Raw genomic sequence first — 102,500 nt, 5'->3', positions numbered from 1 at the left:
GTCATAAGGGGCATGATGATTTGACGTCATCCCCACCTTCCTCCGGTTTGTCACCGGCAGTCTCCTTAGAGTGCCCAACTAAATGATGGCAACTAAGAATAAGGGTTGCGCTCGTTGCGGGACTTAACCCAACATCTCACGACACGAGCTGACGACAACCATGCACCACCTGTCACCAATGTCCCCGAAGGGAAAATCCTATCTCTAGGACGGTCATTGGGATGTCAAGACCTGGTAAGGTTCTTCGCGTTGCTTCGAATTAAACCACATGCTCCACCGCTTGTGCGGGCCCCCGTCAATTCCTTTGAGTTTCAACCTTGCGGTCGTACTCCCCAGGCGGAGTGCTTAATGCGTTAGCTGCAGCACTAAGGGGCGGAAACCCCCTAACACTTAGCACTCATCGTTTACGGCGTGGACTACCAGGGTATCTAATCCTGTTTGCTCCCCACGCTTTCGCGCCTCAGTGTCAGTTACAGACCAGACAGTCGCCTTCGCCACTGGTGTTCCTCCAAATCTCTACGCATTTCACCGCTACACTTGGAATTCCACTATCCTCTTCTGCACTCAAGTTCCCCAGTTTCCAATGACCCTCCACGGTTGAGCCGTGGGCTTTCACATCAGACTTAAGAAACCACCTGCGCGCGCTTTACGCCCAATAAATCCGGACAACGCTTGCCACCTACGTATTACCGCGGCTGCTGGCACGTAGTTAGCCGTGGCTTTCTAATAAGGTACCGTCAAGGTACGTTCATTTCCTAACGTACTTGTTCTTCCCTTACAACAGAGTTTTACGATCCGAAAACCTTCATCACTCACGCGGCGTTGCTCCATCAGACTTTCGTCCATTGTGGAAGATTCCCTACTGCTGCCTCCCGTAGGAGTTTGGGCCGTGTCTCAGTCCCAATGTGGCCGATCACCCTCTCAGGTCGGCTATGCATCGTTGCCTTGGTAGGCCGTTACCCCACCAACTAGCTAATGCACCGCGGGCCCATCCTACAGTGACGCCGAAGCGCCTTTCAACTTCAAAACATGTGATTCGAAGGATTATCCGGTATTAGCCCAGGTTTCCCTGAGTTATCCCGATCTGTAGGGCAGGTTGCCCACGTGTTACTCACCCGTCCGCCGCTAAATCAGAGAAGCAAGCTTCTCGTCATTCGCTCGACTTGCATGTATTAGGCACGCCGCCAGCGTTCGTCCTGAGCCAGGATCAAACTCTCCATAAAAGTAGTTTGAAAGCTCATTTGCTTTGCTAGCGTTATCTTTTGATAACAATTGCTTATTCACTTAACGTGATAAGACTTGTTTGTGATTATCTTCTTGCTTGTTTAGTTTTCAAGGTTCATGTTATTGTGTCGTTTCTTAGCGACTTCAATATCTTATCATCTTATCGATTTGTTTGTCAACAACTTTTTTAAAAAAGTTTTTTCGACTTATCAAACAATGTTGATGTGTTGTTTTGTTGTCATGTCTTACTGACATTTAATATAATACAATAACTTATTGTTCGAAGTCAACACTTTTTATAAACTTTTTTAAAAACTTTATTCAACCTTATATAAACGATGTTTTACATCATTCGACTTCGTCGGTAAAAGTTCTATCTTAATATAACCTTTATCAATTAAGTATTCAACAAATACCTCTAAGTTAATCGAGTAATTTTTCAATTCTTCATGCTCATGTAATTCTTGAATCGTCCATACATCTTTTTGTTTCATTACTTCAACAATATGACGACCGCTCTCAACAACCTTCTGATCTATAAAACTTTCTATATAAACGATTACTTCTAAAATCTTTTGTTCAATAGGTCGTGGTTTTTCAATAAAACCTTCATATAAATCATAAATTTCATTATTATATGTTTTTACTTGTTCCCACACTTTTAACTCTGGGTAAACACCTACTTCAATAATAGAAAGTCTTGCTACATGATGTAGACATTCCATCATTTGAAAGAAAGCATCTACATAATCACGTTGTTCAAAACTCACACGACCTTCTTGAAACCTTCTAAGTAGCTTTGAAAATTCAATACCAAGTTTTACATGTCGACCGTATCGTGGATTATTTCGCATCTCTTGTCGCAGTGAATAAATTGTTTCATTACGATCAAACACAACACGACCGTCCATAATCCAATTGATGATTTTTTTATTCGTACCTAACAGTAACCATTTACGCAATTGTTTATTTGTCACGATATGCATAGCTGCATGATGTTCTTCATATGTATAGTGTTTTGTAAAAACAGATAGCTCTGCTTCTGCTACTAATATAAGAAGAATAGCATCTATATTATCTGTTTCAGGACTTAGATCATCAATCTTTTCGACTAAGATAGCACCTAATGTATTTGGATCACTTGCTCGCTCTTGATAAATTGGACGTAAAATATGTTCCATTTGAATTCCCCCTGCTTCTACTCATTAGAAAGTCATGTTCGAAAACGCACAAAATGAAATCCAGACACATGCATAGATTCATCTCTATCTTTAATCATATTAAAACGAACGTCACTCGGCAAGAGTTAACAATAAAAAAAGGAATTGCGTTATGCAACTCCCTCTTACTATTATTGCGACTGCTCTTCTTGACATTCAGGACATACACCATAAATCTCTAAACGGTGTGAATTAATTTTAAAACCTGTTACGTGTGAAGCGAAATGTTCAATTTCGTCAAGCCCAGGGTAATGGAAGTCTACAATCTTACCACATGACTGACAAATCGTATGATAGTGTTTACTTGTAACAAAATCAAAACGGCTTGCATTATCGCCATATGTTAATTCTTGTACTAATCCGGATTCTTTAAATACACGTAAATTATTATAAACAGTGGCTACACTCATATTCGGAAATTTTGACTCTAATGATTTATAAATCTCATCAGCTGTTGGATGTGACATCGCTTCAATCAAATATTCTAAAATCGCATGACGCTGCGGTGTTATCCTAACGCCTGTTTTCTTGAGCGTGTCTAGCGCAGTTTCTAATTGCATTTCAGACATCGCCATGCACCCTCTTTCATAAGTATTCTTTAATTATAATCGTTATAATTAGTTTATCTAATATTAGTGGTTACTGTCAACTTCTTATACTCAAAATTAAAATACCACGCAGCTATTCTCAAATAGAAGCGTGGTATTGAAAATTAATAACCATTTTTTAAATTTACTTGGTTTGTGATTTGATCATAATCACCCTTACGATAGTGACGATAGTTTTCTTTAAAAATATCGAAACTTCTTTCAAGATAACGAGAAGACTGACTTGAGACATGTGGCGACACAGTTAGATTCTCTAAGTCGTATAGTGGTGAGTCTGATGGTAAAGGTTCTTGTTCAAATACATCACACACTGCATAGGCAATCTCTTTTTGTTGTAACGCTTCTATTAACACATTCGTCGCAACTAAATCGCCTCGTCCAAAATTCAAAAATAATGTGTCGGGGTTCATCGCTTTAAAATGATCTGCTGTTAATAAATATTTTGTTTCTTTTGTACTTGGCAAAACAGACAAAACAATCTCAGCTCGAGGTAATGTGTCTAATAATTGATTGAAAGCAATCATTTCATCCATATAATCTGCCTGTTTACCTGAACGATTACAACCAATTGTGTTTACACCGAAAGCTTGAAGTAAACGCCCCATCTCACTGCCAATTGCACCTGGTCCTAAAATAAGAGCTGTTGCACCATTTAACTCTTTTGAAGGCATTTTTCTTTTCCAATTATGTGCGCGTTGTTCTGCATAGATTGCCGGTAACGAACGATAATATGAAAGAATGTGTGCTAAAACGGATTCTGCCATCGGCTTTTTATGAATGCCTCTTACATTTGATACAATAATTTCGGTTTCGTCTAACTCTGCAAGCGGCATTTTCTCAATTCCAGCAGAAGCAACAAAAATCCATTTTAGATTTTTCATGGACTTCATATGCTCAGGCGTTAAGTCTTCTCCATATGTTACAAGAATCTCTGCTTCATTCAAATGATTGTTATCTACTTTTGTCTCATAGATGATTTGTTCTTCTGGCATGAACTGTTCTAAATCCTTTTTTAAATCTGGTCGTGGATCAAATGTGAAATAAATCATTCATTCTCACCTCTTAAAACTGCTGCTACTTTCGCAACATGATCTTTGACACGAACATTACGCCATTCTTCTTGAACAATACCTTCTTTATTAATTAAAAACGTCGAGCGTACAATTCCCATGTATTCTTTACCAAAATTCTTTTTCAGTTGCCATACACCATAGGCTTCTGCTACTTTGACATCTGTATCAACTAATAAAGAGAATGGTAAGTTATGTTTTGCGATGAATTTTTCATGTCGTTCAGCTGGATCTGGACTTACACCAAGAATGACAGCATCTAAATCTGAAAAATCTTCGTAAGCTGCAGCAAAATCACAAGCTTCTGTTGTACAACCAGGTGTCATGTCTTTTGGATAGAAGTATAAAATTACATTCTTTTTACCTAAGAAATTTTCTAACGCTACTTGTTCCCCTTTTTCATTTGGTAATGTAAATAAAGGTGCTTTTTTATTTTTCAATGATTCCATCTAAATCCCTCCATGAATTGAATTATTTCTATTGTAACAATATATTTGGTAAATATCGTGAATTTTATATACAATGAAAAAATAGTTGACCGTTTCTACAATATGATATAAAGTTACGACGATAAATAATGAAAGAGAGGTTACCCACTTTCACATGAAATTAGGTGCCCGGATATTAAAAACAGGTGTAGCAATTGTTTTCGCACTTTACCTAGCGAACTGGTTTGAACTACCTGCTCCTATCTTCGCAGGAGTCGCGGCAATCTTTGCTTTACAACCTTCCATCTATCGGTCTTACAAAACCATTATTGAACAAGTTCAAGGGAATCTAATCGGCGCTGTTATCGCCGTTATTTTCGGTCTTACATTTGGTCATTCCTATGTAGTCGTTGGATTTGCTGTTGTGGTGACACTCATCATTATGATGAAGTTCAAATTAGAAGGGAGCATCTCACTTGCTCTCGTAACGATTATTGTGATTATGGAATTTCAAGAAGGCTCTTTCATCGAGTTCGCGATGTGGCGATTTGTCACAGTCATGACCGGTGTACTTGCAGCATTCATCATCAACTTAATTTTCTTACCGCCTAAATACGAAGAAAGATTATTCACATCGATTAAGTATTTACAAACAGATATTATTAAGTGGATTCGTCTCGCTGTTCGTCAAGCATCTGAACATACATCAACAAAACAATCTTTACGTCGACTTCGCAAACAGTTCGAACGTGTAAATAATTTGTACAAATTATTTAAAGAAGAACGTGGTTATACAAAAAAAGCACGAAATATGAAACACCGTAAACTTGTCGTCTATCGTCAAATGTTAATTACGATGACGAAAAGTATCGAGGTATTAAATCGTCTTCACCTTCATGAAAATGAATTATCGCATCTTCCTGAAAAGTTCCATATTATGATTCAAGAACGTCTTGATTTCTTACTAACATATCACGAGCAACTATTGCTAAAATATACGGGTAAGTTAAAAGCTGAACATACGACTTGGATTGGCGAAGAAGAATTCTTACAACGTAATGAAGTCATGGATATTTTCGCGCAACATATCGTACATGAACATGCGAGTGAAAGTGAAGAAGAATTCTCAAGTTACCACTTGTTACACATTCTTTCACGCATTTTAGATTATGAAGAGAACTTAGAACATCTAAATACACTGATTACATCGTTCATTCAACACCATGCATCTGAATCGTTCAAAGAAGAAAATGAAGAAGTTATTTAAAAAAACCGAAATCGCGCCTTATGATGCGATTTCGGTTTTTCTGTTTTAATCTAATACTTGTACTTGGAATAAATCGTGATATGCTCCGCCTGCTTGCATAAGCTGTTGGTGCGTTCCATGTTCTTTTACTTCACCATGATCGATGAGCATAATTTGATTGGCATGCGTAATTGTCGATAAACGATGCGCAACAATTAATGTTGTACGATTATGCGCTAAGCGATCTAATGATTCTTGAATAAGTGCTTCGCTCTCCAAATCAAGCGCTGAAGTCGCTTCATCTAAAATTAAAATCGGTGGATTTTTTAAAAATACACGTGCAATAGCAACACGCTGTTTTTGACCGCCAGATAATTTCACGCCACGTTCCCCAACTAATGTGTCATAACCATCTGGGAATGACATAATAAAATCATGTGCGTTCGCTGCTTTCGCTGCTGCATAGACTTCTTCATCTGTCGCCTGTGGATTCCCCATCAAAATATTTTCTTTAATTGAGTCACTAAATAATACATTATCTTGTTGAACAATCCCGATATTTCGGCGTAAAGATTCAATCGTTAAATCACGTATATCTTGACCATCTATTTTAATCGACCCGCCTGTCACATCATAAAAACGTGGAATCAAACTAATGATTGTTGATTTCCCACCACCACTCATACCAACAAATGCAGCTGTTTGTCCTGGTTCAATCGTAAAGTTCAATTGATTTAAGACATTTCGACCGTCATCATTATACCGGAATGCGACATCATCAAACGTTACTTTACCTGCTACTTGTTGTAATTCTTTCGCATTTTCACGATCTGTAATGTCATACTTTTCATCCATTAATTCAAACATACGGTCCATTGAAGCAACAGATTGCGTTAAAGTAGTTGAAGAATTAACAAGGCGTCGAAGTGGATTATATAAACTATCAATATAGCCGATGAATGCTGCTAGTACACCAAGTGTTAAACTACCATGAATCACTTGATAACCTGCATAACCAATTACGGCTACTGGCGCCATACCTGTAACTGTATTAACAACCATGAATGTTTTCGCATTCCAACGTGTTTGGTCTAAAGCTTTTTCTAAAAAATTGCCATTTGCTTTTTTAAAAACACCTTGTTCATGTTGTTCCAGTGTAAAACTCGTAATGACACTCATTCCTTGAACACGTTCATGTAGATAACTCTGAACACCTGCTAAAGCTTTTGAACGTTCACGCGTTAACGTACGCAATTTTGTAAAGAAGAACTTTACGCTAATAACATAGAATGGCAACGCGATTAACGTTACAAGTGTTAATTTGAAATCCATGTATAACATGATACCAATCGCAATAACAACTGTCACAAGGTCAATCCAGACATTCATTAACCCCGTCACAATAAATTCCTTTGTCTGTTCTACATCATTAATGGTACGAGAGATAACATCTCCTACACGATTATTCGCATAGAATTTCTGACCTAATTTCTGCAAATGTCCATACATATTGGTTCGAATATCATAAAGCACACGGTTACTAATACGCTGTGCAAAATATTGACGGTAATATTCGATTGGTGGACGAACAATAAAGAATAAAAATGCCATGAAAATTATCCACATGAATAATTTTTTTGTCTTTTCATCCGGTGGTAAACCATCATTACTAATAACATCATCAATGATGACTTTAATTAATAACGGTATCGCTAAGGGAATCATGAATTTGATTACACCGAGGATAAAAGCAAATACGATATCCCATTTATACGGTTTTACAAATTTCATGTACCGTTTCATACTATCCATTTGGATCACTTCCTTTAAATTTCACACGACCTATTTTGTCGCAAAATTCATTATAAGTTTTATTTCGTAAATAGAAAAGGTTTAAAATTTTCCAGTCGAAATAAAAAAACGTTCTCAGAAACCGAATGGATTTCTAAGACCGTTCTCTCTTCTACGAGACTATGCGTTTTGTTCTTGTCCTTACTACTCTTCTTGCTGTTTAATCTGCTTATAAAATTCATAGCGATTCGTCCAAGCTTCAATAAAGTCCGGTGCAAAAGGTCCCCTTCTTTGTTGAATCCAGTTAATTAATTTGTTCACATTTGCTTTTAAAATACTATCGATAACTGGTGGATAATTCATCTCTTGTTTATGCTGTTCATACTCATCTTCATCTAATAATGTGTATGACATATCGGGAAAAATTTTCACATCCAAATCATAATCAATGTATTTAATCGCATTATGATCAAATACGAATGGCGAACTCATATTGCAGTAATAATAGACACCATCTTCACGCAACATACAAATAATATTAAACCACAGCTCTGTATGGAAATAAGTGATGGAAGGTTCACGCGTCAACCATGTTCTTCCATCTGACTCTGTCACCAATGTGCGCTCGTTTGCACCGATTAAAATCTTCGGTGTACTTTTGAGGACCATTGTTTCCTGCCATACACGATGAATTTGACCGTTATGCTTGTAGCTATGAATTTGTACAATGTCCCCTTCTGCTGGAATTGTCATTTTTAGCCCACCTTTGTGAAACGTAGTCATTTAAAGAACTTCTTTGTAACATTATATCAATGTAGACATTAAACGTGTAGCAAAAAAGTCATGTTCCACTAAAAACTTCAAATTCCTTCTTTTTCTAACATTTTAATTAAAGCTTTTTGGTATGCACGCGATACGATTGTAAAATCTTTTGCATCGGTACAGGTAATGGTAGATGTTCGATTTCATCTAATGTGAACCACTTACCCGACTTCGATTCGCCCTTAACATAGAAAGCTTTTAGATGCCAAACGATGTGTGAGAAGATATGTTTTAGTTCAACTAATTCTTCCTGACCATGTAATTCAATTTCATGTTCTTTTGTATACTGTGCAATGCCTGAATAATCTGCCGTTTGTTCGACCATTGGGAATTGCCACATATTCGCAAGAAGTCCTGTAGCAGGTCTTTGTTCCATACAAATCTGTCCTGCTTCATTTTCAATGACATACACATCATAATGCAATTTTTTCACTTTTGTTTTTTTCACTTTTACAGGTAACTCTGCTGTTCTTCCTTCTGCAAATGCGCCACAATAATCACGCACAGGGCAAAGTAGACATTTCGGAGAAGTAGGCGTACAAACTAATGCTCCTAATTCCATTAATCCCTGATTAAAATCAGATGGATGATCTGGATCAATTAAATCCATTACAGCTTTTTCAAATACTTTTCTTGTTTTCGGTAACGCAATATCATCTTCAATTAATAGCACACGACTTAATACACGCATCACATTCCCATCAACAGCATGTTCAGGAACACCGTACGCGATACTTAAAACAGCACCTGCCGTATAAGGCCCGACACCTTTTAATTTCGAAATTTCATCACGTGTATTTGGTACAATTGATCCGTAAGATTCAACGACTTCACGTACACCTGCTTGTAAATTACGCGCACGTGAATAATATCCTAATCCTTCCCACTGCTTTAATAAGAAGGATTCTTCCGCTTCAGCTAGTACTTCTGGAGTTGGGAACTTTTCTAAAAAATTTTCGTAATAAGGAATGACGGTGTCTACACGCGTTTGTTGTAACATCACCTCTGAAACCCAGATTTTATAAGGGTCCTTCGTTTTTCGCCAAGGTAAATCTCGCTTTTCACGTTGGAACCATTCGACTAAAAATTGTTGAAACTCTTTTTTGTATTGATATGACACTGGGGGCCTCCTTGAATTAAAATAAAGATAAATCGGGTATAGCAACTTTAAAAGGCGATTCGTATTGTAAGGAGTTGAAAAAATGGATACTGGGACTCACTTAGTTATGGGCATTACGATTAGTGGCCTGACATTTGCAGATCCAACCGTTGCAGCAAGTACTGCAACAGCGACAGCGGTTATCGCTGGCGTCATGTTAGGATCACAAGCGCCTGATATTGATACGGTATTAAAGCTTCGCAATAATGCCGTCTACATTCGTCATCATCGAGGGATTACACACTCGATTCCGGCAGTCTTTATTTGGCCTACATTAATCACACTTGTCCTATTACTGTTACTACCAGATGCCAATGTACTTCATCTCTGGTTATGGACTTTTTTTGCAGTCGCCTTACACGTATTTGTAGATATTTTCAATGCTTATGGTACTCAAGCTTTGCGGCCATTTACAAAAAAATGGATTGCGCTTGGGATTATTAATACGTTTGATCCGATTATTTTTGGATTGAATGTAATTGCCATTATGATTTGGGCATTCGGTGCTGATCCTGTCATCACGATGTCGATTTTATATGGCACACTCGTCATTTACTATATCATAAGAACTTGGCTACATCATGCTGTAAAGCAAGCTGTTCAAAATACCATTCCAGATGTAAAAGACATCTATTTATCGCCTACACGTTACTTCTTCCAATATCGTGTAGCAGCGAATTCCGATACACATCATTATGTTGCAAGAGCTTATGGACGTTCAATTACTTTGCTCGACAAATTTAAGATCGAGCCACTACCCGAAGAAGAACTTTTCGAAGTTGCTATTCAAGATGAAAATTTAAGAAGTTTTCTATCCTTTTCACCCATCTATCGTTTTGAAATTCGTAAAATCAAAAATAATTTAACCGAAGTGCGGCTAATCGATTTACGCTACCGTAGTAATAATCGCTATCCATTCGTTGCGGTAGCGCAAGTAGATGAACATTTAAAAGTCGTTAATTCTTATACGGGCTGGATTTTCTCAGAAGAAAAATTACGTTCGAAATTAGGTTAAAACTAAAAAAGCACAATGTGGATTAAATCTCATTGTGCTTTTTAACTATATAGAAAGAGGTGTTTTCAATCGACTTACTTCTTTTAGCAAAAGAACGTTTCCCTTTATTTGCTTTATTCCTTTTTTTATTTTTATTATTGTTAATTACACTCATTATTATTTTAAAAAATCAAAAGAAACTGTCCAAAGTGTTTGTCATTTGGACGGTCATCGTACTTAGCCTCTGTATCATTTTACTTTCCGTTCTTACACTTCTACTACTTTCTTTCGGTTATAACATGTAAAAAGTGAGATAGCGTATTCGACACGCTACCTCACTTTTTTAATTTAATAAATCTTTGTATTTTGGATTACGCGCTACAAATTCATGTAGTGTCGAACCATAACTTTCAATCCACTGACGTACCATTTTCTCTGTCATTTCTTCGCCCTTATATGAATAACCTGCTCGCGCATAAGTTGATTCAAAATCAGACCATAATAACTCAATCCATGTACGTGCCTTTTCTTCACTTAAATTCTCATTCGATTGTTGCAGTAACTCTGCCAACTCTTGAATTTTTGTTTTCAAGTTAAAAAGCCTCCTTCACATCTACTAACATCGAAATAGGAATCGCTTCGATTTGCTGTTCTCCGCCTAAACGATATCCCCATGCATATACTCCTTTTAAATAATCAATTTTAAAGAATACACCTGGGTCTCCTTGAATACGGTAGATTTCTCCGACTTTAAAATCTTCAGGGTTTAATAAAAAAGCTTGTGCTAAAATCGCTTTACGCTCGTATACTGCAAACTCATTTAGAATACCTAATTGTTCTGCACGACGCGCTTTTTCACGTAATGTCGCAATCAACTCGCGTAATTCAGTTGGTGTCATCTCACTATACTTTTTTTCCATTATTCCTGTTCCCTCTTCTCTATATACTGTTCAATCACTTCAGATGGAAAACCTTTTTGATACAAAGCTTGCTTAACACGCATACGAAGTTCATAGCCTTCATACTTCTGACTATATTTTCTCCAAACTTTCTCTCCTTGTAAATCAATCAGGCTGGTCCATTCATCTTCTTCTGGTTGAATGACAATCGTTTCAAGTACTTGTTGTACGATTGAAAAACTATATCCTTTTCGCACTAAAAATTCTTGCACTTTTTGTTTAATTTGACTTGGTGTTTTGCGTTGCTCTTGTCGTACTTTTTTCTCCGCAAGCTCCATCGCCATACTCAATTGCTCTTCTTCAGAAAAAGCTTCCACAACTTCTTGTTGTAACTTCGGATCGATTCCTTTTTGTTTTAAATCTTGTAAAATCGCTTTTGGTCCTTTTTTAGACGTGCGTTTTTTCGTTTCTGCGAGGGCTGTCGCATACGTTTCATCATTTAAAAAACCAAGTCGTGTTAATTTTTGAATGGCTTCTTGAATAACTGCCTCACCAAACTCTGCTTTCAGCAACTTCTGATGTACTTCATGCTCACTACGCATTTGATACGCTAAAAAAGATAAGGCCCGATTATAGGCTCGTGATACTTCATCATCAAAGGCAATCTCTCCAACCGCCATCTCATCAAGAGACTTCCCCTTCGTTAGACCGTACTGAATGATAATGGCTTCATCCACACTGAACGCATATTTCTCATCTAAATAAATATTATAGCGTTCTTCATTTCTTTTTTGTCGTGTAATTTTCGTAATCACGCGTGCCACATCATCACCTCCACCTTGCCTCTCATTATACATCTTTTCAACGTGACAACCCAGACCTTTTGATTGCATGTCTAAGTCAAATAAAGGGTACAATAAGGGAAACTAGAAAAAGGAATGATGTATTTTATGAAAATCGTTATTGCAGGTGGTAGTGGATTCGTAGGACAAGGGTTAACTGACTTTTACACGCAACAAGGACATGAGGTCATTATTCTAACTCGTAAACAAAGTCATCGTGTTGGGAATGTACAATACTGTCAGTGGTTACAACCAGATGCAAAACCAAATGAATTACTTGAAAATGCAGATGCCTTTATAAATTTAGCAGGTGTTTCATTAAATGAAGGCCGCTGGACAGATGAACGCAAAGAAGCCATCTTTAAAAGTCGTATGCAAGCGACTACTGAAATCATCCGAATCATTGAAGACCTTGAAAATAAACCAAAAGTATTAGTCAACGCAAGTGCAGTCGGTATTTATCCAACATCAAAAGCGGCTGTTTATACCGAGTCTTCTACACAAAAATCAACCGACTTTTTAGGACGTACGGTAAAGAAATGGGAAGAAATCGCAAAATGTGCGGAAGCCTATGGTGTACGAACTGTTTTCACACGTTTCGGTGTCATTCTAGGTTCAGGTGGTGGCGCATTAAAATTAATGGCCATGCCATATGATTTCTATATTGGCGGAAAACTCGGCTCAGGTATGCAGTGGGTATCATGGGTACACATTGATGATGTTGTCGGTGCAATTGATTTCGTTATTTCAGACGATACAATTTCAGGCCCAGTTAATGTAACCGCACCATATCCTGTTCGCATGGAACAATTCGGCAAAACAATCGCTGAAATTAAGCGTAAACCGCATTGGTTCCCGACACCAGCCCCTTTACTAAAAGCAGCGCTCGGTGAAAAAAGTAAGATGGTATTGGAAGGTCAAAATGTAAAACCAACTGTTTTATTAGAACATGGTTATACATTCCATTATCCAAAACTGTATGACGCCCTTTCAAATCTGCTATAATGGAGAAATGATTTTTGATTATGGCAAAAGGACGTGGCACGTATGGCACAAGAAACAATAATGGAAGTCGGCAAACGCATTCCATTGAATATAAAAAAATTAGGGATTAATGGCGAAGGAATTGGTTACTATAAGCGAAATATCGTCTTCATCCCTGGCGCGCTTGTTGGCGAAGAAGTTTACGCTGAAATTACGAAAGTGAGCCGAAACTTCTCAGAAGCAAAAGTATTAAAAGTACAAAAAAAATCCAAGCATCGTGTGACACCACCCTGCCCTGTTTATGAAGCATGTGGTGGTTGTCAGTTGCAACACATGACGTACGACAGTCAACTTGTCGCAAAACGTCATGTAGTATTACAAGCACTTCAAAAATATGTACCGAATCAAGCGAAGAAAATTAACGTGAAGTCAACAATTGGCATGGATGATCCATGGCACTACCGTAATAAAAGTCAATTCCAAGTGAGAAAACCAGGGAAACATGTAATGGCTGGACTATTTGCTGAAAATAGCCATAAATTACTCGACTTAAATGATTGCCCTGTTCAACATGAAATGACGACATTTGTAACGAATAAAACGAAAAAAATCATCGAGGCATTAAATATTCCTGTGTACGATGGTCTCTCAACAAAAGGTATTATTCGTACAATTGTGGTACGTGTCGGCGTTCGCACAGGTGAAGTTCAACTTGTCATTGTTACAACACGTAAAAACTTCCCGCAAAAAGAAGAACTGATTGAAAAGTTACAACACATTGATGAGCGTGTTGTATCCATTGTTCAAAATATTAATTCTGAAGATACATCGCTTATTTTCGGTGACGTTACACGTGTATTAGCAGGAAAAGAAACGATTCATGAGGAACTAGGTGAATTTGCATTTGATCTATCTGCACGTGCTTTCTTCCAATTGAACCCAACGCAGACGGTTCATCTATACAATCAAATTAAAAAAGCAGCGGCACTCACTGGTTCAGAAAAAGTTGTCGATGCTTACTGTGGTGTTGGAACAATTGGACTTTGGTTAGCGAAAGATGCGAGCGAAATTCGTGGAATGGATGTTATTCCTGAAAGTATCGATAACGCAAAACAAAATGCTGAAAATCATGGCATTCAACACGCCATCTATAAAACAGGCACTGCTGAAGATTGGTTAGCTCGTTGGCAAAAAGAAGGTTTTGTACCAGATGTCTTAACAGTAGACCCACCACGTACAGGACTTGCACCAAGCTTCATTGATGCCGTTCTAAAAATTAAACCAAAACGCTTTGTCTATACATCATGCAACCCATCAACACTCGCAAAAGACTTAGCACAATTAACGAAAATCTATCACATTGAATACATTCAACCTGTAGATATGTTCCCGCAAACAGCTCACGTTGAAAGCGTGACATTATTGACATTGAGAAAATAAAACTAAAAAGAAGATGGGACATACGTATAAAACACCATCTAATATGTGCATAAGAAAAAACGGAATCACGCTGCCATGTGGTTCCGTTTTTTCGTTGCGAACTCTAAATAAGGAAAATGAAATGTTCATCTTCTTTTTATTTATACATATGAAAATGAGATATTATATTGATGACCTATATCCTTTTTGATTTCTTCTGTTAATTCTAATCCAACTTGATTATAGTCTCGCTTGTTAAGTTCATATTCAAATGACGATTGATGGAAATTCCTTCCTAATACGTCTTCATATTTTTCTACCCATAACATTAACTTCTCTTTTATTAGTTCTGTTAGTGGAAACTCATCAATATCTAAATTATAACCACAAATACTGCACCATAGTGGATCTGTATAAAAATCTGCTTCTACTTTTATATGTGTTAATCTTTCGCAACTACAAAATTCATTCATATAATCTGCCTTCTTCCTCTATTATATTAAAATGATATTGTCGGTGTTCCTTGATGAAAATATAAGCGCCATTTTTCATGTTCATACTTCCAGATTGAACTGCGATTAGATCGACTTCCATTGTCAATCACCTCGGTTTGATATGTAATGTGAACAATCGTCGGTGCGAGTTGCTGAACAGAAAAATTTTTAATAATAAATGGACATGCCGCCGATCCTTTTGTATCTACGGAATCTAATTGCATCTCTTTATTATAAATACGTCCAGATGTTCCAAATTCAACAAAGTCATTTGATAATAACTCTTTAAAATCATCTGATCGCCCATACATTAATGTTTTTTCAAGGTGTAAAAAATAAGCTACTCTATCTCCCATCACTTTCATCTCCCTGCCTATACTTTCATCTTATTTTATATTAAAAACGTCAATTTTTTTACAAAAAAAGTCTAATAAATCATCACTTTCTCTCTTTCTAAAAGAAAATGCTATTTAAAAACAAAATTTCTTATACCTTCTTTTTCCAAATATGTTGATTTATTTTTTAAGTGAATACATAATAGATATATTGACACATCTTATTAGGAGGTAACTGTGAAGAAAATACTAAATTCAATTTATTGGAAAATTATGCTGAATTCTTTACTCCTTATGCTGATTCCTTGTTTAATCATCGGAATCGTAAGTTTCATCAACGCAAAAAATAGTATGAATGAATTAGGCGAAACGATTGTAAAAAACAGTGTGACCTCGACATTGCAATTGATCGATGGATACAACCAAAAAGTCGAATCAGGTGAGTTATCACTTGAAGAAGCACAGGAAAAAGTGAAAGAAGTAACGATTGGACAAAAGAATGATAAAGGCCTTCGTCCGATTACGAATAAAACAGATTTAGGTGAGAGTGGTTACATCTTCTTCTTAGAAAAAGACGGTATAATGATTGGTCACCCTAATATTGAAGATAAACAGTCATGGGATTTACAAGATAGTAGCGGACAATATTTCATTCGTAATATTATTAAAACGGCTGAAAAAGGTGGCGGTTTTACATCGTATCCATTCCACCTGCCAGATAATATGGATAAAACGGCTGATAAAATTACATACTCAAAAGTCGATCCGAATTGGGGATGGATTGTTGCAGCCAGTTCATACAAAAAAGACTTTAATGCACCTGCGAATCAGTTATTATTAATGATGTCTATTGCTCTTGTCATTTCATTAATTATTGGTTTCTTCTTAACATTACGTTTAGCTCGTACATTCGCTCGTCCTATTCAGAAACTAACAGCTAAATTAAAAGAAATCGCGAGTGGCAATTTATCAATTCCTTTAGATGAAGTAAAACGTGAAGATGAAATCGGTCAATTGAATAATCACTTTAATAGTATGGTAGTTAGTTTAAAACAGCTGATCCAAGATGTTGATACATCCATCGTAGAAATTCGTGATACATCAACGAGTTTAACAGCTATTTCTGAAGAAGCAGCTGCTTCAACAGATGAAATCTCAAATAGTGTTCAAACAATGTCTGAAGGTTCGCATAAACAATTAGCTGACAGCCAATCAACAAAACAAGCGACAGATCATTTAACAGAAGAGATTACAGAACTTCATGAAAAGAACCAACATATGTTACAAACATCAAATACGATGGAAAAAGCAAATGCGAATGGTTTAACACAACTTTCAATTCTTCAAGAGAAGTCGAATGAATCAGCAAAACTAGTACAACATGTGCAAGACGTATTCCACAATCTATCGTCTAAAATGAAAGAAATCGAAAATATTATCACATCGATTAATATGATTTCTGAACAGACGAATTTATTAGCGCTGAATGCTTCAATCGAAGCAGCACGTGCTGGTGAACATGGTAAGGGATTTGCAGTTGTAGCAGAAGAAGTGCGTAAACTAGCTGAGCAAACTGCTTCTTCGACAAAGAGTGTACAAAATACGTTAAAAGGCATTGAAACAGAAACGATGAATGCAAATACTGAAATTAATCGCACAGCTGCAATTGTTCAACAACAAAACGATGCGGTAACACATACAGGTACATCTTTCGAAGAAATTCAAAAAACAGTCGCTTCAATTCAAACAGCCATTACAGAAGTGAACCAAAGTGTGCAACAACTCATGACACAAAAAGACGTCATTGTAACTTCTGTTGACCATAGCGCGCAAATTAGCCAGCATAATGCTGCTGCTACTTCAGAAGTATTTGAGTCGATTGAAGAACAACAAAAAGTTGTTCAAATTGTGGCTGAGTCTGCAACTGATTTATCGGATCAGATTGGCTTATTAAAACAAGCGATTAATCAATTTAAAATTGATTAGCATACAAAAAAGAGGTGGGGAATTTTCCCTACCTCTTTCTTTATACTGCCTTTTTATTTTCCTTACCGAAAATTAATGCGATGAAGAATACGGATAATACAAGTCCTGCAATTAATAAGAGGAAGCTTGCATTCACATATTGTACATACGCACCACCTAAGAATGGTCCTGCTAAACTACCAACACTGAAGAAAATACTACATAGTAAGTTCCCTGTTGGTAATAGCTCTTTCGGTGTTAAATCAGTCATATACGAGATACCGAGAGAGAATACAGAACCACAGAACATACCAGCTAATAAGAAACTAATTAAAATAATCCACTCAGATGATTCGAAAAAGCTACCAAATAAAAACATTAAACCGCCACCACCGAGTGCAATGAGCGATACTTTTCGTCTACCAATGCGATCACCAAGTGTTCCAAGTGGTACTTGTGTTAGAATACCCCCTACTGAAAAAGCAGATAGTGTAAAGGCAAGCATCGATAAATCAAAGTGATTTCTTACTGCATAGACTGGGAAGATGGCATTTAATGAAGATTCTAAAAAGCCATATACAAGCGGTGGTAAAAATGCGACCCACGCGTATTTCATCGCACGTTTATAGCGCACGAATGTGTTTCCATGTTGATTCACTTGAATCGGTTCTGGTTTTTCATTTTTCAAGAAGAAAATTAGTGACCAAGCTGCTAAACATAGTAATGAAGAAACAATGAATGGCAATGCTTCATTAATTTCGACTAATGGAACGAATTGAGGACCAACAGCGAAACCAAGACCGAATGATAAACCGTAAATTGCGACATTCTTCCCTAACTTTTCAACTGGTGCTGTCGTTGTAATCCATGTTTGCGTTGCATAATGAAGTGCATGATCTCCAATCCCGATAACTAATCGTAGAATGAACCAAAATAATACACTCTTCCATAATGGAAATAAAAATAATGAAGCAAATACGAGTGCCCCACCTGTAACGATGACAGGCTTGTAGCCAAAACGACGTAAAGGTTGTTCAACGAATGGTGCAATGAGCAATGTTCCTATATATAAACCTGTGGCATTTAAACCATTGAGTGAGGAAGCAACACCATCTTTTTCAAAAATGATTGAAATAAGCGGCAATAACATTCCTTGAGAAAAACCCGAAATCGACACGATGATGACTAATATCCAAAAACGTTTTTTTGCAATATCGTTATTTTTCACCAAGTTTCTTCCTTTCTACAGATAAATTTGCTTATAAATTGAAAGCCGAAACATATCGTATCATATTTTAGTCCTAGTAAATATACATTCATGTATAAACGGAAAATTCGGATAATAATGAGCTCTGTTTGGATTTGCTAAAATGTTATAAATCCGTTATTCTAGCAATGAAACGAGGTGTACTGATGGGTAAATCAATTACAAATAAAGATCAGCAAGTAAGCTATTTAAAAGAACGTCTGCAAATTTTCATGGAAGTACTAGACGCAATCGACCCTGAAACGACTGAGTTAGAAGATATCGATCGTTTAATTGCCATGGTAGATGATATCGAAGTAAAAATGGATACATTTAAAAACCGCACGGATTCAGAAGAAAAAGAATAGATAAACGAAACGAGGACAATCGATTACAGTCGAATTGTTCTTTTTTTGTTCACACTTTTCCTGTCTATGTTGCATACAATTTTCTGAAAAAATCACTGCATTTCTATATATTCTCTTTTTCTCCCATCTCAGACACGTTATAATATAAAATGATTCACATAAAACCTTTTGAGGGGGACTTTTTATTATGAATTTACAAAACCTTGAGAATAGCATTTATAAGTTAGTAACAGAAACATCTACTAACTTACCAAAAGACGTTCGTCGTGCTATTAAAAAAGCGAAAGAAGCTGAAAATGCTGGAACTCGTGCTGCAATGAGTTTAGACACAATCGCAAATAATATTTTCATGGCAGATGATAATGTATCACCAATTTGCCAAGATACAGGTCTACCAACATTTAAAATTAAAACACCTGTTGGCGTAAACCAAATCGAAATTAAAGAAATGATTAAAAAAGCAATTGCACAAACAACTGCTGACGCAAAACTACGTCCAAACGCTGTTGATTCATTAACAGGCGCAAATAGCGGTGACAACCTTGGCGAAGGTGTTCCAGTTATCAAGTTTGAACAGTGGGAAAAAGATTACATCGAAATGAAGTTAATCTTAAAAGGCGGCGGCTGTGAGAATAAAAATATTCAATATAGCTTACCAACTGAATTAGAAGGTTTAGGTCGTGCTGGTCGTGACTTAGACGGTATCCGTAAATGTATCTTACACTCAGTTTACCAAGCACAAGGTCAAGGCTGTTCAGCAGGCTTCATCGGTGTTGGAATCGGTGGCGATCGTTCATCTGGATACGATTTAGCAAAAGAACAATTATTCCGTCACGTAGATGATGTGAATCCAAATGAAGACCTTGCGAAATTAGAAGAATATGTTGTTAAAACAGCGAACACATTCGGTATCGGTACAATGGGCTTCGGCGGTGAAGCAACATTACTTGGTTGTAAAATCGGCGTTATGCACCGTATCCCTGCTTCATTCTTCGTATCAGTAGCGTACAACTGTTGGGCATACCGTCGTATGGCTGTTAACATCAACGCTGAAACTGGCGAAATTATGGAATGGCACTACCAAGACGGCGAAAAAATCAGCTTTGAAGAAGAAGCAAAAGCTGAAACAAAACAACAAGGTGAAGTTGTAAAATTAACTGCACCAATTACAGAAGAAAAAATCCGTTCATTAAAAGTTGGAGATGTTGTTCAAATTTCTGGTCGTATGTACACAGGACGCGACGCAATCCACCATCACTTAATGAGCCACGATGCACCAGTTGATTTAGATGGTCAAATCATCTATCACTGTGGTCCTGTAATGGCTAAAGATGAAGATGGTAACTGGACTGTAAAAGCAGCTGGACCAACAACTTCTATTCGTGAAGAACCATACCAAGGCGACATCATGAAAAAATTCGGTATTCGCGCAGTAATGGGTAAAGGCGGCATGGGTCCAAAAACACTTGCAGCATTAAAAGAACATGGCGGCGTATACTTAAATGCAATCGGCGGTGCTGCTCAGTACTATGCTGACTGTATTAAATCAGTAGATGGTGTTGATTTACTTGAATTCGGTATTCCTGAAGCAATGTGGCACTTAGGTGTTGAAGACTTCACAGCGGTAGTTACAATGGATTCTCACGGTAACTCATTACATGCAGATGTTCAAAAATCATCACTTGAAAAATTAGCAGATCACGCTGAACGCGTATTCTAATAAACAAATCGAAGTCGTAACGATTCATTTCGTTACGGCTTTTTTTATATTATTACCTAATCATTAATGATAATCATTCTAATTTAAACCCTCTATCTAATTGATAATCAATGTCATTTTCTCATTTAGTTGACTTTTAACCTCTCTTTTTTTATAATAATTATAAATTAATAAAAAGAAATAAGTCGAACTAAAATCATTGATATTTAAGCTTTTAAGTGATTTTATATCCATTTCGATAATGATATCCATTCTCAAGGAGGTAAGAAGAATGACAAAAACAAATGAATCGTTAATTGAGAAAATGAAAATACACCATGAAATGATTGCAGCCCTATTATCAGGTGTACTTATTTTAGTGGCATGGATTCTAAGCAAAAATATTGGCGAGACTACATTAGTAGTTGTTTTATACTTAGCTGCATTCATTATTGGTGGCTTTGCAAAAGCAAAAGAAGGTATTGAGGAGACAATTAAAGAAAAAACCTTAAACGTCGAATTATTGATGATTTTAGCTGCAATTGGCTCAGCAATTATCGGTTATTGGACAGAGGGTGCCATCTTAATCTTCATCTTCGCAGTAAGTGGTGCAATGGAAACTTATGCGATGAACAAAAGCCATAAAGAGATTTCAGCACTAATGGACTTACAACCTGAAGTCGCAAACTTACTATTAGAAGATGGTACAACAAAGCGTGTACAAGTTTCTGAATTACAAGTTGGGGATCGTCTATTCATTAAACCAGGCGAACGTGTGCCAACAGATGGTGTAGTCGTTGAAGGGATTTCAACAATTGATGAATCAGCGATTACAGGTGAATCAATTCCTGTAACAAAACAAATTCAAAACGAAGTATTCTCTGGTACAGTCAACTTAACAAGTACATTAATTGTCGAAATGACAAAACCAAATACAGATTCACTTTTCTCAAAGATTATTGAATTAGTACAATCAGCTCAAAGTGAAAAATCACCTTCTGAACAATTCATCGAACGTTTTGAAGGAACGTATGTCAAAATTGTTTTAGCCGTTGTAGGTCTTATGCTCTTCCTTCCCCACTATTTATTAGATTGGGACTGGAACACAACATTTTATCGCGCGATGGTATTACTAGTTGTTGCTTCTCCATGTGCGCTTGTTGCAGCGATTACACCTGCAACACTATCAGCAATTTCAAGTGGCGCTCGTAGTGGTGTTTTATTCAAAGGTGGTCTACACATCGAACATTTAAGTGCATTGCGTGCTATTGCTTTTGATAAAACAGGAACATTAACACAAGGTAAACCAGTAGTAACAGATTTCGTCACTGCAGATGGATTAGATGAAAAAGAATTGCTTGCGATGTTAGCAGGGATTGAATCACAATCTAATCACCCACTTGCAATCGCAATTACAACGTATGCAGAAGAACAAAATGTATCTACTTTCCGCAAAGCGCAAATTGAAGACATGCCTGGTTGGGGATTAAAAGGAACAATTGATGGCACAGTGTATCAAGTTGGTAAACCTGAATTCGTCGGTTTTGAACGTGTTCATGCATTTAAAAACAATCTAGCAGATCAATTAACAAACGAAGGTAAAACAGTCATCTTCATGGCAAATGATGAAGGGATTGTAGCATTAGTTGCCCTAAAAGATACTGTACGTGAACAGTCAAAACTTGCGATTCAACAGTTGAATGAAATGGGTATTCACACAGTTATGCTAACAGGTGATAACCATAATACAGCTAACGTCATTGCAAAAGAAGCTGGCGTTGAACAAGCGATTGCGGAATGTCTACCGGATACAAAAGTAAAACATGTAAAAGAATTAATGGAAGAATATAAATTCGTTGGTATGGTTGGTGATGGCATTAACGATGCGCCTGCTCTTGCAACAGCAACAACAGGAATTGCGATGGGTGAAGGAACAGATGTAGCACTTGAAACAGCAGATGTCGTACTGATGAAAAATGATTTATCAAAAATTCCTCATGCCATTAAACTAGCACGTAAAATGCAACGAATCGTGAAACAAAATATTATCTTTTCTATTTCTATTATTATGTTATTAGTTATCTCTAACTTCTTGCAAATTGTTAACTTACCACTCGGTGTTATCGGACATGAAGGTAGTACGATTCTAGTTATTCTAAATGGTTTGCGTATGTTACGCACAAAAATTTAATAAAAAAAAAGAGCAACCTCTTTATTTTAGAGGTTGCTCTTTTTCCGTTAAATTGAAGATACTTTTGTTGAAATTTTACCTTTTTCTTCTTGCTTAGATACTTGATCCATTCTTCGCATCTTCTGTTCAGTTCTTCTTTGTGTCGCTACATTTAACTGTCCACCAATCACTAATACAATACCAATAATATAAAGCCATAACATTAAAATAATAATTCCTCCAATACTGCCGTATGTTTTGGAATAATTGGCAAAATTACTGATATAGAATGAAAAACCATATGACACAGCAATCCAAGCAGCAGTGGCAAAAATAGCTCCTGGAATGACACTTTTTAAATATAACGGCATATTCGGTGCCACCCAATAAACAATTATTAATACACTTGCTATTAAAATAGGTGGTAAAATAATTCGGACGTATTGCCAAATTATTAAAAAGTTATCTCCTAATCCAATTTCATTAAACAAAGTTTTTCCAATAGTTTGCCCAAATACAGGTAAGACTAAAGCTACAATAATTAACACAATAAACATCAAGGTTAAAATAAGTGACATTCCTCTAGCAATTAAAAAAGGTCTTGTTTCTTCAATTCCATAAGAGCGATTTAAACTCTTGATAAGTGCATTTACTCCATTGGATGCAGACCATAAAGTCGCAATAATACCAATGGATAATAAACTTCCACTACGCGTATCCAAAACTTCTCTCAATGTGGAACTAATCAGATTATAGGTTTCAGACGGTAACGCTGTTTCTAAAAATACAAAAACTTGTTCTGGACGCAAATTTAAAAATGGAACAAGCGTTAAAATAAAAATAAGTAATGGAAATAATGATAGAAGGAAGAAATAGGCCAGTTGTGCTCCTGAACTTGATACATCTGCTTTTTTTATACCTTCTATTACGCCTTTTATATATCCTTTACGCGTTGTGTAATCGAGTTCATCTACTTCTGTGTCACGTTGTCTCTTTTTCACTTGCATCATTTTTAAACGCTCGAACATTTCAGATGAATGTTTAACTTTTGCCTTCCTCGCCATATAAACCTCCCCCTTCTTAAAGTTTATAGGTGAATGACATCTTCAGCTTTTTTCACATCGTCCACACCTTGATTCGTTACCTCTTTCGCAATTTTTACTTCTTCCGTCAATTTAGGTGTTTCTCTAAATTCAGCAATTTTTTCCAAATAGTAATCTTTATTCTCCATTACCATTTCTACAATGCCCTGCACTTTGCTAAATTTCTCTGTTGCTTTTTGTTTTAGCTCATCACGATTGTAATAGTAATATTGTGCATCTGTTTTTAAGTTCGTTACTTTTTGTACTGCTTTTTCTCGTGTTTCGCGATTCATTAAGCTTACTGCTGCTCCAATTGCTGCTCCCGCTAAAATACCATACACTAATTTTTTTCCCATATTTATCTCCTCCGGTTTTTTATGTATTTCCTAATCCCAATTATAGTACCCTTCTCCTTTGTGAGTAAACCGTTATGCTAGCATACATTCTATTATAACAAATAGTTATAATGTAAATTCATTTTAGGTATTGACAATTTAACAGAATTTTATGAAAATAGTTATATGCTTTAATTTTTCCATTTTAAAGAAAAATTACATTTTTAGGGGGTAATTCAATGGGGGCTTTGGGAGATAAGTTAAATGCATTTTTAGGCGAGGTTTCAGGCGTGTTATGGGGGATACCGCTAATCGTCTTAATTTTAGGGACAGGGATCTACTTAACAATTCGTATTGGTTTTTTACAAATTCGTTTGTTACCAACTGCTTTAAAATTAGTATTTTCAAAAAACCATGACAAATCGGCTGAAGGGGATATTTCACAATTCCAAGCACTGACGACAGCTTTAGCTGCGACAGTTGGAACAGGTAATATTGTCGGGGTAGCCACTGCTGTTATTCTAGGGGGACCAGGAGCAATTTTCTGGATGTGGGTAGCTGCAATATTAGGTATGGCAACAAAATACGGTGAGGCACTATTAGCCGTAAAATATCGTGTGAAAGATGAAAAAGGACAAATGGCTGGCGGACCGATGTACTATTTAGAGCGTGGTCTAAAGCAAAAATGGCTAGCTGTTCTATTCGCTTTCTTCGGTGTTATCGCATCATTTGGTATCGGTAATGGTACACAATCGAACTCAGTTGCTGGTGTTGTAAGTAACACGTTCAACGTTGCGCCTTGGATTACAGGTATTGTATTAACCATTGTTGTAGGGTTAGTTATTTTAGGTGGTATTTCATCAATCGGTAGCGTAACAGCTGTATTTGTACCGGTTATGGCAATTTTCTATTTACTTGCTGGTTTAATTGTAATCTTTACGAACATTACAGATGTACCCGCTGCTTTTGGTATTATTTTTAAAGATGCATTTTCATTCTCTGCTGCTGGTGGTGGTGCTGTCGGTGCTGCGATTCGTTACGGGGTTGCACGTGGGATTTTCTCAAACGAAGCTGGTCTTGGTTCTGCACCAATCGCTGCTGCTGCTGCAAAAACAGACTTACCAGGTCGTCAAGCTTTAATCTCGATGACACAAGTATTCTTAGATACCATCTTAATCTGTTCAATTACAGGTTTAACAATCGTTATGTCAGGTGTTTATACAAATAAAGATATGGCAGCGAACGAATTAACAACTGCTGCATTTGATACATTCCTAGGCGCATGGGGTCCATATGTTGTAGCAATCGGTCTTGTATTCTTTGCTTCTTCAACAATTATGGGTTGGGCTTACTATGGTGAGAAGTGTCTACAATATCTTGTAAAGACACCAATCGCTGGGACAATATATCGTATCATCTTCGTATTATTTGTTTATGTAGGTGCAACATCATCTCTTGATCTTGTATGGACATTCTCGGATGTAGCGAACGGCTTAATGGCAATTCCTAACTTAATCGGTCTTGTCGGTTTATCAGGTGTTATTGTAGCTGAAACACGTATTATTCAAAAAACATTAAAAGAAGAAAAATTAGCATTACGTGCTAGTAAATCTTAAATCAAATTGTCATTGACAATTGTCTGTATGAATGGAATTATAAAAGGTAACCAACTTTGAAAGGTAGGGGTTCCTTTTGGATTTAACAACACCATCTACAGAAAATATTCACTTCATGATTGAAGCGATTAAAGAAAAATTACGCATGGTCAATGCAGATGCCATGAAGCCTGAAAACTTCGACACAGAGAGTTACGAAGATCTTGTGTACTTATATGAATTAGTACATAAACGTGATGCTTTTAGTCCAAGTGAAATGCAAGCAATCGTAGCAGAACTTGGTTCACTGCGTAAATAAGCAAAAGAAGTGCTTTGGGATTTTCCCATTGTACTTCTTTTTTTATGTACTATATCTAACCAATAAAAAGAGGCTGGATTTTACTCCACCCTCTTTTTCTATTTACTATTTGTTTGTTCATATGATGAACCATCTTCTTTTACTAAAGGCTGCACAAGAACCTCTACACGACGGTTTTTAGCTTTTCCCTCTGCTGTATCATTCGATGCAACAGGATTGTTCTCACCATATCCTTTGGCGCTGAAATAAGCAGGATCTAGTTCTTTATTCGAATTTACAAGTAAGGTTAAAAAGTTTACTGCACGAATTGCACTCAACTCCCAGTTTGAAGAAAACTGACTACCCGTAGTTGGTACTGTATCTGTATAACCTGACACGACAACCGAACGTTTTGGTTTTAAATTAAGTACTTTCGCCAAATCTTTTGCAATATATTCATACTTAGATGAGATGACGGCCTGACCTGGATCAAATAGAACACTTGCTTTAATCGTAATGAGTAGACCATCTTCTGTCATCTTTGTATCGAATTTTCCTTCTAATTCTTTACTTGCGATATATTGTTCCACATCTGTTTCAATTTCTTTTAACTGACGTTGGTCTTCTTGATACGCACTTAATGTTTCACTATTTGGCGTATCTGTTTCGACAGGTGATGGATTATCCATAACGCCTGAACCACCATCAAATACTGTACTAAATACAGCGGATAATTGTGATAACTTCTTCACATCAACCGATGAAGATGCAAACAATACAATAAAGAGTGCTAGTAATAGCGTTAAAATATCTGCATATGGAATTAGCCAAGACTCTGGAATATGTTCCTCATGTTTTTTATGTTTTTTAGCTTTCTTTGCCAAGGCCATCCGCCCCGCTTTCGCCAATTATTTTAGCACGTTCACTTTTCGGTAAGTATGATGCCAATTTTTGTTCGATTACGCGAGGAGCCTCCCCTTCTAATACTGAAAGGATACCTTCTATAATCATCATCTTCTGTTTTACTTCAACAGCTGACTTTCGCTTTAGTTTATTTGCGAATGGATGCCATAATACATAACCTGTAAAAATACCGAGTAATGTTGCAACGAAGGCAGCTGAAATCGCTAAACCTAACTTTTCAACATCATCTAATTCTTTTAACGCTGCAATCAGACCAATTACAGCCCCTAATACACCTAGTGTCGGCGCGTAAGTACCCGCCTGTGTAAAAATTTGCGCTCCCGCACTATGACGTTCTTCCATTGATTCTACTTCTTCTGTTAACACATCGCGTATGTAATCTGCATTTTGACCATCAATTGCTAATGTTAAACCATTTTTAAGGAATGAATCGTCTACTTCATCCACTTTACTCTCTAAGGCAAGCAAACCTTCTCGACGAGCTAAATCTGCCCAACTTGAGAATAATTGAATAATTTCTAAATCACTTACTAATTTTTTATCCTTAAATAAAACACCAAATAATTTTGGTATGCGCTTTAGCTCACTCATTGGGAAGGCAATTACAACAGTAGCAATCGTTCCTAAAATGATAATAAAGAGCGCCGCTGGATTAAGTAAGGCATCCGGTGTTACACCCTTAAAGAACATCCCTACAATAAGAGAGACAAGTCCAAGTATAATCCCTATAACTGATGATATATCCATTTCAGAACCTCCAAAGTCGTCATTCTTCTTTATATTTCGGTGTAAATTCTTAAATCTTAATAAACATCTACTACATTCATTGGATATTTCATGAAAATTTCTATGTACAAACGTTCACTGCCAAATTACATATAATAGAGTGTTTAGTACCAGTTGTTATTATTCTTTTGATTTTATATGTTTAACTTGATTCGTTACCCGAAATAGTTGAAAATAGAATAGAAGTTTCTATTAATTCTATATTAACAAAGGATGGGTTTAAATGTTACGTTTTCAAGAAAAATTAGAAAATTATGCAGAACTTTTAATTCGTGTTGGATCAAATCTTCAACCAGATCAATATCTATTTATTGATGTGACAGTTGAGAATACAGAGCTTGCTCAAGCATTAGCTAAAAAAGCATATGAAGCAGGCGCAAAACAAGTATTTGTACATTATGATGATGATGTTATTAGTCGTTTACATTTTGAACATGCACCACTTGAAGAATTCAATCACTTCCCTATTTGGCAAACAGTTGAAAAAGAATGGCTAGCTGAACATGGGGCTGCTTTTATTAAAGTAAAATCATCTAGTCCTGACTTATTAAAAGGTATTATGCCAGAAAAAATTGCGGCATTCCAAAAAGCTGCAGGTCAAGGATTAGAAAAATATCGTCAAGCTTCACAAGCAAACAAAATTAGTTGGACTGTCGCTGCAGCACCTTCGAAAGACTGGGCTGCTATGATGTTTGCCGACTTACCAACTGAAGAACAAGTTCCTGCTCTATGGGAAGCTATTTTTAAAGCGACACGCGCTGACTTAGAACAACCTGTTGAAGCTTGGCAAGCACATGATGAACAGCTTAGTACGAAGGTAGATGAATTGAATCGTTATCACTTCCACAAGCTTCACTACACAGCACCTGGTACTGATTTAACAATCGAATTACCTGAACACCATATTTGGAGCGGTGGCGGTAGTAAGAATGAAGCTGGTTTTGATTTTATGGCGAATATCCCAACTGAAGAAGTTTTCACAGCGCCTTTTAAAGACGGTGTAGATGGCTATGTAAGCAGTACGAAACCATTAAGCTACGGTGGAACAATTATTGACAACTTTAAAATTACTTTTGAAAATGGTCGTATTGTAGATATATCAGCTGAACAAGGTGAGCAAGTATTAGAGGATTTAGTTGCAACAGATGAAGGATCTCACTTCTTAGGTGAAGTAGCACTTGTACCACATGATTCACCTATTTCAAACTCTGGTCTCCTTTACTACAACACACTATTCGATGAGAATGCTTCAAACCATTTAGCGATTGGTAGTGCCTATGCTTTTTGTGTAGAAAACGGAACAGAAATGTCACAAGAAGAACTCGCAAAAGCAGGATTAAATCGCAGTATGACACATGTCGACTTTATGATTGGTTCTGGTGATATGCAGATTGATGGTATTACAAAAGAGGGTGAACGTATTCCTGTATTCCGTAAAGGAAATTGGGCATTTTAATCTCTAGTGGAAACATTTAAAAGAACGTTTCGTCTTTAAGACGAGGCGTTTTTTTATATGACATCATAAAAAAGCAATTTTTTATTAAAATGTAGGATAAATATTTTTTCTTCTTCTAACACATTTAGCGCATTTTAAAAAATTAAATAGTAGACTTTTATCCTAATAAAAGCCTTTACATATTGATATATCAACAACTCTATTTTTATTTCCTTTTTTATCCTTCATATTTAAACTATCATTCCCTTTTTTCTTCATTTATACTATTAAAACGACTGATTTGTTATTTTTTTATCATATTAGATATTTATATAAAGCTAGAGGAGGCGTTGTTTGATGTTTACATCTTCAGCTCTTGGAATTGATTTAGGTACAGCGAACACATTAGTGTACGTAAAAAATAAAGGTATTATTTTGAATGAGCCATCTGTCGTGGCTGTCAATACAACGACAAAACAAGTAATTGCGATTGGTCATGAAGCCAAAGCAATGATTGGAAAAACACCACCGAATATTACAGTATGTCATCCACTTAAAGATGGTGTCATTGCAGATTTTGATATGGCAACTGCTCTTTTAAAAACGATTTTAGATCGCGTCTTTAAAGACAAAGGACGATTTAAAAAACCGAACATCGTTATTTGTGCACCTTCTGGGGCAACATCGATTGAGCGTTTAGCTATTCAGGATGCTGCACGCCAATGTGGAGCTAAAGAGGCATTTTTAATTGATGAACCTGTTGCTGCAGCTATTGGGGCAGAGTTACCTGTAAACGAGCCTACAGCGAGCGCAATTGTTGATTTAGGCGGTGGTACAACTGAAGTTGGAATCATCTCATTAGGTGGTATTGTAACAACGGCAACTGCCAAAATTGGTGGCGACTCAATTAACGATGATATCATTCACTATCTACGCAAAGAATTCAATTTATTAATTGGTGCTAAAACTGCTGAAGAAATCAAAATTGAGATTGGGCATGCACCAATTGAACATGCAGTAGCACAAATGACCGTAACAGGACGTGACTTAGTCACAGGATTACCACGTAGTATTACAATTGATTCGATGCAGCTACAAGATTGCTTATCTGAAACATTCCAAGCGATTTTAGAACTGATTCGTCGTACTCTAGAATCTTGTCCACCAGAACTTGCTGGTGATATTGTAGAACGTGGTATCGTTCTTGCTGGCGGGACATCTTTACTACAAGGATTAGATGAATGGTTAGCAAATGAACTATTTATTCCAGTTTACAGAGCACAATCTCCTCTTGAAGCGGTTGCGATTGGTACAGGTCTCTCAACAGAAACACTACATTACCTTAAATAATCGTTCTTTTTATGCATTTTTACCATAAACGTTTAATTTTTTACTTTTTTTAGATAAAATTAAATGTGGGAGGGGAGTTTGTAATGAGAAAATTAGATGAGATTTTAGAGTTTAACAAAAAGTTTGTAGAAAACCAAGATTATGTATCATATGTATCGGATGTAGTACCGAATAAAAAGTTAGCAATTGTAACTTGTATGGATGCACGCTTAATTGAATTATTACAAAAAGCAATCAACATTAAAAATGGTGATGCGAAAATGATCAAAACAGCGGGGGCACAAATTAATAATCCATTCGGCAGTATCATGCGAAGTGTACTAGTTGCAGTCTATGCTTTAAAAGCAGAGGAAGTACTTGTAGTTGGACACAAAAACTGTGGTATGAATTCAATGGATCCATCAAAAGTTATCAACGAAATTAAATCACGTGGGGTAGATGACAAAACGTTTGAAATCATCTCACATACAGGAATTGATGTTGAGGATTGGTTAAAAGGCTTCACTGATTTAGAAGAAGAAGTGAAACGCAGCGTAAATGTTGTACGTAATCATCCTTTAGTCACAAAAGATGTACCTGTACATGGTTTAATCATTGATCCAAAAACAGGCGAACTTGAACTTGTAACAAACGGTTACGACCTATAATAATAAAAAGAACCGCTGCCTTGATAAGACAGCGGTTCTTTTTTAAAATTTCTTTTTAAATTGTCTTTTCCACTTATACCAAAGTGTCTTACCTTTTCAATGTTCCTCTGCGAGCTTCGCATATAGATAATGATCTACCCATACACCATTAATATAAAGTAATTGTTTTAACAATCCTTCACGTTGATAACCGACTTTTTCTAGCACACGATAAGACCCTTCATTTGCTGGCGATACATAGGCTTCAATTCTATGTAAATCCAAATTTTCAAAGCCGAATTTTGTAATACATTCCACCGCTTCTGTTGTAATTCCTTTACGAGTAAAGCGCTCATCTAAGGAATAACCGATGAACGCACTCGAAAAAGGCAAGCGCTTAATGGAATAAATCGATATATGACCGATTAACTCTTTCGTATTTTTAAGGAAGATTCCAAAACTATACTCTCGACGCATATTCATTTGATGCATCGAATCGTTAATTCGCTTCAATTGAAAATTCTTCGTGTAATATTCAGGACTATGAAGTGGCTCATGGATGGACCAAAATCGCTTATTTTGTACAACTAGGTTTGTTAATGCTTCCGCATCTTCTTCAATTAATACGCGATATATACAGCGTTCGCTCTCTAAGTAAAGCATGCCACATCATCTCTCTCTACACAATTTCATCAGCTTTTAACTAAAAAACTATTTCTCATCTGGGTAATCAATCTCAATTCCCATACTTTTAATTTTCGATTCACAATGCTTAATTGTTTCTTTTAATACTTTGATTCTTGCATATTCTTTATCATTACCTGCAACTAAAATCCATGGTGCATTCGGATGATCTGTTTTAGCAAACATATCATTTGCTGCTTGAACATACTGAGGCCATTTTTTACGATTGCGCCAATCCTCATCTGTTAGCTTCCAAGATTTATATGGATCATTCTCACGTGCATTAAAACGATTCAATTGTTCTTCATCTGTGATTTGTAGCCAGAACTTCAAAATAATATAGTGGTCATCTGTCAGTACACGCTCAAACTCATTAATCTCATGGTAAGCACGCGTCCATTCAGCATCCGTTGCAAAACCTTCAATTCGCTCTACTAATACACGACCATACCAACTACGGTCAAAAATACCGATACTTCCTCTAAACGGTAGCTTACGCCAGAAACGTTGTAAGTAGTTGTGACGTAATTCGTGTGGCTTTGGAGCAGAAATTGGATGTACAACATAACCACGCGGATCTAATCGTTCAATCAAGCGCTTAATCGCGCCACCCTTTCCAGCTGCGTCCATTCCTTCAAAGGCAATAATTAAACCGATATTATTACGATGCAACGTCTGTTGTAACGTTAACATTTTTAGCTGTAATTTTTTTAATTCTTTTTTATACGACTTCTTACTATTAAACTTCTTATCCATATTTAATTCTTCTAAAGATTGAGTCATGTAAACACTCCTTTTCCTGAATCTGATTATATATACCCTTTTTTTATGAAACGTTCACCAAATTGAAAATGATTGCACTATGAAAGACGTGTATAATGATAGTTAGTATTTTTAAATACGAAAAATCTTGATGAGGAGGAGATCTTTTGGGCAGACTATTGTTAATGACAATCAGTTTTTTAGCAATGATGATTGTCAGCGTATCTGCTGCCATTCTTCCATTCAATGGTCAAACGACAGTGGATGTTGCAAATAGCTATACCATTCTAGCTTATCCATCCGACTATGTCTTTTATGTAGTGGCACTCATCTATCTCTCTATATTATATTGGATTTACAAACAATGGCAAATGTTTGCAAAGAAACAATTTGCGATTACACATGTACAAAGTTTTTTATTTACAATTAGTATGGTCCTTTCAATCGTTTGGATTTATTACTGGCAAAATAGTCAGTTCATCATCGCATGTATGATACTCGTATTCAGTACACTTGCACTTGCAGGTATGTATTTATTACTACCTGAAAAGAATACGATGACCACACGCCTACCTATATCACTTTATTTAGCATGGCTCGTATTACTTATTATGTTCAATTTAGCAATCTTACTTGTTGCAGCACGTTGGGATGGTTTTGGATTAAGTCAACCGCTATGGGCCGTCATCTTATTGACTGTCTTTGTAGCCATTGCACTTCACATCCGCTTTCATCATTACGATCCTTACTTCCCGATTCTATTCATCTGGTTCTATTTAGGAATTGCTGTACAAAATAACTTTGAGGAATTATTAGTAACAACAGCTGCATTATTTTTAAGTGGTGTATTACTTGCTGGTATTCTATTTATGCGTAAAAAGCCAAGAACAATCTATTAACATGTTTTACACTATAGAAAAGAGGAGAACGAAAAAATCGTTCTCCTCTTTTTATTAATCAATTTTTGTTGTTAAAATCGGGCCATTTTTTGTCACGATTACTGTATGTTCTAGTTGTGCTACAAATGATTTATCTGGTGTTAAAAACGCCCAACCATCTGTACCTTCAATAATATTTTCAGCTGCTTGTGAGATGAATGGTTCTACTGCGAAAACCATACCTTCTTTCATTAAAGTAGCGTCCCATGCATCATAATAGTTCAATACATATTGTGGTTCTTCATGTAATGAGTGTCCTACACCATGACCTGTTAGGTTCATAATTACTTTTAAACCATTATCATGCGCTTCACGTTCTACAGCTTTACCAATTTGATTCAATTTAGAACCTGGTTTAACCTTTGTCATAGCACGATCAAAAGCTGACTGTGCTACATCACATAATTTTTGTAATTCTGGCTTTTCAGCATCACCTACGATAAATGAAATACCTGTATCTGCATAAAAACCATCCACATGACCCGATACATCAATATTAATCATATCGCCTTCTTTTAGAGGTGTATCGTTTGGAATACCATGTGCTACGACCTCGTTTACACTAATACATGTGAAACCTGGGAAGTCATATTCTGCTTTTGGTCCAGATACTGCACCTTTTTCTTCAAATAGTTTACCAGCTAATTCATCTAGCTCTTTTGTTGTAACGCCTGGTTTTGTCGCAGCTTTCATTGCCTCGCGAATTTCTGCCATGGCACGACCCGCTTTTAATAACGCATCGATTTCTTGTTGAGTTGTTGCAATCATGTATAACGGTCCCTTCTATATAAAATTCTACTCTTAACTATATCATAATTTTTGTAGATACATATAAAAAGTCTATGCATTCTTTCATACATTCAGTAAAAGTTTTTATTTAGGTGGATATATATATAATAAAAAACGTAACGATTTCTTAGTCGCTACGTTTTTATTCTTAATACGTCTTTTGAACGAATAACTTAGGTGCTGCTCTAAACAATAGATAAATCACGACAGCTGTTAAAATAATAGCTGGAATCATATACGAGCTATTATAAACAACAGAATAAATCCATGGGTTTTGGTCGCCCGCATAACTTGCGAAGAATACTGCGCCTGCTACTGTATGTGAAATCAGTCGTAGGATTCCACCAATTGCTGTACCCACTAAAATCCAGCCAAGCATTGCGCCATCTTTTTTCTGTTTTGAAGCACGAATAACCATCGGACGGAAAACTCCAGCAATCCCGACAATTGTGAACGCAAAGAAGTAATCTAAAAATCCTTGTAATGGGGTTAAAATACTTGCACCTGTTAAAACTTGTAGTACCCCTACAATAAGACCTGTCGCAAGCCCTGGTAATGTTCCCCAACGCATCGCCATCAATACGATTGGTACCATAACTAAACTAATGGAACCACCCTGTGCCCAAATCGAAAACGATAGTTTGTCTAAAATAAAACCAATCGCCGCAAAAATGGCCACCTCAATCATCATTAATAATCTTTGTTTGTTCATCTTTATGAACCTCCATTGATTTGATGTCTTACACAATTCCTGTGGTAATCTAGATAAAAAAAACGACATCAGGACAGAGCCTGACATCGTTATATGTCGGTTTCTATCCACATTCCTACGCAAGTGTTAACTTACAGGTTCGAAGGGTTGGAGTCGAAACTCTCTCTCAGCACGTATGCACCCCTTGTGGTTTACATCATTATTTTTGAACACTCTCATTCTACTGAATTTAACGAAATATAGCAATAGCATGAAACGATTTCCATTTTTATACGTATATAAGTTATTATGAACAAAAGGGAGGGTTATCATGGAACAGAATAATCGTATTTTATCATCACTTTGTTACTTCAGTATTTTCTTTGCAGGCTTTATTTTACCGCTGATTGTTATGCTCGTTGTAAAAGATCGTGATGTAAAAAAACACGCAACACATGCACTTATTTCTCACTTGTTACTTTATGTTCCTGCAGTTATTTTCTTTATTATTTTAGCAACAATGGGTATCTTTGCATCAGCTGAAATGAGTGATTCAACAGGTGCTGCACTTGGTATAGGTGTCATTATTTTCATCATTTTCATGGCTTTATTCTCATTGGCGATTGTCATTTGGAATATCGTTCGCGGCATTCAAGTATTAAACCAAAAAAGTACAACTATGTAAGAAAAAGAAGCAGCTGAGATAATTCTCATACTGCTTCTTTTGTTATTTACTGAGTGTATTTGTAATGTCGTAGTCTGCCATTTTCTCTGTTAACCAACTTGAATATTGTGCGCTAATTTGCGCTTCAATATACGCTTCTTTTACTTTGTCTTTGACCTCTTCATACTTCGCTGTTTTTGCATCGACTGTACCTGTTACTTTGATAATATGGTAACCATAATCTGTTTTGATTGGGTCACTAATATCACCTTTTTTCATGCTGAAAGCTTGTGTCGCAAATTCTTCCACCATTTCTGATTTCGTAAAGTAGCCTAAGTCGCCACCTTTACTTTTCGTGGCAGTATCAGTTGAATATTTCTTCGCCAATTTTGCAAAGTCACCACCTGCATCTAACTCTTTTTTGATTTTTGTCGCAGTTGCTTTTTTCTCTACAAGAATGTGACTTGCCTTCACTTGCGCTGCTGTATCGAATGTAGATTGATTTTCTTTTAGATAAGCTTTTAATGTTTCGTCAGATGTATCTAAATCCTTCTCAATCATTTTAGATGCGAGTACATACGTTTTTAAATTCGCTTTAAAATCAGATTTAGACATGTTATTTGATTCAAGTGCTGATTCAAGTGCATCTGCTCCGCCATATTGTGTTTCGACTTTTTTATATTGTGCATCTACTTCTGCATCACTTGCTGTTACTTTTTGTTTTTCTGCTTCAAGTGTAATTACTTGATCTTGAATTAATGTTTCAAGCGCTGCACTACCATATTGTTTATTTAAAACATTATTCAGTTGCTGTTGTGTAATTTTCGTATCGCCTACTTTTGCGACATATCCTGTTTTGGCTGTTGCATAATATACACCACTTCCAACAACTAAAACAAAGATGATAGCGATTGCCCAGATCATTCTCTTTTTCATCTATTTGACACTCCTTATTTTTGAACTATCTTCACTATAAAGAAGGAATGTGTCAACGAGACGTCATGCTTCATTTCTTTTCAGTTCAATCACAAAACACGTACCTTGTTCATCGCTATGCACTAAACGTAAGTCACCTTGCATCGACTGAGCCATCATTTTACTAAGTGGTAATCCCAACCCTAATCCACGAATTGCATATTTTTTATTTTCCCCTCGATAAAAGCGGTCAAAAATAAATGGTTGTTCTTCTTTTGGAATACCACTTCCCTCGTCTTGAACAAAAATACGCACTTTTTCTTTATCTGCTTGTAGACGAATATGAATCTGACCTTGTTCATGCATTGCTTGTGCTGCATTCGTCCATAAATTCGTACAAATCTGTTGGAAACGTATAGGATCAATTGAGAGGTGAATTGGTTCTACATGTTCATCTAATGTAATCTGAACTTCTTCAAACTCTTGTGTAGTTTGCCATTGTTTCATTGTATTTTCTACATACGAATTGATTTCTTTTGTTTCAAATTTAAGTGGGATGGCATTGACTGCAAACGAGTTAAAAGCAAGTAAGTCACCTACCATCGTTTTCATTTTCTTCGTTTCGACCATTGCCATCTGTACAAATTCACGTGCTTCCTCTCCAGTCACAACACCGTCTTTTAATGCTTGAAGTAAGCCGTCAATTGCTGTTACAGGCGTTTTTAATTCATGCGTTACACCTGCTAAAAGCTCTGTACGCATCGCTTCAAGTTGTTCAAGACGATTCGCCATCTCAGTAAATGATGTGACAAGTTCATATACTTCTCGTTCCTTTGGATGATCTGGCAGAGAGATAGCATAATTCCCTTCTTGAATTTGCTTGGCTGCTACAGCTACCTCCCGAATTGGACGAACTAATCGAGAAGTTAAATAATAGATAGCTCCAAGTCCAATGAGTGCAAGTGCTCCAATCATTAGTGCTAGTTGTCCATATGCTTGATTCGAGCGCGTCATCATTTTTTCATCTTCCATAACAACAACCCAGCCTACATGCTTCTCATCTATTTCTACTTTTTTCTTCACCATATAGTAGGTTTGCGATATACCATCTAAGTCTTTTAGTGTCTGTTTTTCATCTGAAGAAGTTAGTACCTCTTTTGGAATTTTGGTAATTTTTGGTCCCATAGCACGTTCATTTAGTACATCCCCGTCTGTATTTGTTATATAGACTTTTGGTTTTATATCTTGTCTTGGGAACTTCTCAGGATCGCCAATAAAACGATTCGGCACATCATTTGTTGGATTCTCTACATCTGTTAATTGGTTTGTTATTTGTTCTGCTAGTACTTCCATTGTATCCATGCGATACGATACGTTTGTATGACGAATCCATATGGCTGAAATAAGTGCCACAATTGCTAAACCAATGAGTAATACGAGTAAATAGCGCGTCATCCAATACGTTTGTAGTGAGATGCGTTTACGATTTTTGAACACGTAGTTGATACCCCAATCCTCGCAGTGTACGGATTTCACCCTCATCAGCTGCCCACGCTTGTAACGCTTTACGCAGTCTTTTAATAGATAAGTCAACTGCTCTGTCACTTCCATCGTAGTTCCAGCCCCACACATGCTCTAATAATTGATCACGTGTGAATGTTTGATTTGGATGTTCTGCTAAAAATAATAGTACGGATAAGTCACGTGGCGTGAGTGTCACTTCTTCTCCGTGCAGGTGAACTTGATGCGCTGTTGAATCAATTTGTAAAGCTCCAAACTGCTTCACTGCATGTTGTGGTTGATTCACGCGTCTTAACACGGCTTTAATCCGCGCTACCACTTCCTCTGCTTCAAAAGGCTTGGCAATGTAGTCATCTGCGCCACCATTTAAACCATCTAATTTAAAATGTGTGTCACCAAGTGCAGTCAACATAATCACAGGTGTTTGTGACTGCTCACGAATTTCTTTTAAAATTGTCCAACCATCTTTACCTGGTAACATCACATCAAGTAATACAAGGTCTGGTTGAAAACGTTCAAATATAAAAAAAGCTTCACTACCTGTAAAGACTTGTTCTGTTTCAAAACCTGCTTTACGTAAATAAACCTTTAACACTTGGCTAATGGCTTGTTCATCTTCAACAATTAATACTTTCATGTTCATTCGCTCCTCATTTATTCACGTATACTTATTTTACCCTTTTTATACGTCAACTAGATGTCTACGAAATAGATAAAACATTTCACTTTTCTTTTTAGAGTGCGCAACGAAAAACTGGAACCGCGCCACAACACGATTCCAGTTTTTCTTATACTCATATCAAATGGTGTTTTTACACCTATAACCTAAGCTATTGTTTCTATTTATTTAAAATGCCCAATTTCCTTTACGGAAGATTGGTTCAACTGTACCATCTGCCAAAATACCATCAATATCCATCTCGCCGCTACCAATCATGAAATCTTCGTGTGTAATCGATGAGTTAATACCATGTGCGTCTAGTTCAGCCTCAGATAATTCGCTTCCACCTTCATAGCATGTTGGATATGCTGCACCGACAGCTAAATGATTTGAAGCATTCTCATCGAATAATGTATTGTAATATAAAATATTCGATGCAGAAATAGGTGATTCATGCGGTACAAGTGCTACTTCACCAAGATATTTTGAACCTTCATCTGAAGAAATCATCTCTTGTAATAAGTCTTGTCCAATCTCTGCTTCTGCTTTGACAATGACACCATCTTCAAATGCTAGTGTAAATTTATCAATAATATTTCCTTGATATACAAGTGGTTTTGTATTCGATACATAGCCATTCACACCATACTTAGAAGGTAATGTATAGACTTCTTCTGTTGGCATATTCGCTACAAATTCTGTTTTTTCTGGTGTACGACTTGAACCAGTTTGCCAAATATGTTTTTCAGGTAATTCAATCCATAAATCTGTTCCTGGTGCTGTATAGTGTAATTTTGTATAGCGTTTGGCATTTAATAAATCTGCACGTGCATGTAATTTAATCAGATGTTCTTCCCAATTTAGTACTGCATCACCTTCACCAATTCGAACTGTTTTGAAGATGGCCTCCCAAAGTGCTGGGACTTGCTCTTCTTCTGGTAAGTGAGGGAATACTTTTTTCGCCCAAGCTTTTGAAGGAATGGCGATAATTGACCATGCAATTTTGTCGTTCATTACAGCATCACGATAGTTTTCAAGTGCCTTACCTGCTGCTTTTTGATGTGTTGATAATTTATTCACAGGAACACCTGTTAATAAGTCTGGATCAGCTGCATCAATCCACAGTAATGCACCTTTACGCTCGATTAATTCATCGCGTTGTTCTGCAATCCAGCGTGGATATTTTTCAAATTCTTCTTCAGGCGCATAATCAAATAATGCGCGATCAATTGCTTCATCTGAAAAATTAACAGTTACACGTGCTGCCCCTGCTTCATACGCTTTTTTCACAACCATACGTGTAAACTCAACTGTATCTGTTGAAGTATTAATTAAAAGTGTTTGCCCCTTTTGAACGTTTGCGCCTACTTTTACAGCTAATTCTGCAAATTGCGCTAATTTTTCTTCAAAACTCATCTCATCATACCCCTTTATTTACTTATTTTTTCTTGCTTGAAAATTTTCTTCCACCTTGATTATACGGTTTTTTTGAACCATTTGCTTGTTTGGAATCACGATTGCCACCATTACCACCACGACGGTTCTGTTGTTTACGACGTAATTCTTCTGGTTTACGTGAAGCATGTGGATATTCACCCTTACCATCCATCAGCTGTCCACCTTTTAAAATACGTTCAGTCGGACGGTCTTCTAGTTCACGTGTATATTGTTTATATTCTTTTTCTTCGAATGAAGTAAGAAGTGTTAAAACTTCACCACTCTTACCTGCACGACCTGTACGGCCTGAACGGTGTAAATATTGTTCACGGTTATGTGGAACATCCACATGAATCACATGTGATAAGCCCATAATATCTAAACCACGTGCCGCCACATCTGTTGCAATTAGAATACGGATTTTTCCTTTACGGAATGCTTCAAGCGCCTGTTTACGCTCTTCTTTTTTCATCTCTGCATGCAGTACAGCAATCGGTGCATTTAAATATTGTAACTTTGTTTCTTTCATTAGTAATTGGTCTAAGTTATTCACAAATGCAAGACCACGTAACCCTTCAATATGAGATAGTTTACGTAGTAATTCTGTTTTTTCACGTACGCTTACTTTCATATATGAATGAATGACTTTCCCTTGGTCTGGAATGTCTTCTGGACGTACTTTAAAACGCTTCGGTTCAGACATTAGACGTTCGCCTACTAATTCAATCTCATCTGTAATTGTAGCTGATACAAGAGCCACTTGACGGTCATGATTTGCGCCATCAATGAATGATTTCACAATCACACGTGATTCACGTCCAAGTAATTGGTCACCTTCATCTAATACGATGTAACGCAGTTCATGTAATTTTAATTTTTTCGCACGTACTAATTCGTTTAGTCGCCCTGGGGTTCCCACTGCAATTGTTGGTTTTTTCTTCAACTTTTCGATTTGGCGCGCTGTATTTGCACCACCAATTAACGGTACAACTGTAATCGGTGTTCCAGCCGTCCAGTCACGAATAACATCTGTAATTTGCATACAAAGTTCTTGTGACGGTGCAACGATTAACGCCTGTGTATTTTTCTTTGTACCATCTACTTGTTGAAGGATTGGCAAGACATACGCTAATGTTTTTCCTGTTCCTGTTGGCGATTCAGCAATTACGTCATGTCCAGCTAACATCGCTGGAATCATCTCATCTTGAATCGGCATTGTTTTTTCAAATTTCCATTTTGCTTGTAAATCTTCATTTAATTGTGTTAAAAAAGTCATTTTAACGCCACCTTCTTTCATCTTCTTTAATTAAAACATAAATTGTCGCTATGTGAGCATCTGTTTTATACAAAATTCCTACGTTTCCATGAATTCAAGTTGCAAGAAGAAGGAGAAACCACATACATGCTGTGATTCCTCCCTCTCTCTGATGCTTATTTATACATGTTCATATCCACATACTTCAATCGCACGATCTGCTAATGTTACCATCGCATCCACGTAACGTGAATCTTGGTCCAATGCAAAATCACGATTGACAATGGATAATTCAGTGCATCCTAATACAATATAGTCACAGCCCTCTGCAAACATTGCATCTTCAATACGCTGCCACATCTCTCTCGAAATGCTGCGCCCAGCCTTTATATACTCATAAATAATTTCCATTAATACATCTTGTAACGCATCATCTGGAACGATTGGCTCAATCCCTTGTTCGCGTAAAGCATTTTGATATAAATTCGTTGAAAGTGTTCCTTTTGTTCCAAGGACACCTACTTTTTTTGCACCGAGATTTTTCACTTTTTGTGCAGTTTCACGAATCATATGCAAAATCGGTACGGCTGTGTCTTTTGCTAAATCGTCATAAAAATAATGTGCTGTATTACAAGGAATGCAGATTACATCTACACCCATTCCGACTAATTTCCCCGCATCTTGTACCATGACAGGAAGAGGGTTGGGTTTTGTATGATCTAAAATATAAGCTGTACGATCAGGTATTCTCGTATCATTATCAATGATACAATGCATATGCTCTTGGTCTGTCGAAGCTTTCGTTCTTCGGACAATCATCTCCCCTAACAACATCGTTGCTAATGGACCTACACCACCAATAATACCTAATGTTTTCTTAGTCATAGATTAAGACAAGCCCTTCTTATTAAAGTATTTTTTATATTTGCGGTAATAGTTCAGACTGTTTAATGTCAGTTTTGCGTAGCGTGTTACATTCATATCTTCCTTATAGAATAATGAATTCGTTACTTTACCTTCTTTAATGAGTTGACGTGCTTTTGCTTTCAACTCTGGGTTTTGTGCATATTTGAATAATACACCGTTCGGAATAACCGTCCATAAATGCTCATTATCTGCATAGACTAAATCTTGTTTTTTACCAAGCATGTAGTCATCTGCTACATATTGCATTAAGTTATAGCCAGCTGCTGTCACATAGTAACTTGAGCGACCATTTCGTAAGTTAATTTCGAATAATTTATATTTACCATCGCGGTAATCATATTTCATATCGAAGTTGGCAATACCTTCAAAACCGATATCTTCTAGGAAGAACTTCACTTGGTCCATTAACTCTTTGTCATATGTTGTAATAATTGCTGCGTAACTACCGATTCCTTCAGGTGAGTGTTCTTCAAGAATTGGATTACCTAAACACATTAATTTCGCTTTACCATCTGTTCCAATATACGCATTTAATACACGCATATATGAGTCGTCACCAGGAATGAATTCTTGTACAATCATCGCATCTTGGTAAGACGATGAATAGATTGCTTTTAAAATCGCAGTTTTTTCAGCTTCATCTTGTGCAACGAATACTTTTTTCTTACCTGGGAATGAACAAGCCCAGTATTCCACTGAATTCGATGCTTTTAAAATGATTGGATATTGAATATCTGGCGAGAAGTTCTCGTAGTTTTCAGCTGTAACAATATCTGTCTTCGGATAGCTGAAATTATACTTTTCACACATCTCGTAGAAATTCTCTTTTAAGAGAATTTGATCCATTAATTCTTCATTAATGTAAGGCACCGTAAAGTCTTTTACAAGCTCATCTTTATTTTTAATAATGAGTTTTACATAATCATCACCGCAACCCATTAATAATAAATTTTGCCCTGCAAATTTCTTCGCAGTACGTTGCATAATCGCTAAAAAGTCTTCTTTTAGCTTTGGTTCTTCGTAGAAGTCTAAAATACGACTATTTTGTGTTGGTGTTAAATGTGCGCGTCCAATAACGACGGATTTAATTCCATATGCTTCGTAAAAAGCACGTGCCATTCCATAGGCATTCATGTCGGAACCTATTAAAATGGGTAAAAATGATTGCTCTGCCACTTGTTCATCATCTGCCTTATCTTTATTTTTCAAGCACGATTGCTTGTGATTTCATCTCTTTAAAACTTTTAAAAAAGTCTTCTTCATTATGGACGACGTATCCTTTTAATGGATCCATTACAATAACTTTTCCATCTTGATAGCCTGTCACGACAACAACATGTAAATTACGATACATTTCGATGGGATGATCCGTTCCTTTAATCGTCCACCCTTGCTTCATCTGCGGCGGTGTTAAATCAAGTGTCACCCATGTAATGACCGGAATTCCTTTGTTTACTTTATTTAAAATTTGTTCTTTTGAAGCACCTGTCATGTTGCGAACTTTTAATACTTTTTTTGTTTGCTTGATGTAATTTTGTGCTGCTTTTTCAATTACAGGCGCAAAAGCATACATACCGTCTGTTTCGCTTGCAGGGTTACCAGCATATTTCTTCGCTGGATCAGGACCAATCCAAACACCATTTGCTCGTACAAGTGGCTCTTTTGGTAAGTATTTTTTCTCCATGACTTCTTTTGTCACATTGGCTCCGTAAAATTGTAGAACTGCTGTTAATGCTGTAATTTCACACCCATGTGGAAAAACAGGCCTTTGTAAAACAACAGGTACGTTGGCTCCTTTGTGATTACGCACATAGTACGTTTCTAAACGAATATAACTTGTCGATTCTTCTACTTTGACAAGTTGAGCAATCCCTTCGCTCTCACTCTCATAAATAGAAGACGGCGTAAAGAGATACTTCTTACCGTCTTGTAAACCATAGATATCCACTTCTCCATTGGCATCTGCTGTTTTTTCCATAACCAACTCATTTGTATTCGCGTCACGAATGTTCACTTTCATATTAGGGATAGGCGTCCCGCTTCCGAACTCCACAATCAATATTTTAATCGCTTTTTCTGATTGCTCATCTTTTGCAGGAAAAATGCTCGTACATCCACCTAATAATGCACTAAGTAATAAAATGCAAAAGAGGAGCAAAGACAAACTGACTTTACTTCTCTTAAACAATGTCATTAGCTCCCTCAATCAGATTATCCGAAATATTGGTTATACCATACAAGGAATACATAGATTGACCAAATTTTACGTTGGTTTTTCGCTTTTCCTTCATAATGATCTGTTAACAATTGTACAATCGCTTTTTGATCGAAGAATTTCGCTGCTGTATCTGATTCGAATGTTGCTTTAATTTGGTTATAGTATTTTTCCTCTTGCATCCATAGACGAATTGGCACTGGGAAACCAATCTTTTTACGTTTTGCCCACTCTTGTGGTAACGCACGTTCAGATGCTTTACGGAATGCATATTTTGTATTTTCTTCATTGATACGGTAACGTGCAGGTACTTTTGAAGCGACACGCATAATTTCGCGGTCTAAGAATGGTACACGTAGCTCAATTGAATGTGCCATTGACATTTTATCTGCTTTTAATAGAATGTCATCTACTAACCATAAATTTAAGTCTAGTAATTGTTTTTTCGTTAAATCATCTTCGTTTGGATTTTTACGATAAACAGGCATAACGATTTCTTCAACTGTTGGCGCATCTAAGAATTCTGGTTTTAAAATTGCTGCTGATTCATCTTCTTCAAAAATATGTGCTTGTCCGATGAATGTTTTTTCAACAGGTAAGCCACCCTTCATTAAGAAGTGTTTACCGCGTACTTCTGGTAATGCTTCTGCTACTTTACCAATTGGTTTACGGATGAATCCTGGTACTTTTTTATATTTACGCATCGTTGGTGAATCATCATATTCTTCGTAACCACCGAATAATTCATCTGCTCCTTCACCTGAAAGAACAACTGTCACATGTTTACGCGCTAGTTCTGCTAAGAAATAAAGCGGTACGATTGATGGGTTTGAATGTGGTTCATCCATCATGTACTGAATATCACCAATTTTATTGAAGCATTCTTCTGGATCTAATACTTCACTTACGTTTTCAATGCCTAATTCATCAGATAATGCTTTTGCGTTGTCTACTTCTGAGAATTTTTTCGCTGCGAAACCGACTGAGAATGTTTTATCTGGTTTTAAAACAGATGCTACATAACTAGAGTCTACGCCTGAAGATAGGAATGAACCTACTTTTACGGTCTTATCTGAGAATTCGTGTGCCTTAATTGATTCACGTACTGTATCATCAATTTCGCTTACGATTTCATCTAGTGGACGCTCTTCTGGATTGAATTTTGGTTCCCAGTAACGCGTAATTTCAACTTTACCGTTCTCATATGTCATATAATGAGCTGCTGGCATTTTGAATACGCCTTTAAAGAATGTTTCGTTTAACACAGGGAATTGGAATGTTAAGTATGGTTTTAACGCTTTTTCATTTAATGCTTTTTCGAAATGAGGGTGTGGTAAGAAACTTTTGATTTCTGAACCAAACATTAATGTACCGTTCATTTGCGCATAATAAAGTGGTTTAATACCAAACATATCACGTGCCGCAAATAATTTTTTGTTATTTTTATCCCAAATAACGAACGCAAACATACCACGTAGTTTTTGTACTAATTTTGTACCGTATTCTTCATAACCATGAATTAATACTTCACTATCTGTATGTGTTGTAAATGTATGTCCTTTTGCAATTAAGTCTTCACGAATTGATTCAAAATTGTAAATTTCACCGTTGAAAATCAATACAAGTGAACGATCTTCGTTGTAAATTGGTTGGCTACCATGCTCTACGTCAATAATACTTAAACGACGGAAACCAAGTGCCACCTCACCATCTGTATAAGCCCCTGCTGAGTCTGGACCACGATGAATAATTTGGTTCATCATATTTTCTAAAACCACATCTGGGTTTGCTACTTCGCCTACGAATCCTGTAAATCCACACATATATTTATATTCTCCTATCTATTACAATCAATGTCCTATTTCAATCTCTTCATTTTAACATTTTTTCTTGTATTCTTCTCGCTTTTTTTCAATTAACTTACGTGTTTTCTATACTCCTGAACAAGGATATGTAATGGAACTTGATATAGTTGTAAGTCTTTGATTTTATATACGCCAATCGCCATTAGTTGATCGATTACATCATCTTTTAATGTCTGTTTTTGTCGGTCTTGTTGTGTCATACGATCGTACTCCTTCTTCTTCAATGCTACACAATCCATACCCTCTCATCGTTTTTTCAAACGATTAAAGTCATTGAGGTTCTACCACTTGTTCGGTTTCTACGCTAATAGGACCTCAAAAAACGAAAGAAGTTGCATAAATCATGATTTTTCAGAAGAAAAAAGGCGAAATATCGTACGTTCTCATTTTATGCCTAAGTTCCCTTTCACACAACCATTTCCCATCATTTTCTACCAATTGATTTGACGCATTTTATTTTTGTTTGAATAGTTCATTCAGATTATTAAATGCCATCACCATTTTCCCATTCACAAAGCCAATTCCTTCTGGTTCTCGTTTTGTCTGCAGTGCTACTCGTTTTAGATTACCTTTCGCATCAACCACACCATATTGACCATCTGACAAAATATAATAAAGCCCTTTTTCATACGTAAAGCCTTGAACTGGTTTTTTAACTGTTGTTCCAACTAATCCTTTTACAACGATTCTTTTCTTCGTATCCAGTACAGCTTGCTTACCTGTTAATGTAATACGATTGATATGATAACCCTCTGTTACTTTCGATACGACAGAAGCTTCGCGTTCATTATGCATGTAGAGTACGTTCGGGTGAATATTAGATGGCAGTATCCATGACTGCTTCACACGCAATGTTTTTTCATCGATTTTGTACATTTGATAGTTTTTCTTACCTGAAATATCTGCAACGACATAAATTGAACCTTTATAATTAGAAATCGCTTGTCCATGTCCTATCACAAGACGCGTACTTTTCTTTACTAGTTTTCCTGTTGAATAATAGTGATAAATATAGCCATATGTTGTTTTGTCATCTGTCGCATAGCTCACATAAATATCCTTTTTCGCATTGATTGTAAAACCTTGTAGACTACGAATCGCATTTGCCGCAACCTTCCCTGCTGGATCTCGATAAGGATAAAACCAAGTTTTCATCACTTGTTTATTCGAAAAAGTAATGGTGTTTGTTTTAGCTGTTACGTTCTTTTCAAATGCGAACGTAAGGCAACTTAAAAATAAAAGTAGAATAAGTATGTATTTTTTCATGTTGTAGCTCCTAGTTGTTTTTTTATAATATCGACAACATGAATAGAAAATAGATAAAAAAACACCAAAACACAATTGCGTTTTGGTGTCATCATTTATGCTTTTGTATCTTCGCGGTATTGCATTGTCAAACCACGTAAAAAGTTACGGGCGAAACGGTCGCCACAAGCTTTATAGTTACGATGTGTTGGATTACGTAAAATCGCACCTAACTCACCTTTTGATACACTTACGCCACCATCATATAGTGTGTCGAGTACATCTTCACTTGTCATCGATAATGCGATTTTCACTTTTTTAATTAGCATATTATTCGCATGATCTTTCACTGCTTCTACTTTTGGCTTTTCTTGACCTGGCTTCGGCTTTTGTGGTCCACGTTTGAATGTAATTAAGCCATTTAAAAAGGCTTCTAACATGTCATTCGTTACCTCAATATAACCTGCTGGTGGTGCTTCATCTTCTTGCACCTTTTTCAGCATATTTAAGATGTCATCCTTTGTGTACTTCATACCGCCTAAACGGAACATCTCTACTACATCTGTATTTTTAATATCTAACGCATAACGTAGACGAATTAAAATATCGTTATTTGTCATGTTAAACCTCCTACAATCTTTACTTCAATAGTTTAACATTGAACGACGAGAAAGGCGAATGGACATTAGTGTTGTTTACGATTTTGGATTAGTTCATTTAATTCATTAATTTTTCTTTTTGTACTCATATAAATAAAAAACCAAGTGACTAAATAAATAGCGCCTACTTTCCCAATTAATACAAACCAACTTTTCAATTCTGAAGGATTGTACCATCCTGCAAAATAGCCACTAATAGATACACATAAAATTACAAAAAGAAAATGGCTCGTGAATTGATAAAAAAGAGGAATTTTTTCAACTTGAAAAATAGTAGCAGCAAAACCAATTACTGTCCCCATAGTTCCAGAGACCATCATTTGATTAAACAATTCGTGTCCTGCAATTGCTTCATCCACCTGTGAAATACTTAAAGCAACCATAAAATAAGAAATACTTAAGCCGATTAACATACCTAACAAACCATTTTGAATCATTCTCATACCATATTCCCTCCAATACCTAACCTATCTTTTAACTCACGTAAATATTTGCGACTGATTGGGTAACAGACTTCGTTCTCTAAATAAAGATTTGTAGTTCCTAATAAACCAACGCGTATACATTGAATATACTGTAAATTGACTAGAGTAGATTTATTAACTCTGACAAACTCTTTATATAGTAGACTTTCAAACTCATATAACTTCTTTTTAACTTGATAATCTTCTAACTCTGTTTGTACATAGACTTTTCCATCCTCTGTAAAAATAGAAAAAATATCTTCTATTTTTAACATATGCACTTCTTGTTCTCTATAACCCGCTATCATTTTCATCTTAGGTGTTTTTAAAGATTCTACTAACTTTTCTACTTCTTCTGAATAATTAGCTGCATGGATATGCACTTCAATATCTTCAATTTTTTCATCAATTGTTACCACAAACTTCACCACCACTTCCCCCCTTACTATTTCAACAATACCATGTGATGAATCGATTCCTTTATCTTTTACTCTAACAGGTTAATTTTGAATCGTAACTAGTTATATTTCGTAACTATGTTGTATAAAAAAAGAACCTCACAATGGAGATTCTTCTTTCAAAACGTATTTCTCTAACAGATGTTTCGGGATATGACAGTAGTCATCTGGACAACGCGCAAGGCGGTCTTGGTGTTCTTCTGCACTGCGCACATAATTCGTCAGTGGCTTCACTTCTACTGCGATTTTTGCATGGTCCAAACGTGCATCAATGAACGCTCTCGCTTCTTCTAAATGCTTCGCCTCTGTACTATATAATCCTGTACGGTATTTTTCACCAACGTCGATTCCTTGTTTATTGACGCTATACGGATCAATTACTTCGAATAAATATCCCATCAATTGTGTGACTGTCACTACCCGTTCGTCAAATGTAACACGTACACATTCTGCATAACCGTCATATGCACCTTCTAATGTCGAGTTTGTGCCATTTGCACGCCCTGCTTCTGTCTCAACTACACCCGGTAATGTTTTAAAGAAGGCTTGGACACCCCATAGACATCCACCAGCTACATAAACTGTTTCCATCTCACCACAACTCCTCTATGTAAAAAGGCTAGGAAAAGTCCCAGCCACTAAATTATTTTTCTAATGCGATTTGAATATGCGCTAAATGATGTTCTTCATGCCATGCCAACTTCGCCATCTTCGTTGAGACGAGAATCTCACCATTTTGTTCATGGATAAATGAACGATTCAGTTGATCTTCTGTAAGTGTTTGACCTAATGCGATAATACGCCCATTAATTCCTTCTAGCATGCGAATCGAATATTCCACAGGTACTTCTGTATCTGGTGTAATCGCCCATTCTTCTTCTAAAAAGGCTGGAACTGTTGGACAATCATCTGTTAGTGCCAACTTTAGACGTTGATACATATTTAATTGTGAATCTGCAATGTGATGAACTAGTTGACGGACATTCCATGCACCCTCACGATACGTTTTTTCAAGTTCTTCATCACTTAATCCGTCTACAATATTTCGTAAACGATCTGTGTATGTGTCGATTTGTTCAAGCCACCCTTGAACATCTTCAAACATTACTTCTTCTGGTACTTGTAATTGACCAATTGGATATTTTACATCCATGTGCCATCTCTCCTTTTGTAGATAAAACTTCTTTCTCACATCATACCTACTTTTGATTTTGGAGTACAAATTATACGTGCATGAAATCAGAGAAATTTAGAATCAACCAACATTTTTTCGTCTTTTTTTCGATGAAAAACGAACGAAATAACCCTTTTGCACTAAATTAGGCTTGATTTTTTCAAAATAAAAAACTTCGACATGTTGCCATGTCGAAGCCATTTTTGATTAACTCGCAAGCTGTGTTGCCTGTGTTGTACTTCCTTTTTTCAATGTTAACATCATAACGAATGAGATGATGTATAAGCCCGCTAAATAAAGCATCGCCATCTTCATATCGTAATTTTGTAAGATGTAACCGACTAAGATTGGGGAGAAACCACCAACTGCACGACCGAAGTTGAAGATTGTATTCGTCGCTGTACTGCGGATTTCGGTTGGATATAGACCGCCGATTAATGCACCGTATCCTGCAAACATACCATTTGAGAAGAAACCGACGATGGCTCCACCGATTAATACACCGGCACTACCTGTCGCATATGCGTAAATGAACACTGCACACGCTGATGCTAGTAAGAAAATACCGAAAGCACGTTTTGTACCGAAACGGTCTAAGAACTGACCAAATGTTAACATACCGATAATCATGCCGACTGCCGTACTAATCGTCCAAAGTGCTGAACCTGATACCGATAAGCCTTGTGATTGTTGTAACATCGACGGTAACCAAATCATTAAACCGTTATAACCAGCGATTTGTACTGTCGCCATAATCATTAATGCAATCGTTGTAAATGTTGTCTTTGATGAGTTGAATAACTGACCTAATTTATTTTTCTCACGCTTGTTACTTGCTTTTTTCAATTTTTGAGCTTCTAACCACTCTGGTGACTCGTCTAAATTTTTACGTACGATGAAAGCGAAAATAACGGGAACTACGCCTACGAAGAATAGTGCGCGCCAACCTAATGTTGGTAAGATGACTGCACTTAGTAATGCCGCTAAAATAACACCGTACTGCGCGCCGACACTTACATAAGAAGATGCACGACCTTGTTTATTTTTTGGCCAAGCTTCTGCAACAAGCGCCATACCAATACCGTACTCACCACCTGCGCCAAGACCAGCGATGAAGCGGAATAAGTACACTTGTTCAATATTTGTCGCAAGACCTGTTAAAGCTGTTCCTACTGCGAACAGTAGAACTGTATATGTGAAAACTTTGACACGACCATATTTATCAGCTAGTACTCCGAATAGAATACCACCGATTAACATGCCGATGTTTGTGATTGATGAAATCAATCCACCTGTTGCTAAATCAATGTGAAACTCTGCGATAATCATCGTCATCGCAAATGAGATGAACATAATGTCCATACCTTCTAAAGTCAAACCTGCGACCGACGCGACGACGGTCTTTTTACGATAGTCCATTTCAAAATCCTCCAATGTTCTCTAAGATATAACCGAGCTCTTTTATGATGAATGGATGATGAAAAAGACTCCATTCTCCTTTTTGGCCTCACAGGACCACTTTTAAAAGAGTGATGTAACTTTTTAGCACATAAAAATGCCCTTCTCGTCCAAAAGTAGACAAAAAGGGCATGAATAAACAAAGACATCTAAAAATGTAGACAGTTCGCTCTCAAGTTGTTCCCTTTTCAGTCTCTCTGGACTGTTCTTAAAGGTGTGCTATTTCAAATAGTAATTCTAGCAAACTTGAAATCAATGTACAATAAAAATTTTCACTTAAAATGATTTTTTTAAGTCATTAAATCCATCATTTTACAAATCAATCGCTTCGCCGCCTGTCACACCATAAATTTGTCCTGTAATATAACTCCCTTCATCAGAAGCAAATAAGACATATACAGGTGCCAACTCTACAGGTTGCCCTGCACGACCAAGTAATGTATCTTGACCAAACTTTGGAATCGTTCCTTCCAATTGACCATGATCTAATTGAAGTGGTGTCCAGATTGGACCAGGTGCTACACCATTCACACGAATCCCTTTTGGCGCAAAATAACTGGATAAGTTCAAAGTGAAATTCGCAATCGCAGCTTTCGTTCCTGCATAATCCATTAAATGCGTAGAAGGATTAAAAGCTTGTACAGATGTCGTCGTAACAATGGCACTTCCAGGTTCTAAATGTGGTTCAGCCGCTTTCACTGTTTCATACATACTAATAACATTCACTTTATACGTATCTTCTACCTGTTTAATGTGTAAATCCTGCAGGCTCTCTTGTGCAATTTGCTGCGCCGCATTTAATACAAGAATATCGACACCGCCAAATGCCTCGACTGTCTTTTCGACAATCTCAGAAGCAGCCGCATCTTCACGTAAATCATACGGTAGTAAAAGTGCTTTTTGCCCTTCCTGTTCGATAATTTCCTTTACCTCATGCGCATCGGCTTCTTCACCTGGGAAGTATTGAATCGCTACATTCGCACCCTCACGCGCATACGCAATCGCCGCTGCACGACCAATACCCGAATCACCTCCTGTTACGAGTGCATTTCGTCCCTTCAAACGACCATAACCTTTATAAGACGTCTCACCACAATCCGGCATCGGCTTCATCTTTTGCTGTAAAGCAGGCGTATCCTGCTCTTGCTCTGGAAACCCATCATTCGAAAACTTCTTACGTGGATCAATTAAATGTTCGTTCTTCATACTCACTCATCCTCTCCCATTTTATCGGTCAATTTATGCTATACACACCTACATTTTTTCCCTTTTGAAAAAGGATTAAACGAAAGCAAGGCAGATTGAACGATTTTTACTAGAAAAAGACATGAAAAAAACGCCAGAAGAACTAGCCTCTGGCGTGGTGGTAAAAATTAAATGGTGGCATTTCGACGTGCATTTTCTAAGCACTGTACAAATGAATCCCACTACTTTGGGAATTCTTGATGCCCATGCTTGTCAATTCGTTCGAAAGGTGTGTCGATTTGCAGTGACCACATCGTGCCATCGAGGACATGCTCCATGATATATTCGTCTGACCAATTCAGTACGTCAAGCTGTATTAATCGCTTTCGAATACGTTTTAATTCTTTTTCGCTTAATATACCGTGTGTATCAATAGAGGGCTGATTGAAGGGTCTTTTAAAATGAATAGACGATTGAACAAAATCTAATTCATATATATCCTCTCCCGCATCAAAACTACTCACAGATAAACGTAATTTTTGAATGTTTTCATAAGCTAACGCCGTCACTTCTTATTGACTCCATTCATGAGAACAATGGTGGCAAATAAAATTTTCGACTGAATCATGTAGTGGACGTTTATTTTCCACATAACATACTGGGCATTGAACAAATTGCAACATCTAAACTTCCTCCTATACAATATTTCTTTATATTATATATTTCAGGATAGGACAGATGAAGTCCATATAAAAAAACTTGGACCGAAATTTGTCCAAGTTTTTCTCTTACAATTTCAACTTATAACTCTTTAATTTCAAACTGAATAACTTCAGCTGAAATTTGATTTTGTAAATGACGAATTGTAATATTAAGTGCACCACTCAAAATAAATAAAAAAGACCCATTCAATATGAACCTGTATAATTAAAGTTCCTACACCAAAATCAACAGGGGGCCATATTGAATGAGCTATTATCATCTTACCATATCTGAACGTTCGAAAATAGAGGTTTTAAAAGGATTAGGGTATTCTTGTCGTGCCATTGCGCGTCATCTCAACCGTTCTCATACAACGATTTCTCGTGAATTAAAGCGATTGAATGAATGGTCAGCTGAAAAGGCGCAATGGCACGCGGCTGCGCAGAAGAAAAAATGTGGTGCGCGTTCAAAGTGTACCGACAAACTGCGTAAAGTTATCGAAGAAAAACTAAAAGCGACATGGTCTCCTGAACAGATTGTCGGTTCCTTGTTTCAAGGCAAATTATCTTTCAAAACAATTTATCGCTGGCTTTATTCAGGGAAACTTCACGTGACGCTTCAAGTGCTTCGCCAAAAAGGAAAGCGTCAGGCACCACGCGAAACACGTGGGCGTTTCAACGTTGAAACTTCTATTCAGCATCGCCCAAAAGAAGTCAAAACGCGTGAAACGTTTGGCCATTGGGAATTAGATACCGTCGTTTCAGCACGCGGTACGAAAGGATGTATCGCGACATTCGCCGAGCGAAAAACACGTTTCGATGTCGGCATTCAAATACCGAATCGCTCGGCGCAATCGATGAAGTGGGCGATTGAACAGCTCATTTCGCGTTATCCAAGACCATGTTTTCAAACGTTTACGACGGATCGAGGAAAAGAATTTAGCTGTTACGCTGACATCGAAAAACAGTACGGCATCCCAATTTACTTCGCTGATCCTTACGCGCCATGGCAACGTGGCACGAATGAAAATAGTAATGGTCTTTTACGCGAATTTTTCCCAAAACGAATGGATTTGGGACAACTAACACCATCAAAAATAGAAAAAGCACTTTCATTGATCAACAATCGACCAAGAAAGTGCCTCAACTGGAACACCACGCAAGAAGCATTTGAATATCAGGTGGTGCAGTTAATTTGACAATCTATCAACTCGATAGATTTTTCTCGCATTCCAAACTCTCCTGTTCCAAACGTTTTTAAACTTTCTTACGCGCGTATTTGCGTATTTGCGTGATTTCATCCTATATTCTTATATTTTCCTAATATCATATTTTTCTTGGAACATTTGAACAAGTTTTTCACAAACCCTTATACGACATAAGTTAATTGCTGTTCCTAACTATGTAACGAACTTCTTTTTTGTTCCAGGAACATAATATTCTGTTCCAATGTGATGTTTTTGTTCCAAACTCACGCCAACGAATTAGCCGTATTATGAAAGAGCAAGGAATTGTTTCAAAATATACTATTGCACAATATAAATCTCAAAAAGCAAAATGCAATGAATCTGAGATTGATAATGTATTAAATCGAGAATTTGAACGAGAATTTGAACGAGAATTTGAACAAGATGAAACATTGAAGGTCGTTGTTAGTGATTTAACTTATGTTCGTGTTGATTTAAAATGGCATTATACCTGCATTTTAGTTGATTTATATAATCGTGAAATTATTGATTACAGTTCTGGACCGAACAAAACTGCAGCTCTAGTTCAGCGTGCCTTTGCTTCGGTACCATACAATCTAAGCGAGCTCCAATTATTCCATACAGACAGGGGAAATGAATTTAAAAACCAATTAATTGAGGCTGTACTCCAAACGTTTGGAATCGAAAGATTCTTGAGTGAAAAAGGGTCCCCCTATGATAATGCAGTAGCAGAAGCTATGTTTAAAACAATCAAAACAGAATTTATTAATGGTACCAATTTCCCTGACCAACAAGCACTTGATCTTGCACTTTTTGATTATGTCCATTGGTTTAATAATATTAGAATACATGAATCATTAGATTATTTAACACCTACTGAATATAAGTTGATACACTCTAAATAATTTGTACAGTTTAGTATTGATATTCCAGGGTATATTTTATTATGCTTGTAAATAACACTTAGAATGAAGTGTTACTTTATGGAAGAGGAGATATTTTATCTCATTTAAAAAAGGGATATCATGGACACTTTGTTCTATTGTACCATTTTGTACAATTAGTTCATTATAATATATATGATTTAATTGTTGTCTTAAGTATTTATTGTTTTCTTAAGTATTTCTAAAATTTCTTAGGAGTGATATGTATGAATAACGGATATTTCAATAATGATTTTGATTCAATTTTCAGAAGAATATTCCAAGATATGCAAGAATCTGTAAATAGTGGTACTAAAAGATATTATATCAATGGCAAAGAAGTTTCTCCGGAACAATTAGCACAATTACGACAGCAGCAAGGTGGGAATTCTGCTGAGCAAAACGCGCATGCATTTCAACAATCTAATTCTCAAAGACAAAATGATGAAGGTAATTATTTAAATCAAATTGGCCGTAATTTAACACAAGAAGCACGCGATGGTTTATTAGACCCAGTAATTGGTCGTGATAAAGAAATCCAAAAAACTGCTGAAGTCTTAAGTAGACGTACTAAAAACAATCCTATTTTAGTTGGTGAAGCTGGTGTAGGTAAAACGGCTATTGTTGAAGGTTTAGCACAAGCTATAGTTAAAGGCAATGTACCATCATCTATTAAAGATAAAGAAATCATCTCAATAGATATTTCTTCCTTAGAAGCTGGTACACAATATCGTGGTGCTTTTGAAGAAAATATTCAAAAATTAGTTGCAGCGGTTAAAGAAGCGAAAAATATTGTGTTATTCTTTGACGAAATCCATCAAATTATTGGTTCAGGTTCAACTGGCAGTGATTCTGGTAGCAAAGGGCTATCAGATATTATTAAACCTGCATTAAGTCGTGGTGAAATTTCAGTTATTGGTGCAACTACACAAGATGAATATCGGAATAATATTTTAAAAGATGCTGCATTAGCACGTCGTTTTAATGAAGTACTTGTTAATGAACCAAGTGCTGATGACACTTTTAATATTCTAAAGGGTATACGTGAAAAATTTGAAGAACATCACCATGTTGAACTACCAGATGATGTATTAAAAGCTTGTGTAGATTTATCCATTCAATATATTCCTCAACGTTTATTGCCAGATAAAGCTATTGACGTACTAGATATTACTGCAGCTCACTTGTCAGCACAAAGTCCCGCAATAGATAAAGTGGAAATTGAAAAGCGCATTACACAATTACAAGATGATAAAAGTAAAGCCGTGAGTAATGAAGAATATAAAGAAGCTGACAAAATTCAAAAAGAAATTAAAGAACTAGAAGATAAACTAAAAAATAGCAATGTTGCACATAATACTAAAGCTACTGTAAAAGACGTTTTAGATTCAATTGAACGTTTAACTGGTATCCCTGTATCTCAAATGGATGCAAGTGATATCGAAAGATTGAAAAATATTAATAAGCGTTTAAAAGATAAAATTATTGGTCAAGATAGAGCTGTTGATCTTGTCTCTCGTGCAATTCGTCGTAACCGTGCTGGATTTGATGAGGGCAACCGCCCAATTGGTAGCTTCCTTTTCGTAGGTCCTACAGGTGTAGGTAAAACAGAACTTGCAAAGCAGTTAGCAATTGATTTATTCGGTAATAAAGATGCATTAATTCGCTTAGATATGAGTGAATATAGTGATCAAACTGCTGTATCTAAAATGATTGGAACAACTGCTGGTTATGTAGGTTATGATGATAATTCAAACACATTAACAGAGAAAGTTAGACGTAACCCGTACTCAGTTATCTTATTTGATGAAATTGAAAAAGCGCATCCACAAATCTTAACTTTATTACTACAAGTTATGGATGATGGTAACTTAACAGATGGTCAAGGTAATGTCATTAACTTTAAAAACACAATTATTATTTGTACTTCTAATGCTGGCTTTGGTGATGGAAATGAAGAGTTTGATGATATTATGGATGAAATGAAAAAATACTTCCGTCCTGAATTCCTTAACCGTTTCAATGGTATCGTTAAATTCAATCATTTAGGTAAAGATGCATTAAAAGACATTGTGAACTTATTACTAGAAGATGTTCAAAAAACATTAGATAAAAAAGGAATCACAATGGACGTTACACAAGATGTCAAAGATTGGTTAATTGATAAAGGCTACGACGATCAAATGGGTGCGCGTCCGTTACGTCGTGTTGTTGAACAAGAAGTACGCGACAAAATCACAGATTACTACTTAGATCATACAGACGTAAAACATGTAGATATCGTACTTGAAAATGATGAAGTAATAGTTAAAAGTAAATAAACTGTTACACTAAATAAAGAAATTTATATTAAAAAAGAGTTTGGAATATAAATCAAAAACAGCAATAAGATAATTTCGGTTCTTTGTCAAATGACGTTGGTGAGACTATTTAACAGAATAAACGAGTCGGTTTTTCGAGCGAGTTGTGTTTCATTTATGAAACGCAACTCGCTCTTTTCAATTTGAAATGAATGAAGATCCGCTGACGGTAGTTCGTGAAATTACGATACCCATGGCAACACGATTTAAGACTTTAATTTTATTGTGGATGCCTTCAATTCTTCCGTTATTGAATAGATACATAAAACTATTTTCAATGGAACTTAAGTGATGTTTTAATGTGCGTACACTTCTTCTAAAGTCCATCGAAATCGTTTCGTGTAAAGGCTGTTTTAAGAGCGTTTGTAAGGCGTTTATATCTTTGTCTTTCATGGCGTTTAATAGGGATTGATACAGTGTATAGTTGACTTGTAAACGTTCATCATAACTCAATAATGTATCAACAACGGTCCTGTCAGTCGTTTGCCCAAATAACCCAAACGGTTTATAAACGGTGTAGGTCAGGTCTTTTTCGTTTTTTAAAAGTAGTTTCCAATATCTTTTCAGTCGACGATATTTCTTCTGATCTTCGTTGTACCCGCGTCTAAAACCATTCATGACTTGGATTCGCAGTTGATTCATCGAACGACTAATCAATTGAACGAGATGGAATCGGTCGATAATCATCTTCGCTTTTGGAAACAGTTCTTGTATGCGTTTTTCATATCCGGCATTCATATCGATCGTAATGGTTTTCACCGAACAGCGTTCACGATAGCTGTAACGCGTGTAGAAATGGTTCTTAATATGACAACTGAAACGACTCGGTAAAATATCCAAAATCGTGCCGGTTTGGGCATCAATGTATTGAAAAGCCATGCGCCCTCTGGCGTATTTAAATTCATCGAACGACAGGTTTTCCGGGAGTCGATTCGTTGGTTTCAAGCATTCGTTCGCATACGCTTGAATAAAGCGTTGCACAGAAGACACCGAAATCATCGCATCTTGGGCAATCAACGTGATGGATTGCGCTTCGGTCGCTTTCATCGTAACGCGTGCTTTCGTTTGATTGGAAATAAAACAATGGCGATCGACAATAGACGAACGCGCCACGAAAGTACAGGAACAGCTTTTACAAAAGAAGCGCTGTTTTTTGAGTAAAAGGAAGGTACGATGCCCCCCGTGAGTGGCAGCGTGATGCGAGAGGTTTGCGTCCCGTTTTTAATCACAGAAAAGTGTTCATTTTTCATACCACAAACCGCGCAATGGGTAGGTATATAGGTAAGTGTAGCGGAAATAAATTTACATACCTTTCCTCTATCTTGCTTTATTTCCACACATGCATCGGAAAAAGTGATGTTTGGGTCTTGTATATCTAGTAAATTTTTAATATCATGAGTAAGTATGCAAGTGAGTCTCTCCTTTAGTATGGGTTTTAGTCGACTTTTATTCTATCGGGAAACTCACTTGTTTTCTATGGTTTGACATAAAAAATAACGCTAGTGAAGTTCCAGCACCGATCTCATATGAGTTCGGTGCTTTTTTCTTCACCAACGTTATTTATTGTAGAGCCATAATTTCGTATTGAATTTTATCTTATTGCTGTTTTTATAATACCTCACTTTCCAAAGGTAATGGCTCAGCCTTAATCATCGACCGGTACTACTAACTTTCAGAAGTCTTGTCATAAAAAATCGCCTACTTGCTTTAATTTAACAATAACCTCCCTCATAGGAGTTGTCCAATCAAGTGTAGACAATTCAATGCTGCGATAGCCTATCCCTAACTTCCTTAATTCAATAATTTTCTCTTTTTGCTCATTAGTCATTTACATTACCTCCAATCCTTTGATTGGTATCTAGTAATGCGATAGGAATATTGAAAAGTCAAGTTATAATACAATTAGATAGGAAAAATATTAATTTACACCACACCTGATATCCAACTCTCTATAGTCGCTTAAAATAGTTTTAGGAACAGCTTTTCATTTATAAAAAAGAGTTAGTTTCCTTTGTTTTTGTTATCATACTTTATATGCCTACGTTAAAGATCACTTTCAGCTTCAAGCAATGCTTTGATTTGATTCATAAACTGTTTCTTCAAGTAACCACTTACGTCTTTAATACCATTGATTTCCACCTATATTTTATTCTATATTAATTCAGATGTTTATACCAATGAACTTACGCTACTGTTTCTCAATTAAAAAGCATTAGCACACCGGCATGTTGTTGTGCCAGTGTGCTAATGTACTGTCCTTTCATTACTCGATTATGATGCGTTTAGAGGTGTCGACCTGTTCCTTTTTAGGTACCTTAATTGTCAACACACCTTCTTCTAGTTTTGCCTGAACACTTTCTTCATTTGCATCTGCAAGGAATATGCTTCGTGACATCTGAGCATATTTTCTTTCACGATGAATATATTTTTTGTTTTTACCTTCAGAAACTTCTTCTTTTTTCACTGAAATGTTGAGTCTTCCTTCGTTAAGCGTAATCTCTACATCTTCTTTCTTTACTCCTGGAAGCTCTGCTTCAATTGTGTACTCTGGATCATTGTCCTGAATATCAATCTTAAATGTATCTGCCGCTAAACTTCTTTGCAATGGCCAGCTACCTGTAAAAAAGTCATCAATCATGTTGGAAAAATCTTCAAAACCAGTATTCGCTACATCATTTCGCTTTCTGTTGAATGGAATTAATCCTGCCATAATAACCACTCCTTTACTTATTTTCATTCTCATTATTAGCACTCTCTGTCGTTGAGTGCTAACTCTAATTATTATATACACCACTTTTTAAAATCTGTCAATAGTTTTTTATTTTTTCACTAAAAAAAATCGCTCTATATAAAATGAAAAATATATTATTCATTTTATATAGAAAGTCATCCATTCTGTCAACTCAACCCCAAATTCCAGCACTTCCAACACCAACAACAAAAATGATTCCGCCCGTTTATTCACATAAAATAAACGAAGACGAAACCCTATAAACCTTATTACATCAACGCTTTAACTACACTTATTCATCTACTCTTGACATCAACGCTACCACCTCCACATGCGCTGTGTGCGGGAACATGTCGACTGGTTGTACTTCTTTTGTTTTGTAGCCGCCGTCTTCGAGAATTCGAAGGTCGCGGGCTAGTGTTGCTGGGTTGCATGATACATAGACAACCTTCTTCGGCTTTTGTTCTAAGATGGTTGTTAAAAGTGCTTCGTCACAGCCTTTTCGTGGTGGATCTACCATCAGTACATCTGCTGTTTTGCCTTCTTTATACCAGCGAGGAATCACTTCTTCTGCTGGGCCTGCTTCAAAGTATGTGTTCGTAAAGCCATTCAGTGCTGCGTTACGTTTGGCATCTTCAATCGCTTGTGGCACAATCTCAACACCCATCACGGATTTGGCTTGTTTCGCAAGGAATAACGAGATTGTTCCGATACCACAGTACGCATCAATTACGGTCTCATTACCTGTTAAATCTGCGTAAGCTAATGCTTGTTCATACAATACTTCTGTTTGGATTGGGTTCACTTGATAGAATGAGCGTGCTGAAATTTCAAAGCGGACATCTCCAATATAATCCTCAATTACTTCGTCGCCCCATAGAGGTAGTGTTTCGTTACCGAAAATCACATTCGTATCTTGTCCGTTCACATTTTGCATAATTGAGCGTACATTTGGTACAAGTGTACGAATCGTCTCAATGATGGCTTCTTTTTGTGCTAGTTTACGTTTTTTCGTTACGAGTACGACCATCACTTCATCCGTCGTGCGTGCTTTACGAACGACGACATGGCGAAGTAAGCCTTGTTTTGTTTTTTCGTCATAAGGGGTTAAGCCGAGCGCCCATAACTTTGGCTTTAAGCCTTCTAAAATGGCATCTGCTTCAGCTGTTTGAATCAAGCAACGATTCGTATCGACAATCGCATGTGACTTCGTTTTATAAAAACCAGCGACTGGCACTTCTCCCTCTAATCCGAATGGAATTTGTGCTTTATTACGGTAATGCCATGGCTCTGTCATTCCTTTTACAGGGTGCACAGGTACATCGAGCTTACCGATTCGTTTCATCACATTTTCAACCATGTTTTGTTTCCACTTTAGTTGTCCTTCATATGACAGGTGTTGTAGTTGGCAACCACCGCATTGATGAAAAATCGGACAGGGTGCTTCGACACGATCTGGTGATGGTTCGGTGATGTCGATTATTTTCGCAAAACCATAATTTTTCAATGTTTTTAATACATGTACTTCGGCTGTTTCTTCTGGTAAACCACCTTGGATGAATAGCGGGTAACCGTCTACTTTTGCGACACCCGCACCGTCATGCGTTAAATCTTCTATATGAACCGTTAATCGGTCATTCTTCTTTACAGGTACAGTCATTGTTCACATTCGCAATCGAAAATTTATAAAAGCTTATAATGTTACGTCTTTTCGATGTGCGTTCTCCTTTTTAACTTACTTGTATCCAGTGATACAAAACGCCGTAACAAGCGTATGCACAGTTGCTTCATTCAATCTTATTATTGTACCACGAAACAAACAGGCAAAAAAGAAGGAATCGATTGAATCGACTCCCTCTTCCCTATACGAACTATTCTTTTTCATCTCTTGTAGCTGGACCATCCATTTTTGCAATCCAGAAACTGATGATAATCGAAATAACAACAATCACAAATGGTGCATAGAATATTAAAAAGTTTTCCATTTGGAACACACTCCTTTAAGCGTGATGATCTTCTTTACCTTCTGCATAGTTCTTATTGAAGACAAATAGTTTTAAAATTAACCACATGGCTGGTACAAGTAAACACAGACCTAAAATGAATGTAACAACGAGCGCAATCGCCATCGTTTGATTTGTGAATGAATCATATAGCGTTAAATGTGGATACATCAAGTATGGGTAATGACTAATACCGTATGCGAAGAACGCAAGTAGGAATTGCCCGATTACTAATCCAATTGCTAAGCCAAACTTCATCTTTTTGAATAATAGATAGATTGTACCAATGAACATGAGCGCTGATAGTGCGAGTAGATACCATAGGTCTACCATACGATCATAGTGTTCTGGATTATGGCTTTTTAATTCAACCATAATACCGATTACTGAGATGACTAATGGAATTGCCCAAATTAACGCATATTTGCGTAGTAAGTCACGCGCTGCCATATCTTTTGCTTCATTCGCATACCATGTTAGGAACGTTGCGGAGATATACAGACAAGCAGAGATGGAGAGAATAACGATACTCCACGTTAATGGGCTTGTGAATAATGCTTTGTAATTCAATTCAGGTTGTCCATTTACAATATCAACAAATCCACCTTCTGAAATTGTTAATACGATTGATAGTGCGGCTGGCATTAAGACACCTGCAATACCGTACATCGTTGCATATCCTTTATGTCCTCTTGCACCGTATGCTTCAAATGCGTAATACGAACCACGAATACATAAAAGAATTAAGATGATACTTCCTGGAATCAACATCGGTTGACCGAAGTAAACAGCTGTTTTCGGGAAGAATCCGATAATTCCAACGAAGAAGAATACGAAGAATACATTCGTTACTTCCCATACTGGTGATAAATAGCGTTGGATGATTTTAGACAGGATGTGTTGCTTCCCCGTCATAATTCCATGTGCGTTGAAGAATCCTGCACCGAAGTCAATTGAACCAACAAGGATATAACCGAATAGGAAGATCCAAAGTACCGTAATCCCTAAAATTTCGATGTTCATTTCGAATCCCCGCCTTCCATTTTACGATCCGCTAATTCACGTTCTACAGGGTTTGATTTAAACATTCTAACTAATACGACCACACTACCGATTCCAAGAATGACATATAGAATACCGAATAGAATAGCCATTAAGCCGACGTTTCCGCTCGTTGTTGCGGCATCTGCGACTTTCATATACTTCACAAGAATCCACGGCTGACGTCCAACTTCTGCTAACCACCATCCTGCTTCAATTGCTAGGAATGTTAGTGGTCCACCAAGTACGATGAGCCAGCGGAACCATTTTGAATCAACGAATAACCATTTTCTAATTTTCGCAATGACATACACTAAACTTAATAGAATCATGAATACGCCAATTGTTACCATGAAGTCGAATAGATAGTGAATGTAAAGCGGTGGTGTTTCATCTTTCGGGAATGCATTTAGACCTGTTACTTCTGCGTTAAAGTTATTATGTGCAAGGAAACTTAACATTTTTGGAATACGAATTTCATACTTAATTTGCTCTGTTTCTTCATTTAGCACCCCAAAGAGTATGAGGTCGGCATCTTTTTCTGTTTCAAAATGCCATTCTGCTGCTGCTAATTTTTCTGGTTGGTATTCTGCTAAATATTTTGCTGAGAAGTCCCCGACAATGGCTGTTGCAATAGAGAATACTAAACCAATCTTCATAAATAAGAAAAGTGATTTCTTATAATAAGCATGTCTTGAACCGCGAATCATGCGATACGCTGCAATCGCTGCAAGTAAGAACGCTGATGTCATAAAGGCTGATACAAGTACATGCCCTACTTTTGTAGGCATAGATGGTGAGAACATCGCTACAATCGGTTGAATATTAGTTAACTGACCATCCTGAATATCAAACCCTTGAGGTGAGTTCATGAATGCATTTACGATTGTAATGAATACTGCTGACATTGCTGAACCAACTGCTACTGGAATTAATAATAAGAAATGTTTTTTCTGATTCTCAAATCGATCCCATGTGTACAAGTAAATTCCTAAGAAAATTGCTTCAAAGAAGAACGCAAATGTTTCCATGAAGAGTGGTAACGCAATAACATTACCTGCTACTTCCATAAAACTTGGCCATAAGAGTGATAGTTGTAAACCGAATGCGGTACCTGTTACAACCCCAACTGCTACGGTAATTACATAGCCTCGCGCAATACGTCGTGCGAGTAAAATATAGTGTTCGTCGTTCTTTTTAATCCCAAGCCACTGTGCAATCATAATCATTAAGGGTACTCCGACACCGATTGTTGCATAGATAATGTGGAATGTTAACGTGAATTCTGTTAACAGACGACTGAAAAATACTGAACTTTCATTCACCATGTTGCTTAGCCTCCTTAGCTAAAAAATGTAACTAACTACAATTGATATGAGCATAATAATTGCTGCAATGCCACAAGTCCAAATTAGAATCCGTTCTTGCTTTTTGTACATAGGCTTCTCCCCTTCATACGCTTATTATACCCCTCTAAAACAGCTTTAAATCGCTAATTCTTGACAGAAATGCTACGTATTCATGTGAAAAGTGTGAGGAAAAATTGCCATTCATGTGACAGTGATGAATGTCACACAAATGCCCTTGATTTTTAAAATGACGCGTGATTTTTTATTGTGAAATATTAATGAAGTTGTAAACAGACAATATAAAAAAGACGTACCTATTGTCCGCTAACCCCTTCTTATTTTTCTTACAAACTCATTTTCTGTTTAAATTCTATAGAACAATAAAAAGCTGTAGAAAACATTTATCTCAAAATGTTTCTACAGCTTCCATATTTCTAAACTTATTCTGCTTCTATACGATCTTCTGCACGAATATCTTCAATTGGTACAAATAATTCAATATGGCGTTTTAAATTTTTAAACACAGCTGGTGCATCTCCACCATATTCACCATCTAAATTCAATTGAATCTTATCCTCTGAATAAACTTTTACCTCTTTTGCTTTTGTATAAATTACATGTGAATCTTTTAAATGTTCACCGCGTACAGCAAGTGTAACAAGTTTAATAAAATCAGCGATATTGCATTTTTTTAAGATGAATACGGAGAATAACCCATCATTAATACTTGCATCTGGCGCTAACTTTTCAAATCCACCAACTGAATTCGTTAGACCGATTAAAAACATCATCGCTTCTTCTTCAAAAACTTCACCATCATATTCAATACGCATATTCGTTGCTTTGATCGATGGTAACATTTCAATACCTTTTAAATAATATGCAAGTTGACCTAAAACAGTTTTCAATTTACTTGGTACTTCATAGGTTAACTCTGTAATACGACCACCACCTGCAATATTAATAAAGTAACGGTCATTTGCTAAGCCGACATCAACGGGTAATGTATCACCCTGTAAAATAATATCGACTGCTTTGTTAATGTCTCGTGGAATTCGGACAGCTCGGGCAAAATCATTCGTTGTTCCCATTGGAATCAAACCGATTTTCGGACGATTTTCAAACTCACTTACACCTGCAACGACTTCGTTCAATGTGCCGTCACCACCAACTGCTACGATTAACTCAAAATCTCTTTTAACCGCTTCTCTCGCTGCTACAGTCGCATCTCCTTCACAAGTTGTTGCATGACAAGAAGTTTCATAACCAGCAATTTCAAACTTCTCTAATACTTCTGGTAGACGTTTTTTAAAAGCTTCACGCCCAGAAGTTGGATTATATATGATTCTTGCTCTTTTCATTCTTATACCTTCCTGCTTCTCAAAATTTCCCCTATTGCTAAAACGAATTCTCTACTTAAGATGTTGCACTTTTCGTTCATTTTTTTCCATAAAATACATATTCCACTCTTTTCGAATGGAATATGCGTTATTATATGAAATTAGATTACTTTTTCTAAAGCTTGTTTTTGACTTGCATACACCCAATGCCAAAATTGATCGTTTGAAGCATTTTCCTCACCAATCATTGTGTACATCTCTTTTTGAGCGGCATCGAATTCTTCTGATTCTTTTGGTGGTAATGCTTGACGACACTTCATCACGTAAGCTTGTAATTCAGGTGCGCGTGGTCCCCATGTTCCTAAAACTTCACCTTCTTCAGATAAGAAGATATAAATCGGAATAGCGCGTCCACCATTTGTTAGATAGCGGTCAATCAAATCAAGGTTCTCATCGCGTAATACTGCACGTACGTCTAAGTCAGCAGCTTCTGCAATCTTGCGTAAGATGGCATTGTTAATCATCGCATCTCCACACCAATCTTCTGTAATCACTAAAATGTTTGGCTTTTTCGCTTTCAATGCCTCAATAAAAGCCTCGTCCTCTGGTAATGTAAATCCATTATAAACACGATATGAATTATCTTTTAAAGTCGACATTTCTTCCATATATAAAGCAAGTGGTTTTCCTTCTTCAAAATACTGTTGTTCTGTTTTCATTCCATTCCCTCCTCATTCTCTTTATTTCTTTTGTGTCTTTATTGTAACAAATTCATTTACTATTGACTATTTCCATATTTTTAACTAAACTGAATTTCTTATTCTTCTTACTGAAAGGACTTGATTTTATCCAAAAGTCACTCATCAAAAGCTATAATTTTTTATTATTTGGAATGCTCGCCCTCTTTATTCCGTTTCTTCCCGTTTTTATGAAAGCACAGGGAATGTCGGAAACAAAAGTAGGGCTTTTAATTAGTGTAGGTAGTCTTATTACAATCATTGTGCAACCTACATTCGGTATGATTAGCGATCGTTTGAAAACGATTCGTAAAGTAATGCTCGTTTTAATTTTACTCACAACCATTAGTGGTTTTTTCTTATATCAAGCATCTAGCATGACCTGGATCGTTATTTTTACGTTAGTGGTGTATGCTTTTTTAATGCCTTTAGATCCACTTTGTGAATCATTAAGTTTTACAACAGCTGAAACATTAAAAATCTCTTATGGCTCTGTTCGCACATATGGCGCACTTGGTTATGCAGTTCTATCATTAATTGTCGGCTACATAATGGACTGGTTTGGTCTACATAGTATTTCTTATTTATTTGCTGTAGCTGGAATACTTGCCTTTCTATCTGTCTGGTTATTACGTGATGCACCACCAAGCCCTGTACCTGTAACGATTGAAGGTTTTAAAAAATTAATTTTAAATAAAGAAATTTTACTGTTTCTTCTATTAATATTAATCGCTTCTATCTCTGCACGTATGAATGATACATTTTTAGGTATTCACGTAATTACGTTGAATGGCGATAACAAACTTGTTGGGCTTGCGTTCTTTATCGCAGCGGCAAGTGAAATTGTCATCTTCGCTTTAAGCTTTATGTGGTTAAAGCCTGGGAAAGAATTATTACTCATCACGATTGCCATCTTCTTCTATGTAGTACGATTCTTCTTATCAGGAATTGTGGATAATCCTTATGCATTAATTGCTGTACAACTGCTACAGATGGTAACATTCCCAATCTTTTATACAGCGGCAATTCAGTACTTATATAAATTAGTACCACGCGAATGGCGTGCAACAGGACAAACTTTACTTGCACTCTTATTCTTTGGGTTTTCAGGTATGGTAGCATCCGCAATTGGTGGTTATGTGTATAATGTATTCGGCGGACACAACTTCTACTTCATGCTAACAGGTATCTCAACAGTCGCTTTTGTATATGGAATTTTCCTATTAATTCGCCAAAAACGACAAACATCATAAAAAAAGACTTCGACATTTTTACGTGTCGAAGTCTTTTTCTATTTAGCGATTGTGATTCCAAAAGTCATCCATTGCGTGGTCCATATAGACCCAACCTTTCCAACCAATGTGTAGTGTGTCTGTGAACATGTAATTTTCATTTTCATGTTGTGACATATCTACATAAGCATAACCTGATTCACGCAAGAATTTATTCATTTTTGCGTAATAATCATCACGACGTTCTTTATCAAATTCTGCATAATCATACCACTTTCCATTCATCGGAATAGAAACAAACATTGGTTTTGCACCGGCATCTTTAAAAGCATCCATAACTAATTTTAAATCTGCATACTCTGGTGAGTTGGTATATTCTTCGTCTTTTTTATAACCTTTTAATTCTTGTAGCTTAGGCTTAACTTTTTTATCATAATAGCTTGTTTTAATACTATATTCATTATTCACACGCGGTTTACCAAATGCTTCTGCATTAGCAAGTTGTTGCTCAAATGTACGACCTTTCACTAATGTGTCATCTGCTTTTAGATTACGTGGATCATGTCCAATAAATAGCGAATAATACAAGTCTTTTTTATGTTGAATACTACGCGTCATACTTCCGACAGCCATCGCCATTTTACCGACAATCGGATATTTTTTATGGTTGGATAACTCATATTCATACATGGTGCGTAGTACTGTATCACGTTTAACTGTATCAAATGTTAACAGACGCTTCATACCACGCTTTTTAATCTCTGAATCGATTTCGTTATTGAAAGCTAAATCATAAGATTGCAACATCGAGTAGTTCGGTGAAAAATGGAATTCATCTAATCCCTCTTTTACAAACCATTGTGGTGAAACAATGAATACAACTTTTTTATCTTTTAAGTTTTTCTTCTGTTCCACAATATTTAAAAAGTGAACTAGACTTTGCATACCACCACGTCCTACAAGATACGTATCGTATGGTGCGTCAGTAGCTTTTGCATAATTGTACGGATGGAATGGATCAAATCGTACAAGTTCAGATGAACCTAAAATCGGCATCATATTATCTTGTTGTAACATACGCGATTGCATATATTTCCCTTGATAAACAAGTGGATTCATTTCTGTTTTTGCAGCATCTACTTGTTCATCTGAAATCATTTTTTCAAGCCATTTATTCGGAAAGAATAAGAAGACTAGAAAGAGTGCAACCGCAACAAACAGCGGTACAAACGTTACTTTTTTCATGCAAGCTCTTCTAATTGCATTACAATATTATTCGGTGTATTCCATTCTTCACGATTAAATACTGTAATTGGTACATTGATGCCTAATTCATCTTCGATTGCTACTAACAAGTTGATTGTACCGAATGAATCAAGTAAACCTTCTTGGAATAAATCTAAATCGCGCTCCTCTAAAACAACATCATCTTCACAAACATCTGCAATAATTTGAATTACTTTTTCTTTGTCCATTTTTAAAATCTCCCTTACGTATTAGAATAGTGCGCCTGAGAAAATATAGAAACCAAAACATACAAAATTGAATGTAATGAATACTGAAATCGCATGCGTCCACTTATTATTTTTCCAAAACTTCTTCTTCTTGTTCCATCGTTCGAATACATCGAAACAAATAATGAGTAATGCTTGATACAGACCATACACAATGTAGTGAAGCTCTAAGCCATGCCACGCACCCATTAATAAGAACAATAAGAAGTAACCGATATACGATACTGTATAGCGATTTTTAATCCAACGGTTTTTCATCATCCAAAATACAAAGCGCATGTATACGTAGTCACGGAACCAGAATGACAGGCTCATGTGCCAACGTTCCCAGAACTCTTTAATATTTCGACTAATGAATGGTAAGTTGAAGTTTTCAGGTGTACGAATACCCATTAGATAACTGACACCAATCGCAAAACAACTGTACCCAGCAAAATCAAAGAATAAATACAGACTATATACATACATGTACGCTAGATGCCCTCCAAAAGAATCTAGAACACCGTATGTACGATCCGGTAAGAACACTAAGATTTTGTTATAAAGTAAAAAGGCTAAAATAAATTTATAAAGGAAACCTAAGAAAATCTTATTAATCCCTTTATAAACTAGCTCTCGGTATTCCTCTTTCGTTGGTACTTTTTTAAAATCACGATCAAATCGTTTCCAACGGTCGATTGGACCAGATGAAACAGTCGGGAAGAATAGTAGGAAATAAACCAATTCTGTAATTGGAATATCCTTCTTCATCATGCCGTCTCGTGTTTCCATAATCATTTGTACCGCTCTAAATGTAATATATGAGATACCTAAGAATCCGAAGATGTGTAAATTAAAGAACGGTAAAACTTTTACAAGAACTAACGGTAAAATCGCTAGTAATACACCAATGACAAAAACGGCTGTATGGTTTTTATTTTTACGATACGAATGGTAACCCTTAATTAATAACACTTGGAAAAGTGTAAATAATAAAATCGAAATGGTTGCCTTCCAATTAATCGTATAATTCCCCATATCTAGACCGAAAATCAATGCTAACATAACAACTGTAATAAACAGATTATATTTTCGAGATGATTTTCCTAAGAAACCAAGAATAATCGTTGGTAACAGCGCAATTGCTGTAATTAAGAAGAATAGAAAATCACTATATGGAATCATAAGCCTACTTCAACCGCCAATCTTTTACGGTCTACTTTACCATTCATATTGAGTGGTAGTGAGTCTAAATAGACAAACTTTTTCGGAACCATATAGTTTGGAATGGCTTTTAACAGCTTTTCCTTTAAATTCTTTGTCACTTTAAATGGCTTCTCAGTCATTTCATTGTGCAATGCAACACATGCTGTAAGTGCGGTTACTTCTTCTCCTGATTTAACAGGTAACACGACACATGCACCGACCTCGTCTAAAGCTTCAATTTGCTTTTCGATTTCCTCAATCTCCATACGATAACCATGTAATTTAATTTGGAAATCTGAACGCCCTGCGTAGAAAATATGTTCATCTTGGATATATCCTAAATCGCCTGCCTTATAGATACGTTCGCCTTCATGCGTTTTGAAAACTTTATTCGTCTGTTCTTCTGCATACAGGTAACCTGATGTACTTACAGTTGGTCCAAAGATGACAAGTTCACCCTTTTCCCCATCTGTTACTTCTTCCATTTGTTCATTCATGATTTTTAAAATCCCTGTATCGACTGGCGCAATTGGTAATTGTTCATATGTCTCAATCATATCATCTGTTACTTCAACAGCTGTCACAGCTACTGTTGTCTCTGTTGGGCCATACAAATTATAGATTGTCGCTTTTTTGAATCGTTGTTTTAATTCTTTAGCAACTTGTAATGGTAGTACCTCTCCACAGAACAAGAATGTTTGTAAATCAGGCATTTGTTCATCGTTCCACTCTGGATTCATTAAACAAATCTTCGCGAATGATGGTGTAGATGTCCACACATTAATTGAGGAATCATGCAATTCTTCAAATAATAAACCAGCATTTTCAATTTGAGATTTTGTTATCGCATGTAACTCTCTTCCACCTGTTAAGGCTGGATATAGGTCCATTACGGATAAGTCGAAGGAGTAAGGTGCTTGATTTAAATACACACCATTTGGAAGCGAGCAAGCTTCGTTAATCCATGCAACAAAATGTCGTAAATTTGATTCAGAGATTTGTACGCCTTTTGGCTTTCCTGTACTACCTGATGTATAGATGATATAAAATACTTCATCTTCGCTAACCCATGTAGTTGGATCGTTTTGAGCTCCTTCTCCCTTTACAATCAAATCATTAGCTGTTTGTTGTTGCACAGCAATTTCTAAATCGAATTGCTCCGTTGTGATCATAAATGAAGATTTCGATGCCTCAACGATATGTGAAATTCGTTCTAAAGGAATCGAAATATCGAGTGGGATATATGGGTGACCTGCTTTTACAACTCCTAAAAATGCGATAATTTGTTTAGGAGACATATGTCCGTAAACTGTAATCGGGCTATTTTTAGGCAAATTCATTTTTTTTATGGTATGCGCCAATGCATTTGATTGTTCCCAAAGTTCACCGTAAGTAACCGTTTGACCTGCTGATCGGTACGCTACTTTTTCTGGATGTTCCTTTGCAATAGATGCAATTTGTTGTAGCACATTCATAATATGCACTTCCTTTCACTAAAACTCGGTATATATAAATGGACCCGCGCTCATATCATGGAAACCGTAAATTAATACAAGTAACACCATAATGGCAAAATAAAAGAACGTTTGACCAATTGCTCGCGGAACACTCATTTTTTCTTCTTCTTTTTTTTCTTTATTTACCATTTGTACGCTCCTTTCCACCTTTTATTCTAACGATTTAAGGTTTAAAAAGTTTCATTTTTTTCATTAAATATAACATTTATTACACCAATATAAATTTTATATTACAAAAAGGGCAAATGATAGTGGAAAATAGTCACAAATCTTTTCCATACTTTATTACCCCATTTAAAATAAATACTTCTTAAAAAATAAAAAAGACGTTCAGTGGTATCAAACGAACCATGAACGACTTTTTCAACTTACTTAACGTTTGTTAATTTCTTCAATTAGTAATTTATTTACCATTTGAGGGTTAGCTTGACCGCGTGATGCTTTCATAATTTGACCTACTAGGAAGCCAATCGCACGATCTTTACCATTTTTAAAATCTTCAATTGATTGTGCATTATTATCTAGGACTTCTGTCACCATGGCTAATAAAGCACCTTCATCAGAGATTTGTACTAAACCTTTTGCCTTAACGATTTCTTCTGCGTTACCACCGTTTTCAACAAGCTCTTTGAAAACTTTCTTCGCAATCTTAGAAGAAATAGTATCTGCAGAGATTAATTTAATCATACCTGCAAGACCTTCTGGCGTTAAAGCTGTATCAGCTAATTCTTTTTGCTCTGCGTTTAAGTAAGCATTTACTTCGCCCATTAACCAGTTTGATGCTAATTTTGCATCTGCACCAGCTGCAACAGTCGCTTCAAAGAAATCCGCTGTTTCTTTTGATAAAGTTAATACGTGTGCGTCATAAGCTGGGATGCCCATCTCTGCTACATAACGTTCTTTACGAGCGTCAGGTAATTCTGGGATCATCGCTTTTTCGCGCTCTAACCATGCGTCGTCAATTACGATATCTACTAAGTCAGGCTCTGGGAAGTAACGGTAATCATCCGTACCTTCTTTTACACGCATTAATACAGTTTTACTTGTTTTCTCGTCGAAACGACGTGTTTCTTGCTTAATTTCGCCGCCTGCTTTTAGTACAGCTTCTTGGCGCTGTGCTTCATACTCAATCCCTTTACGAACGAAGTTGAATGAGTTTAAGTTTTTAAGCTCTGTACGTGTACCGAATTCTTCTTGACCGTAAGGACGGATTGAGATGTTCGCGTCACAACGTAGAGAACCTTCCTCCATACGAACGTCTGAAACGCCTGTATATTGGATAATCGCTTTTAGTTTTTCAAGGTACGCATATGCTTCCTCTGGTGTACGAATATCTGGCTCAGAAACGATTTCAACAAGTGGAGTTCCTTGACGGTTATAATCCACTAATGAAGCGTTCGCACCATGTGTTAATTTACCGGCATCTTCTTCCATATGAATACGTGTAATACCGATACGTTTCTTTTCGCCATTTACTTCGATTTCAATCCAACCGTTTTCACCAATTGGTTTATCAAATTGTGAAATTTGATATGCTTTTGGATTATCAGGGTAGAAGTAGTTTTTACGGTCGAACTTTGTATGTTGGTTAATATCCATGTTTAGCGCAAGAGCTACACGCATCGCATAGTTCACAACTTCTTTATTCACAACAGGTAATACGCCAGGATATCCTAAGTCGATTACTGATGTATTTGTATTTGGTTCAGAACCAAATTGGTTTGGAGATGGTGAGAAAATTTTTGAGTTAGTTTTTAACTCAACGTGTACTTCTAAACCGACAACTGTTTCAAAATTTGTCATGTTATTTTACCTCCCAAGTTTGAGGTGTTTTTGTATGGAAGTCTGTTACGCGTTCGAATGCATCTGCAACACGGTAAACAGTTCCTTCTTCGAAATAGTTACCAATGATTTGTAAACCAACAGGAAGGTCACCGTCAAAACCACATGGAATTGAGATAGCTGGAACACCTGCTAAGTTAATTGGAACCGTTAAAATATCATTCGCATAAACCGTCATTGGATCTTCGATATTTTCGCCTAGTTTGAATGCAGTTGTTGGTGTTGTAGGTCCAACAATGACATCATACGATTTGAATACTTCATCAAAGTCTTGTTTGATTAATGTACGAACTTGTTGTGCTTTTTTATAATAAGCATCGTACGTACCAGCTGATAATGAGTAAGTTCCTAACATAATACGGCGTTTTACTTCATCACCAAAACCTTGCGCACGTGTTTGTAAGTATAAATCTTCTAAGTTATCTGCTTCTGCACGGAAACCGTAACGGATACCGTCAAAACGAGATAAGTTAGATGAAGCTTCAGAAGAAGAAAGGATATAGTAAGCTGCTAAAGCATATTTAGAATGTGGAAGTGATACTTCATCTACAGTAGCGCCAAGTTCTTTTAACTTGTCGATCGCTGCTTGTACTTGTGCTTTCACACCAGCAGAAACACCTTCACCTAAATATTCTTTTGGTACAGCTACTTTAAGACCTTTAATATCGCCTGTTAATTGTGCAGCGAAATCTGGTACTTCTACGTTTGCAGAAGTTGAGTCATTTGCATCAACACCTGAAATCGCTTCTAATAATAATGCGTTATCACGTACGTTACGTGTAATTGGTCCAATTTGATCTAAAGAAGATGCAAACGCTACTAAACCGTAACGAGATACGCGACCATATGTAGGTTTCATACCTACTACACCACAATATGCTGCTGGTTGACGGATTGAACCGCCTGTATCAGAACCTAATGTGAATGGTACTTCGCCTGCTGCTACTGCTGCTGCTGAACCACCTGAAGAACCACCAGGTACATGATTGAAATTCCAAGGATTGTGAACAGGTTTGATGCTTGAGTTTTCATTTGCAGAACCCATCGCAAATTCATCCATGTTAACTTTACCAACTGTAATCATGCCTGCATCACGTAATTTTTGTACGACTGTTGCATCATAAATTGGGTTGAATCCTTCTAAAATTTTTGAAGCACAAGTTGTTTCAAGTCCTTCAGTTACAATGTTGTCCTTTACACCGATTGGTAAACCAAATAGTGGTCCACGTTCTTCGAAAGGTACTTTGTCCATCTCAGCTGCTTGTGCAGTAGCTGCTTCTTTGTTTAGTGCTAAAAACGCACCTACTTCGCCATCAAGTGCATCGATACGAGCAAATGCTTCTGCTGTTAAGTCTGCAATTGTTACTTCTTTGTTTTTTAGAAGTTCTTGCATCTCAGCAGATGTATGTTTAAACAATGACATCCGTATTGTTCCTCCTTCAATTAATTTATTCAGACATAATTGGTGGTACTTTAACTAGTCCATCTTGTTGTTCCTTGACGTTTTTCATCATCAGATCACGTGATAAACCTTCTGCTGCCACATCTTCACGAAGTACGTTTACAAGCGGTAGAACATGCGTTGTTGGTTCTACATTCGTTGTATCTAATTCGTTCAATTGTGCCGCAAAATCAGTAATTGCAGCGAGTTGACTTGCGAATTTTTCCGCTTCTTCCTCAGTGATTGCAAGACGAGCCAATTTTGCTACGTGTTTCACTTCTTCTACTGAAAGTTTTGCCATTTATTACACCTCCAAATTCGATAACCATACCTATGATAATATCATTTCTTTCATACAGTAAGCAAGGTACTTTTATGTAGTAAAGCGCTCGTAACATCTTGAAAATAAAGGGTTTTCTAAAAGTTTTGAGTTTGTTCACAGCTTAACATCGGTTTTAGTACATGAAAAAACGTAAGTGATGGATGTCACATCACTTACGTTTTTTTATTCGTTATAAAGATGGACAAATGTTTCGGATTCGCCACTCTTTTTCACAATCAATGCCTCTGGTCCATTTACAGACGTAATACTTACTTCTACTTTTAAATCTTTCGGGAATTGTTTCACGACTTCAGAAGCTGCATATTGTGTAAAACCTGTAATTTCTGAAGAACCATAAAACTTAATTGGAATTTTGATTTTTAAACTCTGCATACGATCTTGTGTATAGTAACCTGTACCAATGATATTCGCTGAGTTTGTAAAGTACGAATCAATTTTCTCTTTGAATGCGATGAAGTTGTCATTTACTTCACGGTACTTATCTTCAGGGTTTGACATTGGGAACTGTAAATACTTTTCGCTAACATTTTTCCAATCGCTAATTGTTGACTTACCTTCGCCTACTTCTGCATAGGCAATGTACGTTCCTGGTACAATATCTCCGCGTGCAGATTGTTTATACAGTCCAATCGTAATTGGTACATTCGCTAAACCGTCCATACCACGTAGACGCTTTACAACTTTTTCAGCAATTTTTTTGCCTTCTGCATTTAATGTAGCATCTGGAATCGGCTCATCATACGTTGCGCCATAATCTTCCTTTTGATAGTAGTAAACTGAATTTAACGCTAAACCAATTGAAATACCTGCTAATTTCACTTTATTCGAACCCGATTGTTTTAAATAATCTTGTTCGATAATGTGTGCTAAGTAAACAGGAGCTTTTTTTGCACGCTCTGTTGGACTCATACCTTTATCGCTTGGATTTAGACCTTCAGCTGATTGATTTCTACGCGCCAACCACGATTGTACGGTTTCTTTATCTAAATATTGTCCTTCTTGGAAGAAGTATTCGTCTGGGTCATATACATTACGCGAGATACGTGTTAATCCTTGTTCTGCTTCTTGAATATCATAGTTTGAATAGATATTCGATACAATGAGACCACGACTTGCACTTTCTTTATAAGGTAATAATGTACGATAATATTTACCTTCTGTAACCGTATTCGGCACAATCGTTGATTGACTATCATCTTTGTCTTGTGTTACAACTTTCTTCTCTTCTTTTGAAAGAGGACTTGTACATCCAGCTAATAAAGCAGCAGCTAGTATCGCAGGAATTAAGCGGCGTTTTTTCATCATTTCCTAAAACTCCTTCATTTAAGATAATTCTTCTATGAGACGTTCCTCATTCCACACTTCAATTCCGAGTTGTTCAGCTTTTGTTAATTTAGAGCCCGCATCTTCACCTGCAATGACAAGGTCTGTTTTCTTACTCACACTCCCTGTCACTTTGCCGCCAAGCTCTTCAATTTTCTTTTGCGCTTCTGAGCGATTTAATTGTGAAAGCTTACCTGTTAATACAATCGTCTTTCCATTAAATACACTATCAATTTCTTCGGTATTGATTTTCTTACCAGTATAATATACATTGACGCCTAATTGGCGTAAACGTTCGATTAATTCACGAACTTCTTCTTTTTCAAAATACATGACAATGGAATCAGCCATCTTATCGCCAATCTCAAATATTTCTGTCAACTGCTCCACTGTCGCATCCATTAATGCATCAATCGATTCAAATTCCTCTGCTAATAGGCGTGCTGCTTTTGCACCTACGTGACGAATTCCTAAACCAAATAATAATCGTTCCAGTGAATTTTTCTTGGAAGCTTCAATTGCATCCAATAAATTTTGTGCAGATTTTTCACCCATTCGTTCAAGGGCAATTAATTCTTCTTTATTTAATGTATATAAGTCTGAAACATCTTTCACAAGTCCTTCGCGTAGTAGCTGACTAACTACACGTTCACCGATACCCTCAATATTCATCGCGTTACGTGAAACGAAGTGCGATAATCCCTCTGCGACTTGTGCAAAACAACTTGGATTTACACAACGGAGCGCAACTTCATCATCAATACGTACTAATTCACTGCCACAAGCTGGGCAGTGCGTCGGCATTGTAAAAGGCTCTAGTCCTTCAGGTCGTTGGTCGAATAATACTTGTTTTACTTCTGGAATAATATCACCAGCTTTACGAATAATGACCGCATCACCAATACGAATATCTTTTTCGCGAATGATGTTTTCATTATGTAGCGTTGCACGCTGGACAGTTGTTCCAGCAACTTGAACAGGTTCTAAAATCGCAGTTGGTGTAACAACACCTGTACGTCCAACTGTTAAGTCAATATCCAAAACTTTCGTCATGACTTCTTCAGCGGGGAATTTGTAAGCGATTGACCAACGCGGTGCTTTCACTGTATTCCCAAGCTCTTGTTGCTGGTCATAGCGATCTACCTTTACTACAATCCCATCAATTTCATAAATTAAGTTTGGTCTTTTTTCTGTCCATTCTTGAATGTATGCAAATACTTCTTCAATTGTTTGGCATTTTTTACGTTCGTGGTTCGTAGTGAAGCCAAGTTGATCTAAATAATCTAGTGCATCACTGTGACTTGCGAGACCATAATCTTCACCACTACCGCCAATAGCATAGATGAATGTTGAAAGATTACGCTTTGCTGCAATTTTCGGGTCAAGCTGGCGTAAAGAACCCGCAGCTGCATTACGTGGGTTCGCGAATAATTCTTCCCCCTGCTCTGCACGTACTTTATTTAAATTGGTGAATGACTTCTTCGGCATATAACATTCGCCGCGCACTTCAATCGTCACTGGTTCTTTTAAGCGAAGAGGAATCGAATGCACTGTTTTTAAATTCTCTGTAATATCTTCCCCTACAGAACCATTTCCACGTGTTGCACCGCGAACAAATAGACCATTGTCATACATTAGTGAGATGGCTAAACCATCTATTTTTAATTCACATACATAAGAGAAATTATCGCCAATCGATTGGCGAACACGCTCATCAAAGCTTTTTAAATCGGCTTCACTGAACGCATTCCCTAGACTAAGCATCGGATAACGATGTTCTACTTTATTAAATCCTTTTAAAATCTCGCCACCGACACGTTGGGTTGGAGAATCTGGATAAATCAAATCCGGATATTCTTGTTCAATCGCAAGTAATTCATGCAACATCTTGTCATATACATGATCAGGTACAGTCGGTTGGTCTAATACATAATAGGCATGTCCGTATTCATGTAATAACCGATTATATTCTGCGACTTTCTGTTCCAGTTCTTTTCTGTCCATTCTTTTTCCTCCATCTATTTCAGACTATACTTTTTCAATTGGTGCAAATTTCGCAAGTAAACGCTTGATGCCTGTTGGACTTGGGAAGGCAATATCGAGTTCCATTCCTTCACCCTCACCTTTTACACTTACTACTGTACCAATACCCCATTTTTTGTGTGATGCCTTATCTCCAGCAGCCCATGTTACTTTATCGCCACCAGATTCTTTATAATTCGTTGTTGTTTTTAATTTTGTTCCTGTATTCATTGGCTTGCGATAGCCAGATGATTGACGACGTGGCTCTCTTGAAGTTGCTTGATAACCGAAACTTGTAGAAGCAATTTCTTCTAAAATTGCAGAATCAATCTCTTGAATAAAGCGAGATGGACTATTAAAGCTACTACGTCCGAATAAAGTACGTGTTTGCGCACATGTAATAATTAACTGCTGCTCCGCTCTTGTAATGCCGAATGGTGATAGGTAACCCTTTGATATGATCTCCAGGTTTTCCCCCACCCCACACCGTGCTTGCGAGTTTCCCCGCACACGGCGCTCCATCTAATCATCAATAGTCAAATTCGCATTATTTTAATACTTCATAACCACATAATTTTCTATATTTGTTCAATTGTTTTAAATTAATATAGGCAGGTAAATCTTTTAACTTCAAATTCACATCATGTACGAATTTATGCGATGTTTTACTCAACATTATGAGATTACTATAATTATCCGTACCACCTAGACTTAACGGTATTTTATGATGTATATGAATTTCTTGTGGATCCATATATAGATATTCTTTATCTAAAATCGGATCTTTCTTTTGTTGATTCAAGAGACTTGGGATATAAATAATGTTACTACTATTTTTCCCTGTTTTTGTTCGATTTTCAAAGAAATAGTCCAACCATTCAAGTGCCTTATATCTCGTTTGATTCGGTTCCCATAGTTTGTGTACTTCATACATATAATCTGCTGTACTTTTCACACTATGTTGTCTCATTTCCCACAGATTAAGTAGTTGTCCATTTATGATAAAGCTAACATGAGGATTTCGAACTTTATCAATTTGTACTTTTTGTCGACTTCTACACATCTTTTTTATAAGCAATAAATGTATTCTACTTATTAGCCATGTTAAATTCGTACAGATATTGTAATAATTAAATATTCCTCTTATATATACGATGAAGTAATCCAAATTGCCTTTCCATAAACACCATTCAAGCCTAAGTTTAGTTTCTCTCCAAAGTTTCTTTTGGTCTTTTACCGAAATGATAAATGAATTTTGTTTGGTACTGTATGTTTTTCGATATTTATATCCTAAGAACTTCAGTTGTGCATCACCATGAATTGGTATTAACTTTGTTTTATCACGATTTATTTCTAATTCGTTTTCTTTACACCAATCTTCTAGCATCATTATTGCATCGTATATATCATATTTCCCTTTGCTAATTAATACAAAGTCATCTGCGTATCGAATAATTTTTACTACTCTACGATGTTTCAACCAATTAAAGTAAAATTCACGTCCACGTTTGTAATTTTTACCATGGTTTTTATGAATATTGGGGTTTTGGATAATTTGACGACCATTTTCTCGCTCAAAATCATTTATTTTATGAAGGCGAAGCTCAAAATCATGAAACATAACGTTGGCGAGTATTGGTCCTAAAATTGTTCCTTGTCTTAATCCAACTCCATTATATTTTTCTTTTGGTTGTATCAGGTCAATCCACATTAATCGCTTTATACATTTTAGAAATGCTAAGTCATGTATATTGTGGTTTAACTTTAACTTATCAAGTACTTTATCAATTTTTACAGTATCAAAGTATTCTTTCAAGTCGCAATCGTATATATGACCTTCATTATTATATTGTAAAGTAGTTGCGATATAGGACATACACTCTTGAGCATTACGATTTTTCCTAAATCCAAAACTTTCAGGATTAAATTGTGCTTCAAGAATAGGTTCAAGGATATTTTTAACACATTGTTGTGCAATCCTATCATATAAATTGGTTATGCCTAAAGATCGCATTTTTCCATTGCTTTTCGGTATCATTACATGCCTTGCTTTACCTCGTTTTGAACCAAATAATCGATTTTTGATTTCCTTTATAACATCTTCAATATCTAATTTCATAATGTCATTAAAGGTTATACCATCTGGACCTGCTGTTTTCTTGCCTTTATTACTACCTATAATTTTAATTGAACAAATAATATTTCTTTCATCAATGACATATTGCCACAAGTGGTTAAATCGTGTTTTAGTTAATGCTTTATCAAATAATATTTGTTCGACATCATTAATACCATATCGCCAAATATCCTTGTCTTTGACCTTCATATTCATCGCCTTCTTTCCACATGGGATAGCGATTACTATTGATGTTAGACTTGGGGCCTTCCCTCCACTTCCATTACAGAAGCTTCTGCAGTACTATGCCCCTACTGACTCCCCTATTCATGCTCTTTCATGCAATTTGCAATCCCCAAGCAATTACTAAACGTTAGGGGTCTCAAACGTTCCGATATTATTAGGTGTATAACTGTACTTAGGTTCCACCTTTATCCCGACTATATCTTTCCAGTAGAACAACCCGTTAGTTCTATCCATCAGAATTCCATACGATAAACCTTTTGGAATATAGTTAATTAGACAATATTTCTATCGCCCGCTCTACGAGACGTACATTCAGTGGTTCGTCATTAGCTATCTAAATCCTAACCATATACAGTTCCCAGCCCGCACCATGTTCACAGTATGTTTAACCTTTCCTCAGCTTGACCTGTTAGGGCTACTTAATGCGTCTTCACCCAACTTCACACAATCTGTTACCAGTATTGCATGTGGGAGTATTAGCTTCCATCTAGTCACGGAGATTATTTGGGTTCTCCGCCGTGGTGTCATAATATCAGTTGTTGCTAGTAAAATTTTTACTAACCCTGCCAATCCTTCACGATTTACGCGATTTCTGACAAACGTTTCATACCATAAGCCAAGCGTCTTTCCTCTTCCATCTCATCGTCATCTTGTAATGAACGTGAGTGTGGGAAGACATTCTCTTCCATACCGATAATGAAAACTACTGGGAACTCTAGACCTTTAGCTGAGTGCATCGTCATTAAGATGACACCTGTTCCTTGTTGTTCTTCTTCCTTACCAAGTGAATCAATATCTGCAATTAATGCAAGGTCTGTTAGGAATGCAACTAGTGATTTATCTTCACTTTGTTGTTCAAATGCTTGTGTTACCGATAAAAATTCACTGATGTTCTCTAAACGGCTTTGTGCTTCAATCGTCTTATCATTCTTTAACATCTCGCGATAACCCGAGCGCTCTAAAATTTCTTCAACTAATTCTGTGACAGACATATATTCTTGCATTTGCGTTAGATTTTGAATCATTGAGTGGAAGTGAATCGCAGCATTTGTCGCCTTCCCTGATAGTCCCATAAAGTCGACTTCTGCTAGTGCATCGAAAATCGAACGGTCCGCTTCTAATGCATTCACTGCAATACGGTCAAATGATGTCGCACCAATACCACGCTTTGGCTCATTAATAATACGCGCTAATGATAAGTCATCATCATTATTTGCAATAAGACGTAAATAAGCTAGTAAATCTTTAATCTCTTTACGATCATAGAATTTTGTACCGCCAACAATCGTATAGCTCATATTTGATTTTACAAGCATTTCTTCCATAACACGTGATTGTGCATTCGTACGATAAAGAATCGCAAAATCCTCTGGCTTACGATTATTCATAAGCATTTGCTCTTGAATCGTTTTGACAACGAACTGCGCTTCTGCTTTTTCATCATATGCGCGGAACACCGCAATTTTTTCGCCCTCTTCATTATCAGTTCGTAACTCTTTTTTTATGCGGCTTGTATTATTTTGAATCACATCATTTGCTGCTTTTAAAATCGTTTTAGTTGAACGATAATTTTGTTCTAACATAATTGTTCTAGCAGTTGGGTAGTCTTTTTCGAATGATAGGATATTTTGAATATCAGCTCCGCGCCAACGATAAATCGATTGGTCTGAGTCTCCTACCACACAAATATTTTCATGTTGTCTTGCTAGTAACTTAACCAACGTATATTGTGTATGGTTCGTATCTTGATATTCGTCTACGTGGATGTATTGGAAGCGTTGTTGATAATACTCAAGCACATCTGGTACTTCTTTAAATAATCGAATGGTCATCATAATTAAATCATCGAAATCCAGTGATTGATTTTTGCGTAGACGATGTTGATAGTTTTCATATACTTTCGCTACAGCTTGGTCGTATGGATTATTTGCGTCAGCTTGTTGTGAAAAATCACTTGATGTAATGCCTTCATTCTTTGCTGAGCTAATCGCATTTAAAAGGGAACGTGGCTCATGTTGTTTCGGGTCCATATTCAATTCTTTTAATGCATTTTTAATAACAGAAAGCTGATCTGTTGTATCTAAAATCGAAAAGTTTTTATTATAACCAATTCGGTCGATATCACGACGTAAAATACGTACACACATCGAGTGGAATGTCGAAACCCACATGCGATCGCCTGTACCGTTACCTAAAATACCATCAATTCGTTCGCGCATTTCACGTGCTGCCTTATTCGTAAATGTGATGGCTAAAATATTTGACGGTTTAATCATTTTTTCAATTACCAAGTAAGCAATACGATGTGTTAATACACGCGTCTTACCAGAACCTGCTCCCGCCATGATTAGTAAAGGTCCTTCTGTAGCTTGAACAGCTTCAGCTTGTTGTTCGTTCATACCTTTTAATAAATTTTTTGTTAGTTGATTCATCATGCACCATCCTTCTACAAACATTTGTTCTTAAATTATATCGTACCTTTTACAGCTTTAACAGTTTTTAAAGCCTTTTTTAAATCTGTATAAATAATATTCCCTACAACGACTGTATCCGCGTATTGCGCCATCTTTTGTGCTTGTTCTGGCTCCGAAATGCCACCACCATAAAACAGTTGTGTCTGTTCTAATTCGTGGGATACAGCTTCTACTACTTCTTCTGAGCCATACATACCGCTATATTCTAAATAAAGAATTGGTAATTTAAAATAATGTTCTGCCATACGTGCATAGGCTACAACATCTTCGAGTGATAAGTCTGTTTTTGCAGTTGTTAAGGTTGCTGCTTTACAGTCTGGATTCAAAATAACATAGCCCTCAGCAACAAGTTCATCCCAGTTCATCAGCTCACCAAACTCTTTAATAGCCTCATGATGTAAATCTTTCACCCACTCTGTTTTTGTACTATTCAATACCGTTGGGATGAAGAAATAATCGTAACCTGGTGTGACCGATTCAATTGTAGAAACTTCTAAGATAACAGGTACTGAATAACGACGTACACGCGCGAGTAAGTCCAGTACACCATCCTCTGTCACATCATCTGAACCACCTACTAAGATGCCGTCCGTACCTGATTCACAAATTTTCTCTAAATGTTCATCCGAAATTTCTTTCGCAGGATCTAACTTAAAAACATGCTGCCAACTTTTAAATTCCATACTCTTACCACCCATTCTCTCTATTCTTATCATTAGTATACTAAAACTCACATGAAAATGAAGGGATTCAATAAAAATGAGAAATCGCTCGAAACTGCGATTTCTCATTTTGTCTTGTCAAAACACATCTTCATGTTGTTTTAACATTTTCTGTTCTTTTTAAGCTGAAAGCCTATTTACGAGATGCGTCAAATGGTTGTTCATCTGGATATAAACGTCCAAGCATCTCATCATACGTATCATTTCCGTAATCGAAACAACGACGTACGCGTGAAATTGTTGCTGTAGATGCACCTGTTTCGTTTTTGATTGTTTCATATGTTTTTTTCAATCGTAATAAGTGCGCTACTTCAAAACGTTGCGCAAGTGATTGAATCTCACTCATTGTGCATAAATCATCAAAAAACTTATAGCACTCGTCTAAATCTTTTAGTTCTAATACAGCTTTAAATAATTGGTCTGTTTGATGACCCTTAATTTTTTCAATTTGCATCGTAAACGAGGGCCCCCTTCCACTTCTATTCTATAATTGCATCGTTCTCTTTACAATTCTATTTTATCACCAGAATTGATTAGAAAAAAGTATTAACACTTTTATTCTGTAAATCGTTAAAGTATTTTAGCGCATTACAGATGGGAAGAGTACGCGTTTTTTCAATACATCGAAAATACCACGCTGCGTTACGCGAATATATGGTAAGTGTGTTGATTGTAAAAATAATAATGTATAGATGGCATCGCCATGATGGAAACCACGCTCTTTTAACGCTTCTTTTAGTGCTTTTTCTTGTTCAATAATTTCTTCAACTGGTTGTTTTGACACATATCCACCCATTGTTAGTGGGATAGAAGCTAGCACTTTATGATCATCAATTAAGACGATTCCGCCACCCATTTTTTTCATTTCGTTGAAAGCTTGGTGCATCGCATGAATATCTTTACCAATTAAAATAATATCGCCCGTACAAGAGTACGACGTCGCAAAGCCTTGTAATGAGCTAGCAAAACCTTTAATAAGTGTATTTACACGCCATTTACCTTCTCGGTCAACAAGCATTAAATAACATTCATCATGGTCGTAACTTAATGTACCTTCATTAGTATGCAAGTTCGTGCTATACAACTTCGTAATGACATCGTTCACCATCTCAATTCCAAATGGCATTGAGAATTGGAAGTCGTCATCTGTCAATTCAACTGGCATTGAAAACTTATTAAAATCGCCCCAATCAATATCTTCCATTGTATGAACGCGTTCATTTGAGCGCTTCAGCCATACACCTTTTGATAATACATCTGTTGGTGTTGGATGGTATTCATCTTCTAAAATATTTAATGTAGCAAAGCGACCTGTCGCAATTAGACCATGTGAATGTGTCACATCATAGTAGTTCGCAATATTGTAAGATGCCATTTGATATGCATCAATTGGCTCTACACCTGCATCGAGTGCTACTTGGATACATTGATCCATCAGGCCCTTTTCGTAGAAGCTCGGTGTTGCACCATCTGTTGTCATCATTAAATGATCAAAGATTTTCAGTTTTCGTTCCACAATTCCCTTTAATAAATCAGGAAGGTCTGGACGAATCGATGAATAACGTAATGTTACCGCATAGCCGTGTAGAATACGTTCTTCTACTTCTTCTACTGTCATCGCTTCATGGTCACCATCTGCACCGAATAATTTTAGACGAGCTAATGTACGTGAAGAAGCACCTGGTAGATGTGTTTCAATCTTTTTATGATGCGCACGCGTACCTTGCAGCCAATACAATAACTGGTCATCTCCTGCTAGTAATCGTGGCCAAGCTGTTAATTCGCCGCCCATCAATACATCTTGACGCTCTCCCCATTCCATTAATGAAGCTGATGTAAAGAGATTGTGTTCTCGTAGCAATTCTGTTTGTGAATCGTAACGCATCCACCAATAGAAGTGGAATGGTCGTTCTTTTAATGCATCCATAATACGAAATGCTTCTTCATTTTTTAATGATAAAAATAATGTTAAATTATCTGAAAGGAATGTCGTTGTTCCTGTCTGTCCTGCATAGTTTGCTAATGTTAATGGGTTATAGAGTTGATATGGATGAACATGTGGCTCAATGTAACCCGGTACAACTGTTTTACCTGCTGCATCCACGATTTCTGTGCCTTCCATCTTCGGTGGCATTTTAGGCCCTGCATATACAATACGCTCTCCTAAAATCCAAATATTTCCCTCTACCCAATCTTTATAAATACTGTGCAAATAGCGAGCATTCGTAATCACCATTGAAGGAGATTTCTTTCCATCAATGACTGCGACTTGTTCGCGTATGTCATGTATTTTCCAATTTATGTGCTTCATACCTTAAACATCTCCTCCTATAAGTCTGTTGCATTAATTTATGATGATTAATGAATACAACGCATGAGTGATAATATGCTATCACACTCGTCGTTCATGGAACAAGCTTAATTTAGAATGTACAAACTTTTGTTGAATTTCGAATCAATTTTCTATTTTATGCATATTCTATTTTATAACTTCGTCTATGAAAACGCTATCATTAACCTTTAAGTTATAAAAATATTTACATAACTATACACTTTAGATTTAACAAGTGAAAAAATAAAGGTAGAAGATGAAGTCATCCTCTGCCTTTATTTAGATTATTTATTTTACAGCTGAAAAAGTTCGCCAACCGATATCTTTTCTAAAGAAGAAATGTTGCCAATCTTTCTGTGCTAATCCTGCATATACTTTTTCTTGTGCTTCTTTTAAGTTTCTGCCTGTCGATGTTACTAATAAGACACGACCACCGTTTCCGACAAAACCTTCTCCTGCTGCTTTTGTTCCTGCATGGAAGATATTATGTGTCTTCGCTAACTCCGTTAAGTTCGGCAGTGCATGTCCATTTTCAACAGATTGCGGATAACCTTCTGAAGCAATGACAACACCTAGAACTGATTCATCCGACCATTGTAAATCAAATGGAACACCCGCAAGAAGTGCATCCATAAATAAGCCGAAATCAGAAGCCATACGTTGTAATACAACTTGTGCTTCTGGATCACCAAAGCGTGCATTAAACTCAATCACTTTTGGCCCATTCTTCGTTAAAATTAATCCTGCATATAAAATACCTGTGAATGGTGTACCTTCTGCATCCATTGCTGCAACAGTTGGCTTCACAATCGTCTCAAATGCTTCATCAACAATTGACTGCGGAATTTGTGGAACGGGTGAATAAGCACCCATACCGCCTGTATTCGGTCCTTTGTCGCCGTCATATGCTCGTTTATGATCTTGTGCAATCGCCATTGGATAGATTTGTCCTGCATGAACGAATGACATGAACGAGAATTCTTCACCATCTAAAAATTCCTCAATAACAACACGAGAAGATGAATCACCAAAACGTTGGTTGCCAATCATATCTTCTACTGCTTCAATGGCTTCTTGTTCCGTCATCGCAACAATAACACCTTTACCTGCTGCTAAACCATCTGCTTTAATCACAATTGGTGCACCTTGTGCGCGAATGTAAGCAACAGCTTCATCTACTTGTGAGAATGTTTCATATGCTGCTGTTGGAATTTCATATTTCTTCATTAAATCTTTCGCAAAGGATTTACTACCTTCTAATTGTGCTGCATTTTTACGAGGACCGAATGCACGAAGACCTGCTTCTTCAAATGCGTCGACAATTCCTTCAGTTAAAGGCTGCTCAGGTCCAACAAATGTTAAACCGATTCCTTCCGTAATCGCAAAATTAATTAACTCATCAAAAGAAGACTGTGCGATTGGCACAATGGTTGCATCTTCTTTCATTCCGTCATTTCCTGGTGCGACAAAAACTTGCTCAACAGATGGTGCTTTTTTAAACTGTTTGACAATCGCGTGTTCACGACCGCCACTACCAATTACAAGAACTTTCATACTCCTTATTCCTCCTGTTAAAAATAGGGACTATCCAATATGATAGGACAGCCCCAATTTAATTTAGATTAATGTTTAAAGTGACGAACGCCTGTTAAAACCATTGTGATGCCTGCTTTATTCGCTGCATCAATTGATTCTTGGTCACGTTTTGAACCACCTGGGTGGATGATTGCCGTAATGCCTGCTTCAATAGCTGCTTCAACTGTATCTGGCATTGGGAAGAATGCATCAGATGCAAGTGCTGCACCCGCTGCTTTTTCACCGGCTTGTTCTAAAGCGATTTTTGCAGAACCTACACGATTCATTTGACCCGCACCAATTCCAAGTGTCATTTGCTCATCTGTAATTACAATGGCATTCGACTTCACGTGTTTCACAACAGACCAGCCTAAGCGCATAGCCGCCCATTCTTCTTCTGTTGGTTGACGATCTGTTACAACTTGAATATCTGCTTCATCAAAACCATAGCGATCTGGCTCTTGTACTAATAGACCACCTTCTACAGATACTGTATTAAATGCATCTTGTGTATGTTGATCGAAAGAGATTGTTAGTAAACGAATATTCTTCTTCACTGTTAATAGTTCAATCGCTTCTTTTGAGAAAGAAGGTGCAATAATAATTTCTAAGAAAATAGAAGCTAATTGCTCTGCTGTTTTTGCATCAACCTCACGATTTAGCGCAACAATACCGCCGAAGATGGATGTTGCGTCTGCTTCGTATGCTTTATTGAATGCTTCTGCAATCGTTTCACCTGTGCCAACGCCACATGGGTTCATGTGCTTCACCGCGACAGCTGCTGGTTGTTTAAATTCCTTGATGATTTGAAGTGCTGCATTTGCATCTTGAATATTGTTATATGATAATTCTTTACCATGTAATTGCTCTGCGTAAGCAACAGAGAAATCAGAAGCAAGACGTTTTTGATAGAACGCAGCTTTTTGATGTGGGTTCTCACCATAACGTAATGTTTGTTTTAATTCATAAGTTAAAGTCATTTGTTCAGGGAATTCTTCGCCTAATTCTGCTGATAAATAATTCGAAATATATGAATCATATGCTGCTGTATGACGGAATACTTTTGCTGCTAAACGACGACGTGTTTGTAAAGTTGTTTGACCTGCATCTTTTAATTCAGCTAAGACACCTTCATAGTCATTTGCATCAACAATTACTGTTACATATTGTTGGTTTTTTGCAGCTGAGCGTAGCATTGTTGGACCACCAATATCGATGTTTTCAATTGCATCTTCGAATGTTACATCTGGTTTTGAAATTGTTTCAACAAATGGATATAAGTTAACGCATACAATCTCAATCGGTTCAATACCATGTTCTTTCATTTGTGCTTGGTGTTCAGCGTCATCATATTTTGCAAGAAGTCCACCATGAATCATCGGATTTAATGTTTTTACACGTCCACCTAAGATTTCTGGGAATTTTGTTACTTCATCAACAGATGTCACAGGTACACCATTATCTTGAAGATGTTTTTTCGTACCGCCTGTTGATAATACTTCGTAGCCTAATGCTACAAGTTCTTTTGCAAATTCTAATACACCTGATTTATCCGAAACACTAATTAACGCTCTTTTTGTCACAATTTTTCCTCCTCAGATTTAAGCGGGAAATTCCCTATATGTAAAGATTTAATGCCACAATTTTTGTAAAGCTGCTTTATACACATCATGCTCAACTGCATGAATTGCCGCTTCTGTTCGCTCTCTATCTCCATCAATCACATCAACAGCCTTTTGCATAATAATCGTGCCTGTATCCATTCCTTCATCTACATAATGAACCGTTACACCTGTCACTTTCACACCGTGATCGAGTGCTTGTCCAATTGCATCTTTCCCTGGGAAAGAAGGCAATAATGAAGGATGAATATTCACGATTCGTGAACGGTATGCGTCTAATAATGTTTCACCAATTAAACGCATATATCCCGCTAGTACAAGCCACTCCACTTCTTTTTCTTCTAATACTTCTAAAATCGCTGCTTCATAAGCTTGTTTAGAAGAAAAATCTTTTGGACGAATGGCTAGTACTGAAATCCCCTTTGTTTTTGCACGTTCGATCACGTACGCATCTGGTTTATCTGTTACAACTAAACGAATCGTTGCTTGCAGTTCCCCTTGTTCAATTGCTTCAGCAATGGCTTGAAAATTCGAACCACTACCTGAAGCAAATACTGCAATGGACTTTTTAGTCATTACACTAAACTCCCATCATGCTCACCGTTGAATCGCACACCTTCACCAGCAACCACACGACCAATTGTGTAAGCTTTTTCGCCATGTTTTTCGACTAACTCAATGACTTTTTCAGCTTGTGCTGCTGGAACAGCTAAGACAAAACCGATTCCCATGTTGAACACATTATATAAATCTTTTTGTTGTAACTTTCCTTGTTCTGCTAGTAAATCAAAGATTGGTAGAACTGGCCAAGTGCCTAAATCAACTTCCGTTGCTAAACCTGCTGGCATCATACGTGGTAAGTTCTCATAGAAACCACCGCCTGTAATATGTGCCATACCATGTACATCCACTTCTTTTAATACATCTAGTACCGGTTTTGCATATAATTTTGTCGGCGTTAATAATGCCTCACCAATTGGACCAAGTTGCTCGTAACCTGCTACAACTGTATCTGGTGTGAAGCCTGCATCTGCAAACATAATTTTACGAACAAGTGAATAACCGTTTGAGTGAACACCACTTGAAGCAATCCCTACAAGTACGTCACCTTCTTGGATTTTTTCACCTGTTACAATATTTGCTTTTTCAGCTGCACCTACTGCAAATCCAGCTAAATCATATTCATCTTCTTCATATAGGCCAGGCATCTCTGCTGTTTCGCCCCCGATTAATGCAGCCCCTGATTGTACACAACCATCTGCTACACCTTTAACGATTTGCTCGATTTTTTCTGGTACTGCTTTACCTACTGCTACATAATCTAAGAAATAAAGTGGTTCTGCGCCTTGTGCGACAATATCATTTACACACATCGCAACACAGTCAATTCCGATTGTGTCGTGCTTATCCACCATAAATGCTAATTTTAATTTTGTTCCTACACCATCTGTACCTGAAATTAATACAGGTTCTTTTAAATTCAGTTCAGATAAATCGAACATACCACCAAAACCACCGAATGTACCCATGATGCCTTTTCTTGCTGTGCGTTCTACATGTGATTTCATACGTTGTACAGCTTCATAACCTGCTTCAATATTTACGCCTGCTTGTTCATATGCTTTTGACAAGATCTTGGCCTCCTAGACTAATAATTCTTTTTCGTGCGGTAAAATCGTATCTGGGAAAATTTCTGTTGGATACTTACTTGTGAAACAAGCTAAGCAAAGTCCTTTATTCTCCCCTTCATATGGACGGTCAATCGATTCAACCATGCCCTCCACTGATAAAAATGTTAAGGAATCTGCACCAATCGCTTCACACATCTCATCCACTGAATGACTTGAAGCAATCAATTCTTCATGTGTTGATGTATCAATACCGTAATAACATGGATCTGTCATTGGTGGTGAGCTGATGACAACATGTACCTCTGCTGCGCCAGCTTCTTTTAACATTTTGACAATACGACGTGATGTTGTACCACGTACAATCGAATCGTCTACCATGATGACACGTTTGCCTTTTACGACTTGAACAACTGGTGATAATTTCATCTTCACACCACGTTCACGTAATTCTTGTGTTGGTTGAATGAATGTACGACCAACATAACGGTTTTTAATTAAACCTAATTCATAAGGAATACCACTTTCTTCTGCAAAACCAATCGCAGCAGAAATACTTGAATCAGGAACGCCTGTTACTACATCCGCTTCGATATGAGCGCATTCTTTTGCTAATTGTTTACCCATACGTTTACGTGCCATATGCACATTAATGCCATCAATATTAGAATCTGGTCGTGCTAAGTAGACATATTCCATCGCACACATCGCACGATTTTGAATTTCTGCAAAGCGAACTGATTGAACACCTTCATCATTGATGATCAGCATCTCACCTGGTTCCACTGAACGAACTGTTTCAGCACCAATTAAATCGAATGCACATGTTTCTGATGCTACGACATAAGCCTCGCCTAGCTTACCTAATGAAAGTGGGCGTAAACCATTACGGTCACGCGCTACAATCATCTCGTCTTTCGTCATCACTAAGAATGAATACGCGCCTTCTAATAACGTCAATGCATTTTTAACTTTTTCGCTGAATGTTGCATGTGTACTCTTTTTAATTAAATGCGCTAATACTTCCGTATCTGAACTTGAATGAAAAATACTACCTTGTCGCTCTAAATATTTTTTCAAGCGATTCGCATTTACTAAGTTACCATTATGCGCAATCGATAAACTACCTGTAGATGAGTGGAAAAGAAGGGGTTGAACATTTTCAATCCCCGCCCCTCCTGCTGTTGTATAGCGAACATGTGCAATCGCTGCTTTACCGTCTACAGACTTTAACTTTTCTTCGTTGAATACATCATTTACAAGTCCTTCGCCTTTAACTGCTTTTAGATGATGACCATCTGATACAACAATCCCAGCGCCTTCTTGACCTCGGTGTTGTAAAGCATGTAAACCATAGTAGCTTAGGTGTGCTGGACTTTGATTACCCCAAATCCCAAAAACACCACATTCTTCATTTAAGCCTCTGATTTCAGCAAGCATGGTATTGCCCCTTTCCAAGCATCTTGGAATTCTGCTACAGTGCCTTCAATTAACGGTTGTTGTTCGGATGAATTGATGACAATGTTGGCTTCTTCTGTTACGACACCGATTTGTTTTGCATCTGCTACCACTTCTTCAAAACGTGCTGCAAATTCTGGTTTTACAGTTACAACAAAGCGTGATTGTGATTCACTGAATAGAGCAGTTGTTGCTGATCCTTCTAACGTTACATTCACACCTAAGTTTGTACCGAATGTTGTTTCTGCGATTGCCACAGCTAAACCACCTTCTGCTACATCATGCGCTGATGCAATAAGTCCTGCTTGAATTGCTTGTAGTAATGCTTTTTGGCGTGCTGCTTCTACTTCTAAATCAATTGATGGTGCTTGTCCGAAAATACGACCGTTCATTAATTTTTGTAATTCTGAACCACCGAATTCTGTTTTCGTGTCACCAATTACATAAACGAAGTCACCTGCATGCTTTACTTCTTGTGTTGTTGCGTGTTGTAAATCCTCTACTAAACCAACCATACCGATTGTCGGTGTTGGGTAGATAGCTTCATTACTACGTTCGTTATAAAGTGATACGTTACCGCCGATTACAGGAGATTCTAATGCTAGACATGCTGCTGCAATACCGTCTGCTGATTTTTCGATTTGCCAGAAGATTTCAGGCTTTTCTGGGTTACCGAAGTTTAAACAGTCTGTAATTGCTAATGGACGACCGCCTGAACATACGATATTACGTGCTGCTTCTGCAACTGCAATTTTACCGCCTGTTTCAGGGTCTAAGTAGATATAACGTGAGTTACAGTCAGTTGTCATTGCTAAACCTTTATTCGTACCACGTACGCGAATAATCGCTGCATCTGAACCTGGTTTTACAACCGTATTTGTTCTTACTTGATGGTCATATTGTTCATAAACCCATTCTTTTGAAGCAATTGTCGCTTGTTGTAATAATGCACTTAATGTTTCTTTATAATCTGTTACTTCTGGTTCTACATTTTCGATTTGTTGGAACTCTGTATAATAAGCTGGAACTGCTGAAGGTTTATGGTAAACAGGTGCATCTTCTGCTAATGCATCTGCTGGCACTTCTGCAACAATCTCACCTTTATGTTTTAAGCGGAACATTTTATCGTCTGTTACAACACCTACTGATACGGCATCTAATCCGTATTTTGCAAATAGATCAACGATTGGTTGTTCTTCACCTTTTTTCACAACGACTAACATACGCTCTTGAGATTCAGATAACATCATTTCATAAGCTGTCATACCTGTTTCACGTTGTGGAACAGCATCAAGATTCATCTCAATACCCATGCCTGCTTTAGAAGCCATTTCTGCTGCTGAAGAAGTTAAGCCTGCTGCACCCATATCTTGAATACCAACTAATGATTCGAACTTCACAAGTTCTAAACAAGCTTCTAATAATAGTTTTTCCATGAATGGATCACCTACTTGAACTGCTGGGCGCTTTTCTTCTGCATTCTCGTCTAATTCTTCTGAAGCGAATGTTGCACCATGAATACCGTCACGACCTGTTTTTGCACCTACATACATCACTGTGTTCCCAACACCAGAAGCAACACCTTTTTGAATGTCTTTATGGTCGATTAAACCAACACACATCGCATTCACAAGAGGATTTCCTTCGTAGCAAGGGTCGAACTGAATTTCGCCACCTACTGTTGGAATACCGATACAGTTACCGTAACCAGCGATTCCCGCAACAACTTCTTCAAATAAGAATTTCACACGTTTTGAAGCATCTAATTCACCAAAACGAAGTGAGTTTAACATTGCTACTGGACGTGCACCCATTGAGAATACGTCACGAATAATTCCACCAACACCTGTTGCTGCACCTTGGTATGGTTCAATTGCTGAAGGGTGGTTATGTGATTCCATTTTAAATACAACCGCTTGCTCGTCACCAATATCAACGATCCCTGCACCTTCACCAGGACCTTGTAGTACGTGTTTTCCTTCTGTTGGGAATTTACGTAAAACTGGTTTTGAGTTTTTATATGAGCAGTGTTCTGACCACATAACAGAGAATAAACCTGTCTCTGTCCAATTCGGTGTGCGTCCTAAAATCGATTCCACTAACGCAAATTCTTCATCTGTTAACCCCATAGAAGCATATAATTTTTGCTCCTTAATTTGTTGTGCTGTTGGCTCAAGCTTGGTTGACATTTGATTCCCTCCACTGTTTTACAATTGATTTGAATAAAGCAAGACCTTGCGCATTCCCAAGTACCTCATCTGCTGCACGCTCTGGGTGTGGCATCATGCCTAAAACATTCCCACGTTCGTTCACAATACCTGCGATATCCGCTAAACTACCGTTTGGATTTTCTGATTCATATGTGAACACGATTTGATTGTTTTGTTGTAGTTGTTCCAATGTTTCTGCGTCACAGTAATAGTTTCCTTCACCATGTGCAATTGGAATTGTGATAATTTCATCTTTGTCGTACTGATTTGTAAATAACGTATCATTATTTACAACGCGTAAATTTACGTCCTTACAAATGAATTTTAAATTCTTATTACGTAATAACGCACCAGGTAGTAATCCTGCTTCCGTTAGAATTTGGAATCCATTACATACGCCTAATACTGGCTTTCCAGCTTCTGCTGCTTTCTTTACTTCTTCCATTACATTCGATTGGTTCGCCATTGCGCCACAACGTAAGTAATCACCGTAGGAGAATCCACCAGGTACTAAAATACCGTCATATGCACTTAAATCTGTTGCATCATGCCATACGTATTCCACTTCTTCGCCTAATACGTCTTTAATCGTATGATACATATCTAAGTCACAGTTTGAACCTGGGAATACAAGTACTGCGAATTTCATGTTAGTTGGCCTCCTCGACTTCATAACGATAGTCTTCAATCACTGTATTTGTTAGTAGTTTTTCACACATTTCTTTAATTAACGTATCCATGTCGCGCTCTTTTGGTTCGATTTGTAGCTCTAAGTATTTACCGATTCGTACATCTGCTACTTCCTCGTACCCCATGTTATGTAGGGAACCTTGTACTGCCGAGCCTTGTGGATCAAGAATGCTTTCACGAAGTGTTACATAAACTTTTACTTTTTTCATTTTGTAAATCCTCCTAGACGAGATAATATGATTTCGTATACTTCTGTTAAACTTCCTAAATTACGGCGAAACACGTCTTTATCTAAGTGTTGCTTTGTTTCTTCATCCCATAGACGACATGTATCTGGTGAAATTTCATCTGCTAATAGTACAGTGCCTTGTTCATCGCGACCAAATTCTAATTTAAAGTCAACGAGCGTTACACCGATTTCATGGAAAAATGGTTGTAACACAGCGTTTACTTCTAAGCCTTTTTGATAAAGTGTTTCCACTTCTTCTGGTGTTGCAATTTCTAAAATATCAATATGTTCTGTTGTAATGAACGGGTCTCCTAATGCATCATCTTTGTAGTAATACTCAACGATTGGACGTTTTAGTTTTGTACCTTCTTCAATTCCTAATCGCGTTGCTAAACTACCTGCTGCAATATTGCGTACAACTAATTCAATTGGAATAATCTCAACTTTTTTCACCAATTGTTCTGTATCGGAAATTTGACGGATAAAGTGTGATGGAATACCTGCTGCATGAAGTTTTTCAAAAATAAGTGATGTAATCTTATTATTTAAAACACCTTTACCAGCAATTTCTTCTTTCTTTTCTCCGTTGAAAGCTGTTGCGCTGTCTTTATAAGCTACAAACAATACATTTTCCTCATTTGTCGCATATAATCTTTTCGCTTTACCTTCATACAATAGTTGACCTTTTTCCACGTTCATTCCCCCGGTAAATAATTTTAAGTATTGCGTTTTTTTGAAATATTAAAACTTTTAAAAGTTCATCCATTCCTTTCCCATCAACGAATTGAACCGTTGATGAGATGGAATGAAATAGGTTGTTTAGTTTAAGCCTAATCTTTCAAAAATCATGTCTACATTTTTCAAATGATAGTTATAATCGAAGCAGTCTTCAATTTCAGCAGGTGATAGTAATGAAGAAATTTTTTCATTCTCTTCTACTAACGGACGGAATTGAATTTGTTCATCCCAAGAACGAGCCGTTAATGGTTGAACTGTATCATATGCTTCTTCACGAGATAGACCTTTTTCAATTAACGCAAGTAACACACGTTGTGAGTAAATTAAACCAAATGTACGTGTCATGTTACGCTTCATGTTTTCTGGGAATACTGTTAAGTTTTTCACGATGTTACCAAAACGATTTAGCATATAGTTCAGTGCAATCGTTGTATCTGGAATAATGACACGTTCTGCTGATGAGTGTGAAATATCGCGTTCATGCCATAAAGGAACATTTTCAAATGCAGTTACCATATGACCACGTACTAAACGTGCCATACCAACCATATTTTCTGAACCGATTGGATTACGTTTATGTGGCATTGCTGAAGAACCTTTTTGTCCTTTTGCAAACCCTTCTTCCACTTCACGTGTTTCAGATTTTTGTAAGCCGCGAATTTCTGTTGCAAACTTCTCGATTGATGTTGCGATTAGTGCAAGCACTGAGAAATATTCTGCATGACGATCACGTTGTAATGTTTGTGTTGAAATCGGTGCAGGTGTTAAACCTAATTTTTCACATACATATGCTTCTACGAATGGATCGATATTTGCATACGTTCCAACTGCGCCTGAAATTTTACCTGCTTCAATCGTTTTAGCAGCTGCTTCAAAACGAACTTGGTTACGACGCATTTCTTCTAACCAAAGTGCTAGTTTTAAACCGAAAGTTGTTGGCTCTGCATGCACACCATGTGTACGTCCCATGCAAACCGTCATTTTATGTTCTTTTGCTTTTTCAGTGATAATATCAATAAAGTTTTGAATATCTTTACGGATAATATCGTTAGCTTGTTTAATTTGGTAAGAAAGAGCTGTATCAACGACATCTGTTGAAGTTAAACCGTAATGTACCCATTTACGTTCCTCACCTAATGTTTCTGATACTGCACGTGTAAATGCAACAACATCATGACGTGTTTCTTTTTCGATTTCTAAAATACGATCGATTTCAAACGATGCATTTTCGCGTAATTTTTGAACATCTTCTTTTGGAATAACCCCTAACTCTGCCCAAGCTTCACATGCTAGAATTTCTACTTCTAACCATGCTTGATAGCGATTTTCCTCTGTCCAGATAGCTCCCATTTCAGGTCGTGTATAACGTGCGATCATAAATAAAGTCTCCTTCTACTCTGCCCATATACCAGAGTTCTTGATTTCGTCTAGGGTATGATTTACATCATCCGTCATTATTGTAACATGCCCCATCTTTCGATTGTTCTTTGCTTCTTGTTTTCCGTAAAGATGAATGGACCAATCAGGGTATTTTGAGATTGAATTCGTTACAGGTACGACATGTTGCCCTAAGATATTCACCATAATCGATGGACTCCATAATTTTGGTTTACGTAATGGCCAGCCGCAAATGGCACGAATATGTTGATGGAACTGCGAAATATTACATGCTTCAATTGAATAATGACCTGAGTTATGAGGTCGCGGTGCTAATTCATTAATCAAAATTTCTCCTGACGCTAATACAAACATTTCAACAGCAAGTGTTCCTACTAAATTCAGTTCATCTGCAATTTTCTCAGCAGCCTCTATGGCTAATTTTTCGGTACTTTGTGTAATACGTGCTGGCACGATTGTTTCATGCAGAATATGATTCACATGAATATTTTCACCAACTGGTAAGCAATATGTTTCACCATGTACATTACGTTGTACGATAACTGAAATCTCCATTTCAAATGGAATAAATGCTTCTGCCACACAAGCCGAATGTGTGAATAAATCTTTTGCTAGCGATAAATCTTCAGCTGTCTTTACAATTTGCTGGCCCTTACCGTCATAACCTCCGCGTGCTGTTTTCACAACACAAGGATAACCAACTTGCTCAATTTTCTGCTCTAACTCTTGAAAATTGCGAGCTGTAATATAAGGTGCTACTGGTGTTTCTGCATTCGTTAAGGCAGCTTTTTCTAAAATACGATCTTGCGTCGTTTGTACAAGTTCTGCCCCCTGTGGTACGTACGCAATCTCTGTTAATCTTTTTAATCCTGCATAATCAATATTCTCAAATTCATATGTAATCACATCACTGACTTCAGCTAACTCTTCTAAAGCAGCTTCATCATCATATGGTGCTACGATGCGAATATCAGCAATTTGACCACAAGGTGAGTCCATTGCGGGTTCTAATACCGCAATTTTAAATCCTGCTTCTTTTGCAGCAATGGCCATCATTCTTCCCAATTGTCCACCGCCAATGATGCCGATTGTTTGTCCTGGAAATATGATTTTACTCACTTAGGTCACCTGTGCTTTCTATTGCTTTCATTTTCATTGCTTGTCTTCTTGTTTCTAATTTTTCTGCGATTTCTACATCAGTAATTGATAGAATCTGCGCGGCGAGTAATCCTGCGTTCGTCGCACCTGCTTTACCAATTGCTACAGTTGCTACAGGTACGCCGCCTGGCATTTGTACAATTGATAATAATGAATCAAGACCATTTAACGCACGTGACTGCACAGGTACACCAATAACTGGTAACGTCGTTTTTGCTGCAACCATTCCTGGTAGATGTGCGGCACCACCAGCACCTGCAATAATTACTTGAATTCCTCTTGCTCTTGCTTCTTCTGCATATTCAAACATTAAATCTGGTGTTCTATGTGCAGAAACAACTTTTTTCTCGTAATCTAACTCTAATTCTTCTAAAATATCGCAGGCATGTTTCATTGTTTCCCAATCGCTTGAACTGCCCATAATAACGCCAATTTTCGGATTCATTTTTTATACGCCCCTTTGAACAAATAAAAAACCCCTAAAGTAACGCGCTCTCCACCATAGTCATATGACTACGTGCGAAAAGCAGCTACTTAAGGGGTTCAAATATACAAATGTTCGTATTTACAAAACATTTAAGCAATATTTGTAATATCCTAAAGTCTTGTTGCTTCCCGCATAGTCCGACATTACGGTGCCGGGTAGAGACGCTAGAGCCTATTCTCTAGCATATATGTGGGATTTGTTGTTTTCATGTACATTGTAACAATGCAAAGCAAACAAGTCAACAAGGATGCGAACTATTTATGAAATAAATTATTTTATCGTTCGTGTTTTTTATTCTTCTATTTTTAAACCTTTAAACTGAATGAGCTGTCGAACAGGTACAGGTTCACCATTTTGCATCTCAAATAATGGTTCTTCTCTACGTCCTACCGGCATATAGCCTTCTTGTCGCATACGCTCTAAGCATGCTTCAATTGTTTCTGCTTCCTGAACTTCATACCAAACTGTTTTCTTTCCCAAAGTGACACTTCCTTATATAATGTTTAAGTTTCTCCATTATATAAGACTTGGAATCTTTTGTGCAACCTTACTATCGATTGCTGCTTGCATCACTGCTTGTGCGACATCATCTGTAACATCTGTTTCAAAAACATTTGGAATAACAATACCACGCTCAATTTGCTCAGCTGTTACTAATTCTGAAATGGCTTTTACAGCAGCCATCTTCATCTCATCATTAATATCTGTCGCTTGTACTGCTAGAGCACCTTTGAAGATACCTGGGAAAGCTAGCATATTATTCACTTGGTTTGGATAGTCTGAGCGCCCTGTCGCAATCACACGTACGCCCCACTCCATCGCGTGTTCATAAGTGATTTCCGGATTTGGGTTCGCTAATGCAAAAACAATCGGATCTTGATTCATCGACTGAATCATTGACTCTGTTAAAACATTTGCAACAGATACACCAATAAAGATATCTGCACCAACTAAAGCATCTGCTAATGTACCCTCTTGATGTTCTGCACTGCTTAGATTTGCCATATATTCTTTTTCAGCATTCATACCATACGGGCGACCTTTATAAATGATTCCTTTTGAGTCACATGCCGTTACATGCTGATACCCCATTGTAAGTAACAGCTTCATCACTGCCACCCCAGCAGCACCTGCACCATTAATAACAACTTTTACATTTTCTTTTTGTTTGCCAACAACTTTTAACGCATTACGTAAACCTGCTGATACAACGATAGCTGTACC

At 37.0% G+C, this 102,500-nt stretch carries 94 protein-coding genes, 1 rRNA gene, 4 pseudogenes and 2 riboswitches (2 of these 101 only partly in view); of the genes and pseudogenes, 19 read left to right on the top strand and 80 right to left on the bottom strand.

The window, feature by feature from the left end:
- The 5 genes from ASO14_RS02380 to bcp all read right to left on the bottom strand — a co-directional run.
- Nucleotides 1–1,223: ribosomal RNA gene (locus ASO14_RS02380) — 16S ribosomal RNA — on the bottom strand (it extends 325 nt beyond the left edge of the window).
- Nucleotides 1,224–1,541: 318 nt separating this feature from the next.
- Entirely contained in the window at nt 1,542–2,405 is an 864-nt protein-coding gene (locus ASO14_RS02375) for a nucleotidyltransferase-like protein (protein ID WP_068450961.1), read from the bottom strand.
- 170 nt (nt 2,406–2,575) lie between these two features.
- Nucleotides 2,576–3,019 (bottom strand): peroxide-responsive transcriptional repressor PerR, encoded by a 444-nt coding sequence (perR, locus tag ASO14_RS02370; protein WP_068450958.1) that lies wholly within the window; start codon nt 3,017–3,019, stop codon nt 2,576–2,578.
- Between the two features lie 137 nt (nt 3,020–3,156).
- On the bottom strand, nt 3,157–4,101 hold the full coding sequence (locus ASO14_RS02365) for a D-2-hydroxyacid dehydrogenase (RefSeq protein ID WP_068450955.1): 945 nt from the start codon (nt 4,099–4,101) through the stop codon (nt 3,157–3,159).
- Nucleotides 4,098–4,571, bottom strand: coding sequence for a thioredoxin-dependent thiol peroxidase (bcp, locus tag ASO14_RS02360; protein ID WP_068450951.1), 474 nt, complete (start codon nt 4,569–4,571; stop codon nt 4,098–4,100). The genes ASO14_RS02365 and bcp overlap by 4 nt, the downstream gene beginning before the upstream one ends.
- 154 nt (nt 4,572–4,725) lie before the next feature.
- On the opposite strand from bcp, the gene ASO14_RS02355 reads away from it, so the two are divergent.
- Complete coding sequence (locus ASO14_RS02355) at nt 4,726–5,817, top strand: FUSC family protein (RefSeq protein ID WP_068450948.1); 1,092 nt, start codon at nt 4,726–4,728, stop codon at nt 5,815–5,817.
- 45 nt (nt 5,818–5,862) lie between these two features.
- Here the strand turns inward: ASO14_RS02355 and ASO14_RS02350 are convergent, their stop codons facing one another.
- The 3 genes from ASO14_RS02350 to mutY all read right to left on the bottom strand — a co-directional run bounded on the left by ASO14_RS02350 (nt 5,863) and on the right by mutY (nt 9,529).
- On the bottom strand, nt 5,863–7,608 hold the full coding sequence (locus tag ASO14_RS02350) for an ABC transporter ATP-binding protein (protein ID WP_068450946.1): 1,746 nt from the start codon (nt 7,606–7,608) through the stop codon (nt 5,863–5,865).
- A 183-nt stretch (nt 7,609–7,791) separates the two neighbouring features.
- Entirely contained in the window at nt 7,792–8,340 is a 549-nt protein-coding gene (gene ntdP, locus ASO14_RS02345) for a nucleoside tri-diphosphate phosphatase (protein WP_068450943.1), read from the bottom strand.
- 136 nt (nt 8,341–8,476) lie between these two features.
- Nucleotides 8,477–9,529: an A/G-specific adenine glycosylase gene (mutY, locus tag ASO14_RS02340; RefSeq protein WP_068450941.1), complete on the bottom strand. Its 1,053-nt coding sequence runs from the start codon at nt 9,527–9,529 to the stop codon at nt 8,477–8,479.
- An 82-nt stretch (nt 9,530–9,611) separates the two neighbouring features.
- Here mutY and ASO14_RS02335 point away from each other — a divergent pair, with 82 nt between their 5' ends.
- Nucleotides 9,612–10,583, top strand: coding sequence for a metal-dependent hydrolase (locus ASO14_RS02335; protein ID WP_068450936.1), 972 nt, complete (start codon nt 9,612–9,614; stop codon nt 10,581–10,583).
- 322 nt (nt 10,584–10,905) lie between these two features.
- Here ASO14_RS02335 and ASO14_RS02330 read toward each other — a convergent pair whose 3' ends face one another.
- The 3 genes from ASO14_RS02330 to recX are packed head-to-tail and all read right to left on the bottom strand — an operon-like array spanning nt 10,906 to nt 12,285.
- On the bottom strand, nt 10,906–11,154 hold the full coding sequence (locus ASO14_RS02330; protein ID WP_068450934.1) for a YfhJ family protein: 249 nt from the start codon (nt 11,152–11,154) through the stop codon (nt 10,906–10,908).
- Between the two features lies 1 nt (nt 11,155).
- Complete coding sequence (locus ASO14_RS02325) at nt 11,156–11,482, bottom strand: YfhH family protein (protein ID WP_068450931.1); 327 nt, start codon at nt 11,480–11,482, stop codon at nt 11,156–11,158.
- Complete coding sequence (gene recX, locus ASO14_RS02320; RefSeq protein ID WP_231726974.1) at nt 11,482–12,285, bottom strand: recombination regulator RecX; 804 nt, start codon at nt 12,283–12,285, stop codon at nt 11,482–11,484. The genes ASO14_RS02325 and recX overlap by 1 nt, the downstream gene beginning before the upstream one ends.
- A 126-nt stretch (nt 12,286–12,411) precedes the next feature.
- On the opposite strand from recX, the gene ASO14_RS02315 reads away from it, so the two are divergent.
- Together ASO14_RS02315 and rlmD (ASO14_RS02310) are read left to right on the top strand one after the other, a co-directional pair.
- A complete protein-coding gene (locus ASO14_RS02315; RefSeq protein WP_068450926.1) occupies nt 12,412–13,308 on the top strand; it encodes a TIGR01777 family oxidoreductase in 897 nt (298 codons plus the stop codon).
- 42 nt (nt 13,309–13,350) lie between these two features.
- Nucleotides 13,351–14,727, top strand: a complete 1,377-nt coding sequence (gene rlmD / locus ASO14_RS02310; protein ID WP_068450924.1) for a 23S rRNA (uracil(1939)-C(5))-methyltransferase RlmD — start codon at nt 13,351–13,353, stop codon at nt 14,725–14,727.
- A gap of 140 nt (nt 14,728–14,867) precedes the next feature.
- On the opposite strand, the gene ASO14_RS02305 is transcribed toward rlmD (ASO14_RS02310), so the two are convergent.
- Both ASO14_RS02305 and ASO14_RS02300 read right to left on the bottom strand, forming a co-directional pair.
- A complete protein-coding gene (locus tag ASO14_RS02305; protein WP_068450919.1) occupies nt 14,868–15,179 on the bottom strand; it encodes a hypothetical protein in 312 nt (103 codons plus the stop codon).
- Between the two features lie 26 nt (nt 15,180–15,205).
- Nucleotides 15,206–15,556 (bottom strand): nuclear transport factor 2 family protein, encoded by a 351-nt coding sequence (locus ASO14_RS02300; RefSeq protein ID WP_068450917.1) that lies wholly within the window; start codon nt 15,554–15,556, stop codon nt 15,206–15,208.
- A 216-nt stretch (nt 15,557–15,772) separates the two neighbouring features.
- On the opposite strand from ASO14_RS02300, the gene ASO14_RS02295 reads away from it, so the two are divergent.
- The gene (locus tag ASO14_RS02295; protein ID WP_068450915.1) at nt 15,773–17,521 is read left to right on the top strand and encodes a methyl-accepting chemotaxis protein; all 1,749 of its coding nucleotides are present in this window, start codon (nt 15,773–15,775) and stop codon (nt 17,519–17,521) included.
- 40 nt (nt 17,522–17,561) lie between these two features.
- Here the strand turns inward: ASO14_RS02295 and ASO14_RS02290 are convergent, their stop codons facing one another.
- Nucleotides 17,562–18,728, bottom strand: a complete 1,167-nt coding sequence (locus ASO14_RS02290; protein WP_409136413.1) for an MFS transporter — start codon at nt 18,726–18,728, stop codon at nt 17,562–17,564.
- 185 nt (nt 18,729–18,913) lie between these two features.
- Here ASO14_RS02290 and ASO14_RS02285 point away from each other — a divergent pair, with 185 nt between their 5' ends.
- The 3 genes from ASO14_RS02285 (at nt 18,914) to ASO14_RS02275 (ending at nt 23,004) form a co-directional block, all read left to right on the top strand.
- Nucleotides 18,914–19,114, top strand: coding sequence for an SE1561 family protein (locus ASO14_RS02285; RefSeq protein WP_068450912.1), 201 nt, complete (start codon nt 18,914–18,916; stop codon nt 19,112–19,114).
- Nucleotides 19,115–19,301: 187 nt separating this feature from the next.
- The gene (locus tag ASO14_RS02280) at nt 19,302–20,834 is read left to right on the top strand and encodes a fumarate hydratase (protein WP_068450910.1); all 1,533 of its coding nucleotides are present in this window, start codon (nt 19,302–19,304) and stop codon (nt 20,832–20,834) included.
- Between the two features lie 271 nt (nt 20,835–21,105).
- Entirely contained in the window at nt 21,106–23,004 is a 1,899-nt protein-coding gene (locus ASO14_RS02275) for a heavy metal translocating P-type ATPase (protein WP_068450908.1), read from the top strand.
- 47 nt (nt 23,005–23,051) lie between these two features.
- On the opposite strand, the gene ASO14_RS02270 is transcribed toward ASO14_RS02275, so the two are convergent.
- Nucleotides 23,052–24,047: a YihY/virulence factor BrkB family protein gene (locus tag ASO14_RS02270; protein WP_231726973.1), complete on the bottom strand. Its 996-nt coding sequence runs from the start codon at nt 24,045–24,047 to the stop codon at nt 23,052–23,054.
- A gap of 23 nt (nt 24,048–24,070) precedes the next feature.
- On the bottom strand, nt 24,071–24,421 hold the full coding sequence (locus ASO14_RS02265) for a hypothetical protein (RefSeq protein ID WP_068450907.1): 351 nt from the start codon (nt 24,419–24,421) through the stop codon (nt 24,071–24,073).
- Nucleotides 24,422–24,639: 218 nt separating this feature from the next.
- Here ASO14_RS02265 and ASO14_RS02260 point away from each other — a divergent pair, with 218 nt between their 5' ends.
- Together ASO14_RS02260 and ASO14_RS02255 are read left to right on the top strand one after the other, a co-directional pair.
- Complete coding sequence (locus ASO14_RS02260) at nt 24,640–26,016, top strand: alanine/glycine:cation symporter family protein (RefSeq protein ID WP_068450902.1); 1,377 nt, start codon at nt 24,640–24,642, stop codon at nt 26,014–26,016.
- A gap of 76 nt (nt 26,017–26,092) precedes the next feature.
- Nucleotides 26,093–26,314, top strand: coding sequence for a DUF1128 domain-containing protein (locus ASO14_RS02255; protein WP_068450900.1), 222 nt, complete (start codon nt 26,093–26,095; stop codon nt 26,312–26,314).
- 98 nt (nt 26,315–26,412) lie between these two features.
- Here ASO14_RS02255 and motB read toward each other — a convergent pair whose 3' ends face one another.
- Together motB and motA are read right to left on the bottom strand one after the other, a co-directional pair.
- Nucleotides 26,413–27,177, bottom strand: a complete 765-nt coding sequence (gene motB, locus ASO14_RS02250) for a flagellar motor protein MotB (RefSeq protein WP_068450897.1) — start codon at nt 27,175–27,177, stop codon at nt 26,413–26,415.
- On the bottom strand, nt 27,161–27,964 hold the full coding sequence (gene motA, locus ASO14_RS02245) for a flagellar motor stator protein MotA (RefSeq protein WP_068450893.1): 804 nt from the start codon (nt 27,962–27,964) through the stop codon (nt 27,161–27,163). Before motA ends, motB begins: the two co-directional genes overlap by 17 nt.
- Nucleotides 27,965–28,226: 262 nt before the next feature.
- Between motA and ASO14_RS02240 the strand changes: the two genes are divergently transcribed.
- The 3 genes from ASO14_RS02240 (at nt 28,227) to ASO14_RS02230 (ending at nt 31,435) form a co-directional block, all read left to right on the top strand.
- Nucleotides 28,227–29,459 carry an aminopeptidase gene (locus ASO14_RS02240; RefSeq protein WP_068450890.1) on the top strand — a complete coding sequence of 411 codons (1,233 nt, stop codon included), beginning with the start codon at nt 28,227–28,229 and terminating at the stop codon, nt 29,457–29,459.
- A gap of 336 nt (nt 29,460–29,795) precedes the next feature.
- Complete coding sequence (locus tag ASO14_RS02235; RefSeq protein ID WP_068450887.1) at nt 29,796–30,788, top strand: rod shape-determining protein; 993 nt, start codon at nt 29,796–29,798, stop codon at nt 30,786–30,788.
- 83 nt (nt 30,789–30,871) lie between these two features.
- The gene (locus ASO14_RS02230) at nt 30,872–31,435 is read left to right on the top strand and encodes a beta-class carbonic anhydrase (protein ID WP_068450884.1); all 564 of its coding nucleotides are present in this window, start codon (nt 30,872–30,874) and stop codon (nt 31,433–31,435) included.
- A 96-nt stretch (nt 31,436–31,531) separates the two neighbouring features.
- On the opposite strand, the gene ASO14_RS02225 is transcribed toward ASO14_RS02230, so the two are convergent.
- Nucleotides 31,532–32,077, bottom strand: a complete 546-nt coding sequence (locus ASO14_RS02225) for a GNAT family N-acetyltransferase (protein ID WP_068450881.1) — start codon at nt 32,075–32,077, stop codon at nt 31,532–31,534.
- A 48-nt stretch (nt 32,078–32,125) separates the two neighbouring features.
- Nucleotides 32,126–32,881 carry a polyphosphate kinase 2 family protein gene (locus ASO14_RS02220; protein ID WP_068450879.1) on the bottom strand — a complete coding sequence of 252 codons (756 nt, stop codon included), beginning with the start codon at nt 32,879–32,881 and terminating at the stop codon, nt 32,126–32,128.
- Between the two features lie 146 nt (nt 32,882–33,027).
- On the opposite strand from ASO14_RS02220, the gene ASO14_RS02215 reads away from it, so the two are divergent.
- A complete protein-coding gene (locus tag ASO14_RS02215; protein WP_131004905.1) occupies nt 33,028–33,759 on the top strand; it encodes a TspO-related membrane protein in 732 nt (243 codons plus the stop codon).
- 54 nt (nt 33,760–33,813) lie between these two features.
- Here ASO14_RS02215 and map read toward each other — a convergent pair whose 3' ends face one another.
- Both map and thiT read right to left on the bottom strand, forming a co-directional pair.
- Nucleotides 33,814–34,566 carry a type I methionyl aminopeptidase gene (gene map / locus ASO14_RS02210; RefSeq protein WP_068450871.1) on the bottom strand — a complete coding sequence of 251 codons (753 nt, stop codon included), beginning with the start codon at nt 34,564–34,566 and terminating at the stop codon, nt 33,814–33,816.
- 169 nt (nt 34,567–34,735) lie between these two features.
- Complete coding sequence (thiT, locus tag ASO14_RS02205; protein WP_068450867.1) at nt 34,736–35,299, bottom strand: energy-coupled thiamine transporter ThiT; 564 nt, start codon at nt 35,297–35,299, stop codon at nt 34,736–34,738.
- 95 nt (nt 35,300–35,394) lie between these two features.
- Nucleotides 35,395–35,494: riboswitch (TPP riboswitch) on the bottom strand.
- A gap of 115 nt (nt 35,495–35,609) precedes the next feature.
- Here thiT and ASO14_RS02200 point away from each other — a divergent pair.
- Nucleotides 35,610–35,963, top strand: coding sequence for a magnetosome magnetite crystal formation protein family (locus ASO14_RS02200; RefSeq protein ID WP_068450864.1), 354 nt, complete (start codon nt 35,610–35,612; stop codon nt 35,961–35,963).
- Nucleotides 35,964–36,005: 42 nt separating this feature from the next.
- Here ASO14_RS02200 and ASO14_RS02195 read toward each other — a convergent pair whose 3' ends face one another.
- The 19 genes from ASO14_RS02195 to ASO14_RS02110 form a co-directional block, all read right to left on the bottom strand.
- Nucleotides 36,006–36,878, bottom strand: coding sequence for a foldase protein PrsA (locus tag ASO14_RS02195; protein WP_068450853.1), 873 nt, complete (start codon nt 36,876–36,878; stop codon nt 36,006–36,008).
- Nucleotides 36,879–36,941: 63 nt separating this feature from the next.
- Complete coding sequence (locus ASO14_RS02190; protein WP_068450851.1) at nt 36,942–38,354, bottom strand: HAMP domain-containing sensor histidine kinase; 1,413 nt, start codon at nt 38,352–38,354, stop codon at nt 36,942–36,944.
- Nucleotides 38,338–39,015: a response regulator transcription factor gene (locus ASO14_RS02185; protein WP_068450849.1), complete on the bottom strand. Its 678-nt coding sequence runs from the start codon at nt 39,013–39,015 to the stop codon at nt 38,338–38,340. Before ASO14_RS02185 ends, ASO14_RS02190 begins: the two co-directional genes overlap by 17 nt.
- Nucleotides 39,016–39,225: 210 nt before the next feature.
- Entirely contained in the window at nt 39,226–40,455 is a 1,230-nt protein-coding gene (locus tag ASO14_RS02180; protein WP_068450847.1) for an aminopeptidase, read from the bottom strand.
- 22 nt (nt 40,456–40,477) lie between these two features.
- Nucleotides 40,478–41,752, bottom strand: a complete 1,275-nt coding sequence (locus tag ASO14_RS02175) for a DEAD/DEAH box helicase (protein WP_082701349.1) — start codon at nt 41,750–41,752, stop codon at nt 40,478–40,480.
- Between the two features lie 159 nt (nt 41,753–41,911).
- Nucleotides 41,912–42,616, bottom strand: a complete 705-nt coding sequence (locus ASO14_RS02170) for a cysteate racemase (protein WP_068450845.1) — start codon at nt 42,614–42,616, stop codon at nt 41,912–41,914.
- Between the two features lie 3 nt (nt 42,617–42,619).
- Nucleotides 42,620–43,792: a carboxylate--amine ligase gene (locus ASO14_RS02165; protein ID WP_068457215.1), complete on the bottom strand. Its 1,173-nt coding sequence runs from the start codon at nt 43,790–43,792 to the stop codon at nt 42,620–42,622.
- 64 nt (nt 43,793–43,856) lie between these two features.
- A complete protein-coding gene (locus ASO14_RS02160) occupies nt 43,857–44,678 on the bottom strand; it encodes a C39 family peptidase (protein ID WP_197409934.1) in 822 nt (273 codons plus the stop codon).
- Nucleotides 44,679–44,869: 191 nt separating this feature from the next.
- The gene (gene asnB / locus ASO14_RS02155; RefSeq protein WP_068450840.1) at nt 44,870–46,696 is read right to left on the bottom strand and encodes an asparagine synthase (glutamine-hydrolyzing); all 1,827 of its coding nucleotides are present in this window, start codon (nt 46,694–46,696) and stop codon (nt 44,870–44,872) included.
- Between the two features lie 92 nt (nt 46,697–46,788).
- Entirely contained in the window at nt 46,789–46,938 is a 150-nt protein-coding gene (gene fbpA, locus ASO14_RS14940) for a Fur-regulated basic protein FbpA (protein ID WP_121177588.1), read from the bottom strand.
- Nucleotides 46,939–47,191: 253 nt separating this feature from the next.
- Nucleotides 47,192–48,004, bottom strand: coding sequence for a hypothetical protein (locus ASO14_RS02150; protein WP_068450839.1), 813 nt, complete (start codon nt 48,002–48,004; stop codon nt 47,192–47,194).
- Nucleotides 48,005–48,099: 95 nt separating this feature from the next.
- Entirely contained in the window at nt 48,100–48,603 is a 504-nt protein-coding gene (locus ASO14_RS02145; protein WP_068450836.1) for a YehS family protein, read from the bottom strand.
- Between the two features lie 65 nt (nt 48,604–48,668).
- The gene (locus ASO14_RS02140; protein WP_068450833.1) at nt 48,669–49,085 is read right to left on the bottom strand and encodes a DUF3021 domain-containing protein; all 417 of its coding nucleotides are present in this window, start codon (nt 49,083–49,085) and stop codon (nt 48,669–48,671) included.
- Complete coding sequence (locus tag ASO14_RS02135; protein WP_068457210.1) at nt 49,082–49,534, bottom strand: LytTR family DNA-binding domain-containing protein; 453 nt, start codon at nt 49,532–49,534, stop codon at nt 49,082–49,084. The genes ASO14_RS02140 and ASO14_RS02135 overlap by 4 nt, the downstream gene beginning before the upstream one ends.
- Before the next feature lie 129 nt (nt 49,535–49,663).
- Nucleotides 49,664–50,155 (bottom strand): peptide-methionine (S)-S-oxide reductase, encoded by a 492-nt coding sequence (locus ASO14_RS02130; RefSeq protein WP_068450830.1) that lies wholly within the window; start codon nt 50,153–50,155, stop codon nt 49,664–49,666.
- A gap of 52 nt (nt 50,156–50,207) precedes the next feature.
- A complete protein-coding gene (locus ASO14_RS02125) occupies nt 50,208–50,717 on the bottom strand; it encodes a YfiT family bacillithiol transferase (protein WP_068450827.1) in 510 nt (169 codons plus the stop codon).
- 228 nt (nt 50,718–50,945) lie between these two features.
- On the bottom strand, nt 50,946–52,157 hold the full coding sequence (locus tag ASO14_RS02120) for an MFS transporter (protein ID WP_068450826.1): 1,212 nt from the start codon (nt 52,155–52,157) through the stop codon (nt 50,946–50,948).
- A gap of 351 nt (nt 52,158–52,508) precedes the next feature.
- Nucleotides 52,509–53,402 carry an SDR family oxidoreductase gene (locus tag ASO14_RS02115; RefSeq protein WP_068450823.1) on the bottom strand — a complete coding sequence of 298 codons (894 nt, stop codon included), beginning with the start codon at nt 53,400–53,402 and terminating at the stop codon, nt 52,509–52,511.
- 221 nt (nt 53,403–53,623) lie between these two features.
- Nucleotides 53,624–53,950 carry a hypothetical protein gene (locus ASO14_RS02110; protein ID WP_068450820.1) on the bottom strand — a complete coding sequence of 109 codons (327 nt, stop codon included), beginning with the start codon at nt 53,948–53,950 and terminating at the stop codon, nt 53,624–53,626.
- Between the two features lie 398 nt (nt 53,951–54,348).
- On the opposite strand from ASO14_RS02110, the gene ASO14_RS02105 reads away from it, so the two are divergent.
- The 3 genes and pseudogenes from ASO14_RS02105 (at nt 54,349) to ASO14_RS02095 (ending at nt 58,534) form a co-directional block, all read left to right on the top strand.
- Nucleotides 54,349–55,281, top strand: a complete 933-nt coding sequence (locus ASO14_RS02105; RefSeq protein ID WP_068450819.1) for an IS30 family transposase — start codon at nt 54,349–54,351, stop codon at nt 55,279–55,281.
- Nucleotides 55,282–55,553: 272 nt separating this feature from the next.
- Nucleotides 55,554–56,195: pseudogene (locus ASO14_RS02100) on the top strand (IS3 family transposase); the annotation flags it as partial.
- Between the two features lie 245 nt (nt 56,196–56,440).
- Nucleotides 56,441–58,534, top strand: a complete 2,094-nt coding sequence (locus ASO14_RS02095) for an AAA family ATPase (RefSeq protein ID WP_068450814.1) — start codon at nt 56,441–56,443, stop codon at nt 58,532–58,534.
- Between the two features lie 177 nt (nt 58,535–58,711).
- Here the strand turns inward: ASO14_RS02095 and ASO14_RS02090 are convergent.
- The 9 genes and pseudogenes from ASO14_RS02090 to ASO14_RS02060 form a co-directional block, all read right to left on the bottom strand.
- A pseudogene (locus ASO14_RS02090) lies at nt 58,712–59,695 on the bottom strand (ISL3 family transposase); the annotation flags it as partial.
- Nucleotides 59,696–60,257: 562 nt separating this feature from the next.
- Nucleotides 60,258–60,401, bottom strand: a complete 144-nt coding sequence (locus tag ASO14_RS14935) for a hypothetical protein (RefSeq protein ID WP_156422325.1) — start codon at nt 60,399–60,401, stop codon at nt 60,258–60,260.
- A gap of 435 nt (nt 60,402–60,836) precedes the next feature.
- Entirely contained in the window at nt 60,837–61,283 is a 447-nt protein-coding gene (locus ASO14_RS02085) for an Hsp20/alpha crystallin family protein (RefSeq protein WP_068450811.1), read from the bottom strand.
- A 313-nt stretch (nt 61,284–61,596) separates the two neighbouring features.
- Entirely contained in the window at nt 61,597–62,964 is a 1,368-nt protein-coding gene (rlmD, locus tag ASO14_RS02080) for a 23S rRNA (uracil(1939)-C(5))-methyltransferase RlmD (RefSeq protein ID WP_068450808.1), read from the bottom strand.
- A 211-nt stretch (nt 62,965–63,175) separates the two neighbouring features.
- Complete coding sequence (gene cydS, locus ASO14_RS15305; RefSeq protein WP_442911255.1) at nt 63,176–63,289, bottom strand: cytochrome bd oxidase small subunit CydS family protein; 114 nt, start codon at nt 63,287–63,289, stop codon at nt 63,176–63,178.
- Between the two features lie 15 nt (nt 63,290–63,304).
- Nucleotides 63,305–64,330 (bottom strand): cytochrome d ubiquinol oxidase subunit II, encoded by a 1,026-nt coding sequence (locus ASO14_RS02075; protein WP_068450806.1) that lies wholly within the window; start codon nt 64,328–64,330, stop codon nt 63,305–63,307.
- On the bottom strand, nt 64,327–65,676 hold the full coding sequence (locus tag ASO14_RS02070; RefSeq protein WP_068450804.1) for a cytochrome ubiquinol oxidase subunit I: 1,350 nt from the start codon (nt 65,674–65,676) through the stop codon (nt 64,327–64,329). Before ASO14_RS02070 ends, ASO14_RS02075 begins: the two co-directional genes overlap by 4 nt.
- Before the next feature lie 461 nt (nt 65,677–66,137).
- Entirely contained in the window at nt 66,138–67,058 is a 921-nt protein-coding gene (locus ASO14_RS02065) for a diacylglycerol kinase (RefSeq protein ID WP_068450803.1), read from the bottom strand.
- A gap of 140 nt (nt 67,059–67,198) precedes the next feature.
- Complete coding sequence (locus tag ASO14_RS02060) at nt 67,199–67,756, bottom strand: thioredoxin family protein (protein WP_068450801.1); 558 nt, start codon at nt 67,754–67,756, stop codon at nt 67,199–67,201.
- Between the two features lie 173 nt (nt 67,757–67,929).
- Between ASO14_RS02060 and ASO14_RS02055 the strand changes: the two genes are divergently transcribed.
- The gene (locus ASO14_RS02055; protein ID WP_231726990.1) at nt 67,930–69,027 is read left to right on the top strand and encodes an MFS transporter; all 1,098 of its coding nucleotides are present in this window, start codon (nt 67,930–67,932) and stop codon (nt 69,025–69,027) included.
- 42 nt (nt 69,028–69,069) lie between these two features.
- Here ASO14_RS02055 and dltD read toward each other — a convergent pair whose 3' ends face one another.
- The 30 genes and pseudogenes from dltD to ASO14_RS01905 form a co-directional block, all read right to left on the bottom strand.
- Nucleotides 69,070–70,251: a D-alanyl-lipoteichoic acid biosynthesis protein DltD gene (gene dltD / locus ASO14_RS02050; RefSeq protein ID WP_068450799.1), complete on the bottom strand. Its 1,182-nt coding sequence runs from the start codon at nt 70,249–70,251 to the stop codon at nt 69,070–69,072.
- Nucleotides 70,248–70,481, bottom strand: a complete 234-nt coding sequence (gene dltC / locus ASO14_RS02045) for a D-alanine--poly(phosphoribitol) ligase subunit DltC (RefSeq protein ID WP_068450796.1) — start codon at nt 70,479–70,481, stop codon at nt 70,248–70,250. The genes dltD and dltC overlap by 4 nt, the downstream gene beginning before the upstream one ends.
- Nucleotides 70,482–70,502: 21 nt before the next feature.
- Entirely contained in the window at nt 70,503–71,684 is a 1,182-nt protein-coding gene (dltB, locus tag ASO14_RS02040) for a D-alanyl-lipoteichoic acid biosynthesis protein DltB (protein ID WP_068450793.1), read from the bottom strand.
- Nucleotides 71,681–73,180 carry a D-alanine--poly(phosphoribitol) ligase subunit DltA gene (gene dltA, locus ASO14_RS02035; protein WP_068450790.1) on the bottom strand — a complete coding sequence of 500 codons (1,500 nt, stop codon included), beginning with the start codon at nt 73,178–73,180 and terminating at the stop codon, nt 71,681–71,683. Before dltA ends, dltB begins: the two co-directional genes overlap by 4 nt.
- A gap of 18 nt (nt 73,181–73,198) precedes the next feature.
- Nucleotides 73,199–73,351: a teichoic acid D-Ala incorporation-associated protein DltX gene (locus ASO14_RS02030; RefSeq protein WP_231726972.1), complete on the bottom strand. Its 153-nt coding sequence runs from the start codon at nt 73,349–73,351 to the stop codon at nt 73,199–73,201.
- A gap of 243 nt (nt 73,352–73,594) precedes the next feature.
- The gene (gatB, locus tag ASO14_RS02025; protein WP_068450787.1) at nt 73,595–75,025 is read right to left on the bottom strand and encodes an Asp-tRNA(Asn)/Glu-tRNA(Gln) amidotransferase subunit GatB; all 1,431 of its coding nucleotides are present in this window, start codon (nt 75,023–75,025) and stop codon (nt 73,595–73,597) included.
- Between the two features lies 1 nt (nt 75,026).
- Entirely contained in the window at nt 75,027–76,487 is a 1,461-nt protein-coding gene (gene gatA, locus ASO14_RS02020; RefSeq protein WP_068450784.1) for an Asp-tRNA(Asn)/Glu-tRNA(Gln) amidotransferase subunit GatA, read from the bottom strand.
- Between the two features lie 25 nt (nt 76,488–76,512).
- Entirely contained in the window at nt 76,513–76,806 is a 294-nt protein-coding gene (gene gatC, locus ASO14_RS02015) for an Asp-tRNA(Asn)/Glu-tRNA(Gln) amidotransferase subunit GatC (protein WP_068450780.1), read from the bottom strand.
- 204 nt (nt 76,807–77,010) lie between these two features.
- Nucleotides 77,011–78,153: a CamS family sex pheromone protein gene (locus ASO14_RS02010; RefSeq protein WP_335339056.1), complete on the bottom strand. Its 1,143-nt coding sequence runs from the start codon at nt 78,151–78,153 to the stop codon at nt 77,011–77,013.
- A gap of 18 nt (nt 78,154–78,171) precedes the next feature.
- Nucleotides 78,172–80,175: an NAD-dependent DNA ligase LigA gene (gene ligA, locus ASO14_RS02005; protein WP_068450777.1), complete on the bottom strand. Its 2,004-nt coding sequence runs from the start codon at nt 80,173–80,175 to the stop codon at nt 78,172–78,174.
- 24 nt (nt 80,176–80,199) lie between these two features.
- Nucleotides 80,200–80,637, bottom strand: a pseudogene (locus ASO14_RS02000) (ATP-dependent DNA helicase PcrA); the annotation flags it as partial.
- A gap of 103 nt (nt 80,638–80,740) precedes the next feature.
- Entirely contained in the window at nt 80,741–82,519 is a 1,779-nt protein-coding gene (locus ASO14_RS01995) for a reverse transcriptase domain-containing protein (RefSeq protein ID WP_068450771.1), read from the bottom strand.
- A gap of 626 nt (nt 82,520–83,145) precedes the next feature.
- Nucleotides 83,146–84,987 (bottom strand): annotated as a pseudogene (pcrA, locus tag ASO14_RS01990) (DNA helicase PcrA); the annotation flags it as partial.
- A gap of 35 nt (nt 84,988–85,022) precedes the next feature.
- On the bottom strand, nt 85,023–85,712 hold the full coding sequence (locus ASO14_RS01985) for a heptaprenylglyceryl phosphate synthase (RefSeq protein ID WP_068450768.1): 690 nt from the start codon (nt 85,710–85,712) through the stop codon (nt 85,023–85,025).
- A 172-nt stretch (nt 85,713–85,884) separates the two neighbouring features.
- Nucleotides 85,885–86,205: a YerC/YecD family TrpR-related protein gene (locus ASO14_RS01980; RefSeq protein ID WP_068450765.1), complete on the bottom strand. Its 321-nt coding sequence runs from the start codon at nt 86,203–86,205 to the stop codon at nt 85,885–85,887.
- A 126-nt stretch (nt 86,206–86,331) separates the two neighbouring features.
- Complete coding sequence (locus ASO14_RS01975; RefSeq protein WP_068450762.1) at nt 86,332–88,062, bottom strand: adenine deaminase C-terminal domain-containing protein; 1,731 nt, start codon at nt 88,060–88,062, stop codon at nt 86,332–86,334.
- Nucleotides 88,063–88,371: 309 nt separating this feature from the next.
- Nucleotides 88,372–89,637, bottom strand: a complete 1,266-nt coding sequence (purD, locus tag ASO14_RS01970) for a phosphoribosylamine--glycine ligase (protein ID WP_068450760.1) — start codon at nt 89,635–89,637, stop codon at nt 88,372–88,374.
- 68 nt (nt 89,638–89,705) lie between these two features.
- On the bottom strand, nt 89,706–91,241 hold the full coding sequence (gene purH / locus ASO14_RS01965; protein ID WP_068450758.1) for a bifunctional phosphoribosylaminoimidazolecarboxamide formyltransferase/IMP cyclohydrolase: 1,536 nt from the start codon (nt 91,239–91,241) through the stop codon (nt 89,706–89,708).
- Between the two features lie 48 nt (nt 91,242–91,289).
- Entirely contained in the window at nt 91,290–91,856 is a 567-nt protein-coding gene (gene purN, locus ASO14_RS01960) for a phosphoribosylglycinamide formyltransferase (protein ID WP_068450756.1), read from the bottom strand.
- Nucleotides 91,856–92,911: a phosphoribosylformylglycinamidine cyclo-ligase gene (gene purM / locus ASO14_RS01955; protein WP_068450754.1), complete on the bottom strand. Its 1,056-nt coding sequence runs from the start codon at nt 92,909–92,911 to the stop codon at nt 91,856–91,858. Before purM ends, purN begins: the two co-directional genes overlap by 1 nt.
- 12 nt (nt 92,912–92,923) lie before the next feature.
- On the bottom strand, nt 92,924–94,348 hold the full coding sequence (purF, locus tag ASO14_RS01950) for an amidophosphoribosyltransferase (protein WP_068450751.1): 1,425 nt from the start codon (nt 94,346–94,348) through the stop codon (nt 92,924–92,926).
- Nucleotides 94,324–96,555, bottom strand: a complete 2,232-nt coding sequence (gene purL, locus ASO14_RS01945) for a phosphoribosylformylglycinamidine synthase subunit PurL (RefSeq protein ID WP_068450749.1) — start codon at nt 96,553–96,555, stop codon at nt 94,324–94,326. Before purL ends, purF begins: the two co-directional genes overlap by 25 nt.
- On the bottom strand, nt 96,539–97,225 hold the full coding sequence (gene purQ / locus ASO14_RS01940; RefSeq protein ID WP_068450747.1) for a phosphoribosylformylglycinamidine synthase subunit PurQ: 687 nt from the start codon (nt 97,223–97,225) through the stop codon (nt 96,539–96,541). Before purQ ends, purL begins: the two co-directional genes overlap by 17 nt.
- 1 nt (nt 97,226) lies before the next feature.
- Entirely contained in the window at nt 97,227–97,475 is a 249-nt protein-coding gene (purS, locus tag ASO14_RS01935; RefSeq protein WP_068450744.1) for a phosphoribosylformylglycinamidine synthase subunit PurS, read from the bottom strand.
- Nucleotides 97,472–98,188 carry a phosphoribosylaminoimidazolesuccinocarboxamide synthase gene (gene purC, locus ASO14_RS01930; protein ID WP_068450742.1) on the bottom strand — a complete coding sequence of 239 codons (717 nt, stop codon included), beginning with the start codon at nt 98,186–98,188 and terminating at the stop codon, nt 97,472–97,474. Before purC ends, purS begins: the two co-directional genes overlap by 4 nt.
- A 126-nt stretch (nt 98,189–98,314) precedes the next feature.
- Nucleotides 98,315–99,610: an adenylosuccinate lyase gene (gene purB / locus ASO14_RS01925; RefSeq protein ID WP_068450740.1), complete on the bottom strand. Its 1,296-nt coding sequence runs from the start codon at nt 99,608–99,610 to the stop codon at nt 98,315–98,317.
- 15 nt (nt 99,611–99,625) lie between these two features.
- Nucleotides 99,626–100,750, bottom strand: a complete 1,125-nt coding sequence (purK, locus tag ASO14_RS01920) for a 5-(carboxyamino)imidazole ribonucleotide synthase (RefSeq protein WP_068450738.1) — start codon at nt 100,748–100,750, stop codon at nt 99,626–99,628.
- Nucleotides 100,743–101,234 carry a 5-(carboxyamino)imidazole ribonucleotide mutase gene (gene purE / locus ASO14_RS01915; protein WP_068450736.1) on the bottom strand — a complete coding sequence of 164 codons (492 nt, stop codon included), beginning with the start codon at nt 101,232–101,234 and terminating at the stop codon, nt 100,743–100,745. Before purE ends, purK begins: the two co-directional genes overlap by 8 nt.
- Nucleotides 101,235–101,389: 155 nt before the next feature.
- A riboswitch (purine riboswitch) is annotated at nt 101,390–101,487 on the bottom strand.
- Nucleotides 101,488–101,567: 80 nt separating this feature from the next.
- Entirely contained in the window at nt 101,568–101,756 is a 189-nt protein-coding gene (locus ASO14_RS01910; protein ID WP_068450733.1) for an NETI motif-containing protein, read from the bottom strand.
- A 36-nt stretch (nt 101,757–101,792) separates the two neighbouring features.
- Nucleotides 101,793–102,500: the 3' portion of an NAD(P)-dependent malic enzyme gene (locus ASO14_RS01905; RefSeq protein ID WP_068450730.1), read on the bottom strand. The gene runs 492 nt beyond the window's last position; only the last 708 of its 1,200 coding nucleotides appear in the window; its start codon lies off the right edge, out of view; it ends in the stop codon at nt 101,793–101,795.

It is taken from the genome of Kurthia sp. 11kri321, from assembly GCF_001534765.1.
GTDB classification, from domain to species: Bacteria; Bacillota; Bacilli; order Bacillales_A; family Planococcaceae; genus Kurthia; species Kurthia gibsonii.
This window is presented reverse-complemented; position numbering and strand designations above follow the sequence as displayed.

What these genes read in the sequence shown, in the direction of transcription:
- purD (WP_068450760.1), bottom strand. Translation starts at nt 89,637, where the DNA reads ATGAAAGTTCTTGTAATTGGTAGTGGCGGTCGTGAACACGCGATTGTC.
- dltA (WP_068450790.1), bottom strand. Translation starts at nt 73,180, where the DNA reads ATGAATGTGCTACAACAAATTGCATCTATTGCAAAGGAACATCCAGAA.
- ASO14_RS02355 (WP_068450948.1), top strand. Translation starts at nt 4,726, where the DNA reads ATGAAATTAGGTGCCCGGATATTAAAAACAGGTGTAGCAATTGTTTTC.
- purS (WP_068450744.1), bottom strand. Translation starts at nt 97,475, where the DNA reads ATGAAAAAAGTAAAAGTTTATGTAACACTTCGTGAAAGCATTCTTGAT.
- ASO14_RS02145 (WP_068450836.1), bottom strand. Translation starts at nt 48,603, where the DNA reads ATGACAAATAACGATATTTTAATTCGTCTACGTTATGCGTTAGATATT.
- ASO14_RS02280 (WP_068450910.1), top strand. Translation starts at nt 19,302, where the DNA reads ATGAATTTACAAAACCTTGAGAATAGCATTTATAAGTTAGTAACAGAA.
- ASO14_RS02225 (WP_068450881.1), bottom strand. Translation starts at nt 32,077, where the DNA reads ATGCTTTACTTAGAGAGCGAACGCTGTATATATCGCGTATTAATTGAA.
- motA (WP_068450893.1), bottom strand. Translation starts at nt 27,964, where the DNA reads ATGGATATATCATCAGTTATAGGGATTATACTTGGACTTGTCTCTCTT.
- purN (WP_068450756.1), bottom strand. Translation starts at nt 91,856, where the DNA reads ATGACTAAAAAGTCCATTGCAGTATTTGCTTCAGGTAGTGGTTCGAAT.
- purQ (WP_068450747.1), bottom strand. Translation starts at nt 97,225, where the DNA reads ATGAAATTCGCAGTACTTGTATTCCCAGGTTCAAACTGTGACTTAGAT.
- ASO14_RS02275 (WP_068450908.1), top strand. Translation starts at nt 21,106, where the DNA reads ATGACAAAAACAAATGAATCGTTAATTGAGAAAATGAAAATACACCAT.
- ASO14_RS02075 (WP_068450806.1), bottom strand. Translation starts at nt 64,330, where the DNA reads ATGAACATCGAAATTTTAGGGATTACGGTACTTTGGATCTTCCTATTC.
- ASO14_RS02180 (WP_068450847.1), bottom strand. Translation starts at nt 40,455, where the DNA reads ATGAGTTTTGAAGAAAAATTAGCGCAATTTGCAGAATTAGCTGTAAAA.
- ASO14_RS01980 (WP_068450765.1), bottom strand. Translation starts at nt 86,205, where the DNA reads ATGCAAATTGAAAAAATTAAGGGTCATCAAACAGACCAATTATTTAAA.
- ASO14_RS02265 (WP_068450907.1), bottom strand. Translation starts at nt 24,421, where the DNA reads ATGGGAAAAAAATTAGTGTATGGTATTTTAGCGGGAGCAGCAATTGGA.
- ASO14_RS02105 (WP_068450819.1), top strand. Translation starts at nt 54,349, where the DNA reads ATGAGCTATTATCATCTTACCATATCTGAACGTTCGAAAATAGAGGTT.
- ASO14_RS02160 (WP_197409934.1), bottom strand. Translation starts at nt 44,678, where the DNA reads ATGAAAGTGAACATTCGTGACGCGAATACAAATGAGTTGGTTATGGAA.
- ASO14_RS14935 (WP_156422325.1), bottom strand. Translation starts at nt 60,401, where the DNA reads ATGACTAATGAGCAAAAAGAGAAAATTATTGAATTAAGGAAGTTAGGG.
- ASO14_RS02350 (WP_068450946.1), bottom strand. Translation starts at nt 7,608, where the DNA reads ATGGATAGTATGAAACGGTACATGAAATTTGTAAAACCGTATAAATGG.
- ASO14_RS02125 (WP_068450827.1), bottom strand. Translation starts at nt 50,717, where the DNA reads ATGGATGTAAAATATCCAATTGGTCAATTACAAGTACCAGAAGAAGTA.
- purE (WP_068450736.1), bottom strand. Translation starts at nt 101,234, where the DNA reads ATGAATCCGAAAATTGGCGTTATTATGGGCAGTTCAAGCGATTGGGAA.
- ntdP (WP_068450943.1), bottom strand. Translation starts at nt 8,340, where the DNA reads ATGACAATTCCAGCAGAAGGGGACATTGTACAAATTCATAGCTACAAG.
- thiT (WP_068450867.1), bottom strand. Translation starts at nt 35,299, where the DNA reads ATGAACAAACAAAGATTATTAATGATGATTGAGGTGGCCATTTTTGCG.
- dltB (WP_068450793.1), bottom strand. Translation starts at nt 71,684, where the DNA reads ATGATTCCATATAGTGATTTTCTATTCTTCTTAATTACAGCAATTGCG.
- ASO14_RS02200 (WP_068450864.1), top strand. Translation starts at nt 35,610, where the DNA reads ATGGAACAGAATAATCGTATTTTATCATCACTTTGTTACTTCAGTATT.
- ASO14_RS01975 (WP_068450762.1), bottom strand. Translation starts at nt 88,062, where the DNA reads ATGAAGCACATAAATTGGAAAATACATGACATACGCGAACAAGTCGCA.
- purF (WP_068450751.1), bottom strand. Translation starts at nt 94,348, where the DNA reads ATGCTTGCTGAAATCAGAGGCTTAAATGAAGAATGTGGTGTTTTTGGG.
- rlmD (WP_068450924.1), top strand. Translation starts at nt 13,351, where the DNA reads ATGGCACAAGAAACAATAATGGAAGTCGGCAAACGCATTCCATTGAAT.
- asnB (WP_068450840.1), bottom strand. Translation starts at nt 46,696, where the DNA reads ATGTGTGGATTTACAGGATTCGTAGGCGAAGTAGCAAACCCAGATGTG.
- bcp (WP_068450951.1), bottom strand. Translation starts at nt 4,571, where the DNA reads ATGGAATCATTGAAAAATAAAAAAGCACCTTTATTTACATTACCAAAT.
- ASO14_RS02365 (WP_068450955.1), bottom strand. Translation starts at nt 4,101, where the DNA reads ATGATTTATTTCACATTTGATCCACGACCAGATTTAAAAAAGGATTTA.
- ASO14_RS02240 (WP_068450890.1), top strand. Translation starts at nt 28,227, where the DNA reads ATGTTACGTTTTCAAGAAAAATTAGAAAATTATGCAGAACTTTTAATT.
- ASO14_RS02305 (WP_068450919.1), bottom strand. Translation starts at nt 15,179, where the DNA reads ATGAATGAATTTTGTAGTTGCGAAAGATTAACACATATAAAAGTAGAA.
- ASO14_RS02070 (WP_068450804.1), bottom strand. Translation starts at nt 65,676, where the DNA reads ATGGTGAATGAAAGTTCAGTATTTTTCAGTCGTCTGTTAACAGAATTC.
- ASO14_RS02030 (WP_231726972.1), bottom strand. Translation starts at nt 73,351, where the DNA reads ATGGTAAATAAAGAAAAAAAAGAAGAAGAAAAAATGAGTGTTCCGCGA.
- ASO14_RS02270 (WP_231726973.1), bottom strand. Translation starts at nt 24,047, where the DNA reads ATGGCGAGGAAGGCAAAAGTTAAACATTCATCTGAAATGTTCGAGCGT.
- ligA (WP_068450777.1), bottom strand. Translation starts at nt 80,175, where the DNA reads ATGGACAGAAAAGAACTGGAACAGAAAGTCGCAGAATATAATCGGTTA.
- purB (WP_068450740.1), bottom strand. Translation starts at nt 99,610, where the DNA reads ATGATCGCACGTTATACACGACCTGAAATGGGAGCTATCTGGACAGAG.
- purL (WP_068450749.1), bottom strand. Translation starts at nt 96,555, where the DNA reads ATGTCAACCAAGCTTGAGCCAACAGCACAACAAATTAAGGAGCAAAAA.
- ASO14_RS01985 (WP_068450768.1), bottom strand. Translation starts at nt 85,712, where the DNA reads ATGGAATTTAAAAGTTGGCAGCATGTTTTTAAGTTAGATCCTGCGAAA.
- ASO14_RS02335 (WP_068450936.1), top strand. Translation starts at nt 9,612, where the DNA reads ATGGATACTGGGACTCACTTAGTTATGGGCATTACGATTAGTGGCCTG.
- cydS (WP_442911255.1), bottom strand. Translation starts at nt 63,289, where the DNA reads ATGGAAAACTTTTTAATATTCTATGCACCATTTGTGATTGTTGTTATT.
- ASO14_RS02085 (WP_068450811.1), bottom strand. Translation starts at nt 61,283, where the DNA reads ATGGCAGGATTAATTCCATTCAACAGAAAGCGAAATGATGTAGCGAAT.
- ASO14_RS02285 (WP_068450912.1), top strand. Translation starts at nt 18,914, where the DNA reads ATGGGTAAATCAATTACAAATAAAGATCAGCAAGTAAGCTATTTAAAA.
- ASO14_RS02220 (WP_068450879.1), bottom strand. Translation starts at nt 32,881, where the DNA reads ATGACTCAATCTTTAGAAGAATTAAATATGGATAAGAAGTTTAATAGT.
- ASO14_RS01995 (WP_068450771.1), bottom strand. Translation starts at nt 82,519, where the DNA reads ATGAAGGTCAAAGACAAGGATATTTGGCGATATGGTATTAATGATGTC.
- ASO14_RS02235 (WP_068450887.1), top strand. Translation starts at nt 29,796, where the DNA reads ATGTTTACATCTTCAGCTCTTGGAATTGATTTAGGTACAGCGAACACA.
- ASO14_RS02060 (WP_068450801.1), bottom strand. Translation starts at nt 67,756, where the DNA reads ATGAAAACAGAACAACAGTATTTTGAAGAAGGAAAACCACTTGCTTTA.
- ASO14_RS02010 (WP_335339056.1), bottom strand. Translation starts at nt 78,153, where the DNA reads ATGATGAAAAAACGCCGCTTAATTCCTGCGATACTAGCTGCTGCTTTA.
- fbpA (WP_121177588.1), bottom strand. Translation starts at nt 46,938, where the DNA reads ATGACACAACAAGACCGACAAAAACAGACATTAAAAGATGATGTAATC.
- ASO14_RS02175 (WP_082701349.1), bottom strand. Translation starts at nt 41,752, where the DNA reads ATGACTTTTTTAACACAATTAAATGAAGATTTACAAGCAAAATGGAAA.
- gatA (WP_068450784.1), bottom strand. Translation starts at nt 76,487, where the DNA reads ATGTCATTGTTTAAACATACATCTGCTGAGATGCAAGAACTTCTAAAA.
- rlmD (WP_068450808.1), bottom strand. Translation starts at nt 62,964, where the DNA reads ATGACTGTACCTGTAAAGAAGAATGACCGATTAACGGTTCATATAGAA.
- ASO14_RS02120 (WP_068450826.1), bottom strand. Translation starts at nt 52,157, where the DNA reads ATGGACTATCGTAAAAAGACCGTCGTCGCGTCGGTCGCAGGTTTGACT.
- dltC (WP_068450796.1), bottom strand. Translation starts at nt 70,481, where the DNA reads ATGGACAAAGAAAAAGTAATTCAAATTATTGCAGATGTTTGTGAAGAT.
- ASO14_RS02170 (WP_068450845.1), bottom strand. Translation starts at nt 42,616, where the DNA reads ATGACTAAGAAAACATTAGGTATTATTGGTGGTGTAGGTCCATTAGCA.
- ASO14_RS02065 (WP_068450803.1), bottom strand. Translation starts at nt 67,058, where the DNA reads ATGAAAAGAGCAAGAATCATATATAATCCAACTTCTGGGCGTGAAGCT.
- gatB (WP_068450787.1), bottom strand. Translation starts at nt 75,025, where the DNA reads ATGACAAATTTTGAAACAGTTGTCGGTTTAGAAGTACACGTTGAGTTA.
- ASO14_RS02315 (WP_068450926.1), top strand. Translation starts at nt 12,412, where the DNA reads ATGAAAATCGTTATTGCAGGTGGTAGTGGATTCGTAGGACAAGGGTTA.
- ASO14_RS02095 (WP_068450814.1), top strand. Translation starts at nt 56,441, where the DNA reads ATGAATAACGGATATTTCAATAATGATTTTGATTCAATTTTCAGAAGA.
- ASO14_RS02325 (WP_068450931.1), bottom strand. Translation starts at nt 11,482, where the DNA reads ATGGAAAAAAAGTATAGTGAGATGACACCAACTGAATTACGCGAGTTG.
- ASO14_RS02375 (WP_068450961.1), bottom strand. Translation starts at nt 2,405, where the DNA reads ATGGAACATATTTTACGTCCAATTTATCAAGAGCGAGCAAGTGATCCA.
- ASO14_RS02185 (WP_068450849.1), bottom strand. Translation starts at nt 39,015, where the DNA reads ATGAAAGTATTAATTGTTGAAGATGAACAAGCCATTAGCCAAGTGTTA.
- ASO14_RS02165 (WP_068457215.1), bottom strand. Translation starts at nt 43,792, where the DNA reads ATGAATGCCTATGGAATGGCACGTGCTTTTTACGAAGCATATGGAATT.
- gatC (WP_068450780.1), bottom strand. Translation starts at nt 76,806, where the DNA reads ATGGCAAAACTTTCAGTAGAAGAAGTGAAACACGTAGCAAAATTGGCT.
- ASO14_RS02300 (WP_068450917.1), bottom strand. Translation starts at nt 15,556, where the DNA reads ATGGGAGATAGAGTAGCTTATTTTTTACACCTTGAAAAAACATTAATG.
- perR (WP_068450958.1), bottom strand. Translation starts at nt 3,019, where the DNA reads ATGGCGATGTCTGAAATGCAATTAGAAACTGCGCTAGACACGCTCAAG.
- ASO14_RS02055 (WP_231726990.1), top strand. Translation starts at nt 67,930, where the DNA reads ATGCTCGCCCTCTTTATTCCGTTTCTTCCCGTTTTTATGAAAGCACAG.
- ASO14_RS02130 (WP_068450830.1), bottom strand. Translation starts at nt 50,155, where the DNA reads ATGGAAACAGTTTATGTAGCTGGTGGATGTCTATGGGGTGTCCAAGCC.
- ASO14_RS02260 (WP_068450902.1), top strand. Translation starts at nt 24,640, where the DNA reads ATGGGGGCTTTGGGAGATAAGTTAAATGCATTTTTAGGCGAGGTTTCA.
- ASO14_RS02115 (WP_068450823.1), bottom strand. Translation starts at nt 53,402, where the DNA reads ATGAAGAACGAACATTTAATTGATCCACGTAAGAAGTTTTCGAATGAT.
- ASO14_RS02230 (WP_068450884.1), top strand. Translation starts at nt 30,872, where the DNA reads ATGAGAAAATTAGATGAGATTTTAGAGTTTAACAAAAAGTTTGTAGAA.
- dltD (WP_068450799.1), bottom strand. Translation starts at nt 70,251, where the DNA reads ATGAAAAAAGTAACGTTTGTACCGCTGTTTGTTGCGGTTGCACTCTTT.
- map (WP_068450871.1), bottom strand. Translation starts at nt 34,566, where the DNA reads ATGATTGCAACAACTCAACAAGAAATCGATGCGTTATTAAAAGCGGGT.
- ASO14_RS02140 (WP_068450833.1), bottom strand. Translation starts at nt 49,085, where the DNA reads ATGAGAATGATTCAAAATGGTTTGTTAGGTATGTTAATCGGCTTAAGT.
- ASO14_RS02150 (WP_068450839.1), bottom strand. Translation starts at nt 48,004, where the DNA reads ATGAAAAAATACATACTTATTCTACTTTTATTTTTAAGTTGCCTTACG.
- ASO14_RS02195 (WP_068450853.1), bottom strand. Translation starts at nt 36,878, where the DNA reads ATGAAAAAGAGAATGATCTGGGCAATCGCTATCATCTTTGTTTTAGTT.